Source organism: Gaoshiqia sediminis (assembly GCF_025907915.1).
GTDB classification, from domain to species: Bacteria; Bacteroidota; Bacteroidia; order Bacteroidales; family Prolixibacteraceae; genus Gaoshiqia; species Gaoshiqia sediminis.
The window spans coordinates 57,672-173,014 of the sequence record NZ_JAPAAF010000007.1 but is presented as its reverse complement, the minus strand read 5'-3'; the positions used below and the strand labels follow the sequence as shown (position 1 = coordinate 173,014).

Below are 115,343 nucleotides of genomic sequence, written 5' to 3'. Positions count from 1 at the left end.
AATTTGAAGTTGGTCAAGGTAAAAAAGGACCAATTGCCACGAACGTAACAAAAGTAGATTAATTCGGAAATTGAGCAGAGGCCTTGGGCCAGCTCTTCAATTAAAGATATTTATCACTGTTTGTTCTTTTAAAAGCCCGGCTTCCGGGCTTTTTTTATGTTCCAAACTTCCAGCCTGATAGTATTTTCGATTTTTCTATACCCGAAACACCCCGGTTGGTGCATGTCTTGACGTCAGTTCTATCCGATATCGCTCAATCAGCGACTGAAAAGCTTCGATGGCTTTCTCCGGCGTATTGTTTTCGCCCGACAGATGGCTCAGGAAAATGGTCTGCAAATCAGCACCGGCATGTTCAGTAGCTAACCGAACAGCTTGGTTGTTGGACAAATGCCCGTGCGACGAAGCTACCCGCTCTTTTAAAACATAGGGGTAAGGTCCATTTCGGAGCATATCCTCATCGTAATTACTTTCCAGAAAAACGGCATGGCATAATGAAAAATGGTTCTTTACCTGTTCGCAAGGCTCGCCAATATCCGTCATGACCCCAATCTGCTTACCCGAATACCCAATACGGAAAGAACAAGCGTCCACCGCATCATGCTGCTTGGAGAAAGGAAAAACTTCAAATCCACCCAGTTGAAACGGCTGATCAGGATCGAACCACATCACCTGCTCAGGTTGCTTTGCACGGCCCATCCCCAGAAAGGTTTTTTTAGTCAGATAAACCGGCACCTGCAGGCGCTTACTCAAGACACGCGCCCCACGACAATGGTCGCTGTGCTCATGAGTGATGAGAATCGCTTTGATCTTGGCAGGATCCAATCCACAGTGCGCCAACCGCAACTGCAACTGCCGGGCCGACAGCCCTGCATCCACAAGCAGGGCTTCATGTTCATTGCCGATGTAATAGCAATTTCCGTTACTCCCCGAAGCCAGGGCACATATTTCAAGTTTAACCATGTTCAAATTCAATTCGGACCAGAATTTCTTCAGGCGTAATATTTGTTCCGGAAACAATATAACTTGCCCGTTCGTAATACGGACGGCGCTTTTCCATCATCTTATCGATGAAATCCATCAGCTCATCGGGCGATTTTCCCTTAATTAGCGGGCGCTCCGTTTTTGATTCCATTAGTCGACTGGCCAGCTCTTCAGAATCAACATCCAGAAAGACACAGTAGCCCGTGCGGTTCATCACATCCATATTATCGAAGAAACAGGGAGCACCACCTCCGGTAGCAACCACCACATCTTCGAATTCGGAAACTTCATGCAGGCAGGCCTGTTCCTTCAACCGGAAAGCAGCTTCCCCTTCCTCCTCAAATATCTGCGGAATGGTTTTGAAATACTTCTTCTCCAGGTACTTATCCAAATCCAGAAAGGAAAAACGCAATTTTGAGGCAAGCTCCCGGCCCAGGGTGGTTTTCCCGGAGCCCATATAGCCAATCAGGTAAATTCTCATCTAAAACAACGACATTTGGTTTGTATCTTCTTGATCATCCGGACGGTTCACTTCAAAAGGAATATCTTCGGTATCCAGTTCTGCCACTTCTTCCTCCACCTCCGGTTTGTCATCTTCATCCCTAATAACAGGTTCGAGTTCTTTTATGTTTTCCACCTCGTAGTTGGTTAACCGCTTTCCACGGGCTTTGTACGATTTCACACCAATAAATTCGGAAACCTCGATGATCTCATTTTCGCGCTGGGCATTTTTCCCGCCAAATTCAATTTCGAGCCGTGGATAGCGCACCCAGGTAATGCTGACCAGCTTATTGCCCGGGTTTTCGCCAATAAAACTAATCCGTTTGCCTGTAATCTCATCAATTTCAAATCGTTTCACGTAATACAACGCCTGTTCGGCATCGTAATAAACTACCGAAAGCACTTTAGACGGATCGTACTTTTCGATGCCGAGTATATCGGGGTCGAAATGGTTGGAAAGATCAAAGTTGTACAACTGGTATTCGCCGTTTTTGTACAGCACCAGAATTTGGTCATCGCCCTGGAACTCGCCCAGGAACTTGCCCCGGCCATCCGAGTTCAGGCGTAACACATCCTGATCGAACCAGATTTTTCGTCCACCCAGCGTAGAGATGCCTTTTTCTTTCAGCACAATTTTGTGCACTTCGTACTTGGTCAGGATATTGCCCATGGCGCCGCGCCCCTTGATGGCCAGGTCGCCAAAATCAACCTCAAACATCATTCGCTTCAGGCGGGCTTTGGGCTTTAAGGTTACGCGCAACACTTCGGCTTCGCCGTTAGGATTTTCGCTGAAATACCAAATGCGCGATCCGACCGTTCCGCGTGTGAGGTCGTATTCCTTGTCACGGGTAACACCGGTAACTGCAAAACGTTTCATGTAGAAATGGCCTAGCTTTCCATCGCGGTAAACCACGTTGTAAATAGTCCGTTTGTCGTTCTTTTTGAAAACGGCCAGATGCTGGATATTTTTACCGATAAAAGCTTTCTCGGACACTTTGGTGATAAAATACGTGCCATCTTTCCGGAAAACGATGACATCGTCAATATCCGAGCAATCGCAAACGTATTCGGCTTTTTTCAGGCTGGTGCCCATGAAACCTTCTTCGCGGTCGATGTATAGTTTTTCGTTGGCCACCACGACCTTGGAGGCAACTATATTTTCAAAATTCCGCAGTTCGGTTTTCCGTTCCTTTCCTTTCCCGTACTTGGTTCTGATCCGTTCAAAATACTCAATGGTGTACGGAATGATGTGTTCTATATTGTAATCAATTTGCTTGATTTCCTCTTCGATGGAACGGATATGATCATTTGCTTTGTCGGTATTAAACTTCAGGATGCGAGCCATACGAATTTCCATCAACTTCAAAATATCCTCGCGGGTAACTTCACGGATGAAATCCGGCTTCCACGGCTCCAACCGACTGTCGATGTGCGCGATGGCCTCGTCCATGTTTTCGGCCTCCTCAAACTCCTTATCTTTGTAAATCCGCTCTTCGATAAATATTTTTTCGAGCGATGCGAAATGCAACGCTTCCTGCAACTCACCTTTTCGGATCTCCAATTCAAGCTTCAGCAGGTAAACTGTCTGCGTGGTATTTCGCTTCAGGATATCGCTTACCCCGAGGAACAACGGTTTGTCATTTTCAATGATGCATGAGTTCGGCGAAATAGACACCTCGCAATCGGTGAAAGCATACAACGCATCGATGGTTTTGTCGGACGAAACGCCGGGGGCCAGGTGCACCAGAATTTCCACCTTATCCGAAGTATTGTCATCAATCCGTTTTACTTTGATTTTGTTCTTCTCGTTGGCCTTGATGATCGATTCGATCAGTGTGGTGGTAGTTTTGCTGAACGGCAATTCGGTAATTACCAGCGTTTTGTTGTCCTGCTTTTCAATTTTCGCCCGCACTTTTACAACACCGCCACGCAACCCGTCGTTGTATTTCGACACGTCCACCGATCCGCCGGTAGGAAAATCCGGGAAAAGCTCAAACTCCTCACCCTTTAAATAAGCGACGGATGCATCAATCAATTCGATAAAATTATGCGGAAGGATTTTAGACGCCAACCCGACTGCAATCCCCTCAACGCCCTGCGCCAGCAACAGCGGAAATTTTACCGGCAGGGTGATCGGTTCTTTATTTCGTCCGTCGTATGACAGTTTCCATTGGGTGGTTTTGGGGTTGAAAACCACATCCAGCGCTAACTTCGACAACCGGGCCTCAATGTAACGCGGCGCTGCCGAACCGTCGCCGGTCAGGATATTCCCCCAGTTTCCCTGCATGTCAATGAGCAAGTCTTTTTGTCCCAGTTGTACCAACGCATCGCCGATGGATGCATCACCGTGCGGATGATACTGCATGGTTTGACCGATAATGTTGGCCACTTTGTTGTAACGGCCGTCATCCATCTCTTTCATGGCATGCAAAATACGGCGCTGAACTGGTTTCAACCCGTCGTTAACATACGGTACGGCACGTTCAAGGATGACGTACGATGCATAGTCGAGAAACCAATTTTGATACATCCCCGATAGGTAGGTGATGTTATCCTTATTTTCTTCAGATCCCTTTTGGTCTGTTCTGATATCCTCTTCGCTCACAACTTTTCAATTTGGCATTGTTTATTACACATCATCCTTCTCCACGTACAGGTTTTCGATGATGAAATCCTGACGCTCAGGGGTGTTTTTTCCCATATAAAATTCCAGCATTTGCGAAACTGATTCGTGCTTTTTCATTAGCACCGGTTCCAGCCGGATATCGGGGCCGATAAAGTTTTTAAACTCGTCCGGCGAAATTTCTCCCAGCCCTTTAAATCGTGTGATCTCGGCCGTCTTTCCAAGTTCGCTGATCGCCGACACGCGTTCCTCATCGGTATAACAGTAATGCGTTTTCTTTTTATTCCGCACCCGGAACAGCGGGGTTTGCAAAATATACAAATGGCCTTTCCGCACCAATTCGGGAAAAAACTGTAAAAAGAAAGTGATCAGCAACAAGCGGATGTGCATCCCGTCCACGTCGGCATCGGTAGCAATAATAACCTTGTTGTAGCGCAGGTCGTCCATGCTGTCTTCGATATTCAGCGCCGCCTGCAGCAGGTTGAACTCTTCGTTTTCGTAAACCACCTTTTTAGTCAGCCCATAGGTGTTCAGCGGTTTTCCTTTCAAACTGAAAACGGCTTGGGTGTTCACATCTCGCGACTTGGTAATAGAACCACTGGCCGAGTCCCCCTCGGTGATGAAAATGCTCGACTCTGCTTTTCGCTCGGCACTGCTGTTGTAATGTACCCGGCAATCGCGCAGTTTTCGGTTGTGCAGGTTGGCTTTTTTTGCCCGTTGTTTGGCCAGCTTCTTGATGCCCGAAATGGCTTTTCGCTCGCGCTCCGACTCCTGGATGCGGCGCAACAAAACTTCGGCAACATCCTGGTTTTTATGCAGGTAATTATCCAGTTCCTTTTGTATGAAGTTAACCACATGGTTGCGCACACTCGGCCCATCGGGGCCAATATCGCGCGAACCCAGCTTGGTTTTTGTCTGCGATTCGAAAACCGGCTCCTCCACTTTGATACTAATGGCCGCAATGATTGACGCCCGGATATCAGATGGGTCAAAATCTTTTTTGTAGAAATCGCGGATGGTTTTCACAATGGCCTCACGGAAAGCTACCAGGTGTGTCCCCCCTTGCGTGGTATGCTGCCCGTTCACAAACGAATAATAATCTTCGCCGTATTGGTTGCCGTGCGTAATGGCAGCTTCAATATCTTCACCTTTCAGGTGGATAACAGGGTAAAGCGGCTCCGTGTCCATGTATTCTTCCAACAGGTCGCGCAATCCGTTTTTCGATTGGTAACGTTCGCCGTTGCAATAAATGACCAGGCCGGCATTCAGGAACGAGTAATTCTTCATCATGTTCTCCACATAATCGCTGCGGAACCGGTAATTCCTGAAAATATCGGCATCGGGAACAAAGCTCACTTCGGTGCCGTTAGGCTGGTCGCTGGTAACAATCTCTTTTTCGTCCAACACATTCCCCTGCGAAAAAATGATCTCTTTGACCTGACCTTCACGGTAAGCCTTGATATTGAAAGTAGTTGATAAAGCGTTCACGGCCTTGATCCCGACCCCGTTCAACCCAACCGATTTTTTAAACACTTCGGAATCGTATTTTGCCCCGGTGTTCATTTTTGATGCTGCATCTTTCAGCTTTCCAAGCGGGATGCCACGCCCGTAGTCGCGAATGCTGACCAGCTCGTTCGAGACTTTTACATCAATTTTTTTCCCGAACCCCATCATGAACTCATCCACCGAGTTGTCCATGACCTCCTTCAGCAAAACATAAATACCATCGTCGCTGGCCGTACCGTCGCCCAGTTTACCAATGTACATACCCGGACGTTTGCGGATATGTTCCTGCCAATCGAGGGTTTTTATGGAACTTTCATCGTAATTTGGAGTCATACTTTTCTAGAAATTTGGCACAAATATAAAGAAAACAAAAGTGCCTTAAAATTAAACAGTGCTGCCAAAAACTAACTGTGTGGCATTAAAAACTTACCAACAGAATTGCAAAAGTTACTACCGGCGCAAAACACACCACTTTGCTGATCCGGCATTCTATCGCTCCTTCAGCAGGAGATCATTGGAGCTGGCTTTCAATTATACTACCTTTAGCCGAGCCCAAAAACCCGACCAGACATTTTTCTTTTGTTAAAGATTTTTAAGAGGCAAATATCAGGGTGGCTGCCAGTTTTAACTATCTTTGCCCCGGCATGATCCGAAAAATATATAGCACCATATTGATCCTACTGTTGTCCTGTTCCCTGGGTTTGGCCCAGCGGGAGCTGCAAACATTTGGCAGCGGAGGTACCACCTATAACGGTGAAGAAATTGAAGATCCTGAGTTACAAGAGGAAGACGAGCACGGCCACGACCACGAACCCAAGAAAAACATCCCGTCAATTATCCGTACCTGGGAAGTAACCAACTACGGGGCCAACCTGGAAACGGCCGAACTGGATACGAGCCTGAATTTTTTCCACGTTTATAATCCGATTTTCAAGCGCAGCATCAGCAACGGCTTCACCGGAAACGTGGGCAGCGCTTATTTGTCAAACGATTTTTTCAGCCGCAAGCCAGCCTCCGACTTCTATTTTTTCCGGTCGTACGATGCTTATCTGCGTTTGCCCGAATCAGTGAGGTACTTCAACACCACCACACCATACACGATGCTGGATTACAGCCAAAGCGAAAACAGGAATACACGCAACGAAACACGGTTCAACGTTTTTCATAGCCAAAACGTGAACCCTAAATTCAACTTTGCCTTTTTATACGACCAAACCAAAGCCACCGGCCATTACCAACATCAGGAAAACAAGTTCCACAATATCGGATTTATTTCCAGTTATATTACTGACCAGTACCGCTCTCACTTCAACCTGATCTTTAACCGGTACCAAAGCCAGGAAAACGGAGGACTGCAACCCGGACAGGATCTAAACGAATACAAAGAAACGGAAACCTACCTGGTGAACATGCTGAATGCGAATTCGGAAATCAGCAACAATACGCTTTCCTTTTCCAATGAATACCGGCTTGGGAAAAGAGAAGAAAAAGAGACGGAAGAAGGTGAAATTTACGAAAGCTTCCGGCCGATCACCGGGTTCATTCACCAACTGGAATACTCGGGAAATGAACGCACCTACACGGATACCGATGCCAACCTGGACCTTTATCCCCAAACGTACCGCGACAGCACAGCTACCAATGACACGGTTGCCTACAACCGGTTTACCAACATTTTTCAGCTGAAGTTTTATGAATCGCCCGATCGCAAATACACCTTCAGCAAACGGGCCTTTATCGGCAACGACCTGATTGGCATAAAACTGCCGGATACGGACAGCTTGTACCTTACAAAAACCAATTACCACAACACCTATGTCGGTGGAGGAATTTCCCGCGACGAAGGCCAGTTTTGGAAGTGGAACGCTCAGGGGAAAATTTACATTACCGGCTTCCGATCAGGACAGACCGAACTAAGCGCTTACATTTACAAGCCACTCCGAATTGGGAAAGATACCACCAGCCTGTACGTTGCCGGCGAACTAAATACGATTGTTCCGGATTTTTTCCTCCAGGAATTCCGTTCGAACCATTACCAGTGGAAAAACCGTTTCGACAATACCAACGAAATGATTATCCGCTCGCGCATCCATTCGCAGCAAAACAAGCTTACCCTGGGGATGAATTATTCGCTGATCAGCAACTATATCTACAACGATCAAAACGCTTTGCCCAACCAAGGAGGTCGCGAGATACTGGTTTTGGCTGCCTATGCCAACAAAGATCTTGAGTCGAAACACTGGTTGTTGCGGGCACAAGTACTTTGGCAAAAAAGCAGCGAAGAAAATTACCTGCACCTGCCCCAACTAACCGGCTACTTAAGTTTGAACTACAAAACGGTCGTTTCAAAAGTACTTTATACAAACCTGGGGGTTGACGTAAGGTACCACACCGAATACTTCGCCGATGCCTATGACCCGGCCACCGGCAGGTTCTTTTGGCAAAATCAACAAAAAATTGGTAACTTCCCCTTCGTTGACTTGCATGCCAATTTAAAGCTCAAACGTACGCGGGCCTTCCTGCAATGGATGAATGCGGCTGCCGGCCTGCTTGACGGTAATTTCTGGGCTGCCCCCAATTACCCGATGTACCGCAGGACTTTCCGCCTTGGCATTGCCTGGTCATTTTACGATTAGACATGCCAAAGCTTAAACGATGGGGAAAATAAAAACATACTTTTGGTTGTTTACCGCAGTGGCCCTGCTGACCATCCCGTCGTGCTCCCTCGGGGATAAAACAACCTTGGAAAAAAAATCAAAAAGCGCCGGAACCGAACTAACCCGAATCATGAAATCAGGTAAACTTCGGGCGGTTGTCGATTATAACTCAACCAATTATTTTATTTACCGCGGAAAGCCAATGGGCTTTAAATACGAACTGTTGCAGCACCTGGCCAACGACATGGGCATCCGGCTCGAAATATCGGTCAGCAACAACCTTCAGGAAACATTTGAAGGGCTGAATAAAAAACGTTACGACCTGATCGCTAAAAACCTAACGGTTACCCGAAACCGTAACGAACTGATCGAATTTACCATTCCTCTCGAACAAACCCGACAGGTACTTGTGCAGCGAAAACCCGAACAGTGGAAGGAAATGACCCCGATGGCAATTGAAGACTCCCTGATCCGCAACCAGCTCGATCTGGCCGGAAAACGAATTCATGTACAAAAGAATACGGCATACTATAAGCGATTGGTAAACCTGTCGGATGAAATTGGCGGGGAAATAGAAATTGTGCAGGACAGCATCTTCGGAGTGGAGCAACTAGTGGCGATGGTGGCCAAAGGAGAAATTGAATACACCGTTTGCGATGAAAACGTTGCCCGCGTCAACCAAAGCTACTACCCCAACCTGGATGTGGAAACACCGGTGAGCTTCCCGCAAAATATTGCCTGGGCTGTTCGCCACGACTCTCCGGAATGGCTGAACTACCTGAATAATTGGATCTTGAATTTTAAAAGCACCCCTACCTATAAAGCCCTGTACAAGAAATATTTTGAAAACAGCCGTTCAAGTGCGATGGCCAACAGCGACTATCACTCGATTACCGGCGGAAAGATCTCGCCTTTTGACGATCTGATTAAGCAGGAAAGCGAAATGGCCGGTTTGGACTGGCGATTGGTGGCTGCCGTCATTTATCAGGAATCGCGTTTTGATCCTACTGCCGAATCGTGGGCCGGCGCTTACGGGTTGATGCAAATCCTGCCCGAATCGGCCGATATGTTTAATATTTTCGATTATGAAGAACCACGAAACAACATCAAGGTGGGCATAAACCTAATCAAATGGCTGGAAAGGAATTTCATACAAGAAATTCCCGACTCGGTAGAGCGGATGAAATTTGTACTGGCAGCCTACAATGTGGGGTTGGGGCATGTGAAGGATGCCCAGCGGCTGGCAGAAAAGTATAATAAAATTCCCATCGTTTGGACCAACAACGTCGATTACTTTCTTCTCAACAAATCGGCTGCAAAATTCTATAAAGATCCGGTGGTAAAATGGGGCTATTGCCGGGGCGAAGAACCCTATCAATATGTCAATAAGGTTACGAATACCTACCGGCATTACGCGAATATTATCGGGAAGTAGGAACCAGGCGGGGTTGCCCCAACAAATCCAGAAACTCGGTCAATATCATAGCAGTAGCACCCCAGATCACCTCTCCGTCAAACGGGTAATACGGAACATCCAGCGGGCCGCTGAAGGTATCCAACCGGGTAATGCGCACCTCACGTTGCCGATGGAATTGTTGAATGGGAAACAGAATCAGCTTTTCAGCTTCCGCTTCGTTTAGCACAAAATCCGGCTTTTTATCCAGCCAGCCCACGTAGGGAAAAATAGTAAACCGGCTCACCTGCACATACAATTCCGAGAGGCGGCCTAATAATCGAACATCGAGTGGCGACACGCCCACTTCCTCACGGGTTTCGCGCAAGGCGGTCACCTCCGGGCTTTCACCTTCTTCAATGCGTCCGCCCGGCAGACTGATTTGCCCAGGATGATTTTTCATGGCTGCCGCCCGCTTGGTCAGGCAGGTATAAATCTCGTCCTTCCAGGGAAACAGCAACAACAGTACACTACTGTACTTCAACAGGTCCATATCCTGATGGCGCACAGTCAACTCGCGGCCAGGAGGCATCATTTTCAGGTGGGAACGCTTTCCGGGCAAATCGTTCTTCAACAAACGGGCAATATGTTCAGGTGAGAAATTGTGCATACTTTTAAAGATAAACAATCGAGCCAGAAATCTTTTTGGTGGAACCAGATTTTTTTATCCGGCTTAGAAAAAATAATACTCCGTCGCATTTTAACAAAAAACCAACAGGCTGTTCCCCTAATCAGTCTCTCTATTCGAAGCGGATGGTTTTCTCCGGTGAAATACGGCCAACCAGATACGACGGCCCAACCAACATTAACAAGGTAACCAGCATCGCGCCAATATTCAGCAAAACCAGGTGCGAAAAAACCAGGTTCACCGGGACAGTGTCCACATAATACGAAGCCGGGTCGAGATGGATAATTTCCCCATAGTGCTGGGCCCATCCCAACAACAGGCCAAGCAAATTGCCCCACAGCAACCCCTCACCAACCAAAAAGGCTGATAGGTAGAGAAAGACTTTCCGAATATTAGCATTAGCAGCCCCCATCGATTTCAGGATACCAATCATCCGGGTGCGTTCCAAAATGATGACCAGCAAACCCGAAATCATGTTGAACCCGGCCACCAGTACCATCAGGGTCAGGATGATCCAGACATTCATGTCCAGCAGGTTCAGCCAATCGAAAATATAGGGGAATTTTTGTTTAACGTTCACCACCCGCATCAACGGAGCATTTTCTTCGAGGACGGATAATACCAGCCCGCGAACTTCATATTCCATGTAATCCACCTCGTCCAGCTGGTCCAGGTATATTTCGAAACCGCTTATCTCATCATCTCCCCACGAATTCAGTCGTTGCACATGGCGCAGATCAACCAACACGAACATGCGGTCGAATTCTTCCAGCCCGGTACGGTAAATTCCGCCCACCGTAAACTGGCGCACCCGAGGCAACTTTTCGTTTTCGTTGAGAAAATACATGCGAAAACGGTCACCCAGTTTCAACTTCAGCAGCAACGACAATTGTTCGGAAATCCACACATCATCGGTACGCACCGAATCGAGCTGAATAACAGCCCCTTCCACACGGTTTTTTTCAAAAAAGCTCCAATCAAAATCGGCGGCAATTCCTTTCAGAATAACCCCCTGTATCTCCTCCCCGGCTTTGATCATGCCCGGTTTGGTGGCAAATTGTTGCACTTTTTTAATGCCCTGAATAGTATGCAACCTGTCAAGAAAAGCCGGTTGGCTGTTGATTGGCTTGGTTTCGTACGACTGGTTACTGTCGTAATTAACCACCTGAAGCTGGGCAGCAAAACCATTCACCTTACCTTCAATTTCCTGTTTAAAGCCTGTCACGATGGCTACCGCCAAGATCATGACCGCCATGCCAAGGCTGATCCCGGCCACGGCAAGGCGTACAATGCGGCGCGACATGCGCTGGTTTTGCTCTTTCGACGAAAACAAGCGCCGCGCTATGAACAGTTCTGTATTCAACTTGAAAGTATTTATTGTTGAGCTTTCGCCTTCTGATCCGATTTATGGATCAAAGATAGGCGGACGATTAAACTTTCCCCACCGAAAATGCGCTTATATCCGCCTTAAAATGATCAATGCGCCTGGCGGTTCAGAAACGGCAAGGCCAACACCGAAATCAGCCCCATCACGATCAGCATGGCCGTCATGGTTCCGTGTGCCAGAAAAGCGAACACCACCCCGTCGGCCTTGCTGACACCATACACAATAAGCGCCTGAATGACCATAAAATGCCAGGCGCCAATTCCTCCCTGCACAGGGGCAACCATTCCAAAACTGCCCAAAACAAAGGTGGTCAGTGCGGCCAGCGGTGCCAAATGAGCTGTAAATTCAAAGCAAAAGAAAACGACGTAAAGCATCAAATAATACATCAGCCAAATGAAAACAGAGTGCAAAATAAATGCCCACTTGTTTTTCATGTTTTTGATGGTCTTCAGCCCCTCGCCGAATTTGAGCATAATTTCGTGCACCTTGACCAATGCTGCTGATTTCTTAATTTTCTTTCTGAAAAAATAAAAAGCCAGTACGATTCCCGCCAACGCCAATACATCCCAAACGGTCAGTGTAAAATTGTCAAATTTTTGCTTTACGTGGGGGTTGTTTTCCAAAAACTGCAGAATTTTCCCGAATTGCGACACCAGTACCAACATGGTGAGCAGCAACAACATGATCACATCGATAATCCGTTCGGTAACTACCGTTCCCACCAGCTTGGTAAATGAGATTTTTTCGTAGCGTGATAATACGCCGCAGCGCGAAATTTCACCCATGCGCGGTACCACCAGGTTCATCAGGTAGCCCACCATCACTGCCAAAAAGGTATTCAGCACGCGAGGCTTGTGCCCCAAGGGCTCAATCATCAAAATCCAACGCAAGGTCCGGCTCAAGTGGCTTAGCAAACCCAGAAGCAGCGAAACCCAGATCCAAAGGTAATTGACATCGTTTTTCAGCACTGACTTGATCCGGTCAATATCCTGATCTTTATAAACCAGCCAAAACAAGACTAAACCCAATGCAAAAAATGCAATAATTTTGAGGACCTTAACTAACTTCTGTTTCAAAACGAACTTGTTTATTCCTGAAAATGCGTTAATTTTAAAAACGTTTAACACACATCCAGTTGTTTTATAAAGTACTTTTTTAAATTTGCAGGCCTTCGAAAAAAGGCGAACTTCGGCGACAAAAATAAAGATTTGTTTTAAATCGCACCGGTTTTGAACAACATATTCAATAATCCTAAAATGGAAAACGGAGACGAAAATGACCATAGTAAGGGCCAAAAAAAATTTAGGTCAGCACTTTTTGAAAGACAAGAACATTGCCAAAAAGATTGTTGACAGCCTTGAGGCAACCCATGTACAGGATGTATTGGAAGTTGGCCCGGGCATGGGCGTTCTCACTCAATTTCTACTTCAAAACGAGCAATACCGCACCACAGTGGTGGAAATTGACCGCGAGTCGGTTGACTACCTGAACAACCACTATCCAGAACTGAAAGATCGGATCATATCAAAAGATTTTCTGAGGCTGAACCTGAAAGAATATTTCACCGGACCATTTGCCGTAATCGGCAATTTTCCGTACAACATTTCCTCACAAATTTTCTTTAAGGTCCTCGAATATAAAAACCAGGTTCCCGAGGTGGTGGGCATGATCCAAAAAGAAGTGGCCGAACGGCTGAGCACCGGACCGGGCTCTAAAACCTATGGCATCCTGAGCGTATTGTTACAGGCTTATTACGATATTGAATACTTGTTTACGGTCCACGAAAATGTGTTCATCCCCCCACCGAAAGTAAAATCGGCCGTCATCCGACTGAAACGAAACCAGCGCGAAAGGCTCGATTGCGATGAGGTGCTGTTTGTTAAAATCGTCAAGGCCGCCTTCAACCAACGCCGAAAAACGATGCGCAACTCGCTGAAGATGTTCCTCACCGATGAAACGTTGAAAATTGACGCGTTTTTCAACAAACGTCCCGAACAGCTGAGTGTGAGCGAATTCGAGCATTTAACCCGGCTGATTTCCAATCAACCAAAACCCTGAAACGTATGAAGTTTGCATTAAACCGGGAATTTATCGATAACCTTCAGTCCCTGATTGAACAGGAGGAATCCCGCGAAGTACTTCGGATGCTGGAAGGGCTCCACCCGGCCGATATTGCCGAGATCATGGAAGAACTGACCATGGACGAGGCCAAGTACCTGTACCTGCAACTGGACGGTGAACTGGCTTCGGACGTCCTGATCGAAATCCCCGAAAACGACCGGCGCCGCTTCCTGAAAGTCATTCCGCCCGAAGTGATTGCCCGCCAGTTTATCGAGCACATGGACTCGGACGATGCCGCCGACATTGTGGGCGACCTCGAAGATCACATGAAAGAGGCCGTTTTGCAGGAGATTGAGGACAAGGAACAAGCCGGCGACATTGCCGACCTCTTGGAATACGACGAGGAAAGCGCCGGGGGGCTGATGGCCAAAGAGCTGGTGAAGGTGAACGAAAACTGGACGGTGCAAACGTGCCTGAAAGAAATTTCGGAACAAGCCGAAGAGATTGACGAGATCTATTACGTTTATGTGGTGGACGACGACAATATCCTGAAAGGCGTTTTGTCGCTCCCTCGATTGATCCAGAAACCGACCCAAACGAAAGTGAAAAACCTGGTCAATGCCGACATTCAATCCGTAAAAACCGACACGCCACAGGAGGAAGTGGCCCAGATCATGGAAAAATACGACTTGGTAGTACTGCCCGTGGTCGATCATATTGGCCGGCTAAAAGGTCGCATTACCATTGATGACGTGGTGGATGTTATCCGCGAAGAGGCAGGGCGCGACTACCAGATGGTTTCCGGGATTACCGGCGACGTAGAATCGGGCGATAAAGTTTGGCAGCAAACCCGGGCCCGCATTCCCTGGCTACTGATCGGAACGATGGGCGGCATCCTAGGCGCCCGTGTACTGGGCGCCAACGCCGGCACGCTTGACCAAATCCCGGCGATGGCTTTTTTCATTCCGCTGATTGCCGCCACTGCCGGTAACGTTGGCGTTCAGTCATCGTCTATTGTGGTGCAAACCATTGCCAGCGGCTCGCGCGATTTCGACTCCTTTGGCAAAAAGCTATTAAAAGAACTGGCGGTCGGGCTCATTACGGCCATGTTTTTCGCCTCTGTCATCTTTGCCTATAATTTCTTTTTCAGCAACGATTTTAACCTGACCATGGCGGTAAGCTGCACCTTGTTTATCGTCATTATTTTTGCCTCCATGTTCGGCACCATGATCCCGTTGTTACTGAACAAATTAAAAATCGACCCAGCTCTGGCCACCGGCCCGTTTATCACCACAACGAACGACATTCTCGGGTTGATGCTGTACATGTTTGTTGCCCGCTTTTTCTTCGACATTATTTAACATGAAAGCAAGAACCTTGATTGGTAGGCAGGACCTGGCAGACTTCCCCGGACTTCAGCTCGAAAACATTGAGGTGAAAGTGGACACAGGCGCCTATACGTCTAGCTTTCATTGTCACGACATTGAAGAAATCAGCCAGGCCGGGACAAAAAAACTGCGTTGCTTTTTTTTGGATCCTGAACATGAAAAATATCACAACAAAGAATTTATCTTTGACCGCTTTTCGAAAAAAAAGGTGCGCAGTTCGAACGGCCAGATTGAAGAGCGTTACAGCATAAATACCACTATCATCCTTTTTGGACAGGAAATGCCGCTGGAGCTCACGCTCACTGAACGCGGGAACATGAAGTTCCCGGTTTTGCTCGGGCGGAAATTTCTCTCGAAGAGGTTTGTGGTTGACAGCGCCAAGGCGAATCTTTCATCCAACGGGATAAAGAAAACCGTCCGCCTGCTGTAAAACAGACCGTTCCGCTTAAAATCCCGGTGAGGCCTGATATCAGAGAAAACATCGTCCATTAATCCTAATATAGAAACGTGAAAATCGTCATTTTATCCAGAGACCAACATCTCTACTCAACCAAACGCCTGGTGGAAGCAGGCGAGAAAAAAGGGCACGAAATGCTAGTGGTTGACCACTCCAAGTGCGACCTAGTCATCGAAAAAAAGAAGCCCGGCATCATCTACAAAGGGCACATGCTCGACAATGTGGATGCCGTCATTCCACGCATTGGCGCATCGGTTACTTTCTTCGGAACGGCGGTGGTACGCCAGTTCGAGATGATGAAAGTATTTAGCGCCATCGAATCGCAGGCGCTGGTTCGCTCGCGCGACAAGCTGCGTAGCCTCCAAATTTTGAGCCGGGCTGGTTTGGGCTTACCCAAAACGGTTTTCACCAACTACTCGCGCAATGTAAAAGACATTGTAAAAAGCGTTGGCGGCGCACCGGTAGTCATCAAGCTACTGGAAGGCACCCAGGGATTGGGAGTGGTTCTGGCCGAAACCGACAATGCCGCAGAATCGGTCATCGAAGCCTTCAACGGACTGAAGGCCAGAGTAATTGTCCAGGAATTCATCTCCGAAGCCAAAGGATCCGACATCCGGGCCTTCGTGGTGGATGGCGTGGTGGTGGGAGCCATGAAACGTCAAGGGAAAAAGGGCGAATTCCGCTCTAACCTACACCGTGGCGGAACGGCCAGCTTCATCGAGCTGACAGAAGAAGAAGAAAACACCGCCCTGAAAGCCGCCCGCGTACTGGGATTGGGCATTGCCGGGGTGGACATGCTCCAGTCCAAACACGGACCGCTCATCCTCGAGGTTAACTCGTCGCCCGGCTTGGAAGGCATTGAAGCCGCCACCGGCAAGGACATTGCCAACAACATCATCCGCTACGTGGAACGAAACGTTTAACCGCCATGAAGAATAAGAACACACCGTTTACCATGCTCGATACCGAAATCAAGCCGGGAAAAAAAGCCGTGGTCATCCTGGATACGGCCCGTCTGCACACCCATAACCAAATTGAGGTGCCGGTAATCATTGAACATGGGAAAGAAGCTGGCCCGGTGTTGTTGCTCAACGCGGGCATCCACGGCAACGAGATAAACGGCGTGGAGATTGTGCGCAACCTGATTGCCAAAAAGCTGAACAAGCCACAGCGCGGGACCGTTATCTGCATTCCCGCACTCAACGTGTTCGGCTTTTTGAACCAAACACGCGAGTACCCCGATGGGAAAGACCTCAACCGCATGTTCCCCGGCGCTAAAAACGGTTCGCTGGCCAGCCTGTTCGCCTGGCACATCATGAACAAGGTACTCCCGCATGTGGACTACTGCATCGATTTTCACACGGGCGGGGCCAACCGCTTCAACAGCTCACAGATACGTATCAGCAAAGGAAAGCCCGAGCTGCTGGAACTGGCCCAGGTTTTCAACCCGCGCTTCATCGTCTATGCACCCGACCGCGATAAATCGTTCCGCCAGGTAGCCACGCAACTGGGCAAAAAGGTGTTGTTGTTTGAAGGGGGCAAATCGCTCGACATCCACAACCGCATTACCATGCGAGGCACCACCGGTATCATGCGGGTGATGCACCACTTGGGCATGCGCGACTTCACACCCGAACTGGCCGCCTTCCCCAATCAGGAACCCATCATTATCGGAGAAGCCACCTGGATCCGGGCGCGTCATGGCGGAATGTTCCGTTTTCAGGTAAAAGACGGCTCCAAAGTTGAAAAAGGAGATATCATCGGCAGCATTTCCGATCCGTACGGACGTTTTGAGCATCAGGTAAAAATGCCCGAGGGCGGTTACATCATCGGCCTCAACCACGCCCCCATCGTTTATCAGGGCGATGCGCTCATTCATTTAGGACGGGTGTAACATCAATTACATCGCTTTTTATTCATCGGGCAACGATTCGTCGAGCGGGGTGCCGGTGTTGGTGTAAAACTTTTTCAGCTTATTTTTCAGGTGATAAAACTTGATGGCCCCGAAAACCAGAAACACCACACTCAGTGCCAGCGACAAATAGCCCAACCAATGCAGCTTGTCGAAACCCTCCAACTGCAAGAAAGCAATGCCGGCCAGCACCAGGTAAAGCGAGGTTCGGATGTAGGCGAAAAAAGTACGCTCGTTGGCCAAACGTGTACGCTCCAGCGCCAAAAAATCGCGAAGAATGATTTTCTCCCGATGCTCAAAGTCATATGTCGATTTTTGTTTACGTAGCATGATTGATTATACCTCACTAAAATGATTTCTTTCTATTCATCATCCATTATTTTCAAATCCTTATTTTGCCTGTTAATCCTTGCCTGAAATGAACGTCCTAAATTCAAATTCTTTTTCACAATTCTCAAATTTGCTTTGCTTTTGTGGTACTGTCTAAATTCCTCTTCTAAATCTTTATCTTTAAGCTCATTGGGGCCACCATCAATTTGAATGTATTCAATTTCATTCAGATCAATTTTCTTCAATTCTATAAATCTGTCCACTATTACGGAAAAGGTATTGGGTTGTCTGTGATCAAGACTTAGTTCTTCATAGGTTAAAAATTCTCCTGTTTCCTGGCATTTTACCCGTCCCTTTTTTGAATATCTGGCGAAATAATCGACTTTTACGCTTCTTAAATCTTCTTGAATAACTTGCCTGCAAGCTTCACTGAATCTTGTAAAACCAGATTTTGGTGAATTAATTCTTTTTGTGTATGAAAAATATTCTGTTGAACCATCCAATCGTACTAATTCAAAAGATTTTGTATTGTATTTTAACCTTGCAATCTTCACCTTATCAATTCCGACACCTAATCTTTTCAGTTACCTTTGGGTGGGTTTCAAGCAAATCCATTATATCTATAAAGTCATCTTTTTTTACTGTTTCACCAAATTCATAAGAATTAAGAATCGCCTTGTAATAATTTAAAGCTTCCTTTTTTGATACAAATTCTTTACTACCTATTCTAACTGTTTCTCTCATTGTCTTGTCCACTTTCTATTCGCCTATCTTTCCTACATTACCATTTTCCTATCCCACTAATCATCCAATCTATCGCCATTCTCTTCCGCCCCACAAGTTAGCGAATTTTATGTTTTCTGAGCCAGTCTTGCTTTCATTCAGCAGATTTATATCTTTCGCCATCCATAATTTCCCGGATATCGTCCGGAAATAACCCTACCCCATGGGAAATGGTTCCCGCCGTGTTTCTTCATGATTGCTTGACTGGGAAAACGCCTTTCGATACGGGAATTTTTATATTTTTGTGGCTCAAATCCGAATTAGTAAAAAATCGCATCATCATGGAGATTCCCAGTAAGTACAGTCCTGTAGAAGTTGAAGATAAATGGTACCGGTATTGGATGGAAAAAGGTTTTTTCCACTCGGTGCCCGACGAGCGCGAGCCTTACACCATCGTCATTCCGCCGCCCAATGTTACGGGCGTGTTGCACATGGGGCACATGCTCAACAATACCATCCAGGACATCCTGACCCGCCGCGCACGTATGCTCGGCAAAAACGCTTGCTGGGTGCCCGGGACCGACCACGCGTCGATTGCTACCGAAGCCAAGGTGGTTGGAAAGCTGAAAGATCAAGGCATCTCCAAGTTTGACCTCAGCCGCCACGAATTCCTGCAACATGCCTGGGAATGGACACATAAGCACGGCGGCATCATCCTGGAACAGCTCAAAAAACTAGGCGCTTCCTGCGACTGGGATCGCACTTGCTTCACGATGGACGAGCCCCGCAGCGAATCGGTCATCAAAACTTTTGTCGATCTGTATGAAAAAGGCATGATTTACCGCGGCGTACGCATGGTAAACTGGGACCCGGCAGCCAAAACCGCCCTCTCCGACGAAGAAGTGATTTATAAAGAAGTGCAGTCGAAACTGTACTACCTGAAATATCAAATAGAAGGGGCTTCTGATTTTGTGACCATTGCCACCACCCGCCCGGAAACCATTTTGGGCGATACGGCCGTTTGTGTCAACCCAAACGACGAGCGTTTCAAACACCTGAAAGGCAAACGGGTGCTGGTTCCGCTGATTGGACGCTCAATCCCTATCATCGAAGATGAATATGTTGATATGGAGTTCGGTACCGGCTGTTTGAAAATTACCCCGGCGCACGACATCAACGACTACGAAATCGGTATGCGATACAACCTGCCGGGCATCGACATTTTCAATGACGACGGTACCCTGAGCGAAGCTGCCGGCCTGTTCGTTGGCGAAGACCGCTTTGCCGTTCGCGATGCCATTATCCCCGAACTGGAAAAAGCAGGCAACCTGGCCAAAATTGAAGACTACACCAACAAAGTAGGTTATTCGGAACGTACCCACGTGGCTATCGAACCGAAACTATCGGCACAGTGGTTCCTGAAAATGGAAGAGCTGGTGAAACCGGCCCTCACGAATGTGATGGACGACACTATCCAATTCCACCCGCCGAAATTCAAAAACATTTACCGCCACTGGATGGAAAACATCAAGGACTGGTGCATCAGCCGCCAGTTGTGGTGGGGACATCGTATTCCGGTGTATTATCTGCCCGACGGCTCGTATGTGGTTGCCGAAAGCGATGAAAAAGCACTCGCACTAGCCAAAGAAAAAACCGGCAATGCCGCCTTAACAGTAGCCGAGTTGAAACAGGACGAAGATGTATTGGACACATGGTTCTCCAGTTGGCTGTGGCCAATATCTGTTTTCGATGGTATCCGCGATCCTGAAAACAAGGAAATTCAATACTACTACCCTACCAACGATCTGGTGACCGCCCCGGACATCATCTTCTTCTGGGTAGCCCGCATGATTATTACCGGTTACGAGTACCGCGACCAATTCCCGTTCAAAAACGTGTATTTCACCGGCATGGTGCGCGACAAGCTGCGCCGCAAAATGTCGAAATCGCTGGGTAACTCGCCCGACCCGCTTGATCTCATCGCCACTTACGGCGCTGATGGCGTGCGCGTGGGCATGTTGCTGTGCTCGCCTGCTGGTGGCGACCTGCTGTTCGACGAGAGCCTTCCGCAACAGGGCGCAGGCTTTGTCACCAAGCTTTGGAACTCGTTCCGCTTGGTGAAAGGCTGGGAAGTGGACAACAAAATCCCACAACCCGAACACTCAAAACTGGCCATTGAATGGTTCAGCCAAAAGTTCAGCCAAATTGTCGAGCAAACAAACGATCATTTCGACAAGTTCCGCATTTCCGACGCGTTGATGAGTGTTTATACTACTGTTCGCGACGAATTCTCGGGCTGGTTGCTCGAACTTGTGAAACCTGCCTATCAACAACCGATTGACGGAAAAACCTACGCCGAGCTGGTTGATATTTTCGACCAGGTGCTGCGTTTCATCCATCCGTTTATGCCGTTTGTGAGCGAAGAGATCTGGCAGTATCTGAAAGAACGTCAGGATGGCGAAAGCATCATGGTAAGCAGTTGGCCGAAATCGACCGGATACAATGAAAACTTCCTGCAACAGTTCGAGGATGCCAAAGAGGCCATTTCAGGCATCCGGAATATCCGCACCAAAAACAACATCCCCAATAAGGATGCGCTGGAGCTTTTTGTAATGCCGGGCGACAAAGGCTACCATGCTGAGCTGAATGCAGTAGTATCCAAGCTTGGAAACCTTTCAACCTACAATGAGGTGCAAAAAGAAGTAATCGGCGCTGCGTCGTTCCTCGTAAAATCGAGTACCTTCTTCATCCCGCTGGGTGATTTGGTGGATGTGGAAGAAGAACTGAAAAAACTGGAAGAAGAGTTGAAATATACGCAAGGCTTCCTGAAATCGGTGATGGGCAAACTGAGCAACGAACGGTTTGTCGCCGGAGCGCCCGAGGCAGTGGTTGCCAAAGAGCGCGCCAAACAAGTCGATGCCGAAGCAAAAATCAAAGTACTGGAAGAGCAAATTGCGAAGCTGAAATAGAATCTTCGTTGCGTGGTTTTAAAAGTTGAAAAGGGTCAATCTGAAAAAAATTCAGAATGACCCTTTTTTTTAGTAAGCCAGAGACAGATCCTGAAACAAGTTCAGGATGATCTGGTCAAGAACTTTTTTCAGCCTCTTTTTGATTCAAGGCTACTTCAAACGGAAAGCCAATATAAGTTCATGGTAATTCAAGTAATCACCGTCAAATAATTTGGGGAAATTGTAGCTGTATCCAAGCCGGTACTTGCCTTTGATATCGCAACCGGCTATAATAGAGTGAAGATCATCAAAATCCAAACTGCTGTAGCCAGCCCAAATGCGATCCCTGTATTTAAAGAAAACACCGGCATAGGTATCGGTATTTCCTTCCGTAAAATCCAGAACTAAGTTCGGTTCAACTCTCAGTTTCCCGTTCACATGTATCCGGTAGGCGCCCAAAAGCGTAAAAACACCACCCGGGCCTTCCAGCGAATAATAATTTGAATCATCATTGATTTCATCTTTCACTTCGTCCCAGCGCGAATAGCTCATTCCCAAATCCAATCGGTCCGATCGGAAATACCAACCCAAACTGCTTTTCAGGTGGACCCAAACCTGATCATCCAATCCGGAGAAGTAAGGATCGAACAGATCAAGCCCATATTGACTCAACTTATTCTTGTAATCCATAATACCGACAGCAGCCCCGAAACTCATCTGTCCCTTTTCGAAAAAAGAAAACGTGTAGGCATAATTCATCTGAAACTGGCAAACACGTAATAAATCATACTCTTCCCTGTCGAAATTAAAACCAAGCGTTCCGATTTTTGGACTAATCTGATAATCAATGCCGCCACTATATCCAGAGATGGCATGATCAAAATTTGAAAAGAAATAGCCGCCATACACCCAATCGGTCGGTGAACCAATGGCAGCCGGGTTTTTTGTGGGCAATCCCATCCAGTAAGCATCATCCTGTGCATGAACAGGAGCAGAAAAAACCATAAAAATTATAGCAGACACCAGGACACAAAATGCCTTGGCAAAAAGCATAAAAGAGATTCTTCTCATAAAAACAAAAGTTAGATTGATTTATTGAACAAATGTAAAATACACATTTATTGATAAATCAACTAGCTTTTGAAACAATTTTTAGAACATAAATTAGAAAAAGACAAGCATACAAGATCGTTCTACTCTTCCAGATATTTCTGCGGAAGTTCCTTGCTGGCTTTGGCGCCAAGTTCGCGAAGTTTTTCGGCCGATCGTATCAGATTGCCGCGCCCGTCGTAGAGCTTGTTCATGGCCAGGTCGTAGTTTTTACGGGTTTGCTCCAGGTTGTTGCCAATTTTTTCGAGATCGGCAATGAAAGCCACAAACTTATCGTACAGCGCCCCGCCCTGCCGGGCAATTTCGAGCGCGTTGCGGGTTTGGTTTTCTTGTTGCCAGATTGACGCGATTGTACGCAAAGTTGCCAGTAAAGTAGATGGGCTGACGATGACGACCTTGTTGTCCCAGGCATAAGAGAACAAATCATGGTCGGCCTCGATAGCCACGCTGAACGACGACTCAATGGGCACGAAAAGCAGCACAAAGTCGGGGCTGTTCAGGCCGGGGGCATTTTGGTAATGCTTATCACTGAGCAACTTGACGTGGCTTTTGATGCTCAGCAAATGCTCTTTGATGAAACGGCTTCGGTCGGGTTCGTCGGCAGCATTCACGAAACGTTCGTACGCCACCAGCGACACCTTCGAGTCCACAATGATATGTTTCTGATCGGGAAGATGGATAACCACGTCGGGCTGCACCCGCTGGCCGCTTTCGCCAACTGTGCTGAACTGCTTTTCGTACTCGCGCCCTTCGGTGAGGCCCGAACGCTCCAGAATGCGCTCCAAAATAACCTCGCCCCAGTTACCCTGTTTTTTCACATCGCCCTTCAGCGCTTTGGTCAGGTTGTTGGCCTCATCGCTGATTTTCAGGTTCAGGTCGTGCAGCTTTTTCAGTTCGGCTTTCAGGTCGGTTTGGTCCTTCAGCCCTTTTTCGTAAGTATCCTCCACCTTCTTCTCAAAAAGCTGGATTTTCTCGCGCAGCGGGTTCAGAATTTCGCTGATATTCTTCTGGTTCACCTGGGTAAATTCCAGCGAATTCTGCTTCAATATTTTGTGGGCAATATTTTCAAATTCAGTGGTAAATTTCTTCTGCAACTCCTCCATCTCCTGCTTTTGCGTGACCAGCTTTTCGCGCAGGTTGGCAAACTCGACTTCGGCCTTGGCCAGGCGCTGCGATTTTTGGTCGTTATCAGCTTCGGCCTGCACAAGTCGGGCAGCCAGGTTTTCTTTGTCATCCTGCAAATAGACCAGCCGTTCTTCCAGCTGAATTTTGCTCTTTTCATACTCGGCACGCATGGCCAGCAAGGTGTTTTCCGATGTTTTCGACTTCAGTTTAAACCATAAAAAGGCCAACAGAAAACCAACAGCCAGACCGGCAAGCAGATAGATTATGTCCATGTTTTTGAAGATTTGCCAGCTAAAGTACGAAGAAGAACGGGAAGAGAAAAGAAATTTGAAAGCTGAAACAGAAACCTTATTTTCGCTTACCAAACAAACAATCCACCGCATGGACGTAAAAATTGAAAGCAGCTGGAAAAACCTGCTGGCCGACGAATTTGAAAAGCCCTATTTCGAAAGTCTGGGCCGCTTTGTGCACGACGAATACCGTACGCAGAAAATCTACCCGCCAGCCAAACTCATCTTTAACGCGTTCGACCAGTGTCCGTTCGATCAGCTGAAAGTGGTCATCCTGGGGCAAGACCCATACCACGGCCCCGGACAGGCACACGGACTATGCTTTTCGGTAAACGATGGTATCGATTTTCCGCCCAGCCTGCGCAACATTTTCAAAGAACTGCAAAGCGACGTGGGCAAACCCATCCCGTCCAGTGGAAACCTTACGGGTTGGGCCAGGCAAGGCGTGTTGCTGCTCAATGCAACACTGACGGTACGCGCCGGACAAGCCGGCTCGCACCAGAAAAAGGGCTGGGAAGAGTTTACCGATGCAGTCATTCATAAAATCAATGCGGAGAAACAACACGTCGTATTCATTCTGTGGGGAAACTATGCCATCCGCAAAGGCGAGTTCATCGACAAAAGCAAACATCTGGTACTGAACTCGGTACACCCCTCCCCCCTCTCGGCCAACCGTGGTTTCTTCGGCAACAAGCATTTTAGCCAGACCAACGATTTTCTTGTCAGGAACGGCTTGGAACCAATTAGTTGGTGAGTTGTTCCCATTAAAAAAGATCGACTGAACTGTAACATAATTGACCAAACATGGATTACCGCGACGAAGTGTTTTTATCGGTGGCCGAAAACCTGAGCTTTTCGAAAGCGGCTGAAGCCTTGTTTATCAGTCAGCCTGCCGTAACCCGGCACATCCGGGAATTGGAAAATAAACTCAACACGGCCCTGTTTGACCGGAAAGGCAACAAAATATACCTGACCAAAGCCGGAAAACTCTGTTACCGTCAGCTGAAGCAAATTAAAGAACAATACAGAGAACTGGAATTTGAGTTGGGCCGTCTGAACGACACCTATAAAGGTTCGCTGCGGATTGGGGCCAGCAGCACCATCGCACAATACCTCATTCCCGGTGTGCTGGCAGCATTTCACCAGCGCTACCCGCAAATCAAGCTTGATTTACGGAACGGCAACTCGCTGGAAATGGAACAGAAACTGCTGAACAGCGAGATTGACCTGGCGTTGGTTGAAAACGATTCGTCGCAGTCCAACATCAGGTATGTTGATTTTTTGGATGATGAAATTGTGGCCGTTACTTCAGCCGATGGTGTTTATGCAAAACTCAAGAACCTGACAGTGTCCGACTTGCAGCAAATCCCGCTAGTTTTACGAGAACCGGGGTCGGGAACACTGGAAGTAATCCAACACGAACTAACTAAGCAACAAGTAAATACGGAGAAGCTCAACATCGTCCTTCACCTGGGCAGCACCGAAGCCATTAAAAATTTCCTGCCCAATTTTGACGGTATTGCCCTGGTTTCGGGTAAAGCCATCAAAAAAGAGCTTCAACTAAAAACTATCCGGAAAATCGCAGTGAAAGATTTTCAAATCAACCGTAAATTCAGGCTCGCCCAACGCCAGGGCCCAACCATGAACATCCCCGAATTATTCCGGAATTTCTTGCTTCAATATAACTTTTAGTTATCTTGAATGATATTTTTATATTTGCTTAAATTATACGCCGGTGCTACTTTTGTTTCCACATCACCAAGGAAACAAACCCATGAATTTGAACCCAAAAACCACCCGGATCATTTACAGCATCACCATCGTGCTGTGTTTTATGCCCTTTGTATCGCCAGCCATGGCGCTGATTGCCGGACTGGCGTTATCTTTTGCGGGACTGAAAAATACCGGTTTCTCCAAATTCACCCCGCTGGTATTACAGGCAGCCATCGTACTGATGGGGTTTGGGATGAACCTTTCGCAGGCTATCCAGGCCTCGAAAAGTGGCTTTTTCCTGACAGCTTCTTCTGTCACATTCACCCTAACAATGGGGTTACTGATTGGAAAGCTTCTCGGCGTGGAGAAAAAGATCAGCTGGCTAATTGCATCCGGAACGGCCATTTGCGGCGGAAGCGCCATCGCTGCCATCGCTCCGGTGATCCGGGCAAAAGACTACCAAATCTCCTTTTCGCTGATTGTTGTTTTCATATTGAACGCCGTAGCCTTGCTGATTTTCCCGTTCATCGGCCATCACTTTAACCTGGGGCAGGAAGTTTTCGGAATGTGGTCCGCCATTGCCATTCATGATACCAGCTCGGTGGTGGGCGCCGGCGCAACTTACGGCCCCCAAGCACTTGAAATTGCCACCACTGTAAAACTCACCCGTGCCTTGTGGATCATTCCGCTTTCGCTACTGATCGCCACGGTGAACAAAGACGACCAGAAAGGAAAGGTGAAAATTCCATGGTTTATTGCCCTGTTTGTGCTGGCATTGGCGGCAGCCCATTTTTTACCGCACTGGGAGCCGACTTTTGATCACCTAAACTGGTTAGGAAAACGCGGAATGGTAATCGCCCTGCTGCTGATTGGCACCAACATGTCGCTGAAGGAAATGAAGCAAGCAGGCCTTAAAAGTTTACTGCTCGGAATTGTGCTGTGGCTTCTGACAGGAACCTTGTCATTATCGTTGCTGATGAATCAGGTTTTTGGAATCTAAGGCAGCCAGTTATTGAAAAATCGACACCGAATGTGTTCTTATCAATCTTTTAACATATCATTCAAACGAAAGTGAACCATGCGAAAACCAGATCCAATCAACTGACTAGCAACGCATACACGAAATCCAGCAATAGTGCCAAACAAAGTAAACATCCCAAATGAACAGTTAAACACGCCTTAATTTCAGAAAAACAAGAATATCCAAACAATTCGACTACCTTTGCCCCTTTAATTTTATACATGACTTTTAAAGAATTAGGAATCACCGATTCCATACTGAAAGCCCTCGCAGACGAAGGCTACACCACTCCAACTCCAATCCAGGAACAATCAATCCCCATTTTGCTTGACGGAAAAGACCTGCTCGGTTCGGCTCAAACAGGCACGGGAAAAACGGCCGCTTTTGCCATTCCCATCCTGCAACGTCTTTATCTTGACCGCCCACAGCACCGGGGAATCCGAAAAATCAGAGCACTGGTAGTTACACCCACCAGGGAACTGGCCATACAAATTGCCGAAAGCTTTTCGACTTACGGAAAATATACCGGGCTGACCAATACGGTCATCTTTGGCGGAGTAAAGCAAGAGGCGCAAACACAGGCCCTACGCCGCGGGGTGGACGTTTTGATTGCCACACCGGGACGCTTGTTGGACTTGATAGAACAAGGTTACATCACCTTGAAAGACATTGAATATTTTGTATTGGACGAAGCCGACCGGATGCTCGACATGGGATTTATTCATGATATCCGAAAACTGATCGCGAAATTGCCCCATGAGCGGCAATCGCTTTTCTTTTCGGCCACCATGGCTCCAACCATTGTTGAGTTGTCGCAGAAAATTTTGGGCAACCCCGAAAAAGTAGTTGTTAAGCCGGAGCAAACCACCGCCGAAAAAGTGGATCAATCCATCTTTTTCGTGAGCAGGAAATGGAAGTCCAAACTCTTGGTCCATCTGCTTCAAACCGAAAGGTTCGACTCGGCGCTGATTTTTTCACGGACCAAGCACGGTGCCGACAAAATTGTGAAGTCGCTTGAGAAAGCAGGGATCGAATCCGCAGCCATTCATGGCAATAAATCACAGGGAGCACGGCAGCGCGCACTGGGCAACTTTAAAAGCGGCCAAACAAACGTACTGGTGGCCACCGACATTGCTGCCCGCGGAATTGATGTGGAACAGTTGTCGTTGGTAATCAACTACGACCTGCCCAATATCCCCGAAACCTACGTCCACCGCATTGGCCGGACCGGACGGGCCAATGCCAGCGGCACAGCCCTTTCGTTTTGCGAAGTAGAGGAAAGAGCCTATCTGCGTGATATTCAACGACTGATTGATCAGCAGATCCCGGTGATAACTGATCACCCGTTTCCGGACGACGAAGAAGAGGAATTGACCAAAAGCCCTTCGAAGCAACAAAGACCGCCGCGCAGGAATAGTTTCGCCAATTCAGCGCAGGGAGGAAACCGCAACAATCGTAAGCCACAATTCCGAAGCCGGAATTAACCCCGTTAGTTCAACCAGAATAGCTTTATTGAAATTAGCTGAAACAAAAAGAGCTGTCGCAATTTAATTCGCGACAGCTCTTTTTTATTTTGTGCAGATTAACTTACCACTTGTAAACAATGGAATTGATATTCATACCGGCGCCCACCGAACATAGAATGACGTAATCGCCCGGATTAATCTGGTGCCCTTCCATATCCCCACGCACCACCAAGTCTAGCAGCGTTGGTACAGTCGCGGTTGATGAGTTGCCCAGCTTACGGATGCTCATGGGCATCAAGTCGTGAGGCACTTTCTTTTCGCCATACAACTTGAACACGCCTTTCAGGATGGCATCATCCATTTTCTCGTTGGCCTGGTGAATCAGGACTTTTTTGATGTCGTGCAGTTGCAATCCCGCCATCTCAATACTGTCCTTCACCACGCCTGGCACATGGGTAATGGCATACACATACAATTTATGCCCAGCCATTTTGATATAGAGATTCTTTTCATCAACCTCTTTATTAAAGGACTTGCCAAAATACAACAGGTTGGCATACGGATCGGAATCGGAACGGCTGGCATGACTGAGAATACCGGTTGGCTCGTCACTCTCCACAGCTTCCACAATGGTGGCCCCGGCCCCATCGGCATAAATCATGGTATCGCGGTCGTGCGGATCAGAAATGCGCGAAAGCACATCAGCGCCAATCACCAGACCACGCTTGTACATCCCACTTCGTATGTAAGCATCGGCTACAATCATGCCCTGTGTCCATCCGGGGCAGCCGGAAATCAGGTCATGCGCAACGCAGGCTGGATTGGTAATTTTCAGCTTTGCTTTCACTTTATTTGCCAACGAAGGAAGGGTATCGACGCTGGTATTTCCATGAGCAACGTCCCCAAAATTGTGGGACAACACGATAAAATCAAGCGTATTGACATCGACACCAGCAGCTTCGCAGGCATTCTCCGAAGCAATGGCCGCCATATCAGAAGTCACCATTTGATCCGTGATCCATCGCCTTTCACTGATATTGGTTATTTCATGGAACTTCGTGATAATCTCCTCGTTTGTTTTATCGAATGGTTTGTGCGTGGAGGGATCATAAAAGACATAATCCTTAAAATGATCGTTCTGGATTCTCCTCTCAGGAATATAACTTCCGGTACCGATAATTCTTGTATAGACCTTTTTTGTCATAGCATTCAATTCTTCAGACCTGGCAGCCTGTTATCGTTTGTACGTTTTTAATTCAAATTTTTCGCCGTCGAACACGCCGTATGAGAAATGGTTGATCCAATCACCAAGATTGATATAACGCGAATTTTTCCCAATCGGCAAATTTAGCAACAAATGCCGGTGCCCAAAAATAAAATAATCAACTTCCTCCTGTTCGAGCACGGAATTCGCAAAAACAAAAAGTCCTTCTTTTTCATCGCCCTTAAACGGTTCGCCCATCCCTTTCGTCAGCCGGCTCTTTTTCGACCAGGCATGGGCCAGAGCAATTCCCATATTGGGGTGGACGTGTGAAAAAGACCATTGAAAAAAGCGGTTGGTAAAAACTTTTTTCAGCAAATGATATCCGGTGTCGAATGGGTCTAATCCATCGCCATGTGCCAGGAAAAATTTCTTCCCGCCAAACGATGCGCGCATTTCATGGTAATGCACATGAACACCGAGTTCGGTTGGCAGGTAATCAAACACCCAGATATCGTGGTTTCCGGTGAAGAAGTGAACCGGAATTCCGGAATCGGTTATTTCGGCTATTTTACCTAAAGTACGGGTAAACCCGCGAGGCACAACTTTCTTGTATTCGAACCAATAATCAAAGATGTCACCCATCAAAAAAAGCATGGCTGCATCTTCCTTTATTTCGTCGAGCCAACGCACGAACAGCTTTTCGCGTTCCGGATTGTTGGTTAAAGCCGGTGCCCCAAGGTGGACATCGGAAACGAAGTATATATTCTGCCTCTTATTCTTCAAAATTGGATTTCTGATACTGCAATAGTGCTGGCAAAGATATCATTAAAATATTTTTTCCGGTCAACTTTTGTTGCATACACAACTGTAAAGGAAAATGATGATTACCGGAGCACTTCACCCAGCAACCGGTCCAGTCCCGGGCCTTTCAGGTCTTTACCAACAATAGCACCCTCCTTATCGAGCAGATAATTGGATGGTACCGCCTGGATGTTGTACGCGCGAACAGCCGAAACGCTGCCTTTCATATCGCCCACATTGATCCAATTCAAGCCATCTTCATCAATGGCGTCGAGCCATTCATACCGGTTCTCGTCGATGCTTACCTGATATATTTCAAAGCCTTTCGCCCGGTACTTTTTATACAGTTCAACCAATACCGGGTTCATAATCCTCGAACCGCGATCGGCGGCCGACCAAAACTGAAGCAGCACATATTTCCCTTGAAGCGATGACAAGGCCACTTCCTTTCCATCGGCATTGGGTAGCAAAATATCAGGACTGTTCTGTCCTGCCTCCTGAATGAATTGCTGCATCCGGGCATTTCGCTCGTCTTGCATCAGCTTCATCGTATTGGCATACAGCGCTTTTACATGTTCCGATTCGGGATAAAAAGAATTTAAAGCCGAAGCAGCAACTTTAAGCGACTGTAAATCCTGAATGACGTAAGTGTCATCGTCAAATTTTTGGTACAAGGCCAACACATTGGCCATCGAAAACGGGTGCGTTGCCACAAATTTCTGGGAGTACTGGATTTGAGCCTCCCGGATCCGGTTATACTCTTCATCCCATTTTTGTTTTCTGTCGGCATAGTTCATTTCGTTGCGAAAAGAAACCATCAGCGAGCGGATCGAATCCAATTCGTGTTTGGTGCGGCTAAGTTGTCGGTTCAGTTCCTGCACCATGGCAGATCCCTCCGACCCGGTGACCCGGTAATCGCGCGAAAAGTTGGCTGCATCGCCGTAAACTTCCACTTGTTCAGCTGAATCGACAAGCAGCGTAACAAAATTTTTCTCGTTCAGTTTTAACAGAAAAAACGTGGGGTAACTCACATTTCCCTTGAATCTGAACCCGCCATCTTTCCCGACTAAAACAGAATCGATGTTCACGGTTGAGCTCACTTTCAACTCATCCAAATAAACATACCTGTTTTCGGCATTACTTATCCGTCCCTGAATTGAATATTGCGACGGATCGCTGCATGACACGGCCACAGCCGCCACTACCAACAGAAAAACAATTTTTCTTACCATCCGAAATTTTATTTTTAAAAATCGAGGGGTAAAAATAATAATTTAGACTGCATTCGGGCGAGATCGTCCAAACTTTTGGGAAATGAATTTGATTTCGTGCTTATGGTTCACTGGTTAAGCCCCAAAAAATCGTATTTTTGGCACTTCTTTAAAATTCAGGCAACATGAAAGTTTACCACGACCTCCAGGATTTCCAGGTAAAAACCCCGGTGCTCACCATCGGGTCATTTGACGGGGTGCATCGTGGTCATGTCAAAATCATCGATCGCCTGAAAGAAATTGCCCAACAAAATCAAGGTGAATCGGTCATTTTCACCTTCTACCCACACCCCAGGCTGGTTCTTTTCCCCAAAGAGCATAATCTGAGGCTTCTCACTACCCTACAGGAAAAAATCAGGCTTTTTGAACGGGCCGGAATCGAACACCTGATTGTTTACCCTTTTTCAAAAGCATTTTCGGAGTTAAGTTACACCGAATTTGTTCGTCAGATTTTGGTCGAAAAGCTCAACATCAAAAGCCTTGTTGTGGGGTACGACCACAAATTCGGAAAAAACAGAGAAGGCGGCTACGAAATGCTACAGGAACTTTCCGAAATTTACAATTTCAACTTGGAAAAGCTGGATGTTCTGCTTATGGACGACATCAACATCAGCTCTACAAAAATCAGGTATGCCTTGGAGCAAGGCGATGTTTTGCGGGCCAATAAGTTTCTGGGCCACCCTTTTACCCTGCACGGCACCGTGGTAGAAGGACAAAAGCTTGGGCGAAAAATTCAATTCCCCACAGCCAATATCGAAGCTTCAGACCCAAACAAAATCATTCCCGGATACGGCGTTTATGCGGTGTTTGTACATCTTCACAACCAAAAATTTATGGGCATGCTCAATATTGGCACCCGACCAACCGTCAACAAAAATGCCGACCACCGCAGCATCGAAGTACACATCCTGCAATACGATGGCAATCTGTATGGACACGAAATCGAGCTTGAATTCATCCGTAAAGTACGCGAAGAACAAAAATTCAGTTCCATTGATGAGCTAAAAATGCAGCTGGAACTTGACAAAACAAATGTGATGCGACTCCTGGAACATGAATAGCAGAATTCCTGAAAAATTAATTGGCATATAATACTATTTCACCGGCAAACAATACTGATGGATAAAACGTTCTCAAAGCCAATCCCGCTATTTGTATTGGATTAATTATCTTTGTACCACGAAAAAAGTTGAAACTAGCATGATAACAATGACAGAAAAAAAGATTGACTACAAAGTAGCCGATATTTCGCTGGCCGATTTTGGCCGGAAAGAAATTGACATTGCCGAGAAAGAAATGCCCGGCTTGATGGCCATCCGAAAAAAATACGCCGCCGCACAACCCCTGCGTGGCGCACGGATCATGGGCTCGCTCCACATGACCATCCAGACTGCCGTTTTGATAGAAACCCTGGCCGAGTTGGGCGCCGAGGTTCGCTGGGCCAGCTGCAATATATTCAGCACACAAGACCATGCCGCCGCTGCTATAGCAGCCGCCGGAATCCCCGTTTTTGCCTGGAAAGGCGAAACATTGGAAGAATATTGGTGGTGCACCGAACGTGCACTGGATTTTGGCAACGGACTGGGACCAAACCTGATTGTTGACGATGGTGGCGATGCCACTATGATGGTACACCGCGGATTTGCTGCCGAAAAAGATGCAACCATTCTGGATGCCCCTGCCGACGGAGAAGATGAAGTTCAACTCAATAAAATACTGAAGCGGATACTGGCCGAAACTCCAACCCGCTGGAGCCAGGCAGTGCCCGAACTAAAAGGCGTAAGCGAAGAAACCACTACCGGCGTTCACCGCCTTTACCAAATGATGGATGACGGCAAGCTGCTTTTCCCGGCCATCAATGTAAACGACTCGGTTACCAAATCGAAATTCGATAACCTGTATGGTTGCCGCGAATCGTTGGCCGACGGAATCAAACGCGCCACCGATGTCATGATTGCCGGGAAAGTGGTTGTAGTAGCCGGATACGGCGATGTGGGCAAAGGTTGCGCCCGTTCCATGCGCGGGTACGGTGCCCGGGTAATCGTTACCGAAATCGATCCGATCTGCGCCCTGCAGGCTGCCATGGAAGGTTTTGAGGTGAAAACGATGGAAGATGCCCTGTCAGAAGGCAATATTTATGTCACCACAACCGGCAACAAGGATATTATTACCGCCGAACACATGGCAGCAATGAAAGATCAGTCCATTGTGTGCAACATCGGCCACTTCGACAACGAAATACAGGTAGCCAAACTTGAACGCTGGCCCGGCATCCGGAAACTTAATATTAAACCACAGGTTGACAAATACATTTACGAAGACGGACACGCCATTTACCTGCTGGCCGAAGGACGGTTGGTAAACCTGGGTTGTGCCACCGGCCACCCGTCGTTTGTGATGAGCAACTCGTTTACTAACCAAACCCTCGCTCAGATCGAGCTTTGGAAAAACGATTTTGCCATCGATGTTTACCGCCTGCCGAAGCAACTCGACGAGGAAGTGGCCCGCCTGCACCTCGAACAGCTGGGCGTAAAGCTCACCAAACTAAGCAAGGAACAGGCCGACTACATCGGAGTTCCGCAGGAAGGCCCCTACAAACCCGAGCACTACCGTTATTAAGCATACCGAAAAGCAGCCCCCCGGCTGCTTTTTTTGTACCCCCCATTTTGTTTTGAAAAATATCACGTTTCGAAAAAACATTGGACTATTTTATCATTATTCGTCCATTATTTATTGTTATTCGATAATCATTTAAGTATTTTTATCCTATAAAACTAAATAGTCAACGAATGAATAACTCAATCAATCTGGTTAAGGTTCTTAAAGTATTATTTCGGGCAGCCTTTTTACTTTCAATTGTTGTTGGGGGAGTAGTATTGCTAATGGATATTTTTTCCACCGACAGAAACATCGGGAGTTTTTATAGCAATGCGCATCACTCAGCAGGATATCCCATGCCCGTCATCGTTAAAGTCGATTTTCCGGATTCAATTATCTCATATAAATACCCAGGAGGTGGAGGTTCTATAACCTACGGAAAAGGACGGGAGATTGATGTTTATATGAAGGAATTATCGGATAGCCTTTCAATGCTACCAAATGTAGAAAAAGACGTTATAACGAATGAAGCCCGGTTTTATCCGGAGGAGGCAAGAGCACTGCAATTAGGCTATTCAAGCCTAACTACTGATGGCTATCTCTATTTCAGATCCCAGAATCTGTTTATTACTTTTTTGATGGTGCTCCATACTTACTTGTCGCTTATCCTGTTTGCGGTCTGCTTTTTCCAACTATGGAAGATTTTTGCATCGTTGGAGCGAAGTTTCTCGTTTCACGTTGTAATCATAAAACGGTTGAATTGGCTGGGCGCACTGTTGGTTCTTAGTGAATTGGTAAAGGTCGCTATGCACATGATCTTCCGAAGTTATTGGGGGCTGGCACGCATTACCACTTTAAACAATGGCCGGTTTGTCAGCTCAGGGGTCGATCTTTCGTTTAATCCAAATCTCGATGTAAATTGGCTGCTAATATTGCTTGGATTATCCGTTTTTGTTTTAAGTGCTCTGCTCAAAATAGGTTATAACCTGGAACAAGAAAACCAATTAACGATTTAGCTTATGCCAATATTGGTAAATCTTGACGTCATGTTGGCCAAAAGAAAAATGAAAAGTAACGAATTGGCTGAACAAATAGGCATAACAACCGCAAACCTTTCCATCTTGAAAACAGGAAAGGCAAAGGCTATCCGTTTTTCAACCTTAGATGCAATTTGTAAAGTTCTGAATTGCCAACCAGGTGATATTTTGGAGTTTGTTGAAGATAACAATGACGTACCTGAGTAGAATTTAGGCCATTTCTTTTGTATCTTCATGGCATGGATAAGCAGTACGAAAAGCAAATTCTTCTTCAGTTTGCCGATCTTTACGGAGAATTTCCAAAGGGCAAGCTGGTTGCCGGCGAATCGCCCGACTTTCTGTTGAAAATTAAACCGCGGAAAGCAATTGGCATTGAACTGACAGAACTGAAAGGGCAAGATTTCCTGAACCACACCGGCAGCCTGATCGAACCGCAAAATGCGCTCATCCATATCGAGCACACCATCCGGGCCAAGGAGGAGAAACTTTATCTCTACCGGAAAAAGAAACTCTATCAGTTGTGGCTGCTCATTCACCTCAACTCACTCAGCCCGGGAATAAATTTCAGACTCAGCAACAAGTTGAACAAGCTGAATTTCAATTCCGGGTTCGACCGTATTTTCCTGATTGAACTGGCACGCGAGCGCCTTTACGAACTGCTCTCCGACTAATTGGTAATATAAAGCCGGTTGGCGGAATAACTAACCTGGTATTGTTTCAACGACTGGGTGCCCGGGCCGGTACCGGAAAGCGTATAGCCGCCATCCCACAAATTATATTGTGTCCCGCAACACGGACAAGTACCAATTCCACCATCTACCGTGATCCGGCAAGCCGGATCAACCTCGTACGGACAAGCCGCATCGAAGGCATAATAACTGATGCCATTATACAGCACAACAATCCCCCCGTAACCACCGCTAAAAAAAACAGCATTCCCCGGCACGGTCAAATCATTGTAATTAACCAGATTCACCTGAAAATTCACATACACATACGGAATGGATGAATTATATTCATCTTTACAGGAATAGCCCAACGACAGGACAAACAGCAAGATGAAACTAAAACGGAGGGATAATTGTTTTAAGCCATTCATTTTTTATACCTTTATCAGACAAAACCCAAATCAACAACAAATAGTATATCCGGATACAAAAATAACCAAAATGGAAGATTATATCTTTATATTACTGGCCATTGTGCTGTCGATCATCGGAGCTTACAACCAAAGCAAGAAAAAGAAAGCAGCCGAACAGATGATGGACGAAGAAGACACCATTGCCCCACGGCCATCGGTATTTGAACAGCTTTTCGACGACGACTTCTTCACTGACGAGAAACCCATCGTCAAACCGGTTGTTAAGCCGTTTAGTAAGCCAGAGCCACCAAAACCCATGGGGTACCAGCCGCTGATACGCGAAGAAATCAGGAAAAAGCCGGTGAAACCTGTTAAGAAAACACCTGCTCAGGTGATCGAAACCACACTGGCTGGAAGCCAAGCCAAAAACAACCCGATCCGAAAGGATTTTTCGCTGAAAAAAGCGGTGATCTACTCCGAAATCCTCCAGCGAAAATACTAGAACATTTTCATAGACAACCGCTTAAATCCTTTTTAAAAACATAGGATTCGCAAAAATCAAATATTTTATATAGCTTTGTGAAGCTAAAGAGTTCCGCTCGCCGGAATTCTTTTTTGTTTATATGTAGCCATACACAATCACAATAAAAAGTTTAAATGATATGGGAAAAGTGACCTATATTACCCAGGAAGGTTTGAATAAACTGAAAGAAGAACTGGAATACATGATGAACGTGGAACGTCCCGCAATTTCGAAGCAAATTGGGGAAGCCATTGAAAAAGGCGATATCTCGGAAAACGCCGAATACGATGCGGCCAAAGATGCCCAAGGCATGTTGGAAGCCAAAATTGCCGTGCTCCGTGGAAAAATTGCCAATGCCCGGATCATTGATGAGTCGAAGATCGACACCAACAGTGTCCAGATCATGAACAAAGTGACCATCAAAAACAGAAAGAACAATGCAACCATGCAATATACCATTGTTTCGGAGCATGAGGCCGATTTAAAGTCGGGAAAAATCTCTATTGAAACCCCCATTGCCAAAGGTTTGATTGGCAAGAAAGTGGGCGATGTGGTGGACATCAAAGTCCCGTCGGGAATCATTCCTTTTGAAATTATTGACATTTCGCTGTAAGGATATGGCAAGCATTTTCACAAAAATCGTCAACGGAGAAATTTCCGCCTACAAAGTAGCCGAGGATGAAAATTACCTGGCCTTCCTGGATATCTTCCCGGTAGCCAAAGGGCACACGCTGGTCATCCCCAAAAAAGAAGTGGATTACCTGTTCGACCTGGATGACGAAACTTACCTGGGACTGCAACAATTTGCAAAGAAAGTGGCCGCAGGAATCAAAAAAGCCATCCCCTGCCAAAAAGTTGGCGTCATGGTGTTGGGTTTGGAAGTACCTCATGCTCACATTCATTTGGTGCCCATGCAAACCGAAGCCGATTTGTTGAATTTTTCCGACAAGAAAAAATTTTCGCCTGAAGAGTTTGCCGAAATAACCAAGAAAATTGCTCAGCAAATTGAGTTGTAAGCATTCAACTCAACCCAAAGAATTTCAAAAACCATCGGCCCCGCGCCGGTGGTTTTTCATTTTCCACCAATTCACAATTACCGATTAACCAAAGCCCTAAAAGAAAATCATTTCACCCGTCCGGGATTTTTTTTAACAAAGTCGCCCCAATTTTTAAATTCACCCTTACCCACCGGATTTTTCAGTTGCAGGTAATGGCAAACGGCAACAGCAACAGCGTCGGTAGCATCCAGCTCAGGCGGCAAGTTGTCAACCTTCAGCATATTTTTCAGGAAATAAGCCACCTGCTCCTTGGCGGCTCGCCCCATTCCGGTAATAGCCTGCTTCACTTTCAACGGGGCGTATTCAAATACAGGAATGTCGCGACTCAAAGCCAGCCCCATCACAATGCCCTGTGCCCGTCCCAACTTCAGCATAGCTTGGATATCTTTCCCGTAGAAGGGTGATTCGATGGCCAGTTCATCAGGCAAATACTCTTCGATCAGTGCTTGGGTACGGTTGAAAATGTGTTTCAACCGTAGATAATGGTTGTTGAAACCAGCTGTTTTCACGACACCAACCTGCAGGATAACCGGTTTGTTGTTCACAATCTCAATCAATCCGTAGCCCATTACCACCGTTCCGGGGTCAATTCCTAAAATGCGTTTCCCTTCCAATGCCATGTTTGTCTTTAAAATTAGCCGACCGAAATCAATACAAAAATGCCCCGAAAAAAACGCTCTCATTCATGAAAGAGAACTCAATTTTCCCGGTTTCCGGTTCAGTTGCTGAATAAATATGCCTAAAAGTATAAAACTTAATCCAATAAAGGTGGTCGCGTAAATGGTTTCATTCAGAATGAAATAGATGAATACCAACGACAAAAAAGGTGTCAGGAAAATGAAATTTCCGGTAACGGCGTTGTTTTCGCTTTTGTGCAGCGCATAAATCCAAACAATATAGGTGATGCCCAACTCGAACATGCCCACATAAACGGCCGCTCCAAAATACCGGTCAAATTGAAAATCGAACACCGCCTCACTACAAAACAAGCTGTAAATCAACAAATAGAACAATCCAAAGGCGAAATTCCAGAACAGCACAAACAGCTTGTCGCGCTTATCTTTGGTGCTGAGGATCCAGTAAAGCGACCAAATGATGCTGCTGGAAAGAGCAAGAACGGCGCCGGTGGTATTGGTCTTTTCAAAACCATCCAGGCTGCCCTGGGCCGAAATAAAAACCACACCCGCAAAGCTGAGTAAAATAGCCCACAGGTTACGCCAACTAACTTTTTGTCCCAGCAGCGGCACCGACAACAACGCCAGGGTAATGGGCCAAACCATGTTCAGCGCCTGCGTAACCTGCGCAGGGTTTAAGGAGTAGGCTTCGAACAAAATCAGATAATACAAAAACGGATTCAGAAAACCCTGCATGGCCGATTGGACGAACTGGTTTACCTGCATCGAAAACAGCGGACGGAGCTTCCCCCGGACTACCAAAACCAAAAAGAAGAAGACCTGCGATACCAAAGCTGAAATAAAAATCAGTTGAAAAGGGCTTAATCCCCGCAAGGCAATCTTAAAGCTCGCAGCCACTGACGACCACAACAACACAGCAAGCAAGGCCAGCATGATGGCCGTTTTCTGATTCTTCATCTAGTTGACATCTCTTCCGTTAAAAAATTCAGTCTCATTATCTCCAGAAAAATCGCCGCGAAGTTCACGGTACTTTTTTCGGGCCTCACTCACATAAATACTTCCGGGATACTGCGATAGGATATTTTTGTACAGTTCACGCGCTTTATCTGGCTGCCCCAAGTGTTGATGATAGATTCCGGCCAGTTGGTACATGGCATCGTCGCCCAACAAGTCGAAAGGAAAATTGGAAACAATCTTTTCGAGATATTCCGCCGCCTGTTCATAATCGCCTTTGGCAGCCAGCAAATTGGCTTTCCTGAAATAAATATCATCGATCAGCGAATGGTAAGGGAAATCGGTTTCGATGGAGTCGAGCACGGCCCAGGCTTTCTCCTTTTGGTTGCGAAAGCTGAACAAATCGGCCCGTGCAAACCGGGATACCGGAACCATCGTGGTGTCCAGGTTGATATTATTGCCGATAAAAAGGGAAAGCTCAAGCGCGTCGTTGGCTACCAATTTCGACGTGCTTGCTTTGATGACATCCAATTGTGCCTTTGCCCATTTCAAGTCGCCCATATAATAGGCCAACTTTGCTTTTTTCAGTTTGGCCTCGTCACCCAGCTCATTGGTTTTATTGTTTTCGATGACCTGTGAATACAACAAAACAGCTTCCCACATATCGCCCAAAAACACCTGAATGTCGGCCAGTTCCGCTTTCAGTTCATCCTGCTGAACGCGAGACAGACCGGGAAGTTCAATCCTTTTTTGCAGTAAGGAAACGGCCTGTTCCGGTTTCGCGGAATAAAAAGCCAGCAAATGCCCGTAATTCCGTATCAACTGATAAGTTGCAGCCGAATATTCCAGCAAGTTCAGTGTTTGTTCGAACTGGGTTTCCACACTTTCGGGTGATTGATCGGCTGACTGGTTCATAATAAATTGGTGATATAACAGGTTCATCCGCTCCAGCCAGGCATTTTTATACGAGGCGGCTTTCCCACCTTTCGCAATCAAATAGTCATACGCTTGCAGCGCCTGGCTAAAAGCGCCATTCCGACCTGCAATCCGGGCAAGCTCCAGCAACTGGCGCTCCTCCTGCCCGGTCCGGCGGTCGAGTGCAAGCTGCTGCCGCAGCGCATTCGAAAAATCCTGTTCCTGCAAAAACAACCAAATAAGCACCCGGTTATAAACCAGCACATCGGGTTCCTTTTGCATGCGCTTTAGCAACTGGGTTCGGAGCAGCCCTTGCAGTGATTGGTCCACATCCATGCGAAAGGCAGATTGGAGTGCACTCTCCACGCGCACCAAGGCCGTTTCATCCCTGCGGATCATCTGCAAATATTCATCAAACATTTTCAAGTAATCGCGTTGGTATAGATATATCCGTCCCAATTCATAATGGAAGTTTTCGCCGGGCAGTTTCCGACTGCCATCGCGGTAAAGCTTCTCGGCAAACGTATATTCACCCCGGCCAATCATGCTGTTGCCCAGGCGCAGGTAATCGGTTTTATCAGGCATGACGGACTGAATGGCACGATCAAGCATGGCATCGCCCTCCTCCACCTTATTCTGCCTTTTCAATAGGAATGCCCATTGCACATACAACGAAGCCTCCTGATCCCTTTGGCGCAACTCACCTTTGATTTCTTTTTCAGCCATTTCAAAATCACCGTTCTCAATCAGGCAGGTAAGGTAAATCTCAAAATAATACTGACTCCCGGTGGTTTCATAAAGTTCGCGGTAAAGCACCGCCGCCTTGTCGTAGGTTTTACTTTGATAGTAACGGTTGGCCAATTGCAACTTGTCCGTGTCAGGCAGGAGCTGCTGGGCCGGCGCCACCAAGGCGAACAGCAACATGAGCAGGAGCCCCAAACAAAAAAGCCATTGTTTCCTTTTCGTGATCATTACCTGCAAAAATAGCAATCCATTCAGCTAAATGATTAAAACGCCGGGGAATATTCATCAATCAAACGCGCTTGCACAAGCCATCAAATTTTCATTTCAAATAATTCGGTTAATTTTGGTGCAAAATTTCTGATTAGCATGAGCGACGAATTGCAGCCGCGGCCACGCCTGCCGCGATGGATGAAAATGCAGCTTCCAAAAGGTGAAAGTTACTCGAAGGTGAAAAACCTGGTCAGCAAGCATGGCCTGCACACGATTTGCACGAGCGGTAACTGCCCAAACATTGGCGAATGCTGGAACCGGGGAACGGCCACCTTCATGATATTGGGCGAAATTTGCACCCGCAACTGTAAGTTTTGCGGGGTGAAAACCGGCAGGCCACTTCCTCCCGATCCGCTGGAACCTGCGCGTGTGGCCGAGTCCATCCGGATTATGCAGGTGAAACATGCCGTCATCACCTCGGTTGACCGCGACGATTTGCCCGATTTGGGGGCCGCCATTTGGGCCGAAACCATCCGCCAGGTAAAACAACTGAATCCCGACACCCGGCTGGAAGTGCTAATACCGGATTTCCAGGGCCGCAAAGAACTGATTGTACAGGTAGCAGCCGCAAAACCAAACGTTATTTCGCACAACCTGGAAACGGTGGAGCGGCTCACGCCACAAATCCGCAGTGCCGCCAAATACCGCCGCAGCCTGGACGTAATTTCAGCTATTGCAGAAACGGGGCTGGTTGCCAAATCGGGCATCATGCTTGGACTGGGAGAAACCGAAGCCGAAGTATTGCAAACCATGGACGACCTGCTGGCTGCCGGGTGCAAGGTAATGACTATCGGCCAATACCTGGCGCCAACCGTATCACACATTCCGGTGTATGAATACGTAACGCCGGAGCAATTTGAAAAATGCCGAAAAATTGGTCTCGAAAAAGGCTTTTCTTTTGTGGAAAGCAGTCCACTGGTACGCTCGTCGTACCGTGCAGAGCAGCATGTGGAGGCGTAATCTGAGCAGACAAACAACGGGTGGGAAAAAGTAACCGGCAAAACAACCCGGGACTTAAAACAGGAAGACATGAAAGTAGAAATAGATCAAAAATCAGGATTTTGTTTTGGGGTGGTGAATGCCGTCAGCAAGGCGGAAGAAGCACTGCAGTCCAACGATAAACTATACTGTTTGGGCGATATTGTCCACAACGGGATGGAAGTATCGCGGCTCGAAACCCTCGGCCTGATTACCATCGACCACAAAAAATATTTCACCCTGAAAGACTGCAAAGTACTCTTGCGTACCCACGGCGAACCACCTTCAACCTACGAATATGCCCGCGAAAACAACATTGAGCTGATTGACGCCACTTGTCCGGTGGTGCTGAAACTACAGCAACGGGTAAGAAGGGCCCATGAAGACATGCAGCAACAACAGGGGCAGGTGATCATCTTTGGGAAAAAAGGCCATGCCGAAGTGAAAGGGCTCCTTGGCCAAACCGGCAACCGGGCAATTTTGGTTGAGAACGAAGCCGACCTGGAGCAGATCGATCCACAAAAGCCGTTGGTCATGTTTTCACAAACCACCAAGCCGCTGGATGATTTTCACCGGTTGTCGGCGAAAATACAGGAACGGGCACAGGCGCCAACCGACATTAAGGATACGATTTGCCGCCAGGTAGCCAACCGGGTGCCCCGATTAAAAATCTTTGCTGCCGGACACGACGTGATGATTTTCGTGGGTGGAAGAAAAAGTTCCAATGCCAAACTTCTTTTCGCTGTTTGCCAACAGGCAAATCCCAACAGTTATTTTATTTCCGGCAAAGAAGAATTGGACACCAACTGGTTTACTGGCCATAACAGTGTCGGGATTAGCGGGGCAACCTCAACGCCACAATGGCTCATGGAAGAAATTGCCGAAATCATCCGGAAAATCTAATAACCAACGATTTATTATTTTTATAGCAGCATCTACCGGAAAGCCACAAAAACGCGGCATTAAACAGCTCACTGCTCTTCGTTAGGTGATGGGAAAGCAATTCAATTTCTCAAAAAATGCGATTCCGGCGCGACTGATAGGCTCCTCAAAAGTCAGATTTCGATATTGGAGGGTGCAGATTTTTGATTTTTTCTCGATCTTCCTTAAATATTGCAGGTTGATAAATGCCGATCGGTTTGCCCTTACAATATTCGAATAATCGATCAAATCAACCACCTTGTAAATATTCATCATGATCAACTCTTCACGACCATCTTTCAAAAAAATCCGACAATAAGCAGCTTCGGTGTGCATCAACATAATGTCTTCCGGATTGACAAATATGATGCCGGTACGGGTGGCCAGTTTCACTTTCGGGATCGCTTTGTTCGACTGCATAAAAAGTTCCATGCGACGCTCCAGTTCTTTCCGCTGTTTCTTGGCGTGGTACCGGTTGATTACCGAGATAAGTTCTTCCGGGCCAAAAGGTTTTACCAGATAGCCCAGCGGTTCGACCCCCAGCGCATGATAGGCATATTGAACGTGTGCTGTTGTAAACACGATTTCGGTTCCCAAACCGTGGTCTTTGATCACCTGGGCAACTTCCAGCCCGTCGAGTTCGGGCATATCGATATCCAGAAAGACGATGCCCGGCACAGTCCTTTTCAGCAGCCTGATTCCCTTTTTCGGATTGGTGATTGATTCGATCACCTCCACTTCATGAAACGCCTGCAGATAAATTTCCAACAAGGAAAGCGCTTCCTTGTCATCATCAATAATAATAGCAGTTATCTTTCTGTCGATCATTTTCTCGATTAAAATTCCAGTTCACACAAAATACGTATCTGCTTTTGCGCTCCCACCAGTTTTACTTCGCGCCCATCTCCAACCAACACACATGAGCTTTCGGCACGGTTAACTTCCACTAGCTTGTCCAGGTTAATCACGTAAGAACGGGAGAGCCTGAAAAAACGGTCAGATGGTAATATCTCGGCAATGCGTCCCAGGTAGGTATTCACGATTTCCTTGTTGCCATTATCCAGGTGGAACATGGTGTAAGAGCCTGTTGCCTCGCAATAAAGAACTTCAGCCGGATCGACAACAATGTGGCTGTTGGATGACGAAATTTTAATCTTTATCCCATCCGCATACATTTCGAGGGCTTTACTCAGCTTTCCATCCAGGTTATTGCTTTTTTTCAGCCGGTATTTATCTACTAATTTACGGATATCGGAAAGGTTGACCGGCTTCAGTACGAAATCATAAACGTTGTTTTCAATAGCTTTCAATGCATAGTCTTTATAAGCACTGACAATGACAACATTGCATTCCGGATCCTTTTTTTTCAGCAACTCAATCAGGCTGGCGCCGTCGCGACCAGGCATCACCATATCCAGGAACACAATATCGGGAGCAAAGTCCAGGTATTTAATCAAAGCGGTTTCAGCCGAATCAGCCACTTCGACAGCCGAAATCCCAGGATTCTTCGCCAAATAATAACGCAGCAAGTCCCGGGCGTCCCGTTCATCGTCAACAACCAAAGCTTTTAATGTTATCTTCTTCACACCTTTGAATTCTTTATTGGTCTTCTTAATCAGTTTATTATAAGCAGATTTCAACTTTTTGACAACCCAAGCTCAGGCAACACACTTTCCTTAACACCTGGCTTATCAAAATTTCAACGACCTCCTTATCCGGCCAGACCTTCACTTCCGGACCAATCTGAGTACATTTCGTTGATCGTACAAAAATGGCTAAATACAAATTTATCAAAAAATGCACTATACCATGTTTATTTTTTCGTTACAAAGGCAATTTTTATAAAAATACCTATGACCCGAAATTGCAGAACCGTTCCTCCCAAGATTATACCCGGCACAAAAGCATTACTTACCGTCTTCCTGTCTGTTTAACGGGCAGCAAATACCTGACGGGAAAGATTATCCTCTATATTTGTATAAAAACACTGCTATGATCAGCATACAAGGAAAAACAAAAACGGTGTTAATTACAGTCGGAATTCTACTGGCCATGTTTTTAATTTGGTACTTCAGCTCCATCGTTACCTATATTCTGGTTGCTGCGGTCCTTTCCCTCATCGGCAGGCCATTGGTTCGGCTTGTACAGCAAATCAGGCTGGGTAGGTTCGGGGTTTCACGGACCATGGCCGCATTTATCACACTTGTGGTGATGTGGGTGTTTGCTATCGGCGCCATCCGCTTTCTGATTCCATTACTGATCAGCGAGTTTGAGCAACTATCAACGGTCAATCCCGAATCGATTATCACCGTATTGGAAGGACCGCTAAAACAATTGCGTGAGTTTTCGAGCAGTGAAAATACGGATGAAAAACTGACTTTTTTGGAAATAATCAAATCTCACTTTGGCGACAAGCTTAATTTCTCGAAACTGACTGACCTGGTTGGCTTTATAGCCGGGGCAATCGGCGAAATGTTCATTGCCTTCTTTTCCGTATCTTTTATCACTTTCTTCTTTCTGAAAGATGAAAATATGTTTACAGAAACAATCCTGCTATTGGTTCCAACGACGTACGAAGAGAAAGTAAAAAAGATCATGGAATCGGTTTACTTTTTATTGAAAAGGTATTTCACCGGGCTGTTGGCTGAAGTGGTGATGGTGGGTACCCTGGTTACGCTGGGCCTGACGATCGTTGGAATTGGTTTTCACCATGCCGTCGTCATCGGCCTCTTTTGTGGCCTGTTCAACATTATTCCCTATTTGGGGCCATGGATGGGCGCCACAATCGGACTGCTAATTGGTATGGCCATCAACATCCAGGCCGATTTCATGTCGCACACCTTGCCCCTACTGGGTTTTATGCTGCTGGTTTTCATCATTGTGCAAGTAATCGACAACATTGTTTTTCAACCACTTATCTATTCCAGCAGTGTCAAAGCCCACCCGCTCGAGATATTTCTCGTCATCCTGGCCGCTGGAAGCGCTGCCGGAATTCTGGGGATGATTCTGGCCATTCCTGCCTATACCATCCTTCGGGTAATTGCCAAAGAGTTCCTCGATAATCTGAAAATCGTCCGGAAACTGACCCAAAACTTAAATGGATAATCGATTTTTTCTATATAGTCACCTGTGTTCATCATTTATCCAGATGAATCAGACTGCTTAGTCAGCCAACCGACACATTGGTTACCAACCAATTAACGTAAAACAACTCATCTCTCCTGTTTCTCAGCAATACGAGCGCTCTTGTTTTCTTCATTTTTTATCAGGCCGCTGAAAACCTTCAACTTAAATGATTGTTAAATCTGGTAAGTTGCAAAAACCCTGATTAAACGAAAACATACTAAAGCTTGTAGAATGAAACGCATGTACCCTGCCGAGACTGTTTTCCGACTCTTTCCTTTGGCGATACTATTTGTTTTTCTGATTATTTCTTCACCGTTCTCTTTATTTGCTCAGCCACATGCGCCCCTCATTGAAGGCCACTCGCACGAAGACATAAAACGCGGCGAGCGTTTTTTTAAGGGACTGCTTCCGTTCAACTCTAAAGGCAACGCCTGCTCGTCGTGCCACAACCTGACTCCATCCGATACATTGAACTGGAACCCATCGGCCATCGCGATTGCCACAAAGTACCTGGGAAAGGATTTTGATTCGTTTCAATCGGCCATAATCGAACCTTCGCGTAGCAAAATGGCTCAATCGCACCAAGACATTCAGCTTCAAGGTGAAGACCTGAAAATGGTGAAGGCCTATCTGGACGACTTGGCCATGACAGGCCTAAGTCCAATGAAGCCAAGTATCAACAACCTGCTGCTTTTTCTTTTCCTCGGTCTGCTCATTACTTGGACCCTGCTCGAACTGATTTTCTTCCGAAAAATAAAATACCGGATCATTCCGGTCATCATTTTTGCCGGAGCCTTTGGTTTTCAGGTTAAAATGCTGGTGGATGAAGGCATCAAACTTGGCCGATCGCAAGATTATGCCCCTGACCAGCCCATCAAGTTTTCGCACAAAGTGCATGCTGGCGATAATGGCATCGACTGTATGTATTGCCACCACACCGCCGAAGACAGCAAATCAGCCGGGATACCTGCCATGAATCTGTGTATGAATTGTCATGTATTGATCCGCGAGGGGACCAACTCCGGCCAATTTGAAATTGCCAAGATTGTAGAGTCTGTTGAAACTGAAACCCCGGTTGAATGGGTACGTTTACACAATCTGCCCGACCATGTTTTCTTTAGCCACGCCATCCACGTTGGCGTTGCCAAGCTGGATTGCCAGCAGTGCCACGGCCCCGTGGAAGAGATGGACATCATGCGCCAACATGCCGACTTGTCGATGGGTTGGTGTGTTAATTGCCACCGCGACACCGATGTTAAGTTCACCGAAAACGGCTATTACGAAACTTTCGTGAAACTGCACGAGGAGTTGGAAATAGACGATTTAAAAAGCATAAAAGCAGAAGATATCGGCGCCAACGACTGCATGCGCTGTCATTATTAACGGAACAAAATACCCTCTTTGATGAAGACATATTGGAGAAGTCTTGAAGAACTGGAAGATCCGAGAGCCCTTCGAATTCGGGAAGCCCGGGAAGAAGCCAGACAAAAAAGCCTGCTTTACAAATCGAAAGAAGGCGTTGATGCCGGGAATTCGCGGCGAGACTTTTTGAAAACGCTCGGTTTTAGTGTGGCCGCAGCCACTCTGGTTGCCAGCTGCAAGCGCCCGGTAGAAAAAGCCATTCCATACCTGATCAAACCCGAAGAAATCACCCCCGGAAAAGCAAACTATTATGCCACATCGTACTACGATGCAGGCGACTATTGCAGCGAGGTAGTGAAAGTGCGCGACGGACGGCCCATCAAGATCGAAGGCAACGAGCTGAGTTCCATCTCCCAAAGCGGGACCAGTGCCCGGGTGCAGGCGTCCATACTGAATTTATATGATGGTGCCCGCTACAAAGGGCCACAAAAGCAAAACCAACCCATCTCCTGGGTTGATGCCGATCAGGAAGTCGGCCAAGCTCTCGAAGACCTGAAAAGCCATAATGGCCGTTTGGTACTGCTGACCCAAACCATCATTTCGCCTTCAACAAAAAAAATAATCACCCAATTTTTACAAACTTACCCAAATGCAGAATGGATCCAGTATGACGCTGTTTCTGCATCCGGAATACTGACAGCCAACCAAAAAAGCTTTGGACAACGCGCCATTCCTGATTACCGGTTCGACAAGTCAAAAGTAGTTGTCAGCTTTGGGGCCGACTTTTTGGGCACCTGGCTCTCGCCGGTTGAATACACCAAACGCTACACCTCAGCCCGCAGACTGGACGACGGACAGCGGACCATGCTGCGCCATTACCAGATCGAGTCGCACATGTCGCTCACCGGCTCCAACGCCGATGTTCGTTTCCCGGTAAAACCTTCTGAAGAAGCCGGCATGGTACTGGCCCTGTACAATGCCATTGCCGGGGCAAAAGGCGCAGAACAATTCTCAGGTCCTGGCACCACAGTGGATGTAACTCCATTAGCCAAAGAATTACTTGAGAACGAAAACCAATCGATCGTAATTTCGGGCAGTAACGATGAAAATATCCAATTACTGGTGAACGGCATCAACCACCTGCTGGGAAACTTTGGCAATACCTTGCTGTGGGATTCGGCCTTGCTCACCAAACAGGGGCTGGATGAAGAAATCAGCCAGTTGACGGCAGACCTCCTGGCCGGTAAAATTGAAGGACTGCTTGTGTGGGGTGTGAACCCGGTTTATGATCATCCGAAAGGACAGGAACTGGAAGCTGCCATCCGAAAACTGAAATTATCGGTTTCCTTTTCCGAGCGAAAAGACGAAACAGCTGCAGTCTGCCAATACATCCTGCCCGAACCGAATTACCTGGAATCGTGGAACGATTTGGAACCAAAAGCTGGATTTTACAGTCTGGCCCAGCCTACCATTTCCCCTTTGTTCGACTCGCGCAGCGTGCAGGAAAGCCTGCTGAAATGGTCCGGACAGGAACAAACCTATGCCGAATTTCTGAAAATAACCTGGGAGAACGAATTCTTCCCGAAGCAAAACGAATATGCTGACTTTCGCCTGTTTTGGAATTACAGTCTGCAAAAAGGCGTATTTGAACCAGGAACAACCACAACTGCATCATTCAATCCCGAAAACCTGAATGCGGCTGCTTCTTCATTGGCTGCCGCTAAACCGGGAACCGAGGTGGTTCTGTACGAAAGCATTGCCCTTGGCAACGGCAAATATGCCAACAATCCGTGGCTGCAGGAATTACCCGACCCGATTGCCAAGATTAGCTGGGACAATTATGCATCCGTTCCGGTAGCTTATGCCGAAGAAAACGGATTGCAAAACGAAAGCGTCATCCGCATTAACGGATTGGAATTGCCCGTTTTCATTCAACCCGGACAGGCTAAAGATACCCTGGCCGTAGCGCTGGGATACGGCCGCACCCATGCCGGGAAAGTTGGCGACGGAGTGGGCAAAAACATGTTCAGCTATGTGACAGAAAAAAATGGATCACGCCAATATTACTTCGAAAATGCTAGCGTGGAAGTGGCGAGCGGGACAACCTTCCCGCTGGCAATCTCGCAAACACACCACAGCATGGAAGGCCGTCCGATTGTTCGCGAAACAAACCTGGATGAATACCTACTGAAACCGGATGCCGGGAACGAGCTGCACGAAGAGTTTGAGAAACACCATGTCACACTTTATAAAGAAATTGAATTTAAAGGCCACCATTGGGGCATGGCCGTTGACCTGAACTCATGCACCGGCTGCGGCAACTGCGCCATTTCGTGCCAGGCCGAGAACAATGTGCAGGTAATTGGGAAAGAGCAAGTACGCAACCGACGCATCATGCACTGGATCCGGGTTGACCGCTACTATTCGGGCGACCCGGCCAACCCGGATGTTTCGCACCAACCGGTGATGTGCCAGCATTGCGACAACGCCCCCTGCGAAAATGTTTGCCCGGTAGCTGCCACCCCGCATAGCGACGAAGGGCTGAACCAGATGGCATACAACCGCTGCGTGGGCACCAAGTACTGCATCAACAACTGCCCGTACCGCGTACGGCGTTTCAACTGGTTCCAGTACGTGAACAACGACAAGTTCGATTATAATGCCAATAACGACCTTGGCCGCATGGTGCTGAACCCCGATGTAACCGTCCGTTCGCGCGGGGTGGTGGAAAAATGCTCGATGTGCGTGCAACGCATTCAGGAGAAAAAGCAGGAGGCCAAACTGGCGGGGCGCATGTTGGAGGACGGCGAGATAAAAACCGCTTGCCAGCAATCGTGCCCCGGCAACGCCATCGTTTTTGGCGACCTGAACAACCCGGAAAGCAAAATCAGTAAACTGTTCAAAGACAAACGAAACTATCATTTGCTGGAAGAATTGCACACGCTGCCATCGGTTGGATACTTAACGAAAGTGAGGAACAAAGCCTGAATTGTGAAAATGAAACAAACTGGAACCTATGTATAAAACATCGATCAGAGGAAAGCTTATTGAAGGGGATAAATCACTATCGCAGATTTCGCATGAAATACTGGCGCCGATTGATGCCAAAACTCCGCGCTGGTGGTACATTGCCATGACGGTGAGTTTGGCCATGTTTGGCTGGGGGCTGTATTGTAAATATATCACCATCACCCAAGGGATTGGCACCTGGGGCGTAAACAACACCATTGGCTGGGGTTGGGCAATCATCAACTTTGTTTGGTGGATCGGTATCGGACATGCCGGGACAGCCTTCTCCATCTTTCTGCTTATTTTACGGCAGAAATGGCGTACAGCCATCAACCGCGCCGCCGAAGCCATGACGGTAGTAGCCGTTTTCTGTGCCAGCCTCTTCCCCTTGTTACACATGGGACGGCCTTGGCTGTTCTTCTTCATTTTCCCGTACCCAAATACGCGCGGCCCACTGTGGGTGAATTTCAACTCTCCCCTGTTTTGGGACTTTGTGGCCATCTCGGCCTACATGCTGATTTCGGCCAGTTTCTGGTATTTTGGCATGGTACCCGATTTCGCCACCATCCGCGACACTACCAAATCGAAAGTCAAGAAGGCCGTTTACGGGTTCTTCGCTTTTGGATGGACCGGCTCATCCAAAGAATGGCTGCGCTTTGAAGGCCTGAGTTTTGTGCTGGGCGGTATTGCCGCCGTGCTGGTTGTTTCGGTGCACTCCATCGTTTCTACCGACTTTGCCGTATCAGTTGAGCCCGGCTGGCACACCACCATCTTCCCGCCGTACTTTGTGGTTGGCGCCATTTTCTCGGGTTTTGCCATGGTGTTGACCCTGGTCACCCTCATGCGAAAACTTTATAAAATGAATGATTTCATTACCGACTCGCACGTCGACGCAGTTTGCCGAATTTTGGTTTTCATCTCCCTGATTATGGGAACAGCTTACCTCACCGAAATTTTTATGGCCTGGTATTCCGGGTCGCAATACGAAATGTACACGTTCTTTCAAAACCGCATTACCGGAGAATACGCTTTCCAGTTCTGGGCCATGTTTGTTTTCAACGCCCTGATGCCGCAGTTGTTCTGGTTCAAATCAGTACGCAAGCGCCTGTGGATCGTTTTTATCATTTCCATCCTGATCAATGTCGGTATGTGGTACGAACGATTCAACATTGTGATCACCTCGCTTAGTAAAAACTACCTGCCGGCTAATTGGGCAAGCTATTCGCCTTCGATCATTGAGATCGGCTTTTTTGTGGGTACACTGGGCATGTTCGCAGCCGGCGTACTGCTGTTCTTCCGCTACATTCCGATGATTGCCGTATCGGAAATAAAAAGTGTGGCGAAATTCAACAACGAAATTCAACCAACCCAACATCACGAGTAAGCTATGACCGGAGTATTTGACAACGAATTTGATTTGGTAAAAGCTTTTGAAAAGGTGAAAGCCAGTGGCGTTCAGATTGAAGAAGTTTACACTCCCTACCCCATTCATGAGATTCTGGAAGGAATGGGTAAAAAGACACGGATTACCCATGCGGCATTTTTCTATGGCTTATTTGGCGCCTTGGCCGTTTTGGGAGGAATGTATTACGCTGCTGTGATCAGTTGGCCGTTGAACTTTGGAGGAAAACCATTCAACACGTTCCCATCGTTTTTGGTGGTCACTATTGTAGCCACCATCCTGATTATCACCCTGGCAACATTGTTTACCTTTTCGGCCCGGGCACAAATTTTCCCGGGTAAAGCAGCAAAAATAGCAGATCCACGTGCCACCGACAATAAATTTGTGATAGTCATCAATTCGGAAACCCCCGAATTTGAAGCAACATCCCTTGAAAAGTTATTAAAAGAAAACGGGGCTTCGGAAGTTTATTAACCAGCACTCTGCAAAAACAGTACATTATGAACCTGATAAAAACGATAAAATCCCTGTTAATCCTGACCCTCCCTCTGGTTTGGTGGTCGTGTGACCACAACCGGAACACCACAGGATGGCAATATTTTGACGATATGGTCAAGTCGCCGGCCTACGAAAGCTATACGCCCAACCCCAATTATGCGGATGGCAAAACCATGCAGGCCCTGCCGGAAGGAACCGTCCCCCGCGGGTTCATGAAGTACCCGTATGCAAAAACCGACGAAGACCGCCTGACTGCAGGACTAAGCCTTGAAAACCCCATGTTGCCATCAGGTGAAAACCTGGAACGGGGCAAAAAAGTATATACCATTTATTGTGCCAGTTGCCATGGCGATAAGGGCGACGGACAGGGCCATTTATACACATCCAAAAAATTCCCTTATCCTCCGGCAAGTTTGCTGTCGGGCAAAATGCTAGCCGCACCAGATGGCGAAATCTTTCATGTGATTTCCGTTGGTTGGGGAATTATGGCCGAACACGGGTCGATGATAAAACCCGACGACCGGTGGAGAGCAGTACTGTATATCCGGAACGAATTACAAGAAAACTAAGCTGAACAGGAAAAATCTACCATCATGACCGAAGAAAGATTTGTTGCCCCCAAAAACCTGAAATATTTCACTTACGCCTTGATTACCATTGGCGTTATTTCGTTTGCAATCGGATTTTTTACCGACCCGCAAAGAACCTGGGCCAATTACCTGCTGAATAATTTCTACTTCGTTTCGCTGGCCATTGGCGCTGCATTTTTCATCAGTATCCAATACATTGCACAGGCAGGCTGGTCGGCAGCTTTTAAGCGCATTCCCGAAGCCATGGCGGCATACATCCCGTTTGCAGCCGTTTTCTTTTTAATCTTGCTTATTGGCGTTCATTCATTGTACGAATGGTCGCACCAGGAAACACTTGCCACCGATCGGTTGATCCAACACAAAGCACCCTTTCTGAACACCCCGTTCCTGGCCGTGCGGCTAGTGATATTTTTTTCCCTATGGATTTTGCTGACCAAACTCATGCGACAAACTTCACTAAAGGAAGACATTGAAGGAGGGCTGGCCCACTTCCACCGTTCCGAGAAACTGTCCAAAATATTTATCTTCATTGTGGCTGTCAGTTTTTCGGTTTTCGCCATCGATATGCTGATGTCGCTCGAGGTGCATTGGTTCAGTACTTTGTTTGCGGCTAAGACTTTTATTTCGGCCTTTTTGCATGGTTCGGCCATCATCACCCTGATTGTTATTTTACTTCACCGAAATGGTCACTTAAACATGCTTAACCGCTCGCACCTGCACGATTTCACCCGCTATATGTTCATGCTGGCGATTGTTTGGGGGTACTTTACCTTTGCCCAGTTTATGCTGATTTGGTATGGCAATATTCCCGAAGAAACCGCCTTTTATGTGCATCGCTGGCACAGTCCCTACCAATTTCTGTTTTATGCCAGCATTGTCCTGAACTGGCTGATTCCCTTTCTGTTGCTGATGCCGCGTAAAACTTCGCGCAGTAAACTGGCCATGATACCGGTGATTGTTCTGCTAATGATCGGTTATTACATTGAGCTGTATTACGAAATCTGGCCGGCCACCGTACATGATGCCAAGTTCGGGCTGCTTGAAATCGGCACCTTTCTGGGCTATGCCGGACTATTTTCTCTGGTGGTCATCAATTATCTGGGTAAAGCGAATTTGGTTCCTGTCAAGCATCCATATTTGGAAGAAAGTATGCAACATCATTTTTAGCCAACACGAATCATCGTAATAAAGCAACGGGGCTGGATTAATTGACATCCACCCCCGTTGCTTAAGAAATTAACCACGCCCCACTTCCAAAATTATCAACTAAGGTTTTTCCACACTCATTTTTTTCGAGTTAAGCCCCATCTGCTTAGCATCCTTCTCATTCGACTGAAGTTTAATCAAGATAAAATCACTATCAGTTCCATGTGCTTTCTCGATATCAACCACCACCGCTTTATAACCATGGGAAGTAACCTGCAATTTATTACTGGTAAGTGGAATATTCCACAAACGGAATTCTCCGTTAAGGTTAGTGATCGTGCCAATCGTACTGTCTTTATCCGGCAGGCAAACGTTAACCCCTGAAAGCGGTTCACTGGTTTCTTTGTCAATCACTTTTCCCCACACATTCTTAGTGGGTATTTTTCCGGCTGTTACTATAAATGCAGAAAAGATCAGCAGGCTGAATAAAATAAGGGCTGTTTTCATGGCTAAATCCTGTTTCTATAAAGCAAGACATTCAAAACAGGAAAATAGTTGCACTCCCAAGGTTAAGTTATTGTTAGCAAATATTTTGACCGGGAAACTAATCTTTTTCGCAGATCAACCATTAAATCCTGAATTGAACGTTTTTGATTGTCTGAAAAAGATACAAAAAAAGCTGCCCCTAAACAAACAAATGTTCAACGAAGCAGCTCCTTACAATTACCGTTAGACCAAAAAGCCCAAATATTTTACTTTTTCAGCAATGCATAATTAAGTACATCGCTAATATTTTTTACAAACCTAAATTTCAATCCTTTCAGGTACACCTCTTTTATTTCAGCCAGGTCTTTTTTGTTTTCATCGGAAAGCAATACCTCTTTAATTCCTGCACGCTTGGCCGCCAAGATTTTCTCTTTGATGCCTCCTACTGGCAAAACTTTCCCCCGTAAGGTAATTTCTCCCGTCATGGCAATGTTTTTCCTCACCTTACGCCCGGTAATTACTGATGCCAGTGAGGTAACCATGGTAACCCCTGCTGATGGGCCATCCTTGGGAATTGCGCCTTCCGGAACATGGACGTGCCAACTGTTGTTTTCAAACACAGCCGGGTTAATCGTTAGTTCGTCAGCATGAGATTTCAGGTATTCCAACGCCAACATGGCCGATTCTTTCATGACGTCACCCAGGTTCCCGGTCAGGGTCAGGCTGCCTTTTCCTTTGCTTTGGCTCGACTCCACATAAAGGATTTCCCCTCCTTGTGCTGTCCAGGCCAAGCCGGTTACCACCCCCAGGAATTCATTTCCCTGATAACTTTCGCGGGAATATTCTTCAACGCCCAGATACTCGCGTATATCATCAACCGTCAACGTCCTTTGGTACTTTTCGTCAAAAGCAATTTTTTTAGCTATCCGGCGGATAACTTTGGCAATCTTCTTATTTAACTCACGTACACCCGACTCTCGGGTATAACGTTCCACCAGAAATTCAAGCGACCCGGTTGGAAATTCCACCTGCCCGGCTGTCAAGCCATGACTTTCAAGCTGCTTTGGAATCAAGTGGCGTTTGGCGATTTCTACCTTTTCTTCCATAATATAACCACTGACGTCAATCAGCTCCAGACGGTCGCGCAAAGGCGGAGCGATAGTACTCAATGTATTGGCTGTGGCCACAAACATCACATGTGACAGGTCGTATTCAATTTCCAGATAATTATCGTGGAATTCGGAGTTTTGCTCCGGATCAAGCACTTCCAGCAACGCCGAAGCGGGATCGCCATGAAAATCGCCGGAAACTTTATCGAGTTCATCCAGTATAAACACCGGATTGGATGATTTCGCTTTTTTGATGTTCTGGATAATACGTCCCGGCATGGCGCCAATGTATGTCTTTCGATGTCCACGAATTTCCGATTCGTCGTGCAACCCGCCCAAACTCATGCGAATGAATTTCCGGCCCAATGCCCGTGCAATCGACTTACCCAGCGAAGTTTTCCCTACCCCCGGCGGCCCGTACAAGCATAGAATGGGCGCCTTCATATCCCTTTTCAGTTTCAAAACGGCCAGATGTTCCAGGATACGTTCTTTCACTTTTTCCAGCCCGTAATGGTCTTCTTCCAATACGGACTCGGCATGTTTCAGGTCGAAATTATCCTCGGTATATTCGGACCAAGGCAGATCGAGCAAAGTCTGGCAATACGAAAATTGCACCGAATACTCGCCGGCAGCCGGGTTTAACCGTTGCAGCTTGTTCACTTCCTTGTCAAAATGATGGGCTACTTCCTCACTCCATTTCTTCTCTTTGGCGGCTTCTTTTAAATCATTAATTTCCTGCTCCACCGGATTTCCACCCAACTCATTCTGAATGGTTTTTATTTGCTGATTTAGCAAAAATTCCCGCTGCTGCTGGTCCAGTTCCAGCTTTACCTTGGTCTGTATGTCCCGCTTCAACTCCAGAAGCTGCACCTCTTGCACGAGATACGAAATGGCCTGAATACCCCGTTCACGAAGGTCGGCAATTTCAAGCAAGCTCTGTTTCTCGTCCACCTTTAAATCGGTGTTGGAGCAAATGAAATTGATCAGAAAGGTGGAATTTTCAATGTTCTTCACCGCAAAGCTAGCTTCCGGCGGAACATTGGACGAATATTGGGCAATTTTCACAGACAAGTCTTTGAGCGAACCAACAATGGCATTAAACTCGGCTGTTTCGTCGGTTGGTACAATTTCTTCGAGCAAACGTACTTTTGCTTTAAAATAGGGAAATTCTTCGAGATATTCCTGAATTTCGAACCGGCGCTTTCCCTGGATGATTACAGAAGTGGAACCATCCGGCATTTCCAGGATTTTCAGAATTTTAGCAACCGTACCAATCTTGTAAAGATCTTTTTGCTCCGGATCGTCAATTGCTCCGTCGATTTGGGTTACGGTTCCCAGCAGCTTGTCACTGCGAAAAACTTCCTGAATTAATTTCAACGATTTTGCACGTCCCACGGTAATGGGAATAACTACTCCCGGAAACAGCACCGTATTCCGAAGCGGTAAAATTGGCAGGATTTCAGGTGCTTCAAAGTCTTTCAATTCCACATCTTCCCCCTCGGTAATGATGGGAATCAATTCACTTTCATCATCCATTACTCCTGTAAATATCATATTTCTGTATGATTGTTCTTTTCTGTCACCCATGATTCTTAAATCTTTTCAATATGACAAACTGACGGAATTCCGCCAGTTTATAAGCCGGATCAATAGAAGGCAATAGCCATGCCAAACCGCCCTGGCACTCCGTACGATTAAAACTTGCGATATTGGGCCGAGCGCTCAAAAACGGCAGTTAGGATGCGTAAGTCTTCATCCGCCAGTACCCGCTGCCTGCGCGCCATCACCTGTCCAGCAGTCGCAAAAACGCTTTTAAGCTGGTTGATTTTATAGCCATGAGCACCACCATCGGAAAAAGAAGGCACAAATTGACGCGGAAAACCGGCCCCGTGAATGTTGCAACCTACTCCAACCACCGTCCCGGTATTGAACATGGTGCTGATCCCGGCTTTGGAATGATCACCCATAATCAGCCCGCAAAATTGCAAACCCGTTCGGATAAATTTATTCTCGGGATAGCTCCAGGCTTTTACTTTTTCGTAGCTATTCTTCAGGTTCGACACATTGGTGCCGGCACCCAGGTTGCACCATTCACCCAGAACCGAGTGCCCCAAAAAGCCGTCGTGCCCTTTGTTTGAATAACCGGTAATGATCGATTGCGCTATTTCGCCGCCAACTTTGGAGTATGGACCAATGGTGGTGCCTCCGTAAATTTTGCTGCCCATGTTTACCACGGAATGCTCGCCCAATGCGAATGGTCCCCGGATCAGTGCGCCTTCCATAATTTCGGCACCCCGACCGATGTAAACCGGTCCTTGGGAAGCGTTGATGGTGGCATATTCGATGGTAGCGCCTTCCTCCACAAAAATATTATCAGGCGCTACAAGCCGGTTCGTTCCGCTCAGTTGCGCCGACTCACGCCCTTTAGTCAACAACATAAAATCAAGCTGAATCTGACGGGCATTCACCTCAGTCAAATCCCAAGGATAGCGCACATTGTCTAGCTCATCCGAAAATTCGGTCCAGCGCACTGAGGTTATAGAGGCCGGAAAGGCCAGGGCATCAGAATCGTTTAACCGGGCCGCTACCAGTATCCCCTGATGGCTGATTCCTTCTCCCGGCTCCAAGGCAACTACTTGCCTCACCAATTCATCCGTTGGACAAATATGAGAGGACACGTACAAATTATCAGCGTTTACCGACAACGGATACTTTTCCCGAAGATATTCTTCGGTTTTAAACGAATAGTTTCCTGGCATCCGAAGCGCCCACTTTTCCCGAATGGTCAAAATACCAGTCCTCAACAGCGCGACCGGGCGGGTATAACAAAGTGGCAACAAACAATTCCGCTGATCGGTTTCAAATAATACGATGTTCATAACCTGAGCTTTAACCAGCAAAATAAGATAAAAAAAAAGCCCCGCAAAAGCGAAGCTTCTATTTTATGATAGCGTCTGTCAATTATTTTTTGCGGGCATCCATGTGTTTTTGATAACGGTTCATGAATTTGTCAACGCGTCCAGCGGTGTCAACCAATTTCATTTTACCGGTATAAAACGGATGAGAACTGCTTGAAATCTCCAGTTTTACAACAGGGTACTCCACGCCATCCACTACTTCAGTTTCTCTTGTTTGAATAGTTGACTTTGTCAAAAAAACGGTTCCGTCTGACATGTCTTTGAATGCTACCATGCGGTAGCTATCCGGATGTATTTCTTTTTTCATCGCTGATCTCCTTTTCAACATTATTATAATCGGGCTGCAAATATACACATCGAGAAATAAAATCCAAAGGCTTTTTATTTTTTTTATTACTCTTTTTCTGCACCTATAATCGGAGCCCGGGTAAAAGGCTTGGAGCGGTCGAACAAATACCGCATAGTATAATGAGTTTTCACATGTTTGCCCCCCACCGATTCGTAAAGCGAAACAATCTTGGGATTGAAATCACCGGCCCAAGACAACTCGACTTCGGTATATTGGGGTTTCTTTTTCATCAGCTTCTCCTGACACCAAAAGATGGCCGATTCGATCCCGGAACGTTGATATTTAGGAGCCACCCCCATGATGAGAATCCGGGTGCGGTTTATCACCTTCGTTTTTTTATAATACAAAAACTTCAACATATTGACGAAGTTCATTTTACCATTCAACCTCCGAAAAATCTGGTTGATGTCGGGTACCATAACAAAGAGCGCGATCGGCTCATCGTCGTGATAGGCAAACCAAATCATTTCAGGATCGAGTACCGCTTTCGAGTCTTTCAGGAAGTCGTGCAAATCCTGTGGGTCCAATGGGCGGAAATGCTCGTGAAAACGCCAGGCTTCGTCGTACACATGACAAAAGTCTTTAATGAATTTTTCCGCCTCCTCATACTTGAAATGCTGAAAAGTGTACCCAGGTTTTTGGGCCACCCAACCGGCAATTTTCCAGAAACGCTCGGGGAAAGGTACGGTATAATCCAGGTGATAACTGAATTGTTTAAAATACAGCTGAAAGCCATAGTTTTCGAACAGATTCAGATAATAGGGCGGATTGTAGGGCATACCATAGCCTTGCGCCATGAAACCATCAACCAGCAGTCCCCAGTTCATGTAATTTTCCCCGAAATTTACCGGCCCGTCCATGGCTTCCAGTCCACGTTCTTTCAGCCAATCGCGAGCTGCATCAAACAAGGTACTGGCTGCCTGCTGGTCGTTCACGCACTCGAAAAAGCCACAGCCACCAGTTGGTTGCTCAAATGTCTTCGCCTTGTCGTAGTTCACAAAGGCCGCAATGCGGCCAAGCAGTTCCCCTTCGGCTCCAACAAGGACCCAGCGTTGCGCATCCCCGTTTTTGAAAGATGGGTTTTTATCGGGGCTAAACGTGTTTTCAACCATGATCTCCAGCGGTGCTGCCCAGTTTTTATCTCCCTTATAAATAAGATGAGGGACGCGATGAAACTGCTTTGTCGTTAACGGATTATTTACAATGTGTAGTTGCATGTTATCTGAATGATTGCGCCAAGTTACTGTAAAATAGTTTATCAATCTATGATTTTAGATCAGTCTTCGATAATGGGGGAACGTTTGAACTCCTTTTGCCGATCAAACAAATATCGCATGGTAAGATGAGTTTTTGTTTGCTTGCCTCCCACTGCTTTAAAAATTGAGATCATTTTCGGGTTGAAATCTCCAACCCAGCTCAATTCCATCTCATTATACCAGTCTTTTCTCAGCAATACCTGTCTGAGCTGATAAAAAATGGCTGACTCGATACCCGATTTCTGGAATTTCGGAATTACCCCCATCACCAACACGCGACAACGGTTGACTACTTTTTTCTTCTTCAGGTAAAGCAATTTCAATATCTTCAGAAGGTTGAGTTTCCCATTGCGAAAATATTTGAACAACTGGTTCATATCGGGAATCATCATAAAAAAGGCAATCGGCTTGTCCTCATGATACACAAACCAGATAAAATCTTCCTCGATCAACATTTTCGATTGCGAAAGCATGGCATGAATGTCTTCGGGTTCAATTTTTTTGTAATTATCGTGTTTACTCCAGGCTTGTTCATATATATCAATGAAATCTTGAATAAAACGTTCCTTCTCAGAAAAAAGGAAGGATTCGAAGCGATAACCAGGTTTTTTAGCGGTCCATGCTGCTATTTTCCAAAAGCGCTCCGGTAAATCCGGACTGGTAATATTCAGGTAATAACTGTACTGTTCGTAATAGGTTTTAAAACCATAGGTTTCGAACAGCGACCGATAGTACGGTGGATTATACGGCATTCCGAAACTTTGCTGAACAAAACCGTTCACCAACAGCCCCCAGTTAAAAAAATTCTCACCAATATTAATGGGTCCGTCTGCCGCTTCCATCCCCAGCCCCTTCAACCAGGCACATGCTGTATCGAACAATTGGTTCGCTGCGACCTGGTTGTTAATACACTCAAAAAAACCAATCCCTCCGGTTGGTTGATCAAAGCTGTTCGCATACGAAGGCACACAAAAGGCAGCAATGCGCCCAATAACTTTCCCGTGATCCATCAACAACCACCGACAAACATCTCCGGAGATGAGGCTATTATTTCTCAGAGGATCGAAAATCGATTCAACCATCATCCGCATCGGTGGGACCCAGTTAGGATCATCACCATATATAAAATAAGGAAGTTCGTGAAAAGCGTTAACCGTTTTCTTCCCGTTTACCGTTATAATGTGCATGAAAAATACCTTGATTAAAGCAGCCTAAAATAATACTATTCGCCAGAAAATAAAAACAGGGACAAATGTCCCTGCCTAATTTTTATGTTTTCACGAGTATCAATCCCGGTTGTTGGCCAGTTTTGCCAATAACCGTAAAATTTCGAGGTATAACCAGATCAGCGTCACCATCAGCCCAAACGCGCCATACCACTCCATGTATTTAGGCGCACCCGAAGCAGCCCCGCGCTCAATAAAATCAAAATCGAGAATCAAATTCAGCGCGGCAATCACCACCACCACCAAACTAAAACCAATGCCCAAGGTGCCGCTGCCATACAAGAAGTTCAGGTTTGCCCCAAACATTCCGGCAATAAAGCTGACAAAATAAATAAGAGCAATACCGCCGGTCGCTGCCATAATGCCCATCCTGAATTTACCTGTGGCCCTGATTTTCCCGGAACGGTACAACATCAGCAGAATAAAAAATACGCCAAACGTTAACGCCACGGCACGCATAACCAGCCCGGGATACATGCTCTCGAAAAATGCTGAAATGCCTCCAAGGAAAAGCCCTTCAAAAACAGCATAAACGGGTGCTGTAATATTTGCCCGCCGTGGACTGAACACCGTAATCAACGCAGTGACAAAGCCACCAATTCCACCGGCAATCAGCCAAACTGAAACAGCAGAAAACGCAGTTTCCGGAGTGGAATAATCGAATGCAGCGAAAAACTTGCGCCAGGTAAAAATGGCAGCAAAAATTACGATCAGCAGCATCAGTCCGGTTTTGTTAACAGTGCCTTCAATCGTCATGCTTTCAGCCCGCGAGCCTGTCTGTATCCTATCAAATACTGTCCGTCCGAAAACCGGATTGGATGATTTTGTCAAATTCATATTTCAAAATTGTTAATGTTTCCGTTATTTCCATAAAAATGATGCCAAAACCCAACATACCGTAAAACCTGACTAAATTGCAGAAAACCCATTTCTCTCTGTTTCCATATCAATCGAACAGATAAAAATTCCGTCAAAATTCATGGATACTTTTCCGATTGCCTGGATTTTTTATAATTTTCGGGCTGAAAAGGAAAGCTGCCGGAGTGGTCGAACGGGGCAGACTCGAAATCTGTTGTACCCTTCGGGGTACCGGGGGTTCGAATCCCTCGCTTTCCGCGGAGACAAAGAATCAACTGCTTATCGGTTGGTTCTTTTTTCTTCAGATCAATTAACTCACCCTACATCGCAGCAATATCTTCCAGCAATAACGCAGCCAGCTTTTTCGGGTGTTCCTCCTCCATTTCCTGAACCAGTTCCAGGAAATTTTTGCACGATTCACGCAGGGTTTCGCTACGATTGGCCATCAGGATCAGTGTCCGATAAAAAATTTGCCCCAGGGCGGGATCTTTTGCCAAGGGAAAAAGCACATTAAAAAAGGACTCAAACATCTCGTCGATGGCCTTCTTATCCACCATCGCCAAACGCCCAACCAAGTGCAGGCCGGTATGGCGAACCATGTGTTTCTTGCCGCAACAATATTCGAGGGCTTTCACAAACGCAAACTTCGAGTGTACAAACAGGTTAGCTACAGCTTGCTCGGCTACTTCGGCGGTTTCAAAGCTCTTGGTCCAGTAATCCATTTGCTCTTCGGTCAGTTTTTCAGGTTCCTCCAGTAGAGTCGCCATTATCATGGTTTCGCGCCATTGCTTGTTCCACAGCTTCAGAGCCAACAGGTGGTTCTGCTCATACTGTTTCGACAGATCGCGCAACGAAATCACCGATGCTCCCCAATTCATTTTGTAGTTTAAACCCAATGCCTTCATTTGGGCCACGGTTTCGCCATTTTTTCGAAACTTTATCTTCCCTAAAATCTCCTGAAATATCTTTTCCGTTGCCGGATCGTCCAATAATATGTCCATATCAATTGATTGATAACTCAAAAAAAACAAGATAGGCAAAAGTAATGAATCGTACGGTTGACGGTAAAATATTCAGACAGTTTGTTACCGGGATGTTAAGCCGAATAAGTTCAAAAAACGTGAAAAATTTCGTGTAGTCAGAAGCAAAATCAAAACGAAGAAAAACACTTAACTTCAAAAAACTACCTTCCTATTTTTTGAAGATGAAGAATACGGCCAACACCAAAAAGATGAAGCCAATGAGGTGGTTCCAGCGAAAAGTTTCACTACGGAATAAAAATATGGTAAAGATAGAAAACACAAACAGGGTAATCACTTCCTGCAAAACCTTAAGCTCGATCAGCGAGAATGGGCCACCATGATCTTTGAAGCCAATACGATTGGCAGGAACTTGGAAGAAATATTCGAACAGTGCAATTCCCCAGCTAACCATCACAATCGAAATCAACCCCAGCTTATTAAACCATTTCATCTCAGCAAACTTAAGATGCCCGTACCAGGCAAAAGTCATAAATGTGTTGGATAAAACCAGCAGCCCAATGGTCAAAATTCCTTTCATACTCAAATTCAATTATTTGCCGATCAATAAAAACAAAAGCGAAAAATCGCTGCAAATCTATCAGAAATCACGCACAAAACAAGCAGGCGAACAAACTTATTTGCAGTGCGTTAAACCAAACCACAAAAATAATTGCACATAAATTTCAATTAATAGCGCCAATAGAAGGAATATGAGATGTTCTCCATCAGAAACGAACCGACAAAAAGCAAAAAGCACCTCATTTTCATGAAGTGCTTTTGACTTGGAGCGAGAAACGGGACTCGAACCCGCGACCCCGACCTTGGCAAGGTCGTGCTCTACCAACTGAGCTACTCTCGCGTGAGTGGTGAGAAGTACCCGGAGCGGGACTTGAACCCGCACGACCGTTGATTGGTCATTGGATTTTAAGTCCAACGTGTCTACCATTCCACCATCCGGGCATCCTAAATAAATGAGCGAGAAACGGGACTCGAACCCGCGACCCCGACCTTGGCAAGGTCGTGCTCTACCAACTGAGCTACTCTCGCGATTTATGTTATTTTGCAAAGAACGTACTGCATTCAGCTCCCGAAAACAGCGTTGCAAATATATTGCTAATTTTTCTTTCTCCAAAAATAAATTCTAAAAAATCAGACGAAATCCGCGGTCTGAAAGCTATCTCATTTTAAACCAGTCAGTTTTTTTATCTCGTTTAATTTGTTTAGGGCCTCAATAGGGGTCAGGTTATTGATGTCCATCTTGCGAATTTCGTCCCGGATCGCCTTTAAAACCGGGTCATCCATCTGAAAAAAGCTCAATTGAAATCCCTCGCGTTTTTCGGCCATGCCGCCCAGTGGCTTGGCCAAACCTTCCTTGCGATTGTCGCCTTCCAGTTGCACCAGAATTTCATCGGCCCGTTTAACTACGGATGGCGGCATGCCAGCCATGCGGGCCACGTGTATCCCAAAACTGTGGTTACTGCCACCACGTACCAGCTTCCGTAGAAATATTACTTTGTTGCCCACTTCTTTCACACTCACATTGTAATTCTTCACACGCCCGAATGACTTTTCCATTTCATTCAGTTCGTGATAATGGGTAGCAAACAAAGTCTTTGCTTTGGCATGTGCGTGCTCGTGAATATACTCTACGATGGACCAGGCAATGGAAATCCCGTCGTAGGTGGATGTTCCGCGTCCAAGTTCATCCAGCAGAATCAGGCTTCGATCCGATACGTTGTTCAAAATACTGGCCGCCTCGTTCATTTCCACCATGAAAGTTGACTCGCCCAGAGAAATGTTATCGGACGCACCAACCCGGGTAAAAATTTTGTCAACGTAGCCAATTTTCGCTGCCCTGGCCGGAACAAAAGAACCAATTTGCGACATCAGCACAATCAGCGCCGTTTGCCTCAGAAGCGCCGATTTACCCGCCATGTTTGGCCCGGTGATGATGATGACCTGCTGATCGTCCTGATCGAGCAACACATCGTTGGAAATGTAGCTCTCACCAATGGGCAACTGCTGTTCAATCACCGGGTGCCGCCCGTCTTTTATATCGATAATTTTGGAATCGTTCAACTCGGGCCGGCTATAACTATTTTCGACCGCCGAACTGGCAAACGACAACAGACAATCCAGCTTGGCAATCACCACTGCATTTAGCTGTACCGCCTGGATATATTCCGAAAGGGCAATTACCAGGTCGTTGAAAATTTTGGCTTCCATAGCCTGAATTTTCTCTTCGGCGCCCAGTATTTTGCTTTCGTATTCTTTTAACTCTTCAGTAATATAGCGCTCGGCGCTCACCAGCGTCTGTTTGCGGATCCAGTCATTCGGCACCTTATCCTTATGCGTATTACGCACTTCGATGTAATAGCCAAACACATTGTTGAAGGATATCTTCAACGAAGGGATGCCGGTACGGTTCGATTCGCGTTCCTGCATTTGAGCCAGGTAATCTTTTCCGGAATAAGCAATCTTTCGCAAGTCGTCCAATTCCTCGCAAACGCCCGGCTTGATAACATTGCCCTTGTGCAGCAACATGGGCGGGTCGTTCGTAATTTCCCGCTCAATCCGTTCGCGTACCGACAAGCAGGGATTTAGCTGCTCGGCAAAGCGATTCAGGATTTCATGGTCAACGCCGGCGGCGTATTTCTTAATGGGCTCAATGGCCAATAAGGCATTTTTCAACTGCACCACTTCGCGTGGATTGATGCGCCCAACGGCCACCTTCGAGATGATCCTTTCCAAGTCGCCAATTTGCCGGAGATGATCTTCCAGCTCCTCCTTTTCAGCGGGGTTTGCCACAAAATATTCCACCACCGAAAGCCGCTCGTTGATCGCAGTAATTTCTTTCAACGGCAGGGCAATCCATCGTTTCAACATGCGGGCGCCCATGGGCGAAATGGTTTTATCGAGCACCTGCACCACGGTTTTCGCCCCTTCGTTAATGGCACCAAAAAGCTCCAGGTTGCGAATGGTAAACCGGTCGAGCCAAACGTATTTATCCTCCTCAATGCGCGACAAGGCCGTAATGTGCTGCACCTGGTGGTGCTGCGTGAGGTCCAGGTAATGCAGCACTGCCCCGGCAGCTACCACGCCGTAGCTGAGCTCATGAACCCCGTAACCTTTCAGCGATTTGGTTTCGAAGTGACGCAGCAACCGGTCAACAGCAGCATCTTCGGTATAAACCCATTCGTCCATCGTATAGGTATAATACTTCCCTCCAAATACCGCAACAAAATCATTGCCTTTCCCTTTTTGGAAAAGAACCTCTTTGGGTTTGAATGAACTCAGCAATTTATCGACATATTCGAAACTCCCCTCTGCTGTCAGGAACTCGCCGGTTGAAATATCCAAAAAAGCCACACCGGCCATCTTTTTATCAAAATGAACCGAAGCCAAAAAGTTGTTTTCGCGGTGCTCCAGGATATTATCGTTGATGGAAACCCCCGGTGTAACCAATTCGGTAATCCCGCGTTTGACGATCTTTTTCGTCATTTTCGGGTCTTCCAGCTGTTCGCAGATGGCCACCCGTTGCCCGGCCCGCACCAACTTGGGCAGGTACGTATCGAGCGCATGGTGCGGAAAACCGGCCAATTCGACATAACTGGCCGAGCCATTTGCCCGACGGGTAAGTGTAATTCCCAGAATTTCGGCGGCTTTGATAGCATCTTCGCCAAAGGTTTCGTAAAAGTCGCCCACGCGAAAAAGCAACACCGCATCGGGGTGCTTCCCTTTGATTTCATAATATTGCTTCATCAAAGGGGTTTCGACATATTTTTTTGTTCCGCTCAAAGCTAAAATGAGATTTTTAATGGACAAACAAAGATAAACGTTTCCACAGAGGAAGGAAAAATTCGGCCTTTTTGTTCATCCAAACTTTTCAACAAGGAATAAAGAAGACTGAGTCTGATTTGAAAAGATTATATTTTGCCGCCTTCTAGAATTTGTTTTTCAACCAAAAGAACCGGAAACTGTGGAGCAGCGACCTGCAAAGCACCATCAGTGCGATCAGGTAAAAACCCAGTGGAAATGCTTGCGGCACAAAGGGGCTGAGAAGCAAGAACAGCGCCATCCAAATGAATAAAACCAACCAGTACCACTTTAGCTGCGAACGCCATTTTTTAATGATCCACAGAAACAGGAACAGGAAATTGGCAGGTATGGCCCACATTAAATTATAATTGGGCCGCATGGCCGGATGTTCCGAGTACCAAACAAACCACAGCAACCCCAGCCCGATCAATCCGGTGAGGAACAGCAGAAAATAATCTACCAGGTAATTAACTCGCTTTCGTCTAAGCTGACTCACGGAAAACCAGATTATCAACAACAACAGAACCGACAACACCACTTCGGGCGACCACCACCGCAATCCCTGGCTTTCGGGTTCACCCGCATCATAAATCCGGTGAGTGGCCTTCACAAGGGGACGTTTCTGCCCGTTGACCTCCATCTGGGCCGTTGCAAAATGTTTCTCCAAAAAGTAAGGCAAAAACATTTCCTGGTAAGCAGTAGCCACCTTATCGGACGGGCTACCCAGCACCAACTGGATACCGAAGTTTGTCCACGGAAGCACCTCCTGATAATGGGTAACATGCTGCCTAAATGTTTTTTCCAGACCCGAATTCTGCTGAAAAAAAACGGTTGCGCCAGCCTCTTTTTCCACCACATCGCGTACCCGCGAGGCACAATTATCAAAGAAAAAGTTGTAGCGGTACTCCCGGTTTTCAGGCCTGGCGTTATCGATCAAAAAATCAAGCAACTGCTGTTTCCCGTCCGCAGTCAGATTAAGCACCTGCTCGTTTATGCTCCGCCCGTTTCGTTTGTAATCCTCCAGAAAATCAGAAAACCGCTCGGCAGCCACCATATAATCTGTTTGCCCTTTGGCAAAACGATAGACAAAGTTGGGTGCACTGAAACTAAAAACGCCGTAATTAAAAATCACATCCAGGTTGATGCCGGGATCTTTCACCCGGATAGCCGTATGCCCGTAAATAGCGTGAATCAGCTCGCTGGGGCCGCAAGTCATGATGCTGATTTCGGCATTTTCGCTCAACTGAACAGCTTTACCGGAGAAGGGCAAGAATAACAAGAAAATAATCAGAATGGGGTACAGAATTGGTCTCACAGCTTTTTTCTTCAAAAAAAACAAAAAGCCGAAACATATCCGCTGAATCCGGGAAAAATCTTACCATCCAAACAGGACAGACAGTCTTATTCATTAGTGGTTATGAGAAAAATTGTTCCGAATTGGGAAATTCAACATTCTTTCATCACTGATTTACCGATTAAAACGTAAAGACCGAAAAGCTATCTTTGTGAAAACACAAAAGACATATGAACACGATAAAGCCAGCGAATCTGAAAAAGGTCCACGCCAATCATCCCGGGTTCATCCCGGTGAATTGCCAGAACTGGACGGAATATCCTTACCAGCCAGAAGTTCAGTTCCGGATAGGCTGTAACGGACAAATAATAGAACTTCAATTTAACGTGCGCGAGAAATATATACGGGCAACCGTGACCGAAATAAACGGGCCGGTGCACCAGGACAGTTGTGTGGAATTTTTCATTTCGCCCGGGGCTGACGGCAACTATTACAATTTCGAGTTCAACTGCATTGGTGTGCCGCATGTAGGTTATGGCCCCGACCGGCACCACCGTCAAAAGTTATCGGTAGAAGTCATTCAACAGATTGCAACGGTTTCAACACTCGGCAATCAGGCGTTTGACGAGAAAACAGGCGATTTTAGCTGGGAATTAAAGGTTGCAATCCCCATCAGCTGTTTTGTGCATGACCCGATGAAGACACTGAGCGGTCTGCATGCCCGCGCCAACTTTTACAAATGTGGCGATGCGCTTGCCGAGGCTCATTTTCTGAGCTGGAGCCCGGTAAAAACCGAGCGACCCGACTTTCACCAATACCCGTTTTTTGGGGAATTGATTTTATAGTAGCGTAAGGTCCGTTTTGAGACATTAATGCCACATCCCGATAATGGCACCCATCAGAACGTACGACACCAAATCGTAACCCGCATTAATCAGGAACAGGGAGAAGCTTCGTTTTTCGTAAAGTACCGTGTTGATGCGGGCCGTGCTGATCCAACAAACTGAGATGACAAAGCCGGCAAACACGCCCATGCCCAGGTTGGCAGAGGTTCCCAAAAACAAAGCCAGAGCGAAAGCTGCCAGCACAGCCATCAGAAAAGAGGAACCAAAAACCACCGGCAGCGGTAGGCTCCCCATATTGATGGTCTTTTCGTTGAACCCATTCAGAAGCATCCACCTGTTACCAAACATGACCGGCGAATACCACAAACTTCCAATCACAAAGGTACTCAGGGCAGCCACCAGAATAGCCCAAAAATTCAGGTGTTCAATCACATTCGCTAAGTCCATAATTTTCAGATTCGTTTCACAATTCAAACAGAATCTAATTTACAAAAAGCCAACGATTTTTCGACTGACTGCATGATGGTTCTTGGACATGCCAAACAAATGAACAATTCGTATCGATTACAGAAAGAGATTTGAACTAAAGATCAACTCTGGCTACTCATCCATTTCTTTCAGGATGTTCTCCACCTCAGTTTCGGTTTTATGAAGCTTTTCCTTGCAAAATTTGATCAGTGTGGAAACGCGTTTTACTTTTTCTGAAAGCTCGTCAACATCCAGCTCCTCGTTTTCTATTTTCTCCAGGATATCGTCAATCTCGTCAACGGCATCTTTGTAGGTTAATTTCTTTTGAACCATGTCGTTTTATTTTGTGATTTTACTTTTTATTTCACCGTCGGCCAACCGGGTCAGCAATTCGTCTCCTGCTGCCAGCCCACTAACAGTTTTCAGCAATTTCGCGTCTTTGTATGTGAGGCTATAGCCGCGTTTCAGTACTTGTAAGGGGTCAACCAAACGAGCTTTTTCATCAAAAGCTGTGAGCTTGTTTTTTTCGGCCTTTAAACCCTCTTTCAAACGGATCTTCAGTTCTTGCCCGGCCCGACCCAACGCATTCTTCCCGCTTCGAAACAAACGTTGAGAGAAATATTGCAAGCTTTCTGCCTTTTTATGCAAGCGGTGAAACTCCTCTTTCAGGTTGCCAAGCCCTTCTATTTCCAGTTGATGTTTGTATTCTCGGAACCGGTCTTTTTGTTTTTTCAGGAAGGAAGGAGCCGCATTTTTCAGCCGCACCACCGTTAGATTGAATTGGTGCTCTTCTTCTTTCACCAACTGCCGAACCCCTAACTTAAGCTGCTGAACAGCCTGCTGCAGATAGGTGGTTTCTTCCAGCAGGCGTTCCTCCACCCGATCCACAAAACGTGTTTCCAGATCAGACAACAGTTGTCCAAACGCTTCGGCGCCCGAAATCAGGAATTCGGCCACGGCAGTCGGCGTTTTCATTTTGGTGTGGGCCACCAGGTCCACCACGGTTTCATCCTTTTCGTGGCCAATGCCGGTAATTACAGGAAGTGGAAACTGCGCCACATGATAAGCCAGTTCGTAATGATCGAAGCTGGCCAGGTCGAGCTGAGCGCCGCCCCCGCGGATGATGGCCACCACATCAAAAAAGTCTTCGTACTGAAACACCTGATCCAGCGCCTGTATAATTGAGCCGGCGGTTTCAACACCTTGCATCACAGCCGGGAACAGCTTGGTGTAAAAGCGGATGTGGCGCGGGTTATTGGCCAGCTGATCCATAAAATCCTGCAAGCCGGCTGCGGTTGGCGACGAGATGATGGCCACACGTTGCGGCACCAGCGGAAGCTCCAGTTCCTTGTTCATCTCAAACACGCCGTCTTCCTGTAAGCGCAGGATAATTTCGCGCCGTTTGCGAGCCATATCGCCCATCGTGTAACTTGGGTCGATATCACGGATATTCAGGCTCAGCCCATACACCGGATGATATTCGATTTTGGCAGAGACCAGCACCTTAATACCTTCAGAAAAAGCTTGTCCGGTAGTGGTTTCAAAGTAGGGTTTCAACATGCGAAAGGTGTACGACCAGATGGTTGCCCGGCCTCGTGCCAGCACCTCTTTGGTCACCGGATCCATCTCCACCAGCTCCAGGTAACAGTGCCCAGCCCGGTTGATCGTCAGTTCACTGATTTCGGCCTTCACCCAAATCAAATTCGGAAACGCATCGTCGAGCGTTTCTTTAATCTGCTGGTTTAATTCGGAAAGTGATACTTGTATATTTGCCATGAAACCCATTTTTATTGTCCTGCCACCATCAGTTTCACATGTGTGGAATGACTACCGTAGCGTAGGCTTGCAACATACAAACCGCCGGGCAAGTTACTAAGATTAGGGATAAAAATCGGGCTGGCAGCAGGGAAAACTTTTTCGTAAACCAGCGAGCCGTTTGTTCGGTAAATGCGCACCAACACATCAGCTTCCGGGGGCCCGTCGAGCTTATACAGGTGAACGGACGCTTGCACCGGGTTGGGAACGGCAACCCAGCTAAGTTGCTCCACGCCATGTTTCCGCTTCAGCAAGCGGTCGGCCAGTTCGAGGTTGGGTATGCCGAAACCCAGCAGACTGTCGGGGCGGGTGTATTGGCTGGCGCTTTCTTCCAGCGCCAGTTTTATCTCCTGTGCGGTTGCCAAGGGATTGCTCTGCCACAAGCAAGTAGCCATGCCAGCCATCACCGGTGACGAAAAAGAAGTGCCGCTCCCCAACCCAACTGTTCCGTCGTTGCGCTGCAACACGGTGCCCCAGCCCAAGGCGGCGACATTGGGTTTTACCGAGCCATCGGCAGCCGGGCCCAGCGAACTAAATGGCGCCCAGGCTCCGTAACGGTCCACCGCGCCTACACCGATGACGAGATCTCCGTCAGCTGGAGCAGACAGATAGCGCCATGGGCCGTCAGCCTCATTACCCGCACTGGTGAACACTAACATGCCTTTTTGCACGGCCAGGTTGGCCGCCCGCGTCACCCGCGTGGTTTCGCCATTCATGTCGGTATAGCTGTGGTTCATGCCGGCGTCGTCAAATTCGGTGTAGCCAAGCGATGAGTTAATGACATCCACGCCCAGCGAATCAGCATACTCGGCGGCGACAACCCAGTTATCTTCTTCAATCAGATATTCGGATGCTGAATCTTCTGTCCGGAATAAATAATAGGAAGCGCCGGGAGCAGATCCGATCAATACGCCGGGCAGGTTGCCAGCCATAATCGAAAGCACATTCATCCCGTGTTGGTGTTCGGCAAAGATGTTGCTTCCGGGCGATACAAAATCGCGGAATCCGAGCACGCGTCCCTCGTCCCAAAGCGTTTCGAAAGCAGGTAGCTCATCAACCCTGAAAAAACCGGCATCGAGCACAGCGATGTGCAAGCCTTGACCGAAAATGCTTTGGTTGTGCAGAAACTGCCCGTTCAACTGGCCGATTTGGTAAACCGACGGGCCATAATAAGAGGTGTCGATCCCGGCTGTCAAATCAGAAATGTGTTCGAATACAAATTTATTCTTAGCAAATTTCGGAGTTAATGCGGGTTTGGTGAGTTGCAGCTCACGAACAAACTCCAATCCGGAAATTTCACCAGCCAGGTCTGCCGTTGCCCGAATGGTGGCGCCGTTCAGCCATTTGGAAGAATGAATGATTTCAGCTCCCAGTTTTTTCAACCCGGCCAGGTAAACCAGCGATACTGGCAAATCGGTTTCGTTGATGCGGATTTGTTGCCGTTGGCGCCGAGCGATGGCGCGTTGCGACAGGTAGGTTTCGGGCGCCGAAACCGAGTGCGGCGTATCGTTTTTGTCGGTAAAGGCTACCCAGTAATAATTCCGGGCTGCAACCTGGGCCTGTAACATATCGCAAGCCACCACCAGTAAAACCAGCAAGATTAACCGCAACCTGTTCATCTTTTTCCTATTGGGGCGACAGCGATCGCTGCATGTATTCCATGGGATTGTCCATAAATTTTTCCGGGTCAACCAGTTTGTGACGGTTTTCTTCCAATTCACGAAAACGGATTTGTTCGAGGCTGTCGCGCACCTCGGGATTCATCAGCAGACCCAAATCGTAAATAAAGCTGTGTGAATAATTTCCCGTTTCATCGTAATACTTCCACTCGTTGTGCCGGAGCCCATTTTGGTAGAAACCTTCCAGCTCCAGATCGCCGTTTTCGCGAAAAACCTGGCAGAAGCCATCACGCTTTCCCTCTTTCATTTGGCATTCCAGATAGGGCTTTCCGTTGGTAAAATAAGCGCGGTAAACTCCGGTTTGCTGGTTCCTTTCCCAATCAGTTTCTTCAAACAACTCACCCGAAGGATAATAGGTCCGTGATTTTCCTTCCTTCAGTCCCACTTGGTAGTTTTCTTGCGACACGAGTTTTCCTTCACCAAAATATGACCACTTTCCGGTTTTCTGTTGGTTGAGGTAAGCGCCTTCGGCCATCAATTTTCCTTTCACATCAAACATTTTCGCATACGATGAGTCAGAATTCTCAGCATCTTGAATGATGGCCTTCACCATTCCATTTGAATGATAACGCTTGAACTCGCCCACCGGACGGTCGTCTTTAAAGCTGCCCTCATAAAGAAGCTTCCCGTTTTCCTGTTTCTTTTGCCAGAGCCCCTGCTTTTTGCCTGCCGCATCAACCTGGTTGATGCCGGTTTGACCGAAAGCGTTCAGGACAATAAAAAGGGAAGCAATTAAAATCAGTTTGTTCATGGGTCTTTCGTTTTCAATCTTCAAATCTAGGGAATTAATTGATGATTGCGACAGCCGATAAAACCGCCCATACTTATTCCCCCAACGATTTGAGCAAGGAACGCACCGAGTTGACCGATTCCACTTTATAGGCTGCGGCTGTATTCTTCAAGCCCACTTTTATGGTGATGGCACTTTCAGGCAGTTCACGGAACATGTATTCGTCGGTCCAGTCGTCGCCAATGGCCAGGATGCAGTCGAATTGCTGGTCTTTCAGGAAACGCATGGCGGCCATACCTTTGTTAATACCACCGGCCTTCACCTCAATCACCTTGTTTCCCTCCATCAGCTCCAGGTTGTGGTTCGAGATCCAATCGCGGAGTTCGTCTTTCAAATCGTTGGCGCGCAGTTCGCCTTGCTCAGGCTCTGCTTTACGATAGTGCCACACCAGCGAATAGTTCTTTTCTTCGATAAATGTACCGGGTGTGCGATCTACAAAATTCTCCAAAATGGGGCGGATGATCGGTTTCCAGTTGCTGTTGATGTTATCGATCATTTGCCACTCGCTACCATAGTTTTTCAACCAAACGCCATGTTCCACGATCAGGTTCACGTGATGGTCGCCCAGCCAGCGTTCGAGCGTATCGCGGTCGCGTCCGCTGATAATAGTTACCGTATTTTTTTTATCCTCTTCCAGTTTTACCAGCAATTTATGCAGCTCCTGATCGGGACTGGCAGCCTGCGGATCGTTATGAAAGCCGACCAGCGTACCGTCATAGTCCAAGAAGATTGCCCGTCTTTTCGCTTTCTTAAACTGCCCAACCAAATCTTTTTTAACGGAATTGGTAATCCGTTTGGCCAAAAACTTTTGCTGGATGGCCTCGATTTTTTTCAGGCCTTTCAGAAATTCACTGGCCCATTTAAATACATCGTAGCGGCTGATGCGTTGCTGCAACAGTTTCATTCGTTCACGCTGTTCTTCCAGCGGCATGTTCAGTGCCTGGTAGATCGCTTCGGCAATTTCAGCATCATTATTCGGGTTGATGATGATGGCTTCGCCCATCTCTTTGACAACACCCGCCATTTCGCTCAAGATCATCACACCGGTTTGGTTAACGCGGGAGGCGATGTATTCTTTAGCTACCAGATTCATCCCGTCGCGCACCGGAGTGACCAAGGCCACATCCGAACTGCTGTACAATTCAATCAGGTTATCGAACGGCAGGGAGCGGTAAAAATACCACACCGGCGTATAATTGATCCCGCCAAAACGCCCGTTGATTTTCCCCACCAGCTCATCCACTTCACTTTTCAGCAGTTTGTATTGCTCAACCGCTGCCCGTGAGGGCACCACCAGCATAATCAGGGTGACTTTGTTGCGGAACTGCGGGAAGCGTTCCAGGAACAATTCGAACCCACGCAGCCGATTGGGGATACCCTTGGTATAGTCTAACCGGTCGATCGACAGGATCAGCTTTCGGTCGGGCGAGCCTAAAAAGTACTTTTCCAGTTCGCGGTGCAGTTCCGATTTTTCCTGCAACGATTTCTGAGAAACCTCTTTGGCCTTGCCGCTAAACTTGGCGTAATCGATCCCCATCGGGAAGGCATCGGCCATAATGATGCGATCCTCCATGTGTATTTGGTTGAATGAAACCTCGTAACCCAACAGGCGCCGAACCGAGCTAAAGAAATGTCGTTCGTAATCGTAGGTATGGAACCCAATCAGGTCAGCACCCAGCATACCTTTGATCAGTTCCTTACGCCAGGGCAAAATACGGAACACCTCAAACGAAGGGAAAGGAATGTGCAGGAAAAAGCCAATCGTAACGCCGGGCTTTTCGGCTTTGATCATTTCGGGAACCAGCAGCAGTTGGTAATCGTGCACCCAAATGGTATCACCATCTTCGAGGATTTCCAGCGCTTTATCCGCAAATTTTCGGTTGACCTTGATATAGGCCTCCCAATAATCCGGGTTGTAATCAATAAACTGAGCGAAATAATGGAATAACGGCCAGATGATGTTGTTGGAGAAACCTTCGTAATACAGGTTAATTTCTTCGTTGGAAAGATGAACGGCCACGCAATTCTCGTCCACCAATTTCTCGTCAATCGCTTCCACTTCCTGTTCCGACAAACCATCAGAAGCTATTCCCGACCAGCCAATCCATTGGCCGCCATACTCTTTGTAAATCGAACGCATACCCGTTGCCAGGCCACCCACGCTTGGCGTAACCTGCATGCCTTGAGGCCCATTTTCAATACTTACGGGTAACCGGTTGGATACAATGTGTATTTTGCTCATATCTTATGCCTATTTGATTTTTATTCCTTTTTAAATCTTCTTTCCGACAAACTCAACATCCCGACTTCTTAAATGTTGAATGAATATCTGTACGAAGTGGCCCGTAAACTGGTGGCCGATTTCGAGGATAATTTTGATTTCTAACTGAATTATGCCTTTTTTACGGACTGAAAAATCCGGCATTTCCGTTTGGGGAAAACCAGACCGACGATAGAAAAATAGTTAAATTTTTGTAGTAATCAAAACCACCCAACTACGCAACCGGGATTAAAAAACAATATAACAACGGTTTATGAAAAACTTAAATTACGGAATAATCGGGAATTGCCGGAGCGCTGCCCTGATTTCAGAAACGGGATCCATCGAGTGGATGTGCCTGCCCCAATTTGATTCGTCATCGGTATTTGCTAAAATACTGGACGACAACGTAGGCGGTAGCTTTGAGGTAGTACCCACCTTTTTAGAGCAGATTAAACAATACTACATTCCGCGGACCAACATCCTGGTAACCCGTTTTATCTGTAAAGATGGAATATTCGAAATCCATGATTTTATGCCGCGCTATCAAACCGAGTCCGGAGGCTACTATCTTCCGCCCGATGTAGTGCGTTACTTTAACCATATTGAAGGTGAGCCCGAGTTGGTGGTCAAATACAATCCACGACTGGAATACGCCCGTTTTTCAACCCACAACATCATCGAAGATTGTTACATTAAATCGACCACCGAAAAAGGAGCTTATGATTCACTGTACCTGTATTCGGGCTTTAACCTGCAATCGATCCTGGATGAACGTCCGCTGAAACTTACGGAGGACAATTTCTGTCTGGTGAGCTACAACCAAAAGTTACTGCCCCAGGACGTGAGACGTGAAAAACTGAAACTGGAACGTACCAAGGTTTACTGGCTGAACTGGGCCGAGCGAACCACTTCGTTTAAAAAATATGAAGACGCCATTGTGCGAAGTGCGCTGACACTGAAGATGCTGAGTTTCGACAAAAGCGGGGCAATTTTGGCTGCCCTGACCACCTCGCTGCCCGAAACGGTTGGCGAAGAGCGAAATTGGGACTATCGTTTCTGCTGGATCCGGGACGCTTCGATGGTGGTAAAAATAATGACCTCGCTGGGCCATTTTCGCATGGCGCGACATTACCTGAACTTTATCATCGACATCCTGCCGGATAAGGATGAAAAAATGCAGATCATGTACGGCATTCGCGGCGAGAAGAAACTAACAGAACAGGAGCTGACGCACCTTTCGGGGTACGAAAACTCAGCTCCCGTGCGTATTGGCAACGCAGCCTATAAACAAAAGCAAAACGACATTTACGGCATTCTGCTGGATGTTATTTTTCAGCATTTCGAAATTTACTCCGTCAGCCTAGAGCACAGCGAGGAGTTGTGGACAATCACCCGAAACATTATTAAAGTGGTAGAAACCAACTGGAAAAAGCCCGACCGTGGTATCTGGGAAATCCGCAACGAAAACAAGCATTTCACCTTCAGCAAAGTGCTTTGCTGGGTGGCCGTTGACCGCGCCGTAAAAATCGCCACCCTGCTGAAACGGGATCTTTACATTAAACCGTGGAGCAAACTGCGTGACACCATCAAAGAAGACATTCATCAATACGCATGGTCTGATTCCAGGCAGTCGTTTACCCAGGCTTATGGAAGCAACGACTTGGATGCCTCGGTGTTGCTGATGGAATCGTACGGGTTTATTTCGGCCAATGACCAGCGTTTTGTCGATACCGTGCTGGCCATTCAGAAAGACCTGGAACACAACGGCCTCATGTACCGTTACAAAAATAAAGATGACTTTGGGACTCCGAAATCGGCCTTCACGATTTGTTCGTTCTGGCTCACCAACAGTCTGTATAAAATCGGCCGCAAAAAAGAAGCTTTGGAAAAATTCCATGCTCTGCTGAAATACTCCAACCATCTGGGCCTGTACAGCGAAGATTTGGATTTTGAAACCAAACGCATGCTCGGGAACTTTCCGCAAGCCTATTCGCACCTGGCCCTGATTGAGACTGCCATTACCATTTCGAACGGAGAACTTACGGAGGAAGAAGAAATTAAAGAGTACATTTATTGATTTCTTCGACCCCGAACGACAAGAAAAGAGTACGGGCAGGAGGTGGAAACCGGACGGTGAGGTACTGGGATTGGTCATTGAATAATTAATGATCGGACAGCTGGCGATTGAATTGTTCGTCACTATCTCTTCTCATACCTCTTGCCCATAAATCGTTAATTCCTAATCCTTAATCGACAATACGCTGTCGGAATGATCTCTTGTCCGGCAGATCACTATTCTTCATAAAAACTGATTTGCAGCAGGTCTATTATTTACCTATGTAAATTATTCTACTTTTGTGGCATTTACTAATCTTTTGTTTTTATGAAGAAAACTAATTTATTGACACTTGCCTGCGTCATGGTATCACAGGTAGTTTTTGCCGGTGGTATTTTAACCAATGCCAATCAAAGTGCACAATATGTTCGAATGCTTTCGCGCAACGCCTCACTGGATATTGACGCGGTTTATTACAATCCTGCAGGGTTGGTAAGACTGGAAAATGGCTACCATTTTTCGTTGAACAACCAAAGTATTTTTCAAAACAGGACAATCGAAAATTTATATCCTTTACTCAACGAATCGACTTATGAGGGAGGACTGACTGTTCCGGTTTTTCCTTCAGCTTTTGCGGTTTATAAAAAAGACAGGCTGGCCCTGTCCTTTGGTTTTGGTGTAAATGCAGGTGGCGGAACAGCCGAATACAAAACCGGGTTACCTTCGTTTGAAATCCCGTTTTCTGCGTTGCCAAGTTTAATTACCGGCTTAGGTGTTCCAACTCCAAATTATGCAGCAGACCTGTACTTTAAAGGATCATCGGTCTTCCTGGGCTTTCAGGCCAATGCCTCTTATGAAATCAGCGAAGTAATCAGCGCCTCTGTCGGATTCCGTTACCTGGACGCAGTGAATAAGTATGACGGTCATATTCGCGATATCCTGATCAATCCGCAACATCCGCAAGTAAATCCGCTGGGTGGATTTATACCTGCCCCCGATTTTTTCACCGCTATTGGTCAAAACAACTATGCTGCACTTACTTCGGACAAAGAAGTAGAAGTAAAACAAAAAGGAACTGGCTACACCCCAATCTTAGGGTTGAATATTAAACCCGGCGATCGGCTCAATATCGGGATGAAGTATGAGTTCCGCACAAAACTGGAGATGACCAACGAAACAGAGGTAGATGGTACGGGTGAGTTTCCCGATGGCGACAAATTCCGGAATGATATTCCGGCTATCCTGATGGCAGGTATCGACTATAAACTGTTTGACAATTTTCATGTTTCCTGTTCTTTCAATAATTATTTTGACAAAGGGGCCAACTGGGACGGCAAGGAAAACGAGGTGAAGGAGAACCTGTACGAACTGATGCTGGGCATGGAGTACCAACTGTCGGACATTACCAAAATCAGCGCCGGTTTTATGCATTCCGAAACCGGAGTAGGTCGCGGCTACCAAACGGATATAAGCTACAGCCTGAGTTCCAATTCGGTAGGTTTTGGAATGCAATTCAAGGTAAACGACCGTTTCGATCTTGACTTGGGTGGATTATATACCGCTTATCAGGATGGCTATAAGGAAATTTCTTATCCGGGCATCGGTACATTCAAAGAAATGTACGACAAAACCAACCTGGCTTTTACCATTGGGGTAAGCTACCACCTGTATAAGTAAACAAACCGTTAATAATATCGATTTCAGGAAGGGGCCGCTCAATGAGAGCGCCCCTTTTTCGTTTTCAAAATCGCGTGATTTAGGCCAGCGCTCTCGGGCTGGGTGAACTGGCCCGATCCGCCGCCCTGCCAATACCTTCAACAGCAGGCCCCCAGCAACATAAAATCATCCGGATATATGAAGAATACTCAACATAAATTCCGAACCGTTAGCCTCTTTCTTCGTAAATAAGAAAACTTATCGGTACGAAAAAATGAAGTCATTGCTCAAATCATTATCCTTGGTTATAATGCTGTTATCATCCGCAGCTTATGGATATGGACAGGAAAATTACGCTACCAACGTGCGCACGATGGCTTTGGATGATCAAAAATTATACATTGACTACGATGTGATTGCCGAGGATGGCACGAGGTATTTCTATGTGTCTCTAATTATTAATTATGACGGGAAAGAAGTCATTCCAAATCCGGAACACCTGTCTGGTGACTACGGCCCCGTATCGGCGCCCGGACGAAAAATTATCTCCTGGAACTTTCCTGCTGAATTTATGGAGGATACCAGTAAAATAGCGATAAACGTGATTGCCATCAACCGGGATTATTTACCCAGGGCAGCTTTTAAAACGACTCCGTCCGGCAGAAATTTTTATGCGCCCTGCGAAATCAGGTTTGCCAACAGCTCGATGTACAGCGACCAGTATGAATGGGATTTCGGCGACCCGGATTCGGGTGCTGAAAACTATTCACAGGAGGAAAACCCCGCGCACACCTTCAGCAAGGTTGGGAAATACACCGTTTCATTAACCGCCTATAATTCCGGGTTAAGGCTGAAAAGTACATATTATGAAACCATCACTGTAAAAGACCGCGGAACAACGGCAGCCGACTTTAAAATCGTTGGCTTTGATAATTTAAGCAGCAAGAAAGTTCCGGCAACCCTGGAGTTTATAAACGAATCCATTAATGCCGACAGGTTCAATTGGAATTTCGGCGATCCACAATCGGGACCAGACAAAAACACCTCACCGGAACGAAACCCAAGCCATAAATACAAACATCCGGGCCACTATCAGATTGAACTGACCGTGCGAAATTCCATAAAAGATATCACCTCCACAAAAACCATAGAGATCGACCTGGCAACCACCAATTCAACTCTGTCCAGTAAAAATAATCTAAACGTTCTTTCAACTTTCAAAAAACACAGAACACGAAAAAACCTGTGGTTGGCAGCTGGGATCAGCTCGTTGGGAGCCGGCATTTACACACTTGTGGAATCGAACCGGCTATATGATGATTATCAAATGGCCACGGATGATGCTGAAGATTTACATAGTAAAATCAAGACCTACGACCGGATTACACCAGTGGCATTTGGCATTTCGGCCCTGTGTGCTGTTGAGGTCGTTATCCAGGCCACCAAGCAGTCGAATGCGTCTGATCAACTCAGTTTCCAATTAATTCCTTTGGACGAGGGAGGAGCCGCCAAACTGACGTATCATTTTTAGTAGAAATTGACCTTGAAAAACAAACGATCATGAAACCATTGAACACAACATATTGGCTATCGGTAATTCTAATCAGTCTTCTTGTTTCCTGCGAACGCGAATGGGATAATCCGTTTGACCCGGATAGCCCGAAGGAGACCTGGACACCGGTTGATTTCTCTGTTTCGCAACAGGAAAACTCCCTGCTATTGAGCTGGGGTCAGCTCGCCCCAAACATTTCAGGTTTTAAGATTGAGCGTAAAATAGGTGACGGAGAATGGCAAAGCCTGGGAACGGTGAACGGTTCAACATTTACCTGGACGGATTCGCAGCTGGTTGAAGGGCAAACGCACGAATACCGGCTGAAGGCCTATGCGGGTGAAAATGAAAGCAATGAATTGACTATTAGTGTTACACCAATCTCATTATCAGCAGTTCAGCAGGGAAACACCATCCTGTTGAGCTGGGGCCAGCCCGCCCCAAATATTACAGAATTTAAGATCGAGCGCAAAGTAAGTGACGGAGAATGGCAGAGCCTCGAAACAGTGAACGGGTCAACATTCACTTGGACGGATACGCAGCTGATCGACGAGCAAATGCACGAATATCGGCTGAAGGCCTTTGCGGGTGAAAAAGAAAGCAATATACTGACTGCCAGTGTTACTCCGCTTTTACTGAACGGAACGTTCACGGATGCGCGGGATGGGCGCGAATACAAATGGGTCCGGATCGGTGGACGCAAGTGGATGGCCGAGAACCTCAAATACCGTTTTGTCGATTATGAACTAAGCACTGAAAAGATAAACGGAAGTAACAACACCGAAAATCAATTATTGCCGGGAACCATCTTGGTTTATCAAACCAGCGAGGGCCGGCTCGGCAAAATGCAGATCCAGCAGTATGGCTATGACATGAAAATACGATGGATTACTTACACTAATACCGGCGACGTGCATAGTTCTGGTGAAAACCTGACCATCCGCGGATTCTGGTCGTGCGACCTGGACACAGGCAAAGAAACCACCAGGGATAGCGATTTCTGGTGGGAACAAGTAACGGTTGAAGAACGCTACCTGACCCCCATGAATAAGGCGATATTTTCCCTATACCCCACGGACGCATCATTTGAAGATGCAGTCGTCAATATTGGCATTTTCAGGTACAACAATAACCTGGATAATTTTGATAACTATGGCTATCTATACACCTGGAGAACGACTACCATAGCCGGTTTGTGCCCGGAAGGCTGGCATTTGCCCACCGACGAAGAATGGAAAGAGTTGGAGTTGCAGTTGGGAATGAAGCAAACCGATGCCGACAAAACAAGCTGGCGGGGAACCAACGAAGGCGGCAAACTGAAAGAAACCGGCAGTTCGCCTGATGGCCTATGGAACAGCCCGAATACCGGAGCAACCAACACCAGCGGGTTTACAGCCCGACCCGGTGGAAAATGGCAAAGCGGTTTTATCAATATCACCAAAACTGCCTCATTCTGGTCATCAACTTCCGGAAGTGAAGGAAAGGCCTGGCACCGCGAACTGGCCTATGACCATGCAGACCTGTTCCGCGATCAGGCCAACAAAACAGACGGATTGAGTATCCGTTGCGTACAGGATTAAGGTTTTCCGGTCCTAATCCACACTTCCACTTTGCCCCGATGCACCGAAAGCCTCCAAAAACGTGTTACACCAGCAAAGCCTTCACTTTGTCGGCGATGTCTTTGCCGTCGGCTTTACCTGCCAGTTCTTTGGACGCAATGCCCATCACCTTGCCCATGTCTTTCATGCCACTGGCTCCAATAGTATCAATAATGATCGTCACGGCGGCGGTCAACTCTTGGTCGGTCAGTTTTTTGGGCAGATAGACTTCAAAAACTTCCACCTGCAACATTTCCTCGCCATACAAATCATCGCGGCCCTGCTCTTTGTACAGGTTGGCCGAATCAATTCCCTGTTTGGCCAGCTTCTGGATAATCCGGATCACTTCCTGGTCATCCAGCCCGGCTGAGGCGCCTTTGGCTGTTTTAGCTTCAATCAGCGCTTTTTTCACGTTGCGCAGGGCTTCCAGTTTTGTTTTTTCGCGTGCTTTCATCGCCGCTGTCAAATCGCTGTTTATTTTGTCGAATAAGTTCATCATTTTAGTATTCGTTATTTCATTGTTATTCATTGTCAGGTAGAGTCATTTGTCGGCATTCAGCCGTTACTCTCCTCAGCATTTATAACCAATTCCAAATGCCACCTTCCCATCAATCCACGTTGTCGTGTAAATAAGAATTATTGTCGCGCAGAATGGTTTTATCATCCTCGTCTGGCGACAACGAAAAACGTGACAGTTTTTGCTCAAATTTCTTTCGCACATCCGTGATGTTCATCTTCTTGCGCCGGTAAGCCGGAATGTTTTCCAACTCATCCACCATCTCTTCGGTAGAAGTTGAAAAATCCATCTTTATGCTGAAATCGCTTTCAAACTCGTTCGACTTTGGTTTGCCGTACAAATCGTCGAACTCATCATGTGGGGTGGTACCCACTTCAAACTCGAAGGTTCGCTGGTCTATTTTTGTGGCGAACGAATCACCTGCGTTACCATGCTTACTTTTGGGTGTCATCACCGGGGCCGTGTTTGATGTTGTTTTCGGCTGAGCTTCATCCACCAGCGTGTGATAAGTTTTTTCGGTTTTGCGGGCCGCCATCATTTCGGGGATGCTGCTTACGCTGAAACCAGTGGCAATAACGGTCACCGAGATTTCTTCACCCAAGGTTTCGTCCACGCCGTTCCCCCAAATCAGGTCGGCATCGTGCCCGGCTTTGGCCTGTATGTAATCGGTAATCTGACCAATCTCGTCCATGGTCACTTCCTCGCTGCCTGAAGTAATGTTCAGCAAAATATTTTGCGCCCCGCGAATATCGTTGTTGTTCAGCAACGGTGAGTTCAATGCCTCTTCCACCGCTTTCAGCGCCCGATTCTCACCTTCCGCTTTGGCCGATCCCATCAGGGCCACGCCGCTTTTGCGCATCACGGTCTCCACATCGGCAAAGTCAACATTGATGTAGCCGGGCACGGTAATGATTTCGGCAATCCCTTTGGCGGCAGTGGCCAACACATTGTCGGCTTTGGCAAAGGCCTCGGATATTTTAAAATCGCCGTACATTTCGCGAATCCGTTCGTTGTTGATCACCAACAACGAATCAACGTGGCTTTCCATCTCGGCAATACCGTCAATCGCCTGTTTGATGCGGCGGCGGCCTTCGTTCCGAAACGGCAGCGTGACGATACCCACGGTGAGGATTTTTAAGTCCTTGCACGCTTCGGCAATCACCGGAGCGGCGCCGGTGCCTGTGCCACCACCCATTCCGGCAGTAATGAAAACCATTTTGGTAGTGGCTTCGATGGCTTGTTTCACATCGTTGATATTTTCGATGGCAGCCTCGCGCCCAATTTCAGGCTTGTTGCCAGCCCCGCGCCCTTCGGTAAGCGATGCCCCCAACTGAACACGCAGCGGGATCGGACTGTTTTGCAGGGCTTGGGCATCGGTATTACACACCATAAACCCAACATCTTTTATCCCCTGATGATACATGTGGTTGACCGCGTTGCCACCACCGCCTCCAACACCGATCACTTTGATGATCGCCCCTGAAGATTTTTCCAAATCAAAATTCATAATATCGCTAGACATAGGCTTTCCTTTCTTAATCTTTATCACTTATTGCTTCATCCTGATCATCAAAAAAACGGTTGAACTGGCGCAAAAACCAACTTTCCGTATTTCCGTTTTCCTGCTTTTCTTCAGAGACCAGTTCGCCGGCTCGCCTTTTCGGGGCCGAAGAACTTTTTGGCGCTTTTGCTTTTCCCTTCCGGGGAGTTTGTTTTACCGTCACATCATTGAAAAGATGACCTGAAAATCCGTCATCTTCATCTTCTATATTGATGTCGGGTTCCTGTGTGTTTTCCAGTACAAATTCTTCTACCTGTATCTTGGGCTGAAGCAGGCTGTTTGGATTTTTGTCGAAACGTGTGGCAGCAATGGTTACGCTGATTTTGTTGCCCAGCTTCCGGTCGATCCCGTTACCCCAGATAATGTTGGCATCCTGCCCTGCTTTATCCTGCAAATACTCGATGATATCCCCAATCTCGCCCATCGTGATTTCGTCATCTCCCGAGATGATATTCAGCAGAATATCCTTGGTGCCAAAAATGTCATTGCTGTCGAGCAAGGGCGATTCGAGCGCTTCGTGCACGGCTTTCATGGCCCGGTCGTCACCTTCGGCAATACCGGTTCCCATGATAAACACTTTGCTGTCGGCCATCACGGTTTGCACATCTGCATAATCGATGTTGATATTACCGTGCACGGTAATAATTTCGGCCACGCCCTTCACAGCTGTGGCAATAATGTTGTCGGCTTTTTTGAAAGCCCTGGATGCAGGCAGGTCACCGTATATTTTGTGCAGCTTTTCGTTGCTGATGACCAACATGCTGTCCACATGGTCCTTTAGACGTTCCACTCCTTCGAGGGCCTGCTGAAACCGACGTTTTCCCTCTGCCGGCGCAGGGATGGACACCACGGCAATGGTGAGAATACCCAGTTCGCGTGCCAAGCGGGCAATTACAGGGGCCGCACCGGTACCGGTACCACCACCCATCCCAGCCGTGATAAATAGCATTTTGGTGGTGCCTTCCAGCAGCCGACGCACATCGTCCAGGTTTTCGATGGCCGCCTGTTCGCCGTGCTCGGGCAGGTTGCCGGCACCACGACCTTCGGTAAGCGTTACGCCCAACTGTATTTTTAGGGGCACCGGACTTCCCTGCATGGCTTGTGCGTCGGTGTTGCAGATCAGAAAATCGACCCCCTCAATACCTTCGGTAAACATGTGGTTGACGGCGTTACAACCGGCGCCTCCCACCCCCAGCACTTTGATGATGGACGACCGCGATTGTTCCAGTCCAAAGTTGATAATTTCCTCAATCATAGGCGAGGACTTTATTGTTAATCTATTAGTACATCTCCGTATCCTGTTCCTCCTCAAAGAACAGGGTTACCTGGCGAGCCACTTGCTGTTTCACTTGGCTGAAAAAGCCAGGTTGCGTATTTTTCGGTTTATTTTTCTTGATGCGTTCCCGTCCCTTAGGGGATGAATTTTCAGTTTCGTTCATCGCAGTCAGGAACAGGCCAAGCACAGTTGCATGGCGAGGATCTTCCAGTTCTTTCCATTGGGCATCCAGTTTCAAGCGGGGAACCCCCTTCCGTACGTCCATACCGGTACGATACTTGATCAGTTGACTGAGGTTCGGCAACAAGGCCGTTCCGCCGGTAAGCACAATTCCGGCCCCCACTTTTTCGAGACAACCTGATTTTTCAACCTGAAAGAAGAAAGCATCGACAATCTCTTCCATGCGGGCCTGGATGATGTGGGCCAGACTACGGAAGGAAATTTCTTTCGGCTCCCAGCCTGAGATCCCCGGGATTGTAACCACCTTATCTTCGGGCGCAAAGTCGCCAATAGCCTGACCAAACTGTACTTTTAGCGATTCGGCCTGCCGGGCCAAAATGGAGCATCCTTCTTTGATATCGTGGGTCAGCACATTTCCGCCAAAGGGGATAAGCGATGAGTAGCACAACACGCCATCGTGGTAGATGGCCATTTTGGTAGTTCCGCCACCAATGTCGAGCAGGATCACACCCGCCTCTTTTTCATCTTCCGACAACAAGGCTTCGGACGAGGCCAGCGGATCGATCAGGCTTCGTTTCATTTGTATGCCGGCCCGGTCGAAACACATCTTCAGGTTGTTTTCGTATGCTTCGGGGGCTACAAGAAGCTTGAAATCCACTTCCAGCTTTTCGCCGGTGATACCGACCGGATTTGGAATGCCCGCCTCCTGATCGATGCTATACAATTGCGGCACGGCCTGGTAAATTTTATAGCCATCCGGCAACTGTACCTTTTGCGCCTGCTGAAACAGGAATTCCACGTCTTCTTCGGATACAATGCGGCTATCGCCGATGTACCTTTCTGCCTTGAGCGTAAAGGTTTTCAGTTGCTGGCCGACAATATTGACATACACCTCGTCAATGTCTCCCTCAAAAGCATCTTCCGCCTGACGAATTGCTTCGTGAATGGCCTGGAAGGCCTCTTCGATATTCAGCACTACGCCACGCTTCACGCCCATGGAACGGTTTTTTCCAACACCCAAAATTTCGATTTTACCCTCTTCGGTTTTTCGTCCGGCAACTACGACCACCTTGGTGGTCCCTACATCGACAGCTGCGACTATGTTATTGCTTCTGGCCATAAGCTTTACTTTTTAGTACAAACAACCTGATTTTTATATTTTAAACTGATCTTCTTATAACGTGCCCAACCTGTTTGTTCAAACCCCTGCTCATACAAGGCTTTCAGGTTTCGCAATTTTTCTTGATAATCCACCGGTTCGCCAAACTCGATCAGCTGATCGCCGATGAGAGGCACCAAAATAATTTCGCCGTCTGCTTCCACATGCACCTGCCGGATCTGAGCTTTCCAAAAATCATCACCCTCAATATAATTCACGAAAGGAAGCACTTTTTCGCGGGCATAGTTCTCACCAGCTTTTCCGGTAACCAGCAGCACATGGGCCGTGAATTTCGGATTGGCCGGGATGCTGACACCTTCATCGTCCATGTAAAAGTCACTATTGCCGTTGATCACCCGAAAGAGCGGATCCCGCTGATGTACTTCCACCACCAGCTTCCCGTTAAAGTCGAGCCGGTCGCCGGTAACATGACGGAACACTTCGGCATTTTTTATCGCCGGGGTTTTCTCCAGTTGTACCTCCAGCGCTTCGGTATTGATGGCGTTCAGCTGCTTTTCCAGCAGTTTGCCATCCGCCTTTCGAATGAGCCGTGTAATTTCCTCCTCATCAATAAAACGGGGCGAACCATCGGGAATGATCACCTTCAGCTCGTTGCACATCACTTTCGACAACTTGCCGGAAGAAAATGCCAGTGAGCTGATGATGACTGCCACCATCAAAACAAACAACGCTATATTTAATAACTTTTTAAACATGGTCTTTCTCCATCAATATCTTTCTAACCGGTTCCACCAGCGTATCAATGTCGCCGGCGCCCATCATCAGCACCACGCCGGGTTTTATATACTTTGCCACTTCGGTTAAATCTGACTTCGTAATCAGCTGCTTTTGTTCGTTCGTTAGCAAGTCAAAAATCAATGTTGAACTTACTCCCGGCATGGGTTTTTCGCGCGCCGGATAAATGTCGAGCAGGATAACCTCGTCCAACTGGCTGAGCTCGCGAGCAAACTCGTGATAAAAATCGTTGGTACGGCTGAACAGGTGTGGCTGAAAAATCCCGGTCAACCACCGGCCCGCAAACATGGCCTTCACCGAACTGATCGTTGCTTTCAGCTCTTCGGGGTGATGCGCATAATCGTCGATCAGCAGATAATTCCCGCTCCGGTAGCGCACATCAAAACGGCGCTTTACCCCTTGGTAGGATGCTAAAGCAGCTTTCAGTTCTTCCTCGTTTACACCAGCCAAGATGGCCAAAGATGATGCCGCCACGGCATTTTCCACATTTAACAGTCCCGGATAATTTAGCCGTAAATTTTCAATTTTACCTGTTGGATGGACCAGATCAAACTGGTAGGCCTCATCAATCAATTCCAGGTTTACAGCCTGAAAATCTGCCTGTTCGTTTATTGAATATGAATAGTGGCTGATCTGCCTATTCCGGCTTTGAACAATCGGCAAGCCTCTTTTCACTACTACCGCGCCGCCCGGCTTAACCTGTGCCACAAAATCGTTGAACGATTCGATGATGGCTTCGTGGCTTCCGTAAATATCCAAATGATCGGCATCCATCGAAGTAACTACGGCCAAATCGGGGAACAGACGCAGGAACGAGCGGTCGAACTCATCGGCTTCGGCCACGATCCACTCGCTGACTGATGAAAGCAGCAGGTTGGTTTGGTAATTTTTTGAAATACCTCCCAGAAAAGCAGAGCAATCGAGCCGGGAGCTTTTCAGGATGTGGGCCAACATAGTGGAAACAGTTGTTTTTCCATGAGTACCAGCCACAGCGCAGGTTTTTGCCCCGGAACAAATCATCCCCAACACCTCCGAACGTTTTTTCAGCTGAAAACCATTATTTTCCAGAAAAATCCGTTCGCTCATATCTGCCGGAACAGCTGGAGTTAAAACTACCAGTGTTTCTTCCTTTTTCAATTCGGTCGCTACCCAATCCGGCCGGTCGTCGTAATGAATGTCAATTCCTTCATCAACCAATTCCTTGGTCAAAGCAGTTTCCGTGCGGTCGTAACCTGACACCACAAAACCGGCATGTTTAAAGTAACGTGCCAATGCGCTCATCCCAATTCCCCCGATACCGAGGAAATACACCACTCTGATGTCGTTCAACCCTGTCATCCTATTTTAGTTCGTTTAAAATCACGTTTACAATGTCACTGGTTGCATTCGGCCTGGCCAGCTTTAGGCTGTTGGCCGAGAGGGTCGCCAGTCTTTTAGTATCTTTCACGAGCTCAAAAGCTTCGCGGAAAAGCTCTCTTTTTGCATCGACATCTTTCACTAAAACGGCGGCATCGTTCTCGACCAACGCCAGCGCGTTTTTGGTTTGATGGTCCTCGGCTACATTGGGCGATGGCACCAGCACCGATGGTTTTCCCAATAGACATAGTTCGGAGATAGTCCCCGCCCCTGCCCTGGAAATCACCAGGTCAGCCACTTTATAGGCGAAATCCATGTTCGACAAAAACTCAACCGGCTTCAGGTTTTCAGGCTGAATGCCTTTCAGCCGTTCCAACATTTCGTTGTAATAAATTTTGCCGGTTTGCCACAACACCTGCACCCCACTTTGAGCTATCAGCTCCAGATTAACTATCACCGCTTCGTTCAGGGTACGCGCCCCCAAACTGCCGCCAACAATAAGGACAACCAGCTTATCCGGGGTCAATCCGAATTCCTTTAAGGCTTCGGCTTTATCAACCGGGAGCAAAAGGTTTTGGCGCACCGGGTTTCCGGTCAGCACAATTTTTTGAGCCGGGAAGTAGCGTTCCATATTCGGGTAGGCCACACAGATTTTACGAACTTTCGTTGACAGCAACTTATTGGTGACCCCGGCATACGAATTCTGTTCCTGTAAAATGGCCGGGACGCCTTTGCGAACAGCGGCTTTCAGCACGGGCCCGCTGGCAAAGCCACCCACCCCAATAGCCACATCCGGTTGAAAATCATCGATCACTTTCCGGGCCTTGCGCATACTTTGGTACAGCATCCACAGAAAGCGGAACATCTTCAGCGAAGCTTTTCGCGGCAAACCCATCACCGGCAAACCAACAATGGGATAACCGGCGGCAGGCACTCGCTCCATCTCCATTTTGCCCAAGGCGCCAACAAACAGGATTTCGACACCGGGAACCCGCGCCTTTAGCTCGTTGGCAATGGAAAGAGCCGGAAAAATATGGCCTCCGGTACCGCCTCCGCTGATGATGACTTTCAATTTCTTCATATTATAATTCCTGATCTTCATCCGGCAAATTAACCATCACCGGTTGTTCAGTAACTTCTTTGTTTTTCTGGTTATGATGGCTCACCGACAAGATCACCCCAAACGAAACAGCCGAGAACAACATGGAAGTCCCCCCCATGCTGATCCAGGGCAAGGGCTGACCGGTAACCGGTGCAACACCAACAGATACCGACATGTTAATGATGGCCTGAAACGTAGGTAACAACACGAGCCCCGCGGTTAGAAAGGCCGGATACGTTCGGGTTGACCGCCTCACAATGACCACCCCGCGATATAAAAACACCATAAACAGGAACACTACCGAAAATCCGCCCCAGATACCATATTCCTCGATAATGATCGCATAAATAAAGTCGTTATAAGCAGCCTCCATGTAATTACTCACCTCGCTCCCTCCGGGCTTTTTCCCCAGAAAGCCACCTTCATAAATAGCCAGTTTGGCGTAATCGGCCTGAGTGGTGCCTTCATCGGCATCATCGTCACCATAAACGAAATCATCGATACGTTCCTTAAATGTATGCACACGCCCGGCCCAGGACGGCAGGTAATCAGCCGTAAAATAAATGGCCGCCAACAACATGAGCCCGGCCAACATTGTCAATAACAAATATCTTAATGGAATGCGCCCAATGTACATTAGGACCATGATGCTCCCAAAAATCAAGGCAGAGGTTGAAATATCGCCATAAAAAATCAGGCCGCACACCACCGCGCTACTGCCCATGATCCAAACGAAAGCCTTTTTCAGTTCATCTTTTGATTTTTGGTGCCTGGCCAAAATTTTGGCGACAAACATCACCAGGGAAATTTTGGCCAGCTCGGCAGGCTGAAAACTGAGAAAGCCCAAATCGAGCGAACGCGGTGTTGGTTTGGAAGGGGTCAGCTTATACTGAACGATAGCCGCCAACAGCGCAAAAATGGTAATCATCAGTAAAAGCGGCGCAATCCACGAATAAAATTTCACGGGGATGACATTCACCAGAAAGGCCATCACGCCAAAACCAAGCAGGATGAAAATGGCCTGCCGGATCATGTAATGCGCAGTTTGTCCTCCAGCCTCGCGATAGGCCAAACGACCGGTGGCACTGTAAACAATCAGGATGGATGCCATCGACAAAAACAGCAACACCATCCAGATCACCCGGTCTCCTTTAATGTATTTTCCCAGCGAGATGTTCATGATTTCAAGTAAAAAAATTAAAAGTCAGCTATTGAGTCCCCAATCCTCTCAATTATCAATCGCCATTCAGAGTTCCCTCACGGCCGTTTTAAACTGACGACCACGATCTTCGTAGTTTTCAAACAGATCGAAACTGGCACAGGCCGGCGACAGCAACACCACTTCGCCATCTTTGGCCAGGTAGTAGGCCGACCGAACGGCATCTTTCATATCCTGTGTTTCAATAATATCGGGCACAATCCCACTGAAAGCCTCCCGAATTTTATGGTTATCAACCCCCAGGCAGATGATGGCTTTTACCTTTTTGCCCACCAAATCTTTCAGGTCGTTGTAATCGTTTCCCTTGTCCACGCCTCCGGCAATCCACACGATCGGCTTATTGATGCACTCCAGGGCATACCAGGTTGAATTAACGTTGGTGGCCTTAGAGTCATTGATAAACTCAATGCCGTGGACTTTCAGGAAACGTTCCAGCCGGTGCTCCACGCCCTTAAAATCGGCAAGACTTTCCCGGATTTTCTCGTTCCTGATCTTCAACACCATCCCGGCAAGCCCGGCTGCCATTGAATTGTAGGTGTTGTGCCTACCCTGTAATGCAATATCAAAAATGGACATAGTAAATGTGTTTTGTTTCCAATTGATGATGATGTTATCCCCTTTTACTCCCGCACCGTTTTCGGGTGCTTCCGTCCAGCCAAAAGGAAGGCAAGTGGCCGGAATATGCCGTTTTTTTAGTTCTTCCCGAATAACCGGATCGTCGGCGCAATAAATGAAAAAATCGTCCGGCGTTTGGTTTTGGATGACGCGAAACTTCGAGTCCACGTAATTCTGCATCTTGTACTCGTACCGGTCCAGATGGTCCGGTGTAATGTTCAGCAATACGGCCACATCGGCTTTAAACTGATACATGTCATCGAGCTGAAAGCTGCTCAATTCAATCACATAGTAATCGAAATCCTTTTCGGCCACCTGCCAGGCAAAACTGCTTCCCACGTTTCCTGCCAGCCCTACGCTTAAACCCGCCTCTTTTAGCAAGTGATAGGTTAGCAGGGTGGTAGTCGTTTTACCGTTGCTGCCGGTAATACAAATGGTTTTGGCGTTGTTGTAACGTCCTGCGAATTCGATTTCCGAGATCACCGGAACCTTCATTTCCCGCAATTTTTTAACCAGGGGCGCTTTCTCTGGTATGCCCGGACTCTTTATCACCAAATCAGCTTTCAGGATTTCGTCTTCCGAATGTTTTCCTTCCTCAAAAGCAATCCGGTACTGTTGCAATATTTTCTTGTACTTGTCCTTAATTTTGCCCAAATCCGAGACAAAAACCCGCAAGCCCTGCTTTTGCGCCAGGATGGCCGAACCTACCCCGCTTTCGCCTGCTCCCAATATGACTACTTTCTCTGCCACGATTACCGCATTTTAAGAGTTGCAATGGTAAATACCGCCAACACAATCCCAACAATCCAGAAGCGGGTTACTATTTTTGGTTCCGGAATGCCCCGTTTTTGATAATGATGATGGATCGGGCTCATCAGGAAGATCCGTCTTCCTTCGCCGTATTTCTTTTTTGTGTATTTGAAATAGCCCACCTGGAGCATCACCGACAGGTTTTCGACCAGGAAGATTCCACACAACAGGGGGATCAGGATTTCTTTGCGGATGATGACCGCAAAAACAGCCAGGATACCACCCAACGCCAAACTGCCGGTATCGCCCATAAACACTTGTGCCGGGAATGAGTTCCACCACAAAAAGCCAACCGTTGCCCCAATAAACGCAGCAATAAACACCGTCAGCTCACCAATATTGGGGATGTACATGATGTTCAGATAATCGGCATAGATAATATTACCGCTCACATATGCCAAAATGCCGAGCGTGGCGCCACTGATAGCCGAAGTACCGGTTGCCAGGCCGTCAATACCATCGGTAAGGTTGGCGGCATTCGATACGGCTGTAATAATCAGAATAATAGCGGCGGCATAGATTAACCAACGCAAGTAGGTGGAACTTTCTCCCACAAAACGGATAACCCACTCATAATCAAACTCGTGATTCTTAATAAACGGAAGTGTGGTTTTAGTCGATTTCACTTCTTCGGTCACAAAGCGAACTTCCTGTTGCCCGGTTTCGTGATCCACCACAATTTCTTTTACAAAGTCGCCTTTGGCATTGCGTACTTTTTCGCGCACCACCACGTCGTCCGACAAATAAAGTGTGGCAGCCACGATAATCCCCAAACTTACCTGTCCCAGGATTTTAAATTTCCCAGCAAGGCCTTGCTTGTCCTTCAGGAAAACTTTGATATAATCGTCGATAAAACCAATGATCCCCAGCCAGAAAGTTGTAATCAGCATCAAGATGATGTAGATGTTGTTGAGCCGGGCAAACAGTAAGGTTGGGATGATGATGGATGCCAAAATGATGAGCCCCCCCATGGTTGGGGTACCTTTTTTCTGCATCTGCCCTTCCAGCCCCAGGTCACGCACTTCCTCACCAATTTGCTTGCGCTGCAACACACGGATCAGTTTTTTGCCAAAACCCATCGTAATAAACAAACTGGTAATGATGGCTGCTGATGCCCGGAACGAAATGTACGGCAACATCCCCAAACCGGGAACATCGTAATCTTTCAACCATTCATACACTAAACTAAACATCGTTTTCTACTTTTTAAATTGCATTAAATATTTCGCTGATTACTTCTTTGTCGTCAAAATGATATTTCACCCCGTTGATTTCCTGATAATCTTCGTGCCCTTTTCCGGCAACCAGGATGATGTCGCCGGGTTGGGCCAACATGCAGGCTGTACGGATGGCTTCTTTCCGGTTCACAATCGAAAGCACTTTCTTGCGTTGGTGCGCTTCCACGCCCACTTCCATATCTGCAATAATTTGCTCGGGCACTTCGGTGCGCGGATTGTCTGAGGTGAGAATGACCCTGTCGCTCTGCAGAACGGCCTCTTTCGCCATTACCGGGCGTTTGGTTTTGTCGCGGTCACCACCAGCGCCAACCACTGTAATCACCTGCTCGTTGCCAGTGCGTATCTCACTGATCCCGCTGAGGACATTTTTCAGTGCATCGGGCGTGTGGGCATAATCCACGATGGCATATTTCCCGTCGGGCGAACGCAAAATCTCAAATCGGCCAGCCACAGGGCGCAGTTCGCTCATGGCCGGAAGAACATCATCCGCTTTTTCGCCTAACAACAAAGCCGTAGCATACACCGACAACAGATTGTAGGCATTGAAAATCCCGGAGAAATGAGTCCACACTTCTGTCCCGTCCACATCCAGCAACATGCCATCGAGGTGCTTTTCCAACACTTTGCATTTGAAGTCGGCCAGCGATTTCAATGCGTAGGTTTTCTGCACAGCCTTTGTATTTTGAAGCATCACGCGACCATTCTTTTCATCGCCATTTGTAAGTGCAAAAGCAGTGGCCGGAAGATTATCGAAAAATTTCTTTTTAGCCTTCAGGTATTCGGCAAAGGTTTTATGGTAATCCAGATGATCGTGAGTCAAGTTGGTGAATATACCGCCATCAAATTCAATTCCCGCAATGCGATCCTGATCGATGGCATGAGAGCTTACCTCCATAAAACAGTATTGGCAGCCAGCATCCACCATGTCGGCCATCAGCGACTGGATTTGCAAGGCATCAGGTGTTGTGTGTGTAGCCGGAAATTCCTCGTCGCCGACGTAATATTTTATCGTGGAAATCAAGCCGGCTTTATAGCCTACTTTTTTAAAGAGACGGTACAGCAAGGTTGCAATGGTGGTTTTTCCGTTTGTCCCGGTAACCCCAACTACTTTCAGGTTCGCCGAAGGATTTCCGTAGTAGTTGGCCGCCAGCAAACCCATTGCCTTCGCTGTATGATCCATTCGCACCAAAGTGGAGGCACCGACCTCAACATCCGACTTTTCGGCAACAATCACCGAAGCGCCGTTCTCCAGGGCTTTTGGTATATAGGCATGCCCGTCAACATGAGTGCCGCTCACAGCTACAAATACGTCGCCGCGTGCCACCTTGCGCGAGTCAAAATGAATTTGCCCGACAGGAACCGACAAATCGCCGCTAACCAGTTCATAATTCAACCCTGAAAGTATTTCATTTAACGTCTTCATCAGCTTAACTCCAAATATATCGTTTGTCCTTTTTTTACCTTGTTCCCGGCCGGCACCGATTGCTTCCTCACCTTGCCCAGTCCGTTCATTTTCACTTTTAAACCGGATTTCTCCAACAGGAACAAGGCATCGGATCCACCCATGCCGATCACATTGGGCACCGAGCCTTCCTGTACATTCAGACCGGCAACTTCGATCTTTTCATCGGTTGCTTTCACTTGGATCAATTCGCCATCCGCAGCCTTTGTGTTAATATCCAAGTCCAGTTCATCCACAGCTTCGGCAATATCATTGCGAAAAGCGGTTTTCACCTCAGGAACTTTTATCAGCTCTTCATCCATTTCATTTCGCGGCTCCAAAAACGAAGCATACACTTTCCCGACAACTTCTTTGAAAACCGGGCCGGCTACAGAGCCACCGTAAAATTTTCCTTTTGGCCCCACAATGACTACGATAACCGAATATTTAGGATCGTCGGCCGGGAAATAACCGGCAAACGAAGCCTGGTAATTTTTTCGTCCACCCTTGGTGTACCCTTCGTTTTGATAGGCCACCTGAGCTGTTCCCGTTTTGCCGGCAATCGGGAAATACGGGTTGTTCAACGATTTTCCGGTACCTTGGGCACAAACCCCTTCTAGCAGTAAACGAGCCTTTGCCAGCGTTTCGCGGGAGCAAATAGCCGGGTTTATCACCTCGGTTTTAAACTCTTTGACCAGCAAGCCATTTTCTTGCACCTCCTTTACAAACTTGGGTTTAACCATTCGGCCGTTGTTTGCAATCGCATTGTAAAAAGTCAGTGTTTGCAGCGGGGTAAGCTTAATTTCATAGCCGTACGAAATCCAAGCCAGCGATGGCCCCCACCAAACCTGATCACCGGGATATTTAATATAGGGCACCCCTTCGCCGGCAAAACCAAGCCCCAGCGGTTTATTTAACCCAAAATTGTAAATCCGGTCGATAAAATCACGCTCTTTGCCTTCGTAATATTTGGTAATGATCTTGGCCACACCAACGTTTGAGGACAACTCAAATATTTTTTTCATACTGATTTTACCGTGTCCACCATGACCATAATCACTATCATAGATGGTCTGTCCGCGGTACTCCCATTTGCCAACGCCGGTATCAAAAACGTCGGATGTATCCACATAGCCGTGTTCCATGGCCACCATCATCGACATCAACTTAAAGGTTGATCCGGGTTCGCTGCAACCGGCATGGCCGAGGGCAAAATTGTACGTTTCTGCATAAGCACCGTCTTTTCGCCGCCCCAGGTTTGCAATCGCTTTTATTTCGCCGGTTTTTACTTCCATCACCACAGCTGTCCCCCACTCGGCCTGCGATTCGAGCATCTGCCGCATCAGCGCATTTTGGGTAAAATCCTGCAGATTCACATTGATGGTGGTCACCACATCTTTCCCATCCTTGGGCTCAACAATCGGGATATCCACCCAATGGCCGGAATAGTTCCGCTTTAATGCCAGCCCATTCTCACCGGCCAGGTAACTTTCCATGATCCCTTCGATGCCGGAATATCCCACGTTTCCATGAATGCCGCCATAAGCGCCTTTGTTTAATGTGCCGATCGTCCGGCTGGCCATATCGCCATGCGGCATCACCCGCTCGCTTTCGCCCACCACGATCAGACCGGAACCAAAATAGCCGCGTTTCATCATTCCCAGCCGTTTGAATTGCTGCAGCTGGTTGTAATTTACCTTCTGCGGATAAACCAGGAACCACCGGTTGCCGTCCCGATAAGCTTTGGTCAGTTTTTGCTTGAACTGGGACTTTGAGATGTTGAACAATTCGGCCACCTGTAAAGAAAACTCATCGGCATGTTCGTCGAACACCCGCTTAACCCGTGGAGCGGCCAAATCGAGCCGCAATTCGTAATAAGGCACAGAAGTTGCCAAAATGCTGCCATCGTCGGCACAAACATTCCCGCGCTTGGCTTGCAATTCGGTGGTATTGGTTTTCAGTTCTTTGGCAATCTGCTCCCACTTTCCGGTGTCAACGGTTTGGATCATAAAAATTTTGACCAAGATGATGACGCCCATCAATATGGCCAAAAAGTAAATGATTCCGAAACGGAACGTTATGTCTTTTCTGATCTCCATTTATTCTTGATCCAATTTCTCTACTTTTAATTTACGCGCCGGCTCCAGCGGCTCCATCAGGTCGAGTCCGCTCGCCCTGACTTTACTGACTATTTCCGAAGGCCTGTTCATCCGCATCAACTCCGTTTCGAAGGTAACAGATTCGGCCCGCAGCTCCTTGATAGAGTCTTGAACCGCCTCAATCTGCCTGATCGTTTTCTCCGACCAGTACCGATTGGCAATCAACAAAATACCAAGAAAAACAATAAAAAAAACGAATGGCAACTCGCGGGTCAGGCGCTCGCTGGCCAGGATGTTTCCTCCCAGGAACGACTTCAGGCTGTTTTTGCGGCCTCTGCCTTTTCCGTCTTTTTGAGCCTCGTTTGTCATACTTTTTCTGCTATTCTTAATTTAGCGCTTCTGGCCCGTGGGTTCCGTTCAATTTCTTCCTCACCCGGTATGATCACCTTTCGGTTGACCGCTACCAGGCTTGAACTGACATTCCCGTAAAAATCTTTCTCCTGCTTTCCTTCGAAATTTCCGGTCCTGATGAAGTTCTTCACCAACCGGTCTTCCAATGAATGGTAAGTAATGACCACCAAGCGGCCCCCGGGTTTCAGCAACCGGGCGCTTTGCTCCAGAAATTCCTTCAGCACATCCAGCTCCCCGTTGGTTTCGATACGCAAAGCCTGGAAAACTTTTGCCAGATATTTAGATTCGTTCTTTCTTGAAACACAAGGTGAAATGGCCTCCTTAAACTGGTCGATAGTACGAATGGGCCTTACCTGTCGGGCAGCCATCAGTTGCTTCACCAAGCGACGGGCATTTTCAACTTCGCCATATTCGCGAAAAACCCTTACCAGCTTCTCCTCGTCGTACTCGTTGATTATATCGGCAGCCGTTTTTGATGCGTTGCGGTTCATGCGCATATCCAGATTGCCGGTAAAACGAAATGAAAAGCCACGCTCGGCCACATCGAAATCGTGCGACGAAACGCCCAGGTCGGCCAAAATGCCATCTACCTGCTCTACCTGATAATACCTCAAAAAATGACGGATATACCTGAAATTATGCCGAATGAAATAAAAGCGCGAATCATCAAAAGCGTTCGCCGCTGCATCCTCATCCTGGTCGAAAGCAAATAATCGACCTGTAGATAACTGATTCAGAATATGACGGGAGTGACCACCCCCACCAAAGGTGACGTCCACGTAGTCACCATCCTTGCGAATGTTTAGTCCCTCAACACTTTCATTCAACAACACCGGTATATGGTAAACTTGTTCCACTATGCTTCCTCCGAATTCCCAAAATACTTTCCAAATAATTCTCCATATCCTTCTCCCGCTCCAAGGTAAGCTTCATACTCCCCGACATCCCACAAGCGGATCCGTTCTCCCTGCCCCACAAAAACCACATCCTTTTTGATGCTTACTTTTTCAAGAAAATTGTTGGGCAAGTTCATCCGGCAGGAGTCAGGGACCTGAATTACTTTGAAGTTTCGGTAAATCAGATCCAGCAAACGACTTTGCTCTCGGTTGTTCCGGTTGAGTTTGGACTTTAAAAAAGCGAGTTGCTCTTCCCAAACTGCCAGCGGATAAATATTCAGGCACTTCTCGTACGGATCCAGCTCGATGGCTAATTGGCCACCGGGAATGCTGCCCCCCATCTCATTTTTGTAGTCGGCAGGCAAAACGACCCTTCCTTTTTCGTCGAGTGTTGCGTTCTTTTCTGCTGAGAAATCCATACGTTAATTGCCTATTTTTCAATTGTAAAATTAGTAAATTCTTATCCAAAAATCCACTTTCAGTCACTTTCAGTCACTTTTTTCCACCAACAAAAACCACCTTACCTGTTTATTTCATGTTAATAACGCAACAAGCCCTGTTAACACAAACCTACTACACACTGATATTATGACACTTAGATTGTCAACACCTGTTTTCAACAGGGGTTAATAAATAGGTTTCATTCGCCAAAAATACAAACACAGCAGCACACCCGCACCAAATCGCATTTATTTTTTCTATTTTTCGGGACAAATTAAAGAAACATGTCCGAAGAGTATCCAAACGGCATCAAACCAATTGACATAAAAGCACTATTCAACGAGAAAAACCCTCGCTTGGCCAGGTTGCTTCCCGGTTTTGTTTACCGGTTCATCAACCGGGTGATGCACATTCGCGAGATCAACGAAATACTTGCAAATTACGGCACTCTGAGCGGCATTGATTTCGCCAATGCGATGGTGAACCATTTCAACGTCAGCCAGCAGGTGTTCGGGCTTGAAAATGTTCCCCGACAAGGGCGGTTCATTTTTGCTGCCAATCACCCACTTGGCGGGTTCGACGCGATGTTGTTGATACACAATGTTTATAACACAGCTGGCGATGTCCGTTTTTTGGTAAACGATGTTCTGATGAAAATCCCGCAACTGGAAAGCATCTTTGTACCCATCAACAAACATGGCGGACACAGCCGCGAAGTTGCCAACATCATTCATACAACCTACAGTTCCGATGCCCAGATTCTTATTTTCCCGTCGGGATTGGCCTCGCGGAAAATTAAAGGAAAGATTACCGACACCGAATGGAAAAAGCATTTCATCCAAAAAGCAGTGGAATACCAACGCGATGTAATCCCGGTACATATCAGTGGCCGGAACACAAACTTCTTTTACAGGCTGGCCAACTTGCGAACATGTCTGGGCATCAAATGGAACCTGGAAATGTTTTTCCTCCCCTCTGAAACATTCAAACATAAAAATCAGAAATTCACGCTCACTTTTGGCCAACCAATTCCGTATAACACATTCGATAAAAGCAAGTCACAACTCCAATGGGCCAACGAAGTACGCGAGGTCCTTTACAGGCTGCCGGAGCAGTTGGCCGGGAAAAATGAAAAAGAGGCAAAAAACCAATTCTAAATTATTTTTTTTAGTTTTGTAGCTCATTAAAATTAAGCAGAATAAGTATGAAGGATATTGCTGCACCTGTAGCGAAAGAAGCTATTCTGGCGGAATTGACCCCGGAAAAACTATTAAGAAACACCAATAAAGGTGGCAATGAGATTTATGTGATCACCCACCACGATTCACCGAATATCATGCGTGAAATCGGACGCCTTCGGGAAATTACTTTTCGGGATGCAGGCGGCGGAACGGGGAAAGATTTGGACATTGACCAATACGACACGAACGAAAACCCTTATAAACAACTTATTGTCTGGGATCCGGATGCGCAGGAAATCCTTGGAGGCTACCGCTACATTTTATGCGATGGACTCCCGCTCGACGAAAACGGGGAAGTTAAACTGGCCACATCCCGCTTGTTTCATTTTTCGGACGAGTTTATTCGCGACTACCTGCCTTACACACTGGAGCTGGGCCGTTCGTTTGTTCAGCCAACCTATCAATCGAGCAAAGCCGGGGCCAAAGCCCTGTTTGCCCTTGACAATTTATGGGACGGATTGGGCGCACTGACCGTTGACCACCCTGAAATCAAATACTTTTTTGGCAAGGTAACTATGTACACGCATTTTAACACGGAAGCCAGAAACCTGATTTTATTTTTCTTCCAAAAGTATTTCCGCGACCACAACAACTTGGTTTATCCAAAGAAACCGATGACCCTGGATTTGAACGATGCAGCCCTAGGCAAAATTTTCAACAGTGGTTCTTACAAAGAAGACTATAAAATATTAGCCCAACAGGTTCGGGAACACGGCGAAAACATCCCCCCGCTAATCAATGCCTACATGAACCTGAGCCCTTCCATGAAGACATTTGGTACCGTACTGAACGACCGCTTTGGCGACGTAGAAGAAACAGGGATCATTGTTACAATCAAAGACATTTACGAGGTAAAAAAAGACCGTCACATTGAGACTTACATCCGGGAGAAAGACGACAACAATGTTTTTCCGGAAGTGAAGTAACACGACACCGATATACATAAAAAAGCAGGCCGAATAGCCTGCTTTTTTCATTATCTGTATGTCTTGTAAGAGTTAACAAACAAAAGTCAACCAAGAGGAAGGCCTTCAAACTGGAATTTAATAAGCCCGGCCTTCAAATCCTTCCACATAATTAATGAAGGAGGTATTGACCACCTTGTTTCCGCCCGGCGTTGGGTAGTCGCCGGTAAAATACCAGTCGCCGGTATCATTCGGACAAGCCGCGTGCAAATTTTCCACACTTTGATAAACAATATCCACTTCCGCACCACAACCTTCCGGCTTGAGAAGCTCTGCAATTTTTGCTGAAATCTGCTCCGGGGTAAACTGACGGTAGATTTCTTTCACATAATTCACAATTTCTTCCTTCGGAAGGTTTTGTTGTGCTTTACATTTATTATATACCTCATCAATCAGTTGCTCTTTGTTATGATCTTTCAGCAACTCAATCGCGGCATTAAACGCGATAAACTTACCCAAAACGGCCATATCAATTCCGTAGCAGTCTGGGTAACGAATTTGCGGGGCCGACGAAACTACGATAATCCGCTTGGGGTTCAACCGGTCCAGGATTTTAAGAATGCTTTTCTTCAGTGTTGTCCCGCGAACAATGGAGTCGTCGATAATCACCAGGGTATCCTCGTTTTCGCGGATGACTCCGTAAGTAACATCATACACGTGTGCAACCAAGTCGTCGCGGCTGGCATCGTCGGCAATAAACGTCCTCAGTTTCACATCCTTGATGGCAATTTTCTCGACGCGTGGCTCCAGCGAAATAATTTCTTCCAGTTCCTTCTCGGGCATACTGCCGTTTTTCGATCGGATTTGCTCCTTTTTCCAAGCCAGCAAATGCTCCCGAACGCCCTTCATCATCCCATAAAACGCAGTTTCGGAAGTATTCGGGATGTAGGAAAAAACCGTATTTTTAACGTCGAAGTTGACAGCTTTCAGGATAGTTGGAGCCAGCAATCGCCCCAATTCCTTCCGCTCCTGGTAAATATCTTTGTCGCTCCCGCGCGAAAAATAAATCCGCTCGAACGAACACGACCGGCGTTTATGCGGAACACGAACCATTTGCGACGAAACGCTTCCATCTTTTTTGATAATCAGCGCTTCGCCCGGATTAATCTGCTTCACATCATCTCCCTTCACGTTCATCACCGTCTGAATCACGGGACGTTCCGAAGCGACAACCACGATTTCATCATCGATATAATAGTGGGCCGGACGGATCCCCCAAGGGTCACGAGCTACAAAGGCATCGCCATGCCCGATCAAACCAGCCATAGCATAACCCCCATCCCAGTCTTTGCTGGCGTTCTCCACGATGCTCTGAACATCCAGGTTCTTTTCGATCAGGGGAGAGATTTCGCGGTTGGAGTAGCCTTCATTTTTATATTGCCGGAAGCGGAATTGGTTTTCCTCATCCAGAAAATGCCCCACTTTTTCAAGAGCAGTAACGGTATCCGTATAGTTTTTTGGGTGCTGACCCAGGTCGATCAGTTTCTGAAAAAGCTCATCCGTGTTAGTCAGGTTGAAGTTTCCAGCCAACACCAGCGTCCGCGATTTCCAGTTGTTTTGGCGCATCACCGGATGAACAAAGTCGATGCTGTTGTTTCCAAATGTTCCGTAGCGAAGATGACCCAGGTAAAGCTCACCGGCATAAGGCAGATTTTCGTAAACCCAGCTCAGGTCGTTGATATCTTTGCCTGACTTAACAGCCTTTTTCACGCTTTTGCTTACTTTGTCAAAAACATCTTTAATCGGGTTTTGCTCAATCGACCGGTACCGGTTAATGTATTCCTGTCCCGGTTTCAGGTTCAACTTCACACTCACCACACCGGCGCCGTCCTGTCCGCGGTTATGTTGTTTTTCCATCAGGAGGTAGAGCTTGTTCAACCCGTATTGCCACGTTCCGTACTTTTCCTGGTAGTAGCTCAACGGTTTCCGTAACCGGATCAGCGCAATCCCACACTCATGCTTAATCAATTCACTCATTGCTGTTTTATATCTGTATATAATTTTGGAAACTGAATAATATCCGGGACCATGAAGGCATTCGGGTAGTCTTTTCTGATTTTCGCTTTCAGCTTAAGCGCTTCGCTTTTTGTGCGGCAATCGCCCACCCGTACTTTAAAGTCTGGACTCTGAAAGGACATGTAAGCAGTTTCCTCCGGATATTTCCTCAGAAATTCTGTTTTCACGTTCATCGCCTCTTCACGGGCCCTCATGCCCGAGCGAAAGAAGATCTCCAAGCGGAAGCCATCAGTCCCTTCGCGACGCTTGTTGGCCTGAATATGATTTTGCAAAAGTGAATCGATCCTGGCGTCCTGCCGGATGTCAATTTGCTGAAGGAGCGGATGGGTTTCAGGGGTGCCGGATGAAGGTTTGCTGGATATTTCCTGTGCACAAACATGCCATGACAGCAGGAAAAATAATACCCCAACGATTGAAAACTTCATATGCGGTGTTCTTTAAAAATGCAAATATAATGCGAAATGATTTAATACAAGAATTCATCCCGGATGCTTAACGGGAAAAAATAAAAATTTCACATTAACCATTTTATAACAATTAACCAGTCAACCAATTAAGCAGTTGCCAAATTTTGCTCCCCTGCAAATTTCCAATTCGCTTCAAAATCAGTAAATTTGCAGGCTTATTAAAAATTAAATGGACCGGAAGAAACTTTTTATTGAAACGTACGGCTGCCAGATGAACGTTGCAGACAGCGAGGTGGTAGCTGCCATCCTGCAGGACCGAAAATACGAACTTTGCCAAACAGCCGAGGAGGCTGATGCCATATTCATTAATACCTGTTCGGTGCGCGACAATGCCGAGCAGCGCATTTGGGGACGATTGGACCACCTAAAAGGATTTAAACGAAAAAAGGACAACCTGATTATTGGCATCTTGGGCTGCATGGCCGAACGGGTTGGTGAAAAATTTTTAGAACACGATGCTGTGGACCTGGTCGCCGGGCCCGACGCATACCGCGATTTGCCCTTTTTGATGGACAAGGCTCGCGAAAAAGAAGGCGCTATCAATGTGGAACTTTCGGAAATTGAAACCTACGATAAAATTACCCCGGTACGGATCGGCGAAAAGTCTATTTCCGGCTTTGTGAGCATCACGCGGGGTTGCAACAATTTCTGTACTTACTGCATTGTCCCATACACCCGCGGACGTGAGCGCAGCCGCGACCCGCAGGATATCCTTGCCGAAGTGCATGATCTGCAACAGAAAGGATATAAAGAAGTGACCCTACTGGGGCAAAACGTTAACTCGTACAAATGGCTGCCCGAGGGCGAACGCAAACCGGTAAAATTCTGGGACTTACTTAGGCTGGTGGCCAGCGAAGCACCCGATATGCGGTTCCGTTTCACCACCTCGCACCCCAAGGACATGTCGGACAAAGTATTGAAAGTGATCGCCGCCCACCCGAATATTTGCCGGCACATCCACCTGCCTATGCAGTCGGGCAGCTCGCGCATCCTGAAACTGATGAACCGGAAATACGACCGGGACTGGTACATGGACCGGATTCGCGCCATCCGGGAAATCATTCCCGGCTGCGGCATTTCAACCGATGTTTTCTCGGGGTTTTGCACTGAAACCGAAGAAGACCACCAGGAAACCCTTTCGCTGATGGAATGGGTGGGCTTCGACATGGCCTTCATGTTTAAATATTCGGAACGCCCGGGAACATATGCCCACAAGCACCTGAAAGACGATGTCCCGGAAGAAGTAAAAATCCGCCGCTTGAACGAAATTATCGCACTGCAAAACCGTCTATCCCTGGAAAGCAACCAGGCCGATATCGGCAAAACGTTTGAAGTGCTGGTAGAAGGTCCTTCGAAGAAGAACAAAAAAGAATATTTTGGCCGTAGTTCGCAAAATAAGGTTGTGGTGTTCCCGAACCAAAACTTTGTGAAAGGCGATTATGTTACTGTTAAAATTGAAAAGTGCACACAAGCCACACTGATCGGACAGTTGGTAAAATAAATACAAAGGATGAGCAATTTAATTGATGAGTTCAGGAATTACCGGACGCGGATGAACGAAAAGATCCTCGGGGCCGACAACAAAGTGATGAAACGGATTTACAGTGTTGACACCCTGGCCTACCAGCAGGGTGCTTTATCAACCAAAACCAAAGAAATGCTCGGTCTGGTTTCGTCGATGGTGCTGCGTTGCGACGATTGCATCAAATATCACCTGGAAAAATGCCACGAAGAAGGGCTGACCAACGAAGAAGTGTTCGAAATTTTTTCAATCGCAAACCTCGTGGGCGGAACAATTGTTATTCCACATACACGACGTGCCGTTGAATACTGGGAAGCGTTGAACGAAAAAGAAGGTACCAATACAAATTCATAAAACGAAATACCATGATTGCCATAAGTGCCACCGATCGAAAACTGACCGCCAGCATGGATCTGCGATTTGGCAGATGCCCCTATTTTTTGCTAACCGACGGCGAAGTTACCCGCTTTATTCCCAATCCATACCAGGAAGAAGAAAACGATGTTGCGCCCCGGGTGGTGGAATTGCTCAAGAACCAAAAAGTTACCAAAATCGTCACTGGCGAGATTGGTCCCAAGGCCAAAACCAGCCTGGACCAAAATAAAATTCAGGTAATTATGCTTTCCGAAGACAAGATCAGCCTTCAACACGTACTGAAAAAGATGAACCTTTCGCGCTGACAGATTAACTTGGAGGTGGATACAACTCAGGGGTTAAAAACGGAATCAGCGCCAGCACCATCGCTTGTTGATAAAAGTTTTCGCGCGTTACGCGGTCGTGGGTAAGCAGCCCCACTGCGCCGTTCTGCTGCTTCGAGTTCTGTCGGCTGAAAACCTGGTCATCGGCGTCGCCCAACTCCATCCCACCCAGCACCAGCCGGCTCACTTCCGGAGGCAACTCAAAAGTGGCCGTGCGTGCCTCGCCTTCAGCCATTCCGTTAGAAACCACAATCCAGGCAAAGGCAAACATCCGTCCGCTCAGTATCTCAATGCCCCCTTCAATGCCCACATAAAAGTCGCCATCCATATTACTTTCGGCAGCCTTTCGGGCCCGGTTGCGTGCCCCCAATAAGGTTTCTTCTTCACTCATCGGCTGATCGGCCACATCCGAAGAAACCTGCACCCCACTCACTTCTATCTCCTCAGGAAAACATAGCTGAAAAGCGTTCCTTGCGGCATTCATTTTGACCGGATTTTTGGAGGCAACAACAATTTTCATGAAATACTGTTTTAACTTTTCGAAGTGTTAAAACTACTTTTACTATTTTTAAACTTCAAATTTTTTACGACAAATGATTGTACGCGAAGCCCGTCCTGAAGACCTGGAAACCATTGTTGACTTCCAGGTAAACATGGCTCTGGAAACCGAAAACATTGCCTTGGATCCGGATACCGTCCACCTGGGCGTAAAAGCTGTTTTTACCGCCCCCGCAAAAGGTAAATATTATATTGCTGAAAAAGCAGGAAAGGTAATTGCGTCACTGCTCACCACCTTTGAGTGGAGCGACTGGCGAAATGGCACCGTAATCTGGCTCCAGTCGGTATATGTAATGCCCGGACACCGCGGGCAAGGCGTTTACAAAGGCATGTACCGGCACATTCAGGAAAAAGTGGAACGAGACAACCGGTTAAAAGGCATCCGGCTGTATGCCGAAAAAACAAATGTAACGGCCAGGAAGGTCTATGAAAAACTTGGGATGACCTCCGAGCATTATCTATTGTACGAATGGTTAAAAGATTGAACGATGGAACGCACCCCCCTTTCTCCTGAAACCCGAAAGCAACTAATTATTGCACAACGCAACGAAATTACCGAACACCAGATCTACAAACGTCTGGCGCAAACACAGAAAGATGCCGGCAACCGGGCTGTGCTGGAGAAAATCGCAGCCGATGAACTGCGCCACTACAACATCTGGATGAAATACACCGGACGGGAGGTGTCGCCCAGTCAATGGTACATCCGTAAATTCTACTGGATATCCCGTCTTTTCGGCATCACTTTTGGCATAAAGCTGATGGAGAAGGAAGAGGAAAAAGCACAAATCAACTATGCGGAGATTGGTCGTGAAATACCCGAGGCCATCGCCATCGGAAAAGATGAAAGCGAACATGAAGCACAGCTGATCGGTTTGCTGAAAGAAGATAAGCTAGAATATATCGGCTCCATTGTTCTGGGGCTGAACGATGCCCTCGTGGAAATACTGGGCACGCTGGCCGGTTTAACCTTTGCCCTGCAAAACACAAAACTGGTAGCGCTGGCCGGAATCATTGCCGGAATTGCCGGTGCCTTGTCCATGTCGTCATCCGAATACCTGTCCAACAAATCGGAGGGAAAACATGAAGGTGCTGTGAAATCAGCCCTATTTACGGGAATGGCCTACCTGGTTGCAGTCGTGTTCCTGGTCGCCCCCTACCTCATTTTCACCTCCCCGTTCACAGCGCTGCTAGTCGCGGTGTTCGACTCCATTTTAGTGGTGTTTGTTTACAGCTACTACATCTCGGTGGCTAACGATCAACCTTTTCGCAGACGGTTCAGCGAAATGGTCATCCTTAGCACCGTGGTGGGCCTGATTTCGTTTGGACTAGGTTATTTGGTGCGGATTTTATTTGGGATCGACGTATAGAAACCAACGAATGCCTGAAATAGTTTCACCAGAAGATGAGCTCAACGCTTCATAAAATGATCCTGGAAGGGGAACACCAGACCCAGGATTTTAAATATTGTATCAGCGATTCGAAAAAAATAGCCAAGTCGCTGGTGGCCTTTGCCAACACCGATGGCGGACGCTTGCTGATTGGCGTGAAGGATAACGGCAACATTGCTGGTGTGCGTTCGGAAGAAGAATACTACATGATTGAGTCAGCAGCAAAAATTTACAGCAAACCGGAAATCCGTTTCACCACCCGTCAGCATCATGTTGCAGGAAAAATTGTGCTCGAAGTCCGGGTGGAAAGCAGCTCTGAAAAGCCCCATTATGCCAAAGACGATAGCGGCAAATGGCTGGCCTATTATCGTCAAGGCGACGAAAATAAGCTGGCCAACAAGATCATGATTGAGGTTTGGCGCAAACAAAAAAGTCCGCGTGGCATTCTGATCAACTATTCAGCCGACGAACAGTTTTTACTCGACTATTTGGATAAGAACGACACCATCAGCCAGTCGGCCTTTTCACGAAAAGCAGGGATCACTTACCGGAAGGCCGAAAAAATCATCTCCGATTTTTTGGTACTTGGCATCCTGAAGCCCGTATTTTCAGACCAGAAAATGCTCTTTTCCCTATCCGAAGGTTTCGACCGCGAAGAGTGGGACAACAAAAGTTATGGTCCCTGAATGTAGCAGGCTTTACACATATTTAAATTTCGGGTAACAGTTTTTACAATATTCTCGGTACATTTAATGCGTTTAATAAAAAATGACAGAATGAAAAAGCTATTTGCAGTTGTTTTGGCGATATTTCTTTGCCAGGCTTCGTTTGCACAAGAAAACTACAAAACCCTTTCGAAAGAAGATTCGCTAAAAATTTATCCGGGCGGCTCTAAATATCCGGTGAAAAATTACAAGGATGCTTCAAAATCCTCCAGTCCCAAAAACATCATTTTCATGATTGGTGACGGTATGGGTACAGCCCAGGTCTATGCCGGAATTACAGCAAACGGGGGGCACTTGTTCCTGGATAACTTTAAACATGTTGGGTTCTCCAAGACCCACTCGGCCAGCAACTACATCACCGATTCGGCAGCCGGGGGCACAGCCCTTTCGAGCGGATATAAAACTTACAACGGCGCTATTGGCGTGGATACCGACACCATTGCCCGGCCAACCATGCTTGAAATGGCCGAAGGAAAGGGGAAAGCAACCGGCCTGGTATCCACCTCTGCAATTACCCATGCCACACCGGCTTCGTTTATTGCCCACCAGCCTTCGCGCAATATGTATGAGGCCATTGCTGCCGATTTCCTGAAAACCGATATCGATGTGTTCATTGGTGGCGGCTACAAACATTTTACCGACCGCAAAGACGGCCGCGATTTGACGGTTGATTTGAAAGCCGCCGGCTATCAGGTCCTTCGCGATATGAACGAAATTGAAAAAGTGAAATCGGGGAAACTGGCCGGACTAACAGCTGACGAACATAACGTTCCTGCTCCGGAACGTGGCACCATGCTGCCCAAAGCTACAGAAACAGCTATCAATATACTGAAAAAGAACAAAGATGGCTTTTTCCTGATGGTAGAAGGTTCGCAGATTGACTGGGCAGGGCATCAAAACAACACCATCTATATGGCTGAAGAGGTTCTCGATTTTGACCTGGCCATTGGCAAAGCCCTCGAATTTGCTTCCAAAAACAAAGAAACCCTGATTGTGGTGACGGCAGACCACGAAACCGGCGGCATGGCCATTACGGATGGAAACTTCAGCTCGGGCATGGTGAAAGGAAGCTACACCACCGGGAACCACTCAGCTGTTATGGTACCTGTTTTTGCTTTTGGCCCGGGCGCCGAACAATTTACCGGCATTATGGACAACACCGAGGTCGCAAAAAAACTGATCAGCTTCATTCTGAAAAAATAAAGCGGAATTTTTCTCCGAAAAATTAGCTGAGAGATTCAGCCAACAGGTTGTCCCGAAAACAGCTATCAGCCAAACAACTGGTTGTTGCCACGGTTTTCGGGACAACCTTTTATTTTCAGCGACCAATCATCCGTTACCAGTGATTATCCCATTCATCCGATAAAATTGATGACTAGATTGGACAGGTGCCTAAATCGATTTTTACTAGTTTTGGGGCGATTTATTTGGGAACAGACCATCAGAATGTTTTCAGGCAGGATGATTCAGATGTTCGCCAATCACAAAAGTAATTTAGAAGGGGATGAATTATTCAACCGTCATCATTCTGGCTATCGGATTATCGTTTGATACGTTTGCTGTTTCTGTAACCAGCGGATTAAGCCTGCCCGCAATCCGTTTTTTCCAGGCTGTGAAACTGGCACTCATACTGGCTGTTTTCCAGGCATTTATGCCATTAATCGGCTGGCTACTCGAAAGCAGTGTTCGCCGCCTGATCGAACCTGTTGATCACTGGATAGCTTTTGGACTGCTCTCCCTGATCGGTGGTAAAATGATTATTGAGAACCTGCTACCCCACGAAACCAAATCCATAAAAGACCCGCTGAAGTTCCGGACTGCCGTAATCATGGCCTTTGCCACCAGCGTTGATGCACTGGCTGTTGGTTTTAGCTTGGCTTTGTTGCTCGAAAAAATAATTCCGGCTGTAATCATCATCGGTGCTGTTACCTTTTTGGCTTCGATGACCGGAGTTCTGATAGGCAAAAAAACAGGGCCGAGAATCAATAAATACGCCGAAATACTGGGCGGGGCCATTCTTATTTTCATTGGGATAAAAATATTGTTTGAACATTTAATGGCTTCTTAATACATTTACAGCCGGTTCGATAAACTAATCCCTACTTTTATGCCAACCGAAACGGGCGCATATTTAATTAATCTGCTCAGCATACTCTTAGCCCTCACTGCTTTTGGAGGGTTACTGATCAGTTTGTATCTGTACCAATACAAAGAGTCGCCCGGCATGAGGTACCTGGCCCTGATGCAGCTGTCAACGGCAATATGGGCGGTATTTTATTGCCTGGAATACTCCGCAGCCAACCTGGAGACCAAACTATTCTGGTCAAAACTTTCCTATCTGGGCATTGTATATACCCCAATTTGGTTCTACTTGTTTTCCAGACACTTCCGATCGGCCACACGAAAAATATCACGAAAAACAAAAAATGGGCTACTGATTGGGGGCATATTCCTGATTTTGCTGGTAATAACGAATGACCTTCACCACCTGCATTGGGAAAAGGCGGCCATCGACCCGGAAAACAACACAACCATTTACCAGTACGGCCCATTCTTCTGGTTAATTTTTGTATCCATCTATACATTGCTCACCCTCAGTATATTTAATATTTCCCGGTTGATCAAACAGGCAACAAGCCAGACCCATTATGCGTCCTGGCTGATTGTCTTCGCCAGCCTTTTCCCGATTACGGGAAATATGGTTTATGTATTCAAAATAAATCCTATCCCGGGTTTCGACTGGACGCCGAGCTGCTTTTTCATTTCAGGGGTTATCCTGGCCTTTATCAACATGCGCTATGGCACTTTCGAGCTGGTTCCGCTGGCACGCAATAAACTCATCAACATCATGGAAGATGCGGTGCTGCTGATTGATCACCAGCAACGTATTGCCGACATCAACGAACCGATGCTCGGCCTGCTCAACACGGAGCGGAAAGCCCTGATCGGGAAAAAGCTGGCTGATGCCGTTCCCCACAAAAAGGAACTGATCGAGCGCATCGCGTATTCCCCCAAGCCAATCCGCACACAAATTACTACCGAAAAGACCCCTGAGGTCCGGCACCTGGACATGCGCGTTACCCCGCTTTTCGACCACAACAACATGCTTGGGGGCCAACTCATCGTATTACGCGACATTACACAACGCATCCGCAATGAGGAAAAAATACTTCAAACCAACCAGGACCTGAAAAAGGAAATTGAAGAAAATGCCAAGCTTATTGCCGATTTGAATGCCTATGCCCACACGGTGGCCCACGATCTGCGCGACTCCATCGGGGCCGTGGTTTCGCTCTCCGAAATGATTGAGCTTGAAATTAACGAAGAGAATTATGACAGCGCCCTGGAAATAAACAAAATCATTAGCACATCAGCAGAAAAAACCCTGCATGTAATCAAGGAGCTGCTCACCATGTCAACGATCAGGCAGCAAGACATCCAACTGTCGCCTGTAAACATGGGGCAGGTGATAGCGGAATGCGAAAAACGCCTGGATTCGAACATTCAGGAATCCAAAGCCACCATCCTGAAACCCGCCCAATGGCCGGTCATTAAGTCGCATCCGGCCTGGCTCGAAGAGGTTTGGATGAACTACATCAGCAATGCAATAAAATATGGCGGCAGTCCCCCGGTCATCGAATTGGGTTTCGACCAACTTTACGGGCGCAACCAGGTCCGCTTCTGGATCAAAGACAACGGGAAAGGGCTCCCGCTAAAAGCGCAGGAAAAACTATTCAATAAGTTTACCAGGCTCGATCCTTCACGTGCCCAGGGCACCGGATTGGGTTTGTCGATTGTCAAGCGAATTGTGGAAAAGCTGGGCGGCGAAGTGGGTGTTTTCAGTAACGCCATTCCCGGCGAAGGTTGCCTGTTTTATTTTATTCTTTCTGAAAATTGATCACCCGAATATCGCCCGGCTACTCAAAGAACGGTTTATCTCCTTCCACCTGTTTTTCGGAATTTTTTGGTTTTGGAAAAATGTTTTGGCGGGTTCACCGGCTTTTGTGCAGAAGGGCGCCGTTTCTTTTCATGAAAAGCCCCTTTAAATTCCGGATCTTCCAAGCGTTTTTGCCGGTCGATTTCTCGTAACTGATCCTGCCTTTCGGGCTTTGGCGTGTCGGCAATCTCCACTCCCTCAGGAATTTTCCGCTCTGGTATTTCCATGCGGATGATCTGCTCAATTTTTTTCAGATGGTATTCTTCCGCAGGGTCGATCAGCGTAATGGCTTCCCCGTGATTATTGGCCCGGGCTGTCCGTCCGATGCGATGCACATAATCCTCGTAACGTTGCGGAAGGTCAAAATTGATGACATGCGAAATCCGCGACACATCCAGTCCCCGTGCCGAAACATCAGTGGAAATCATAATGCGAATATCGCCGTCCTTAAACGCGTTGATGGCGTTGATCCGCGAGCTTTGCCCTTTATTGGAATGCAAGATGCGCTTCTCACCTTCGGTTTTACGTTTGATGATTTTAAACACACTGTCGGCATGTTCCTTGGTACGCACAAAAATCAACACCCGGTTAAACGTTTCTTCGTCTTGCAACAAATGCTGAATGAGGTTGAGTTTGGTCCGGAAGTTCGGCACCTTAAAATACGACTGCTTAACCAGCTGGGCCGGCGTAGCCGATGGCGCCACTTCAATCCGTTCGGGAAAAGCAAGAAACTCATGGCTCATCTCCTCCACCTTTTCGTTGAAGGTGGCCGAAAACAGCAAGTTTTGCCTTTTCACCGGAATGATTTCGAGCAATTTGCGAATTTGTGGCATGAAACCCATGTCCAACATGCGGTCTGCCTCGTCAATCACCAGGGTTTTTATTTTTTTGAGCGATACAGCCCCTGCCTGGTATAAATCCAGCAACCGTCCGGGAGTTGCCACCAAAATGTCGATACCCGGTTTAATCAGTTCTGCATGTTTGGTCCAGCCAATACCTCCGTAAATTGCGGCGTGCCGCAGGTTGCTGTATTGGGTCAACTCCTCAATATCTTCACCCACCTGTATCGACAATTCACGCGTGGGAACCAGAATAAGCACCCGAGGGTCCTCTCCTTCTGCCTTCACCAGCTTCATAAAAATGGGCAACAGGTAAGCAGCCGTCTTTCCGGTGCCGGTTTGTGCAATCCCAAGCACATCCACTCCCGACCGGATAACCGGAATTGCCTGCTCCTGAATGGGGGTCGGTTCTTCGAAACCAATTTCCTTCAGGGCTTTCAGGATTGAT

At 47.1% G+C, this 115,343-nt stretch carries 103 protein-coding genes and 4 tRNA genes (2 of these 107 cut by a window edge); 47 read left to right on the top strand and 60 right to left on the bottom strand.

What is annotated here, in order from left to right; translation table 11 throughout:
• A protein-coding gene (locus tag N2K84_RS07675) for a cold-shock protein (RefSeq protein WP_282591207.1) crosses the window boundary here: on the top strand, positions 1-62 show its final stretch. Its footprint begins 136 nt before the window's first position; 62 of the gene's 198 nt are visible here — the last part of the coding sequence; its start codon lies off the left edge, out of view; it ends in the stop codon at positions 60-62.
• A 133-nt stretch (positions 63-195) separates the two neighbouring features.
• Here the strand turns inward: N2K84_RS07675 and N2K84_RS07670 are convergent, their stop codons facing one another.
• The 4 genes from N2K84_RS07670 to N2K84_RS07655 are packed head-to-tail and all read right to left on the bottom strand — an operon-like array spanning position 196 to position 5,944.
• The gene (locus tag N2K84_RS07670) at positions 196-960 is read right to left on the bottom strand and encodes an MBL fold metallo-hydrolase (RefSeq protein WP_282591206.1); all 765 of its coding nucleotides are present in this window, start codon (positions 958-960) and stop codon (positions 196-198) included.
• Positions 953-1,462: a shikimate kinase gene (locus N2K84_RS07665; protein WP_282591205.1), complete on the bottom strand. Its 510-nt coding sequence runs from the start codon at positions 1,460-1,462 to the stop codon at positions 953-955. The genes N2K84_RS07670 and N2K84_RS07665 overlap by 8 nt, the downstream gene beginning before the upstream one ends.
• Positions 1,463-4,087, bottom strand: coding sequence for a DNA gyrase/topoisomerase IV subunit A (locus N2K84_RS07660; RefSeq protein WP_282591204.1), 2,625 nt, complete (start codon positions 4,085-4,087; stop codon positions 1,463-1,465). It lies immediately after the preceding gene.
• Positions 4,088-4,111: 24 nt separating this feature from the next.
• Entirely contained in the window at positions 4,112-5,944 is a 1,833-nt protein-coding gene (locus tag N2K84_RS07655) for a DNA topoisomerase IV subunit B (RefSeq protein ID WP_282591203.1), read from the bottom strand.
• Positions 5,945-6,255: 311 nt separating this feature from the next.
• Between N2K84_RS07655 and N2K84_RS07650 the strand changes: the two genes are divergently transcribed.
• Both N2K84_RS07650 and N2K84_RS07645 read left to right on the top strand, forming a co-directional pair.
• Positions 6,256-8,247, top strand: coding sequence for a putative porin (locus N2K84_RS07650; protein WP_282591202.1), 1,992 nt, complete (start codon positions 6,256-6,258; stop codon positions 8,245-8,247).
• A 19-nt stretch (positions 8,248-8,266) separates the two neighbouring features.
• A complete protein-coding gene (locus N2K84_RS07645) occupies positions 8,267-9,703 on the top strand; it encodes an MltF family protein (protein ID WP_282591201.1) in 1,437 nt (478 codons plus the stop codon).
• On the opposite strand, the gene N2K84_RS07640 is transcribed toward N2K84_RS07645, so the two are convergent.
• The 3 genes from N2K84_RS07640 to N2K84_RS07630 form a co-directional block, all read right to left on the bottom strand.
• Complete coding sequence (locus tag N2K84_RS07640) at positions 9,690-10,331, bottom strand: NUDIX hydrolase (protein WP_282591200.1); 642 nt, start codon at positions 10,329-10,331, stop codon at positions 9,690-9,692. The two genes, N2K84_RS07645 and N2K84_RS07640, sit on opposite strands and share 14 nt — an antisense overlap.
• 130 nt (positions 10,332-10,461) lie before the next feature.
• On the bottom strand, positions 10,462-11,712 hold the full coding sequence (locus tag N2K84_RS07635) for an ABC transporter permease (RefSeq protein ID WP_282591199.1): 1,251 nt from the start codon (positions 11,710-11,712) through the stop codon (positions 10,462-10,464).
• Between the two features lie 113 nt (positions 11,713-11,825).
• A complete protein-coding gene (locus tag N2K84_RS07630; RefSeq protein WP_282591198.1) occupies positions 11,826-12,812 on the bottom strand; it encodes a lysylphosphatidylglycerol synthase transmembrane domain-containing protein in 987 nt (328 codons plus the stop codon).
• A gap of 199 nt (positions 12,813-13,011) precedes the next feature.
• Between N2K84_RS07630 and rsmA the strand changes: the two genes are divergently transcribed.
• The 5 genes from rsmA (at position 13,012) to N2K84_RS07605 (ending at position 17,536) form a co-directional block, all read left to right on the top strand.
• Positions 13,012-13,794, top strand: a complete 783-nt coding sequence (gene rsmA, locus N2K84_RS07625) for a 16S rRNA (adenine(1518)-N(6)/adenine(1519)-N(6))-dimethyltransferase RsmA (protein WP_282591197.1) — start codon at positions 13,012-13,014, stop codon at positions 13,792-13,794.
• 5 nt (positions 13,795-13,799) lie between these two features.
• Positions 13,800-15,158, top strand: a complete 1,359-nt coding sequence (gene mgtE, locus N2K84_RS07620) for a magnesium transporter (protein ID WP_282591196.1) — start codon at positions 13,800-13,802, stop codon at positions 15,156-15,158.
• Position 15,159: 1 nt separating this feature from the next.
• The gene (locus N2K84_RS07615) at positions 15,160-15,615 is read left to right on the top strand and encodes an ATP-dependent zinc protease family protein (RefSeq protein WP_282591195.1); all 456 of its coding nucleotides are present in this window, start codon (positions 15,160-15,162) and stop codon (positions 15,613-15,615) included.
• A 77-nt stretch (positions 15,616-15,692) separates the two neighbouring features.
• A complete protein-coding gene (gene rimK / locus N2K84_RS07610; RefSeq protein ID WP_282591194.1) occupies positions 15,693-16,565 on the top strand; it encodes a 30S ribosomal protein S6--L-glutamate ligase in 873 nt (290 codons plus the stop codon).
• A gap of 5 nt (positions 16,566-16,570) precedes the next feature.
• Positions 16,571-17,536 carry a succinylglutamate desuccinylase/aspartoacylase family protein gene (locus N2K84_RS07605; RefSeq protein WP_282591193.1) on the top strand — a complete coding sequence of 322 codons (966 nt, stop codon included), beginning with the start codon at positions 16,571-16,573 and terminating at the stop codon, positions 17,534-17,536.
• An 18-nt stretch (positions 17,537-17,554) separates the two neighbouring features.
• Here N2K84_RS07605 and N2K84_RS07600 read toward each other — a convergent pair whose 3' ends face one another.
• The 3 genes from N2K84_RS07600 to N2K84_RS07590 are packed head-to-tail and all read right to left on the bottom strand — an operon-like array spanning position 17,555 to position 18,628.
• Positions 17,555-17,884, bottom strand: a complete 330-nt coding sequence (locus N2K84_RS07600; RefSeq protein WP_282591192.1) for a DUF202 domain-containing protein — start codon at positions 17,882-17,884, stop codon at positions 17,555-17,557.
• Between the two features lie 32 nt (positions 17,885-17,916).
• Positions 17,917-18,438: a hypothetical protein gene (locus N2K84_RS07595; protein WP_282591191.1), complete on the bottom strand. Its 522-nt coding sequence runs from the start codon at positions 18,436-18,438 to the stop codon at positions 17,917-17,919.
• Positions 18,439-18,442: 4 nt separating this feature from the next.
• On the bottom strand, positions 18,443-18,628 hold the full coding sequence (locus N2K84_RS07590; RefSeq protein ID WP_282591190.1) for a DUF3223 domain-containing protein: 186 nt from the start codon (positions 18,626-18,628) through the stop codon (positions 18,443-18,445).
• A gap of 320 nt (positions 18,629-18,948) precedes the next feature.
• Here N2K84_RS07590 and N2K84_RS07585 point away from each other — a divergent pair, with 320 nt between their 5' ends.
• Positions 18,949-21,576 (top strand): valine--tRNA ligase, encoded by a 2,628-nt coding sequence (locus N2K84_RS07585; protein WP_282591189.1) that lies wholly within the window; start codon positions 18,949-18,951, stop codon positions 21,574-21,576.
• A 150-nt stretch (positions 21,577-21,726) separates the two neighbouring features.
• On the opposite strand, the gene N2K84_RS07580 is transcribed toward N2K84_RS07585, so the two are convergent.
• Complete coding sequence (locus tag N2K84_RS07580; protein ID WP_282591188.1) at positions 21,727-22,626, bottom strand: type IX secretion system membrane protein PorP/SprF; 900 nt, start codon at positions 22,624-22,626, stop codon at positions 21,727-21,729.
• Between the two features lie 122 nt (positions 22,627-22,748).
• Positions 22,749-24,062 carry a DNA recombination protein RmuC gene (locus N2K84_RS07575; protein ID WP_282591187.1) on the bottom strand — a complete coding sequence of 438 codons (1,314 nt, stop codon included), beginning with the start codon at positions 24,060-24,062 and terminating at the stop codon, positions 22,749-22,751.
• Between N2K84_RS07575 and ung the strand changes: the two genes are divergently transcribed.
• The 4 genes from ung (at position 24,061) to N2K84_RS07555 (ending at position 28,298) form a co-directional block, all read left to right on the top strand.
• Positions 24,061-24,834 carry a uracil-DNA glycosylase gene (gene ung, locus N2K84_RS07570; RefSeq protein ID WP_282591186.1) on the top strand — a complete coding sequence of 258 codons (774 nt, stop codon included), beginning with the start codon at positions 24,061-24,063 and terminating at the stop codon, positions 24,832-24,834. The two genes, N2K84_RS07575 and ung, sit on opposite strands and share 2 nt — an antisense overlap.
• 50 nt (positions 24,835-24,884) lie before the next feature.
• Entirely contained in the window at positions 24,885-25,772 is an 888-nt protein-coding gene (locus tag N2K84_RS07565; RefSeq protein WP_282591185.1) for a LysR family transcriptional regulator, read from the top strand.
• Positions 25,773-25,854: 82 nt separating this feature from the next.
• On the top strand, positions 25,855-26,793 hold the full coding sequence (locus N2K84_RS07560; RefSeq protein ID WP_282591184.1) for a YeiH family protein: 939 nt from the start codon (positions 25,855-25,857) through the stop codon (positions 26,791-26,793).
• Positions 26,794-27,035: 242 nt separating this feature from the next.
• Entirely contained in the window at positions 27,036-28,298 is a 1,263-nt protein-coding gene (locus N2K84_RS07555; protein ID WP_282591183.1) for a DEAD/DEAH box helicase, read from the top strand.
• A 103-nt stretch (positions 28,299-28,401) separates the two neighbouring features.
• Here N2K84_RS07555 and N2K84_RS07550 read toward each other — a convergent pair whose 3' ends face one another.
• The 3 genes from N2K84_RS07550 to N2K84_RS07540 form a co-directional block, all read right to left on the bottom strand.
• The gene (locus N2K84_RS07550; RefSeq protein WP_282591182.1) at positions 28,402-29,484 is read right to left on the bottom strand and encodes a 3-oxoacyl-ACP synthase III family protein; all 1,083 of its coding nucleotides are present in this window, start codon (positions 29,482-29,484) and stop codon (positions 28,402-28,404) included.
• 30 nt (positions 29,485-29,514) lie between these two features.
• Positions 29,515-30,267: a UDP-2,3-diacylglucosamine diphosphatase gene (locus tag N2K84_RS07545; protein WP_282591181.1), complete on the bottom strand. Its 753-nt coding sequence runs from the start codon at positions 30,265-30,267 to the stop codon at positions 29,515-29,517.
• A gap of 101 nt (positions 30,268-30,368) precedes the next feature.
• Entirely contained in the window at positions 30,369-31,517 is a 1,149-nt protein-coding gene (locus N2K84_RS07540) for a TlpA disulfide reductase family protein (RefSeq protein ID WP_282591180.1), read from the bottom strand.
• Positions 31,518-31,681: 164 nt separating this feature from the next.
• Here N2K84_RS07540 and N2K84_RS07535 point away from each other — a divergent pair, with 164 nt between their 5' ends.
• The 5 genes from N2K84_RS07535 to N2K84_RS07515 all read left to right on the top strand — a co-directional run bounded on the left by N2K84_RS07535 (position 31,682) and on the right by N2K84_RS07515 (position 35,862).
• Entirely contained in the window at positions 31,682-32,617 is a 936-nt protein-coding gene (locus N2K84_RS07535) for a bifunctional riboflavin kinase/FAD synthetase (RefSeq protein ID WP_282591179.1), read from the top strand.
• Positions 32,618-32,765: 148 nt separating this feature from the next.
• Positions 32,766-34,175: an adenosylhomocysteinase gene (ahcY, locus tag N2K84_RS07530; protein ID WP_282591178.1), complete on the top strand. Its 1,410-nt coding sequence runs from the start codon at positions 32,766-32,768 to the stop codon at positions 34,173-34,175.
• A 170-nt stretch (positions 34,176-34,345) separates the two neighbouring features.
• Positions 34,346-35,170 carry a DUF2975 domain-containing protein gene (locus tag N2K84_RS07525; protein WP_282591177.1) on the top strand — a complete coding sequence of 275 codons (825 nt, stop codon included), beginning with the start codon at positions 34,346-34,348 and terminating at the stop codon, positions 35,168-35,170.
• Between the two features lie 3 nt (positions 35,171-35,173).
• A complete protein-coding gene (locus tag N2K84_RS07520; RefSeq protein WP_282591176.1) occupies positions 35,174-35,398 on the top strand; it encodes a helix-turn-helix domain-containing protein in 225 nt (74 codons plus the stop codon).
• A gap of 32 nt (positions 35,399-35,430) precedes the next feature.
• A complete protein-coding gene (locus tag N2K84_RS07515) occupies positions 35,431-35,862 on the top strand; it encodes a hypothetical protein (protein ID WP_282591175.1) in 432 nt (143 codons plus the stop codon).
• Here N2K84_RS07515 and N2K84_RS07510 read toward each other — a convergent pair.
• On the bottom strand, positions 35,859-36,290 hold the full coding sequence (locus tag N2K84_RS07510; RefSeq protein ID WP_282591174.1) for a Rieske (2Fe-2S) protein: 432 nt from the start codon (positions 36,288-36,290) through the stop codon (positions 35,859-35,861). The two genes, N2K84_RS07515 and N2K84_RS07510, sit on opposite strands and share 4 nt — an antisense overlap.
• Positions 36,291-36,360: 70 nt before the next feature.
• Between N2K84_RS07510 and N2K84_RS07505 the strand changes: the two genes are divergently transcribed.
• The 3 genes from N2K84_RS07505 to N2K84_RS07495 all read left to right on the top strand — a co-directional run bounded on the left by N2K84_RS07505 (position 36,361) and on the right by N2K84_RS07495 (position 37,811).
• A complete protein-coding gene (locus N2K84_RS07505) occupies positions 36,361-36,774 on the top strand; it encodes a hypothetical protein (protein WP_282591173.1) in 414 nt (137 codons plus the stop codon).
• 160 nt (positions 36,775-36,934) lie between these two features.
• Positions 36,935-37,408, top strand: a complete 474-nt coding sequence (gene greA, locus N2K84_RS07500; protein ID WP_282591172.1) for a transcription elongation factor GreA — start codon at positions 36,935-36,937, stop codon at positions 37,406-37,408.
• A gap of 4 nt (positions 37,409-37,412) precedes the next feature.
• On the top strand, positions 37,413-37,811 hold the full coding sequence (locus N2K84_RS07495; RefSeq protein WP_282591171.1) for an HIT family protein: 399 nt from the start codon (positions 37,413-37,415) through the stop codon (positions 37,809-37,811).
• 107 nt (positions 37,812-37,918) lie between these two features.
• Here N2K84_RS07495 and ruvC read toward each other — a convergent pair whose 3' ends face one another.
• From ruvC to N2K84_RS07480, 3 genes are all read right to left on the bottom strand, one after another.
• Positions 37,919-38,473, bottom strand: coding sequence for a crossover junction endodeoxyribonuclease RuvC (gene ruvC / locus N2K84_RS07490; RefSeq protein ID WP_282591170.1), 555 nt, complete (start codon positions 38,471-38,473; stop codon positions 37,919-37,921).
• 63 nt (positions 38,474-38,536) lie between these two features.
• Entirely contained in the window at positions 38,537-39,445 is a 909-nt protein-coding gene (locus tag N2K84_RS07485) for a DMT family transporter (protein WP_282591169.1), read from the bottom strand.
• The gene (locus tag N2K84_RS07480; protein WP_282591168.1) at positions 39,446-41,329 is read right to left on the bottom strand and encodes a tetratricopeptide repeat protein; all 1,884 of its coding nucleotides are present in this window, start codon (positions 41,327-41,329) and stop codon (positions 39,446-39,448) included.
• Positions 41,330-41,467: 138 nt separating this feature from the next.
• On the opposite strand from N2K84_RS07480, the gene lipA reads away from it, so the two are divergent.
• Positions 41,468-42,331 (top strand): lipoyl synthase, encoded by an 864-nt coding sequence (gene lipA, locus N2K84_RS07475; RefSeq protein ID WP_282591167.1) that lies wholly within the window; start codon positions 41,468-41,470, stop codon positions 42,329-42,331.
• Positions 42,332-42,400: 69 nt separating this feature from the next.
• A complete protein-coding gene (locus N2K84_RS07470) occupies positions 42,401-43,252 on the top strand; it encodes a 4-hydroxy-3-methylbut-2-enyl diphosphate reductase (RefSeq protein ID WP_282591166.1) in 852 nt (283 codons plus the stop codon).
• 81 nt (positions 43,253-43,333) lie between these two features.
• Here N2K84_RS07470 and N2K84_RS07465 read toward each other — a convergent pair whose 3' ends face one another.
• Both N2K84_RS07465 and N2K84_RS07460 read right to left on the bottom strand, forming a co-directional pair.
• A complete protein-coding gene (locus N2K84_RS07465; RefSeq protein WP_282591165.1) occupies positions 43,334-44,098 on the bottom strand; it encodes a LytR/AlgR family response regulator transcription factor in 765 nt (254 codons plus the stop codon).
• A gap of 8 nt (positions 44,099-44,106) precedes the next feature.
• The gene (locus N2K84_RS07460) at positions 44,107-44,856 is read right to left on the bottom strand and encodes a LytR/AlgR family response regulator transcription factor (protein ID WP_282591164.1); all 750 of its coding nucleotides are present in this window, start codon (positions 44,854-44,856) and stop codon (positions 44,107-44,109) included.
• Between the two features lie 406 nt (positions 44,857-45,262).
• On the opposite strand from N2K84_RS07460, the gene N2K84_RS07455 reads away from it, so the two are divergent.
• The 7 genes from N2K84_RS07455 to N2K84_RS07425 all read left to right on the top strand — a co-directional run bounded on the left by N2K84_RS07455 (position 45,263) and on the right by N2K84_RS07425 (position 54,424).
• Complete coding sequence (locus N2K84_RS07455; protein ID WP_282591163.1) at positions 45,263-46,375, top strand: AI-2E family transporter; 1,113 nt, start codon at positions 45,263-45,265, stop codon at positions 46,373-46,375.
• Between the two features lie 252 nt (positions 46,376-46,627).
• Positions 46,628-47,779, top strand: coding sequence for a cytochrome c3 family protein (locus N2K84_RS07450; RefSeq protein WP_282591162.1), 1,152 nt, complete (start codon positions 46,628-46,630; stop codon positions 47,777-47,779).
• A 21-nt stretch (positions 47,780-47,800) separates the two neighbouring features.
• Entirely contained in the window at positions 47,801-50,746 is a 2,946-nt protein-coding gene (locus tag N2K84_RS07445) for a TAT-variant-translocated molybdopterin oxidoreductase (RefSeq protein WP_282591161.1), read from the top strand.
• Positions 50,747-50,774: 28 nt separating this feature from the next.
• Positions 50,775-52,151, top strand: coding sequence for an NrfD/PsrC family molybdoenzyme membrane anchor subunit (gene nrfD, locus N2K84_RS07440; protein WP_282591160.1), 1,377 nt, complete (start codon positions 50,775-50,777; stop codon positions 52,149-52,151).
• 3 nt (positions 52,152-52,154) lie between these two features.
• On the top strand, positions 52,155-52,643 hold the full coding sequence (locus N2K84_RS07435; protein ID WP_282591159.1) for a DUF3341 domain-containing protein: 489 nt from the start codon (positions 52,155-52,157) through the stop codon (positions 52,641-52,643).
• Positions 52,644-52,669: 26 nt separating this feature from the next.
• Positions 52,670-53,236, top strand: coding sequence for a c-type cytochrome (locus N2K84_RS07430; RefSeq protein ID WP_282591158.1), 567 nt, complete (start codon positions 52,670-52,672; stop codon positions 53,234-53,236).
• A gap of 24 nt (positions 53,237-53,260) precedes the next feature.
• Positions 53,261-54,424: a hypothetical protein gene (locus tag N2K84_RS07425; RefSeq protein WP_282591157.1), complete on the top strand. Its 1,164-nt coding sequence runs from the start codon at positions 53,261-53,263 to the stop codon at positions 54,422-54,424.
• Between the two features lie 99 nt (positions 54,425-54,523).
• On the opposite strand, the gene N2K84_RS07420 is transcribed toward N2K84_RS07425, so the two are convergent.
• The 7 genes from N2K84_RS07420 to N2K84_RS07390 form a co-directional block, all read right to left on the bottom strand.
• Complete coding sequence (locus N2K84_RS07420; RefSeq protein ID WP_282591156.1) at positions 54,524-54,910, bottom strand: carboxypeptidase-like regulatory domain-containing protein; 387 nt, start codon at positions 54,908-54,910, stop codon at positions 54,524-54,526.
• A gap of 245 nt (positions 54,911-55,155) precedes the next feature.
• Positions 55,156-57,585 (bottom strand): endopeptidase La, encoded by a 2,430-nt coding sequence (lon, locus tag N2K84_RS07415; RefSeq protein WP_282591155.1) that lies wholly within the window; start codon positions 57,583-57,585, stop codon positions 55,156-55,158.
• 107 nt (positions 57,586-57,692) lie between these two features.
• Entirely contained in the window at positions 57,693-58,877 is a 1,185-nt protein-coding gene (locus N2K84_RS07410) for a GlmU family protein (RefSeq protein WP_282591154.1), read from the bottom strand.
• Between the two features lie 82 nt (positions 58,878-58,959).
• Complete coding sequence (locus N2K84_RS07405) at positions 58,960-59,223, bottom strand: type B 50S ribosomal protein L31 (protein WP_282591153.1); 264 nt, start codon at positions 59,221-59,223, stop codon at positions 58,960-58,962.
• Between the two features lie 86 nt (positions 59,224-59,309).
• Positions 59,310-60,482 carry a GNAT family N-acetyltransferase gene (locus N2K84_RS07400; protein WP_282591152.1) on the bottom strand — a complete coding sequence of 391 codons (1,173 nt, stop codon included), beginning with the start codon at positions 60,480-60,482 and terminating at the stop codon, positions 59,310-59,312.
• A gap of 59 nt (positions 60,483-60,541) precedes the next feature.
• Complete coding sequence (locus N2K84_RS07395; RefSeq protein ID WP_282591151.1) at positions 60,542-61,708, bottom strand: GNAT family N-acetyltransferase; 1,167 nt, start codon at positions 61,706-61,708, stop codon at positions 60,542-60,544.
• Positions 61,709-61,807: 99 nt separating this feature from the next.
• Positions 61,808-62,584 (bottom strand): Bax inhibitor-1/YccA family protein, encoded by a 777-nt coding sequence (locus N2K84_RS07390; protein WP_282591150.1) that lies wholly within the window; start codon positions 62,582-62,584, stop codon positions 61,808-61,810.
• A gap of 192 nt (positions 62,585-62,776) precedes the next feature.
• Between N2K84_RS07390 and N2K84_RS07385 the strand changes: the two genes are divergently transcribed.
• A tRNA-Ser gene (locus N2K84_RS07385) sits at positions 62,777-62,863 on the top strand.
• A 62-nt stretch (positions 62,864-62,925) separates the two neighbouring features.
• Here the strand turns inward: N2K84_RS07385 and N2K84_RS07380 are convergent.
• From N2K84_RS07380 to N2K84_RS07350, 7 genes are all read right to left on the bottom strand, one after another.
• A complete protein-coding gene (locus N2K84_RS07380) occupies positions 62,926-63,606 on the bottom strand; it encodes a DNA alkylation repair protein (protein ID WP_282591149.1) in 681 nt (226 codons plus the stop codon).
• 190 nt (positions 63,607-63,796) lie between these two features.
• The gene (locus tag N2K84_RS07375) at positions 63,797-64,165 is read right to left on the bottom strand and encodes a DMT family protein (protein WP_282591148.1); all 369 of its coding nucleotides are present in this window, start codon (positions 64,163-64,165) and stop codon (positions 63,797-63,799) included.
• Positions 64,166-64,410: 245 nt separating this feature from the next.
• Positions 64,411-64,486: transfer RNA gene (locus tag N2K84_RS07370), tRNA-Gly, on the bottom strand.
• 15 nt (positions 64,487-64,501) lie between these two features.
• Positions 64,502-64,587 (bottom strand) — tRNA-Leu (locus tag N2K84_RS07365).
• Between the two features lie 14 nt (positions 64,588-64,601).
• Positions 64,602-64,674 (bottom strand) — tRNA-Gly (locus N2K84_RS07360).
• A 132-nt stretch (positions 64,675-64,806) separates the two neighbouring features.
• Positions 64,807-67,389, bottom strand: coding sequence for a DNA mismatch repair protein MutS (mutS, locus tag N2K84_RS07355; RefSeq protein WP_282591147.1), 2,583 nt, complete (start codon positions 67,387-67,389; stop codon positions 64,807-64,809).
• 181 nt (positions 67,390-67,570) lie between these two features.
• Positions 67,571-68,761 carry a lipoprotein N-acyltransferase Lnb domain-containing protein gene (locus N2K84_RS07350; RefSeq protein WP_282591146.1) on the bottom strand — a complete coding sequence of 397 codons (1,191 nt, stop codon included), beginning with the start codon at positions 68,759-68,761 and terminating at the stop codon, positions 67,571-67,573.
• Positions 68,762-68,970: 209 nt separating this feature from the next.
• On the opposite strand from N2K84_RS07350, the gene N2K84_RS07345 reads away from it, so the two are divergent.
• The gene (locus N2K84_RS07345; protein WP_282591145.1) at positions 68,971-69,585 is read left to right on the top strand and encodes a carbohydrate-binding family 9-like protein; all 615 of its coding nucleotides are present in this window, start codon (positions 68,971-68,973) and stop codon (positions 69,583-69,585) included.
• A gap of 24 nt (positions 69,586-69,609) precedes the next feature.
• On the opposite strand, the gene N2K84_RS07340 is transcribed toward N2K84_RS07345, so the two are convergent.
• The 6 genes from N2K84_RS07340 to N2K84_RS07315 all read right to left on the bottom strand — a co-directional run bounded on the left by N2K84_RS07340 (position 69,610) and on the right by N2K84_RS07315 (position 76,579).
• Positions 69,610-70,032, bottom strand: coding sequence for a DUF1761 domain-containing protein (locus N2K84_RS07340; protein ID WP_282591144.1), 423 nt, complete (start codon positions 70,030-70,032; stop codon positions 69,610-69,612).
• Between the two features lie 153 nt (positions 70,033-70,185).
• On the bottom strand, positions 70,186-70,386 hold the full coding sequence (xseB, locus tag N2K84_RS07335) for an exodeoxyribonuclease VII small subunit (protein ID WP_282591143.1): 201 nt from the start codon (positions 70,384-70,386) through the stop codon (positions 70,186-70,188).
• Between the two features lie 6 nt (positions 70,387-70,392).
• Positions 70,393-71,829, bottom strand: coding sequence for an exodeoxyribonuclease VII large subunit (gene xseA, locus N2K84_RS07330; protein WP_282591142.1), 1,437 nt, complete (start codon positions 71,827-71,829; stop codon positions 70,393-70,395).
• 11 nt (positions 71,830-71,840) lie between these two features.
• Positions 71,841-73,487: a S8 family serine peptidase gene (locus N2K84_RS07325; RefSeq protein WP_282591141.1), complete on the bottom strand. Its 1,647-nt coding sequence runs from the start codon at positions 73,485-73,487 to the stop codon at positions 71,841-71,843.
• A 7-nt stretch (positions 73,488-73,494) separates the two neighbouring features.
• Positions 73,495-74,298: a toxin-antitoxin system YwqK family antitoxin gene (locus tag N2K84_RS07320; protein ID WP_282591140.1), complete on the bottom strand. Its 804-nt coding sequence runs from the start codon at positions 74,296-74,298 to the stop codon at positions 73,495-73,497.
• Positions 74,299-74,371: 73 nt separating this feature from the next.
• Positions 74,372-76,579, bottom strand: coding sequence for a bifunctional alpha,alpha-trehalose-phosphate synthase (UDP-forming)/trehalose-phosphatase (locus N2K84_RS07315; protein ID WP_282591139.1), 2,208 nt, complete (start codon positions 76,577-76,579; stop codon positions 74,372-74,374).
• 292 nt (positions 76,580-76,871) lie between these two features.
• Here N2K84_RS07315 and N2K84_RS07310 point away from each other — a divergent pair, with 292 nt between their 5' ends.
• The 4 genes from N2K84_RS07310 (at position 76,872) to N2K84_RS07295 (ending at position 83,441) form a co-directional block, all read left to right on the top strand.
• Complete coding sequence (locus N2K84_RS07310; RefSeq protein WP_282591138.1) at positions 76,872-78,677, top strand: glycoside hydrolase family 15 protein; 1,806 nt, start codon at positions 76,872-76,874, stop codon at positions 78,675-78,677.
• Positions 78,678-78,983: 306 nt separating this feature from the next.
• A complete protein-coding gene (locus N2K84_RS07305) occupies positions 78,984-80,333 on the top strand; it encodes an OmpP1/FadL family transporter (protein WP_282591137.1) in 1,350 nt (449 codons plus the stop codon).
• 289 nt (positions 80,334-80,622) lie between these two features.
• Positions 80,623-81,843: a PKD domain-containing protein gene (locus N2K84_RS07300; protein WP_282591136.1), complete on the top strand. Its 1,221-nt coding sequence runs from the start codon at positions 80,623-80,625 to the stop codon at positions 81,841-81,843.
• Positions 81,844-81,872: 29 nt separating this feature from the next.
• Entirely contained in the window at positions 81,873-83,441 is a 1,569-nt protein-coding gene (locus tag N2K84_RS07295) for a fibrobacter succinogenes major paralogous domain-containing protein (protein ID WP_282591135.1), read from the top strand.
• A gap of 64 nt (positions 83,442-83,505) precedes the next feature.
• On the opposite strand, the gene N2K84_RS07290 is transcribed toward N2K84_RS07295, so the two are convergent.
• From N2K84_RS07290 to N2K84_RS07220, 15 genes are all read right to left on the bottom strand, one after another.
• Positions 83,506-83,958 carry a GatB/YqeY domain-containing protein gene (locus N2K84_RS07290; protein ID WP_282591134.1) on the bottom strand — a complete coding sequence of 151 codons (453 nt, stop codon included), beginning with the start codon at positions 83,956-83,958 and terminating at the stop codon, positions 83,506-83,508.
• Positions 83,959-84,067: 109 nt separating this feature from the next.
• A complete protein-coding gene (ftsZ, locus tag N2K84_RS07285) occupies positions 84,068-85,498 on the bottom strand; it encodes a cell division protein FtsZ (protein WP_282591133.1) in 1,431 nt (476 codons plus the stop codon).
• A gap of 13 nt (positions 85,499-85,511) precedes the next feature.
• Positions 85,512-86,792 (bottom strand): cell division protein FtsZ, encoded by a 1,281-nt coding sequence (gene ftsZ, locus N2K84_RS07280; RefSeq protein ID WP_282591132.1) that lies wholly within the window; start codon positions 86,790-86,792, stop codon positions 85,512-85,514.
• 25 nt (positions 86,793-86,817) lie between these two features.
• Positions 86,818-88,113 (bottom strand): cell division protein FtsA, encoded by a 1,296-nt coding sequence (ftsA, locus tag N2K84_RS07275; RefSeq protein WP_282591131.1) that lies wholly within the window; start codon positions 88,111-88,113, stop codon positions 86,818-86,820.
• A gap of 5 nt (positions 88,114-88,118) precedes the next feature.
• The gene (locus N2K84_RS07270; protein WP_282591130.1) at positions 88,119-88,868 is read right to left on the bottom strand and encodes a cell division protein FtsQ/DivIB; all 750 of its coding nucleotides are present in this window, start codon (positions 88,866-88,868) and stop codon (positions 88,119-88,121) included.
• Positions 88,861-90,246 carry a UDP-N-acetylmuramate--L-alanine ligase gene (gene murC / locus N2K84_RS07265; RefSeq protein WP_282591129.1) on the bottom strand — a complete coding sequence of 462 codons (1,386 nt, stop codon included), beginning with the start codon at positions 90,244-90,246 and terminating at the stop codon, positions 88,861-88,863. The genes N2K84_RS07270 and murC overlap by 8 nt, the downstream gene beginning before the upstream one ends.
• A 1-nt stretch (position 90,247) precedes the next feature.
• Complete coding sequence (gene murG / locus N2K84_RS07260; protein ID WP_282591128.1) at positions 90,248-91,345, bottom strand: undecaprenyldiphospho-muramoylpentapeptide beta-N-acetylglucosaminyltransferase; 1,098 nt, start codon at positions 91,343-91,345, stop codon at positions 90,248-90,250.
• A gap of 1 nt (position 91,346) precedes the next feature.
• Positions 91,347-92,546, bottom strand: coding sequence for an FtsW/RodA/SpoVE family cell cycle protein (locus N2K84_RS07255; RefSeq protein WP_282591127.1), 1,200 nt, complete (start codon positions 92,544-92,546; stop codon positions 91,347-91,349).
• Between the two features lie 66 nt (positions 92,547-92,612).
• Complete coding sequence (murD, locus tag N2K84_RS07250; RefSeq protein WP_282591126.1) at positions 92,613-93,950, bottom strand: UDP-N-acetylmuramoyl-L-alanine--D-glutamate ligase; 1,338 nt, start codon at positions 93,948-93,950, stop codon at positions 92,613-92,615.
• A gap of 2 nt (positions 93,951-93,952) precedes the next feature.
• Complete coding sequence (gene mraY, locus N2K84_RS07245) at positions 93,953-95,203, bottom strand: phospho-N-acetylmuramoyl-pentapeptide-transferase (RefSeq protein WP_282591125.1); 1,251 nt, start codon at positions 95,201-95,203, stop codon at positions 93,953-93,955.
• Between the two features lie 13 nt (positions 95,204-95,216).
• Positions 95,217-96,671 (bottom strand): UDP-N-acetylmuramoyl-L-alanyl-D-glutamate--2,6-diaminopimelate ligase, encoded by a 1,455-nt coding sequence (locus N2K84_RS07240; RefSeq protein ID WP_282591124.1) that lies wholly within the window; start codon positions 96,669-96,671, stop codon positions 95,217-95,219.
• On the bottom strand, positions 96,671-98,788 hold the full coding sequence (locus N2K84_RS07235) for a penicillin-binding transpeptidase domain-containing protein (RefSeq protein ID WP_282591123.1): 2,118 nt from the start codon (positions 98,786-98,788) through the stop codon (positions 96,671-96,673). The genes N2K84_RS07240 and N2K84_RS07235 overlap by 1 nt, the downstream gene beginning before the upstream one ends.
• Complete coding sequence (locus N2K84_RS07230; RefSeq protein WP_282591122.1) at positions 98,789-99,157, bottom strand: FtsL-like putative cell division protein; 369 nt, start codon at positions 99,155-99,157, stop codon at positions 98,789-98,791.
• Positions 99,154-100,056, bottom strand: a complete 903-nt coding sequence (gene rsmH, locus N2K84_RS07225) for a 16S rRNA (cytosine(1402)-N(4))-methyltransferase RsmH (protein WP_282591121.1) — start codon at positions 100,054-100,056, stop codon at positions 99,154-99,156. The genes N2K84_RS07230 and rsmH overlap by 4 nt, the downstream gene beginning before the upstream one ends.
• The gene (locus N2K84_RS07220; RefSeq protein ID WP_282591120.1) at positions 100,056-100,514 is read right to left on the bottom strand and encodes a division/cell wall cluster transcriptional repressor MraZ; all 459 of its coding nucleotides are present in this window, start codon (positions 100,512-100,514) and stop codon (positions 100,056-100,058) included. Before N2K84_RS07220 ends, rsmH begins: the two co-directional genes overlap by 1 nt.
• Positions 100,515-100,820: 306 nt before the next feature.
• Between N2K84_RS07220 and glsA the strand changes: the two genes are divergently transcribed.
• Complete coding sequence (glsA, locus tag N2K84_RS07215; protein ID WP_282591119.1) at positions 100,821-101,693, top strand: lyso-glycine lipid O-acyltransferase GlsA; 873 nt, start codon at positions 100,821-100,823, stop codon at positions 101,691-101,693.
• Between the two features lie 47 nt (positions 101,694-101,740).
• On the top strand, positions 101,741-102,703 hold the full coding sequence (gene glsB, locus N2K84_RS07210) for a glycine N(alpha)-acyltransferase GlsB (RefSeq protein WP_282591118.1): 963 nt from the start codon (positions 101,741-101,743) through the stop codon (positions 102,701-102,703).
• A 117-nt stretch (positions 102,704-102,820) separates the two neighbouring features.
• Here glsB and N2K84_RS07205 read toward each other — a convergent pair whose 3' ends face one another.
• Both N2K84_RS07205 and N2K84_RS07200 read right to left on the bottom strand, forming a co-directional pair.
• Positions 102,821-104,719: an amidophosphoribosyltransferase gene (locus tag N2K84_RS07205; RefSeq protein WP_282591117.1), complete on the bottom strand. Its 1,899-nt coding sequence runs from the start codon at positions 104,717-104,719 to the stop codon at positions 102,821-102,823.
• Positions 104,716-105,183: an SPOR domain-containing protein gene (locus N2K84_RS07200; RefSeq protein ID WP_282591116.1), complete on the bottom strand. Its 468-nt coding sequence runs from the start codon at positions 105,181-105,183 to the stop codon at positions 104,716-104,718. The genes N2K84_RS07205 and N2K84_RS07200 overlap by 4 nt, the downstream gene beginning before the upstream one ends.
• 211 nt (positions 105,184-105,394) lie before the next feature.
• Between N2K84_RS07200 and miaB the strand changes: the two genes are divergently transcribed.
• Genes miaB through N2K84_RS07185 form a run of 3 tightly spaced genes read left to right on the top strand, consistent with a single transcriptional unit; the run spans position 105,395 to position 107,427 of the window.
• Complete coding sequence (miaB, locus tag N2K84_RS07195) at positions 105,395-106,726, top strand: tRNA (N6-isopentenyl adenosine(37)-C2)-methylthiotransferase MiaB (protein ID WP_282591115.1); 1,332 nt, start codon at positions 105,395-105,397, stop codon at positions 106,724-106,726.
• A gap of 9 nt (positions 106,727-106,735) precedes the next feature.
• Positions 106,736-107,101, top strand: a complete 366-nt coding sequence (locus N2K84_RS07190) for a carboxymuconolactone decarboxylase family protein (RefSeq protein WP_282591114.1) — start codon at positions 106,736-106,738, stop codon at positions 107,099-107,101.
• A gap of 11 nt (positions 107,102-107,112) precedes the next feature.
• Positions 107,113-107,427 (top strand): NifB/NifX family molybdenum-iron cluster-binding protein, encoded by a 315-nt coding sequence (locus N2K84_RS07185; RefSeq protein WP_282591113.1) that lies wholly within the window; start codon positions 107,113-107,115, stop codon positions 107,425-107,427.
• Positions 107,428-107,431: 4 nt separating this feature from the next.
• Here the strand turns inward: N2K84_RS07185 and yjjX are convergent, their stop codons facing one another.
• Complete coding sequence (yjjX, locus tag N2K84_RS07180) at positions 107,432-107,965, bottom strand: inosine/xanthosine triphosphatase (protein WP_282591112.1); 534 nt, start codon at positions 107,963-107,965, stop codon at positions 107,432-107,434.
• 73 nt (positions 107,966-108,038) lie between these two features.
• Here yjjX and N2K84_RS07175 point away from each other — a divergent pair, with 73 nt between their 5' ends.
• From N2K84_RS07175 to N2K84_RS07150, 6 genes are all read left to right on the top strand, one after another.
• Positions 108,039-108,488 (top strand): GNAT family N-acetyltransferase, encoded by a 450-nt coding sequence (locus N2K84_RS07175; RefSeq protein WP_282591111.1) that lies wholly within the window; start codon positions 108,039-108,041, stop codon positions 108,486-108,488.
• Between the two features lie 3 nt (positions 108,489-108,491).
• Positions 108,492-109,373, top strand: a complete 882-nt coding sequence (locus N2K84_RS07170) for a VIT1/CCC1 transporter family protein (protein ID WP_282591110.1) — start codon at positions 108,492-108,494, stop codon at positions 109,371-109,373.
• Positions 109,374-109,408: 35 nt separating this feature from the next.
• Positions 109,409-110,080: an AlbA family DNA-binding domain-containing protein gene (locus tag N2K84_RS07165; RefSeq protein WP_282591109.1), complete on the top strand. Its 672-nt coding sequence runs from the start codon at positions 109,409-109,411 to the stop codon at positions 110,078-110,080.
• 90 nt (positions 110,081-110,170) lie between these two features.
• Positions 110,171-111,322 carry an alkaline phosphatase gene (locus N2K84_RS07160; RefSeq protein ID WP_282591108.1) on the top strand — a complete coding sequence of 384 codons (1,152 nt, stop codon included), beginning with the start codon at positions 110,171-110,173 and terminating at the stop codon, positions 111,320-111,322.
• Positions 111,323-111,623: 301 nt separating this feature from the next.
• Complete coding sequence (locus tag N2K84_RS07155) at positions 111,624-112,187, top strand: manganese efflux pump MntP (protein WP_282591107.1); 564 nt, start codon at positions 111,624-111,626, stop codon at positions 112,185-112,187.
• 39 nt (positions 112,188-112,226) lie between these two features.
• The gene (locus N2K84_RS07150) at positions 112,227-114,017 is read left to right on the top strand and encodes a histidine kinase N-terminal 7TM domain-containing protein (protein WP_282591106.1); all 1,791 of its coding nucleotides are present in this window, start codon (positions 112,227-112,229) and stop codon (positions 114,015-114,017) included.
• Between the two features lie 35 nt (positions 114,018-114,052).
• Here N2K84_RS07150 and N2K84_RS07145 read toward each other — a convergent pair whose 3' ends face one another.
• Positions 114,053-115,343 carry the 3' portion of a DEAD/DEAH box helicase gene (locus N2K84_RS07145; protein ID WP_282591105.1) on the bottom strand. Its footprint extends 32 nt past the window's final position, so the window shows 1,291 of its 1,323 coding nt (coding positions 33-1,323); its start codon lies off the right edge, out of view — the gene reads right to left on this strand; its stop codon occupies positions 114,053-114,055.

What these genes read in the sequence shown, in the direction of transcription:
- ftsA (WP_282591131.1), bottom strand. Translation starts at nt 88,113, where the DNA reads ATGGCCAGAAGCAATAACATAGTCGCAGCTGTCGATGTAGGGACCACC.
- N2K84_RS07495 (WP_282591171.1), top strand. Translation starts at nt 37,413, where the DNA reads ATGGCAAGCATTTTCACAAAAATCGTCAACGGAGAAATTTCCGCCTAC.
- xseB (WP_282591143.1), bottom strand. Translation starts at nt 70,386, where the DNA reads ATGGTTCAAAAGAAATTAACCTACAAAGATGCCGTTGACGAGATTGAC.
- N2K84_RS07560 (WP_282591184.1), top strand. Translation starts at nt 25,855, where the DNA reads ATGAATTTGAACCCAAAAACCACCCGGATCATTTACAGCATCACCATC.
- N2K84_RS07410 (WP_282591154.1), bottom strand. Translation starts at nt 58,877, where the DNA reads ATGAACATCGTATTATTTGAAACCGATCAGCGGAATTGTTTGTTGCCA.
- N2K84_RS07165 (WP_282591109.1), top strand. Translation starts at nt 109,409, where the DNA reads ATGAGCTCAACGCTTCATAAAATGATCCTGGAAGGGGAACACCAGACC.
- ftsZ (WP_282591133.1), bottom strand. Translation starts at nt 85,498, where the DNA reads ATGTCTAGCGATATTATGAATTTTGATTTGGAAAAATCTTCAGGGGCG.
- N2K84_RS07160 (WP_282591108.1), top strand. Translation starts at nt 110,171, where the DNA reads ATGAAAAAGCTATTTGCAGTTGTTTTGGCGATATTTCTTTGCCAGGCT.
- N2K84_RS07240 (WP_282591124.1), bottom strand. Translation starts at nt 96,671, where the DNA reads ATGAAGACGTTAAATGAAATACTTTCAGGGTTGAATTATGAACTGGTT.
- N2K84_RS07345 (WP_282591145.1), top strand. Translation starts at nt 68,971, where the DNA reads ATGAACACGATAAAGCCAGCGAATCTGAAAAAGGTCCACGCCAATCAT.
- mgtE (WP_282591196.1), top strand. Translation starts at nt 13,800, where the DNA reads ATGAAGTTTGCATTAAACCGGGAATTTATCGATAACCTTCAGTCCCTG.
- N2K84_RS07170 (WP_282591110.1), top strand. Translation starts at nt 108,492, where the DNA reads ATGGAACGCACCCCCCTTTCTCCTGAAACCCGAAAGCAACTAATTATT.
- glsB (WP_282591118.1), top strand. Translation starts at nt 101,741, where the DNA reads ATGAAGGATATTGCTGCACCTGTAGCGAAAGAAGCTATTCTGGCGGAA.
- rsmA (WP_282591197.1), top strand. Translation starts at nt 13,012, where the DNA reads ATGACCATAGTAAGGGCCAAAAAAAATTTAGGTCAGCACTTTTTGAAA.
- N2K84_RS07645 (WP_282591201.1), top strand. Translation starts at nt 8,267, where the DNA reads ATGGGGAAAATAAAAACATACTTTTGGTTGTTTACCGCAGTGGCCCTG.
- N2K84_RS07380 (WP_282591149.1), bottom strand. Translation starts at nt 63,606, where the DNA reads ATGGACATATTATTGGACGATCCGGCAACGGAAAAGATATTTCAGGAG.
- N2K84_RS07575 (WP_282591187.1), bottom strand. Translation starts at nt 24,062, where the DNA reads ATGGACATAATCTATCTGCTTGCCGGTCTGGCTGTTGGTTTTCTGTTG.
- N2K84_RS07205 (WP_282591117.1), bottom strand. Translation starts at nt 104,719, where the DNA reads ATGAGTGAATTGATTAAGCATGAGTGTGGGATTGCGCTGATCCGGTTA.
- N2K84_RS07590 (WP_282591190.1), bottom strand. Translation starts at nt 18,628, where the DNA reads ATGAGAGAAACAGTTAGAATAGGTAGTAAAGAATTTGTATCAAAAAAG.
- N2K84_RS07540 (WP_282591180.1), bottom strand. Translation starts at nt 31,517, where the DNA reads ATGGTAAGAAAAATTGTTTTTCTGTTGGTAGTGGCGGCTGTGGCCGTG.
- N2K84_RS07435 (WP_282591159.1), top strand. Translation starts at nt 52,155, where the DNA reads ATGACCGGAGTATTTGACAACGAATTTGATTTGGTAAAAGCTTTTGAA.
- N2K84_RS07270 (WP_282591130.1), bottom strand. Translation starts at nt 88,868, where the DNA reads ATGTTTAAAAAGTTATTAAATATAGCGTTGTTTGTTTTGATGGTGGCA.
- N2K84_RS07220 (WP_282591120.1), bottom strand. Translation starts at nt 100,514, where the DNA reads ATGGATTTCTCAGCAGAAAAGAACGCAACACTCGACGAAAAAGGAAGG.
- murG (WP_282591128.1), bottom strand. Translation starts at nt 91,345, where the DNA reads ATGAAGAAATTGAAAGTCATCATCAGCGGAGGCGGTACCGGAGGCCAT.
- ftsZ (WP_282591132.1), bottom strand. Translation starts at nt 86,792, where the DNA reads ATGATTGAGGAAATTATCAACTTTGGACTGGAACAATCGCGGTCGTCC.
- N2K84_RS07400 (WP_282591152.1), bottom strand. Translation starts at nt 60,482, where the DNA reads ATGCAACTACACATTGTAAATAATCCGTTAACGACAAAGCAGTTTCAT.
- N2K84_RS07235 (WP_282591123.1), bottom strand. Translation starts at nt 98,788, where the DNA reads ATGGAGATCAGAAAAGACATAACGTTCCGTTTCGGAATCATTTACTTT.
- ruvC (WP_282591170.1), bottom strand. Translation starts at nt 38,473, where the DNA reads ATGGCATTGGAAGGGAAACGCATTTTAGGAATTGACCCCGGAACGGTG.
- mutS (WP_282591147.1), bottom strand. Translation starts at nt 67,389, where the DNA reads ATGAAGCAATATTATGAAATCAAAGGGAAGCACCCCGATGCGGTGTTG.
- N2K84_RS07640 (WP_282591200.1), bottom strand. Translation starts at nt 10,331, where the DNA reads ATGCACAATTTCTCACCTGAACATATTGCCCGTTTGTTGAAGAACGAT.
- N2K84_RS07295 (WP_282591135.1), top strand. Translation starts at nt 81,873, where the DNA reads ATGAAACCATTGAACACAACATATTGGCTATCGGTAATTCTAATCAGT.
- N2K84_RS07615 (WP_282591195.1), top strand. Translation starts at nt 15,160, where the DNA reads ATGAAAGCAAGAACCTTGATTGGTAGGCAGGACCTGGCAGACTTCCCC.
- N2K84_RS07405 (WP_282591153.1), bottom strand. Translation starts at nt 59,223, where the DNA reads ATGAAAAAAGAAATACATCCGGATAGCTACCGCATGGTAGCATTCAAA.
- N2K84_RS07505 (WP_282591173.1), top strand. Translation starts at nt 36,361, where the DNA reads ATGGAAGATTATATCTTTATATTACTGGCCATTGTGCTGTCGATCATC.
- N2K84_RS07185 (WP_282591113.1), top strand. Translation starts at nt 107,113, where the DNA reads ATGATTGCCATAAGTGCCACCGATCGAAAACTGACCGCCAGCATGGAT.
- mraY (WP_282591125.1), bottom strand. Translation starts at nt 95,203, where the DNA reads ATGTTTAGTTTAGTGTATGAATGGTTGAAAGATTACGATGTTCCCGGT.
- N2K84_RS07520 (WP_282591176.1), top strand. Translation starts at nt 35,174, where the DNA reads ATGCCAATATTGGTAAATCTTGACGTCATGTTGGCCAAAAGAAAAATG.
- N2K84_RS07450 (WP_282591162.1), top strand. Translation starts at nt 46,628, where the DNA reads ATGAAACGCATGTACCCTGCCGAGACTGTTTTCCGACTCTTTCCTTTG.
- N2K84_RS07200 (WP_282591116.1), bottom strand. Translation starts at nt 105,183, where the DNA reads ATGAAGTTTTCAATCGTTGGGGTATTATTTTTCCTGCTGTCATGGCAT.
- N2K84_RS07455 (WP_282591163.1), top strand. Translation starts at nt 45,263, where the DNA reads ATGATCAGCATACAAGGAAAAACAAAAACGGTGTTAATTACAGTCGGA.
- N2K84_RS07525 (WP_282591177.1), top strand. Translation starts at nt 34,346, where the DNA reads ATGAATAACTCAATCAATCTGGTTAAGGTTCTTAAAGTATTATTTCGG.
- N2K84_RS07585 (WP_282591189.1), top strand. Translation starts at nt 18,949, where the DNA reads ATGGAGATTCCCAGTAAGTACAGTCCTGTAGAAGTTGAAGATAAATGG.
- N2K84_RS07600 (WP_282591192.1), bottom strand. Translation starts at nt 17,884, where the DNA reads ATGCTACGTAAACAAAAATCGACATATGACTTTGAGCATCGGGAGAAA.
- N2K84_RS07605 (WP_282591193.1), top strand. Translation starts at nt 16,571, where the DNA reads ATGAAGAATAAGAACACACCGTTTACCATGCTCGATACCGAAATCAAG.
- N2K84_RS07535 (WP_282591179.1), top strand. Translation starts at nt 31,682, where the DNA reads ATGAAAGTTTACCACGACCTCCAGGATTTCCAGGTAAAAACCCCGGTG.
- N2K84_RS07515 (WP_282591175.1), top strand. Translation starts at nt 35,431, where the DNA reads ATGGATAAGCAGTACGAAAAGCAAATTCTTCTTCAGTTTGCCGATCTT.
- N2K84_RS07430 (WP_282591158.1), top strand. Translation starts at nt 52,670, where the DNA reads ATGAACCTGATAAAAACGATAAAATCCCTGTTAATCCTGACCCTCCCT.
- N2K84_RS07470 (WP_282591166.1), top strand. Translation starts at nt 42,401, where the DNA reads ATGAAAGTAGAAATAGATCAAAAATCAGGATTTTGTTTTGGGGTGGTG.
- xseA (WP_282591142.1), bottom strand. Translation starts at nt 71,829, where the DNA reads ATGGCAAATATACAAGTATCACTTTCCGAATTAAACCAGCAGATTAAA.
- N2K84_RS07550 (WP_282591182.1), bottom strand. Translation starts at nt 29,484, where the DNA reads ATGACAAAAAAGGTCTATACAAGAATTATCGGTACCGGAAGTTATATT.
- N2K84_RS07395 (WP_282591151.1), bottom strand. Translation starts at nt 61,708, where the DNA reads ATGCACATTATAACGGTAAACGGGAAGAAAACGGTTAACGCTTTTCAC.
- N2K84_RS07465 (WP_282591165.1), bottom strand. Translation starts at nt 44,098, where the DNA reads ATGATCGACAGAAAGATAACTGCTATTATTATTGATGATGACAAGGAA.
- ahcY (WP_282591178.1), top strand. Translation starts at nt 32,766, where the DNA reads ATGACAGAAAAAAAGATTGACTACAAAGTAGCCGATATTTCGCTGGCC.
- lon (WP_282591155.1), bottom strand. Translation starts at nt 57,585, where the DNA reads ATGGGTGACAGAAAAGAACAATCATACAGAAATATGATATTTACAGGA.
- N2K84_RS07315 (WP_282591139.1), bottom strand. Translation starts at nt 76,579, where the DNA reads ATGAGCAAAATACACATTGTATCCAACCGGTTACCCGTAAGTATTGAA.
- N2K84_RS07555 (WP_282591183.1), top strand. Translation starts at nt 27,036, where the DNA reads ATGACTTTTAAAGAATTAGGAATCACCGATTCCATACTGAAAGCCCTC.
- nrfD (WP_282591160.1), top strand. Translation starts at nt 50,775, where the DNA reads ATGTATAAAACATCGATCAGAGGAAAGCTTATTGAAGGGGATAAATCA.
- N2K84_RS07320 (WP_282591140.1), bottom strand. Translation starts at nt 74,298, where the DNA reads ATGAACAAACTGATTTTAATTGCTTCCCTTTTTATTGTCCTGAACGCT.
- N2K84_RS07190 (WP_282591114.1), top strand. Translation starts at nt 106,736, where the DNA reads ATGAGCAATTTAATTGATGAGTTCAGGAATTACCGGACGCGGATGAAC.
- ung (WP_282591186.1), top strand. Translation starts at nt 24,061, where the DNA reads ATGTTTTTGAAGATTTGCCAGCTAAAGTACGAAGAAGAACGGGAAGAG.
- greA (WP_282591172.1), top strand. Translation starts at nt 36,935, where the DNA reads ATGGGAAAAGTGACCTATATTACCCAGGAAGGTTTGAATAAACTGAAA.
- N2K84_RS07485 (WP_282591169.1), bottom strand. Translation starts at nt 39,445, where the DNA reads ATGAAGAATCAGAAAACGGCCATCATGCTGGCCTTGCTTGCTGTGTTG.
- lipA (WP_282591167.1), top strand. Translation starts at nt 41,468, where the DNA reads ATGAGCGACGAATTGCAGCCGCGGCCACGCCTGCCGCGATGGATGAAA.
- yjjX (WP_282591112.1), bottom strand. Translation starts at nt 107,965, where the DNA reads ATGAAAATTGTTGTTGCCTCCAAAAATCCGGTCAAAATGAATGCCGCA.
- N2K84_RS07655 (WP_282591203.1), bottom strand. Translation starts at nt 5,944, where the DNA reads ATGACTCCAAATTACGATGAAAGTTCCATAAAAACCCTCGATTGGCAG.
- N2K84_RS07510 (WP_282591174.1), bottom strand. Translation starts at nt 36,290, where the DNA reads ATGAATGGCTTAAAACAATTATCCCTCCGTTTTAGTTTCATCTTGCTG.
- glsA (WP_282591119.1), top strand. Translation starts at nt 100,821, where the DNA reads ATGTCCGAAGAGTATCCAAACGGCATCAAACCAATTGACATAAAAGCA.
- N2K84_RS07255 (WP_282591127.1), bottom strand. Translation starts at nt 92,546, where the DNA reads ATGAACATCTCGCTGGGAAAATACATTAAAGGAGACCGGGTGATCTGG.
- N2K84_RS07155 (WP_282591107.1), top strand. Translation starts at nt 111,624, where the DNA reads ATGAATTATTCAACCGTCATCATTCTGGCTATCGGATTATCGTTTGAT.
- N2K84_RS07230 (WP_282591122.1), bottom strand. Translation starts at nt 99,157, where the DNA reads ATGACAAACGAGGCTCAAAAAGACGGAAAAGGCAGAGGCCGCAAAAAC.
- N2K84_RS07445 (WP_282591161.1), top strand. Translation starts at nt 47,801, where the DNA reads ATGAAGACATATTGGAGAAGTCTTGAAGAACTGGAAGATCCGAGAGCC.
- N2K84_RS07305 (WP_282591137.1), top strand. Translation starts at nt 78,984, where the DNA reads ATGAAGAAAACTAATTTATTGACACTTGCCTGCGTCATGGTATCACAG.
- N2K84_RS07325 (WP_282591141.1), bottom strand. Translation starts at nt 73,487, where the DNA reads ATGAACAGGTTGCGGTTAATCTTGCTGGTTTTACTGGTGGTGGCTTGC.
- N2K84_RS07390 (WP_282591150.1), bottom strand. Translation starts at nt 62,584, where the DNA reads ATGAATTTGACAAAATCATCCAATCCGGTTTTCGGACGGACAGTATTT.
- miaB (WP_282591115.1), top strand. Translation starts at nt 105,395, where the DNA reads ATGGACCGGAAGAAACTTTTTATTGAAACGTACGGCTGCCAGATGAAC.
- N2K84_RS07665 (WP_282591205.1), bottom strand. Translation starts at nt 1,462, where the DNA reads ATGAGAATTTACCTGATTGGCTATATGGGCTCCGGGAAAACCACCCTG.
- N2K84_RS07425 (WP_282591157.1), top strand. Translation starts at nt 53,261, where the DNA reads ATGACCGAAGAAAGATTTGTTGCCCCCAAAAACCTGAAATATTTCACT.
- N2K84_RS07340 (WP_282591144.1), bottom strand. Translation starts at nt 70,032, where the DNA reads ATGGACTTAGCGAATGTGATTGAACACCTGAATTTTTGGGCTATTCTG.
- murC (WP_282591129.1), bottom strand. Translation starts at nt 90,246, where the DNA reads ATGACAGGGTTGAACGACATCAGAGTGGTGTATTTCCTCGGTATCGGG.
- N2K84_RS07375 (WP_282591148.1), bottom strand. Translation starts at nt 64,165, where the DNA reads ATGAAAGGAATTTTGACCATTGGGCTGCTGGTTTTATCCAACACATTT.
- N2K84_RS07580 (WP_282591188.1), bottom strand. Translation starts at nt 22,626, where the DNA reads ATGAGAAGAATCTCTTTTATGCTTTTTGCCAAGGCATTTTGTGTCCTG.
- N2K84_RS07420 (WP_282591156.1), bottom strand. Translation starts at nt 54,910, where the DNA reads ATGAAAACAGCCCTTATTTTATTCAGCCTGCTGATCTTTTCTGCATTT.
- N2K84_RS07480 (WP_282591168.1), bottom strand. Translation starts at nt 41,329, where the DNA reads ATGATCACGAAAAGGAAACAATGGCTTTTTTGTTTGGGGCTCCTGCTC.
- N2K84_RS07565 (WP_282591185.1), top strand. Translation starts at nt 24,885, where the DNA reads ATGGATTACCGCGACGAAGTGTTTTTATCGGTGGCCGAAAACCTGAGC.
- N2K84_RS07300 (WP_282591136.1), top strand. Translation starts at nt 80,623, where the DNA reads ATGCTGTTATCATCCGCAGCTTATGGATATGGACAGGAAAATTACGCT.
- N2K84_RS07670 (WP_282591206.1), bottom strand. Translation starts at nt 960, where the DNA reads ATGGTTAAACTTGAAATATGTGCCCTGGCTTCGGGGAGTAACGGAAAT.
- N2K84_RS07175 (WP_282591111.1), top strand. Translation starts at nt 108,039, where the DNA reads ATGATTGTACGCGAAGCCCGTCCTGAAGACCTGGAAACCATTGTTGAC.
- N2K84_RS07150 (WP_282591106.1), top strand. Translation starts at nt 112,227, where the DNA reads ATGCCAACCGAAACGGGCGCATATTTAATTAATCTGCTCAGCATACTC.
- N2K84_RS07310 (WP_282591138.1), top strand. Translation starts at nt 76,872, where the DNA reads ATGAAAAACTTAAATTACGGAATAATCGGGAATTGCCGGAGCGCTGCC.
- N2K84_RS07290 (WP_282591134.1), bottom strand. Translation starts at nt 83,958, where the DNA reads ATGATGAACTTATTCGACAAAATAAACAGCGATTTGACAGCGGCGATG.
- N2K84_RS07650 (WP_282591202.1), top strand. Translation starts at nt 6,256, where the DNA reads ATGATCCGAAAAATATATAGCACCATATTGATCCTACTGTTGTCCTGT.